Annotated in this window: 114 protein-coding genes and 1 tRNA gene (1 of these 115 cut by a window edge); 60 read left to right on the top strand and 55 right to left on the bottom strand. The window is 59.7% G+C overall.

The window, feature by feature from the left end; genetic code table 11:
• The 5 genes in view from THS5294_RS05070 to THS5294_RS05050 are tightly spaced (at most 3 nt apart) and all read right to left on the bottom strand, a layout consistent with a single transcriptional unit that may run on beyond the window.
• Window positions 1–509, bottom strand: partial view of an SDR family NAD(P)-dependent oxidoreductase gene (locus THS5294_RS05070; protein ID WP_058122883.1) — the 5' portion only. 226 nt of this gene lie to the left of the window's left edge; only the first 509 of its 735 coding nucleotides appear in the window; it begins with the start codon at window positions 507–509; the stop codon falls past the left edge of the window.
• A complete protein-coding gene (locus tag THS5294_RS05065) occupies window positions 506–1,063 on the bottom strand; it encodes a DUF3833 domain-containing protein (protein ID WP_058122882.1) in 558 nt (185 codons plus the stop codon). Before THS5294_RS05065 ends, THS5294_RS05070 begins: the two co-directional genes overlap by 4 nt.
• 3 nt (window positions 1,064–1,066) lie before the next feature.
• Complete coding sequence (locus tag THS5294_RS05060; protein ID WP_058122881.1) at window positions 1,067–2,293, bottom strand: MFS transporter; 1,227 nt, start codon at window positions 2,291–2,293, stop codon at window positions 1,067–1,069.
• Window positions 2,290–3,051, bottom strand: a complete 762-nt coding sequence (locus THS5294_RS05055) for a DUF1365 domain-containing protein (protein ID WP_058122880.1) — start codon at window positions 3,049–3,051, stop codon at window positions 2,290–2,292. Before THS5294_RS05055 ends, THS5294_RS05060 begins: the two co-directional genes overlap by 4 nt.
• The gene (locus THS5294_RS05050) at window positions 3,048–4,346 is read right to left on the bottom strand and encodes an NAD(P)/FAD-dependent oxidoreductase (protein ID WP_058122879.1); all 1,299 of its coding nucleotides are present in this window, start codon (window positions 4,344–4,346) and stop codon (window positions 3,048–3,050) included. The genes THS5294_RS05055 and THS5294_RS05050 overlap by 4 nt, the downstream gene beginning before the upstream one ends.
• Before the next feature lie 144 nt (window positions 4,347–4,490).
• On the opposite strand from THS5294_RS05050, the gene THS5294_RS05045 reads away from it, so the two are divergent.
• The 5 genes from THS5294_RS05045 to THS5294_RS05025 are packed head-to-tail and all read left to right on the top strand — an operon-like array spanning window position 4,491 to window position 7,281.
• Window positions 4,491–5,123 (top strand): sigma-70 family RNA polymerase sigma factor, encoded by a 633-nt coding sequence (locus THS5294_RS05045; protein WP_233486406.1) that lies wholly within the window; start codon window positions 4,491–4,493, stop codon window positions 5,121–5,123.
• A 6-nt stretch (window positions 5,124–5,129) separates the two neighbouring features.
• Complete coding sequence (locus THS5294_RS05040; protein ID WP_038005709.1) at window positions 5,130–5,786, top strand: ChrR family anti-sigma-E factor; 657 nt, start codon at window positions 5,130–5,132, stop codon at window positions 5,784–5,786.
• 6 nt (window positions 5,787–5,792) lie between these two features.
• The gene (locus tag THS5294_RS05035) at window positions 5,793–6,404 is read left to right on the top strand and encodes a LysE family translocator (RefSeq protein WP_058122878.1); all 612 of its coding nucleotides are present in this window, start codon (window positions 5,793–5,795) and stop codon (window positions 6,402–6,404) included.
• On the top strand, window positions 6,401–6,601 hold the full coding sequence (locus THS5294_RS05030) for a hypothetical protein (RefSeq protein ID WP_058122877.1): 201 nt from the start codon (window positions 6,401–6,403) through the stop codon (window positions 6,599–6,601). Before THS5294_RS05035 ends, THS5294_RS05030 begins: the two co-directional genes overlap by 4 nt.
• A gap of 32 nt (window positions 6,602–6,633) precedes the next feature.
• Complete coding sequence (locus tag THS5294_RS05025; RefSeq protein ID WP_058122876.1) at window positions 6,634–7,281, top strand: RluA family pseudouridine synthase; 648 nt, start codon at window positions 6,634–6,636, stop codon at window positions 7,279–7,281.
• Here the strand turns inward: THS5294_RS05025 and yaaA are convergent.
• A complete protein-coding gene (gene yaaA, locus THS5294_RS05020) occupies window positions 7,278–8,057 on the bottom strand; it encodes a peroxide stress protein YaaA (protein WP_058122875.1) in 780 nt (259 codons plus the stop codon). The two genes, THS5294_RS05025 and yaaA, sit on opposite strands and share 4 nt — an antisense overlap.
• A 49-nt stretch (window positions 8,058–8,106) precedes the next feature.
• Complete coding sequence (gene recQ / locus THS5294_RS05015) at window positions 8,107–10,155, bottom strand: DNA helicase RecQ (protein WP_058122874.1); 2,049 nt, start codon at window positions 10,153–10,155, stop codon at window positions 8,107–8,109.
• Between the two features lie 182 nt (window positions 10,156–10,337).
• Here recQ and THS5294_RS05010 point away from each other — a divergent pair, with 182 nt between their 5' ends.
• Entirely contained in the window at window positions 10,338–11,372 is a 1,035-nt protein-coding gene (locus THS5294_RS05010; RefSeq protein WP_058122873.1) for a TRAP transporter substrate-binding protein, read from the top strand.
• Here THS5294_RS05010 and rsmD read toward each other — a convergent pair.
• A complete protein-coding gene (rsmD, locus tag THS5294_RS05005; RefSeq protein ID WP_058122872.1) occupies window positions 11,369–11,920 on the bottom strand; it encodes a 16S rRNA (guanine(966)-N(2))-methyltransferase RsmD in 552 nt (183 codons plus the stop codon). The genes THS5294_RS05010 and rsmD overlap by 4 nt on opposite strands.
• Window positions 11,917–13,119 (bottom strand): NAD(P)/FAD-dependent oxidoreductase, encoded by a 1,203-nt coding sequence (locus tag THS5294_RS05000; protein ID WP_058122871.1) that lies wholly within the window; start codon window positions 13,117–13,119, stop codon window positions 11,917–11,919. The genes rsmD and THS5294_RS05000 overlap by 4 nt, the downstream gene beginning before the upstream one ends.
• 85 nt (window positions 13,120–13,204) lie before the next feature.
• Between THS5294_RS05000 and THS5294_RS04995 the strand changes: the two genes are divergently transcribed.
• Window positions 13,205–13,693, top strand: coding sequence for a peroxiredoxin (locus tag THS5294_RS04995; RefSeq protein WP_058122870.1), 489 nt, complete (start codon window positions 13,205–13,207; stop codon window positions 13,691–13,693).
• A gap of 47 nt (window positions 13,694–13,740) precedes the next feature.
• Here the strand turns inward: THS5294_RS04995 and THS5294_RS04990 are convergent, their stop codons facing one another.
• Genes THS5294_RS04990 through THS5294_RS04975 form a run of 4 tightly spaced genes read right to left on the bottom strand, consistent with a single transcriptional unit; the run spans window position 13,741 to window position 16,451 of the window.
• Window positions 13,741–14,010, bottom strand: a complete 270-nt coding sequence (locus THS5294_RS04990) for a 4a-hydroxytetrahydrobiopterin dehydratase (protein WP_058122869.1) — start codon at window positions 14,008–14,010, stop codon at window positions 13,741–13,743.
• Complete coding sequence (locus tag THS5294_RS04985; RefSeq protein WP_058122868.1) at window positions 14,007–15,194, bottom strand: GNAT family N-acetyltransferase; 1,188 nt, start codon at window positions 15,192–15,194, stop codon at window positions 14,007–14,009. The genes THS5294_RS04990 and THS5294_RS04985 overlap by 4 nt, the downstream gene beginning before the upstream one ends.
• Window positions 15,195–15,243: 49 nt before the next feature.
• A complete protein-coding gene (locus tag THS5294_RS04980; protein ID WP_058122867.1) occupies window positions 15,244–15,996 on the bottom strand; it encodes a glycerophosphodiester phosphodiesterase family protein in 753 nt (250 codons plus the stop codon).
• The gene (locus THS5294_RS04975; protein WP_038005721.1) at window positions 15,993–16,451 is read right to left on the bottom strand and encodes a RidA family protein; all 459 of its coding nucleotides are present in this window, start codon (window positions 16,449–16,451) and stop codon (window positions 15,993–15,995) included. Before THS5294_RS04975 ends, THS5294_RS04980 begins: the two co-directional genes overlap by 4 nt.
• A 311-nt stretch (window positions 16,452–16,762) precedes the next feature.
• On the opposite strand from THS5294_RS04975, the gene THS5294_RS04970 reads away from it, so the two are divergent.
• Window positions 16,763–17,521, top strand: a complete 759-nt coding sequence (locus THS5294_RS04970) for an MlaA family lipoprotein (RefSeq protein WP_058122866.1) — start codon at window positions 16,763–16,765, stop codon at window positions 17,519–17,521.
• Window positions 17,505–18,116: an MlaC/ttg2D family ABC transporter substrate-binding protein gene (locus tag THS5294_RS04965; protein ID WP_058122865.1), complete on the top strand. Its 612-nt coding sequence runs from the start codon at window positions 17,505–17,507 to the stop codon at window positions 18,114–18,116. Before THS5294_RS04970 ends, THS5294_RS04965 begins: the two co-directional genes overlap by 17 nt.
• Here the strand turns inward: THS5294_RS04965 and THS5294_RS04960 are convergent.
• The gene (locus THS5294_RS04960; RefSeq protein WP_072936691.1) at window positions 18,088–19,386 is read right to left on the bottom strand and encodes a PP2C family protein-serine/threonine phosphatase; all 1,299 of its coding nucleotides are present in this window, start codon (window positions 19,384–19,386) and stop codon (window positions 18,088–18,090) included. The two genes, THS5294_RS04965 and THS5294_RS04960, sit on opposite strands and share 29 nt — an antisense overlap.
• Window positions 19,387–19,546: 160 nt before the next feature.
• On the opposite strand from THS5294_RS04960, the gene THS5294_RS04955 reads away from it, so the two are divergent.
• Window positions 19,547–19,873: an Hpt domain-containing protein gene (locus tag THS5294_RS04955; RefSeq protein ID WP_058122864.1), complete on the top strand. Its 327-nt coding sequence runs from the start codon at window positions 19,547–19,549 to the stop codon at window positions 19,871–19,873.
• A 2-nt stretch (window positions 19,874–19,875) separates the two neighbouring features.
• Here THS5294_RS04955 and ilvA read toward each other — a convergent pair whose 3' ends face one another.
• Window positions 19,876–21,111, bottom strand: a complete 1,236-nt coding sequence (gene ilvA, locus THS5294_RS04950) for a threonine ammonia-lyase IlvA (RefSeq protein ID WP_058122863.1) — start codon at window positions 21,109–21,111, stop codon at window positions 19,876–19,878.
• Between the two features lie 137 nt (window positions 21,112–21,248).
• Between ilvA and THS5294_RS04945 the strand changes: the two genes are divergently transcribed.
• Window positions 21,249–22,469, top strand: a complete 1,221-nt coding sequence (locus THS5294_RS04945) for an argininosuccinate synthase (RefSeq protein WP_038005724.1) — start codon at window positions 21,249–21,251, stop codon at window positions 22,467–22,469.
• 4 nt (window positions 22,470–22,473) lie between these two features.
• Here the strand turns inward: THS5294_RS04945 and THS5294_RS04940 are convergent, their stop codons facing one another.
• The 4 genes from THS5294_RS04940 to THS5294_RS04925 form a co-directional block, all read right to left on the bottom strand.
• Entirely contained in the window at window positions 22,474–23,187 is a 714-nt protein-coding gene (locus THS5294_RS04940) for a sulfotransferase-like domain-containing protein (RefSeq protein WP_058122862.1), read from the bottom strand.
• A complete protein-coding gene (locus tag THS5294_RS04935) occupies window positions 23,184–23,864 on the bottom strand; it encodes an SGNH/GDSL hydrolase family protein (RefSeq protein ID WP_058122861.1) in 681 nt (226 codons plus the stop codon). The genes THS5294_RS04940 and THS5294_RS04935 overlap by 4 nt, the downstream gene beginning before the upstream one ends.
• Window positions 23,861–24,760 carry a D-amino acid aminotransferase gene (locus tag THS5294_RS04930; RefSeq protein WP_058122860.1) on the bottom strand — a complete coding sequence of 300 codons (900 nt, stop codon included), beginning with the start codon at window positions 24,758–24,760 and terminating at the stop codon, window positions 23,861–23,863. The genes THS5294_RS04935 and THS5294_RS04930 overlap by 4 nt, the downstream gene beginning before the upstream one ends.
• A 271-nt stretch (window positions 24,761–25,031) precedes the next feature.
• The gene (locus THS5294_RS04925) at window positions 25,032–25,319 is read right to left on the bottom strand and encodes a YggT family protein (protein ID WP_038005728.1); all 288 of its coding nucleotides are present in this window, start codon (window positions 25,317–25,319) and stop codon (window positions 25,032–25,034) included.
• A 128-nt stretch (window positions 25,320–25,447) separates the two neighbouring features.
• Between THS5294_RS04925 and THS5294_RS04920 the strand changes: the two genes are divergently transcribed.
• From THS5294_RS04920 to THS5294_RS04850, 14 genes are all read left to right on the top strand, one after another.
• On the top strand, window positions 25,448–25,978 hold the full coding sequence (locus THS5294_RS04920; protein WP_058122859.1) for an acyl-CoA thioesterase: 531 nt from the start codon (window positions 25,448–25,450) through the stop codon (window positions 25,976–25,978).
• Window positions 25,979–26,048: 70 nt separating this feature from the next.
• The gene (locus THS5294_RS04915; protein WP_058122858.1) at window positions 26,049–27,386 is read left to right on the top strand and encodes an MFS transporter; all 1,338 of its coding nucleotides are present in this window, start codon (window positions 26,049–26,051) and stop codon (window positions 27,384–27,386) included.
• On the top strand, window positions 27,383–28,252 hold the full coding sequence (gene mepA, locus THS5294_RS04910) for a penicillin-insensitive murein endopeptidase (RefSeq protein WP_058122857.1): 870 nt from the start codon (window positions 27,383–27,385) through the stop codon (window positions 28,250–28,252). Before THS5294_RS04915 ends, mepA begins: the two co-directional genes overlap by 4 nt.
• A 110-nt stretch (window positions 28,253–28,362) precedes the next feature.
• On the top strand, window positions 28,363–29,694 hold the full coding sequence (locus THS5294_RS04905) for a flagellar hook protein FlgE (RefSeq protein WP_170863227.1): 1,332 nt from the start codon (window positions 28,363–28,365) through the stop codon (window positions 29,692–29,694).
• 30 nt (window positions 29,695–29,724) lie between these two features.
• On the top strand, window positions 29,725–31,176 hold the full coding sequence (gene flgK / locus THS5294_RS04900) for a flagellar hook-associated protein FlgK (protein WP_058122855.1): 1,452 nt from the start codon (window positions 29,725–29,727) through the stop codon (window positions 31,174–31,176).
• Window positions 31,177–31,178: 2 nt separating this feature from the next.
• Entirely contained in the window at window positions 31,179–32,186 is a 1,008-nt protein-coding gene (locus THS5294_RS04895) for a flagellin (protein ID WP_058122854.1), read from the top strand.
• Window positions 32,183–33,286: a flagellar basal body P-ring protein FlgI gene (locus THS5294_RS04890; RefSeq protein WP_058122853.1), complete on the top strand. Its 1,104-nt coding sequence runs from the start codon at window positions 32,183–32,185 to the stop codon at window positions 33,284–33,286. Before THS5294_RS04895 ends, THS5294_RS04890 begins: the two co-directional genes overlap by 4 nt.
• 111 nt (window positions 33,287–33,397) lie before the next feature.
• Complete coding sequence (locus tag THS5294_RS04885; RefSeq protein WP_058122852.1) at window positions 33,398–34,195, top strand: S49 family peptidase; 798 nt, start codon at window positions 33,398–33,400, stop codon at window positions 34,193–34,195.
• Between the two features lie 196 nt (window positions 34,196–34,391).
• Window positions 34,392–35,342, top strand: a complete 951-nt coding sequence (locus THS5294_RS04875) for a calcium/sodium antiporter (RefSeq protein ID WP_058122850.1) — start codon at window positions 34,392–34,394, stop codon at window positions 35,340–35,342.
• Window positions 35,343–35,352: 10 nt separating this feature from the next.
• On the top strand, window positions 35,353–36,081 hold the full coding sequence (locus THS5294_RS04870) for an SDR family oxidoreductase (protein ID WP_058122849.1): 729 nt from the start codon (window positions 35,353–35,355) through the stop codon (window positions 36,079–36,081).
• Between the two features lie 388 nt (window positions 36,082–36,469).
• On the top strand, window positions 36,470–38,275 hold the full coding sequence (gene uvrC / locus THS5294_RS04865; protein WP_212733581.1) for an excinuclease ABC subunit UvrC: 1,806 nt from the start codon (window positions 36,470–36,472) through the stop codon (window positions 38,273–38,275).
• An 18-nt stretch (window positions 38,276–38,293) separates the two neighbouring features.
• Window positions 38,294–38,956: a CDP-diacylglycerol--glycerol-3-phosphate 3-phosphatidyltransferase gene (pgsA, locus tag THS5294_RS04860; protein ID WP_058122847.1), complete on the top strand. Its 663-nt coding sequence runs from the start codon at window positions 38,294–38,296 to the stop codon at window positions 38,954–38,956.
• A 2-nt stretch (window positions 38,957–38,958) separates the two neighbouring features.
• Window positions 38,959–39,204, top strand: a complete 246-nt coding sequence (gene moaD / locus THS5294_RS04855) for a molybdopterin converting factor subunit 1 (protein WP_038006014.1) — start codon at window positions 38,959–38,961, stop codon at window positions 39,202–39,204.
• A 1-nt stretch (window position 39,205) separates the two neighbouring features.
• Complete coding sequence (locus THS5294_RS04850) at window positions 39,206–39,646, top strand: molybdenum cofactor biosynthesis protein MoaE (RefSeq protein WP_058122846.1); 441 nt, start codon at window positions 39,206–39,208, stop codon at window positions 39,644–39,646.
• A gap of 4 nt (window positions 39,647–39,650) precedes the next feature.
• On the opposite strand, the gene THS5294_RS04845 is transcribed toward THS5294_RS04850, so the two are convergent.
• Window positions 39,651–40,223: a YqgE/AlgH family protein gene (locus THS5294_RS04845; RefSeq protein ID WP_038005745.1), complete on the bottom strand. Its 573-nt coding sequence runs from the start codon at window positions 40,221–40,223 to the stop codon at window positions 39,651–39,653.
• A gap of 128 nt (window positions 40,224–40,351) precedes the next feature.
• Here THS5294_RS04845 and THS5294_RS04840 point away from each other — a divergent pair, with 128 nt between their 5' ends.
• Window positions 40,352–41,155, top strand: a complete 804-nt coding sequence (locus tag THS5294_RS04840) for a protein-disulfide reductase DsbD domain-containing protein (RefSeq protein WP_072936698.1) — start codon at window positions 40,352–40,354, stop codon at window positions 41,153–41,155.
• Here THS5294_RS04840 and THS5294_RS04835 read toward each other — a convergent pair.
• The 5 genes from THS5294_RS04835 to THS5294_RS04815 all read right to left on the bottom strand — a co-directional run bounded on the left by THS5294_RS04835 (window position 41,152) and on the right by THS5294_RS04815 (window position 48,040).
• Entirely contained in the window at window positions 41,152–44,520 is a 3,369-nt protein-coding gene (locus THS5294_RS04835; protein ID WP_058122844.1) for an efflux RND transporter permease subunit, read from the bottom strand. The genes THS5294_RS04840 and THS5294_RS04835 overlap by 4 nt on opposite strands.
• Window positions 44,521–44,523: 3 nt before the next feature.
• Window positions 44,524–45,981, bottom strand: a complete 1,458-nt coding sequence (locus THS5294_RS04830) for an efflux RND transporter periplasmic adaptor subunit (protein ID WP_058122843.1) — start codon at window positions 45,979–45,981, stop codon at window positions 44,524–44,526.
• Window positions 45,982–46,079: 98 nt separating this feature from the next.
• Window positions 46,080–46,622 (bottom strand): molybdenum cofactor biosynthesis protein B, encoded by a 543-nt coding sequence (gene moaB, locus THS5294_RS04825; protein ID WP_038005749.1) that lies wholly within the window; start codon window positions 46,620–46,622, stop codon window positions 46,080–46,082.
• Entirely contained in the window at window positions 46,619–47,242 is a 624-nt protein-coding gene (locus THS5294_RS04820; protein ID WP_058122842.1) for a LysE family translocator, read from the bottom strand. The genes moaB and THS5294_RS04820 overlap by 4 nt, the downstream gene beginning before the upstream one ends.
• A 24-nt stretch (window positions 47,243–47,266) precedes the next feature.
• Window positions 47,267–48,040: a uracil-DNA glycosylase gene (locus THS5294_RS04815; protein WP_233486405.1), complete on the bottom strand. Its 774-nt coding sequence runs from the start codon at window positions 48,038–48,040 to the stop codon at window positions 47,267–47,269.
• Window positions 48,041–48,162: 122 nt separating this feature from the next.
• On the opposite strand from THS5294_RS04815, the gene THS5294_RS04810 reads away from it, so the two are divergent.
• The 6 genes from THS5294_RS04810 to THS5294_RS04785 are packed head-to-tail and all read left to right on the top strand — an operon-like array spanning window position 48,163 to window position 52,425.
• Window positions 48,163–49,116: an aspartate carbamoyltransferase catalytic subunit gene (locus THS5294_RS04810; RefSeq protein ID WP_038006023.1), complete on the top strand. Its 954-nt coding sequence runs from the start codon at window positions 48,163–48,165 to the stop codon at window positions 49,114–49,116.
• An 18-nt stretch (window positions 49,117–49,134) separates the two neighbouring features.
• Window positions 49,135–49,677, top strand: coding sequence for a hypothetical protein (locus THS5294_RS04805; RefSeq protein ID WP_038005752.1), 543 nt, complete (start codon window positions 49,135–49,137; stop codon window positions 49,675–49,677).
• A complete protein-coding gene (locus THS5294_RS04800) occupies window positions 49,674–50,117 on the top strand; it encodes a hypothetical protein (protein WP_058122840.1) in 444 nt (147 codons plus the stop codon). The genes THS5294_RS04805 and THS5294_RS04800 overlap by 4 nt, the downstream gene beginning before the upstream one ends.
• Entirely contained in the window at window positions 50,114–51,376 is a 1,263-nt protein-coding gene (pyrC, locus tag THS5294_RS04795) for a dihydroorotase (protein WP_058122839.1), read from the top strand. The genes THS5294_RS04800 and pyrC overlap by 4 nt, the downstream gene beginning before the upstream one ends.
• Window positions 51,369–51,977: a glycerol-3-phosphate 1-O-acyltransferase PlsY gene (plsY, locus tag THS5294_RS04790; RefSeq protein WP_058123031.1), complete on the top strand. Its 609-nt coding sequence runs from the start codon at window positions 51,369–51,371 to the stop codon at window positions 51,975–51,977. The genes pyrC and plsY overlap by 8 nt, the downstream gene beginning before the upstream one ends.
• A 4-nt stretch (window positions 51,978–51,981) precedes the next feature.
• Complete coding sequence (locus THS5294_RS04785) at window positions 51,982–52,425, top strand: DUF805 domain-containing protein (RefSeq protein WP_072936693.1); 444 nt, start codon at window positions 51,982–51,984, stop codon at window positions 52,423–52,425.
• Here the strand turns inward: THS5294_RS04785 and THS5294_RS04780 are convergent.
• A complete protein-coding gene (locus tag THS5294_RS04780) occupies window positions 52,422–53,234 on the bottom strand; it encodes an LOG family protein (protein ID WP_038005755.1) in 813 nt (270 codons plus the stop codon). The two genes, THS5294_RS04785 and THS5294_RS04780, sit on opposite strands and share 4 nt — an antisense overlap.
• Window positions 53,235–53,510: 276 nt before the next feature.
• Between THS5294_RS04780 and dapD the strand changes: the two genes are divergently transcribed.
• The 3 genes from dapD (at window position 53,511) to THS5294_RS04765 (ending at window position 55,551) form a co-directional block, all read left to right on the top strand.
• Entirely contained in the window at window positions 53,511–54,338 is an 828-nt protein-coding gene (dapD, locus tag THS5294_RS04775; protein WP_038005756.1) for a 2,3,4,5-tetrahydropyridine-2,6-dicarboxylate N-succinyltransferase, read from the top strand.
• An 88-nt stretch (window positions 54,339–54,426) separates the two neighbouring features.
• The gene (locus THS5294_RS04770; protein WP_058122838.1) at window positions 54,427–55,161 is read left to right on the top strand and encodes a MipA/OmpV family protein; all 735 of its coding nucleotides are present in this window, start codon (window positions 54,427–54,429) and stop codon (window positions 55,159–55,161) included.
• 45 nt (window positions 55,162–55,206) lie between these two features.
• A complete protein-coding gene (locus THS5294_RS04765; protein WP_058122837.1) occupies window positions 55,207–55,551 on the top strand; it encodes a DUF8846 family protein in 345 nt (114 codons plus the stop codon).
• Window positions 55,552–55,556: 5 nt separating this feature from the next.
• Here THS5294_RS04765 and THS5294_RS04760 read toward each other — a convergent pair whose 3' ends face one another.
• The gene (locus THS5294_RS04760; RefSeq protein WP_058122836.1) at window positions 55,557–56,420 is read right to left on the bottom strand and encodes an N-formylglutamate amidohydrolase; all 864 of its coding nucleotides are present in this window, start codon (window positions 56,418–56,420) and stop codon (window positions 55,557–55,559) included.
• A 124-nt stretch (window positions 56,421–56,544) separates the two neighbouring features.
• On the opposite strand from THS5294_RS04760, the gene THS5294_RS04755 reads away from it, so the two are divergent.
• A tRNA-Val gene (locus tag THS5294_RS04755) sits at window positions 56,545–56,619 on the top strand.
• 59 nt (window positions 56,620–56,678) lie between these two features.
• A complete protein-coding gene (gene ykgO / locus THS5294_RS04750) occupies window positions 56,679–56,804 on the top strand; it encodes a type B 50S ribosomal protein L36 (protein WP_050529488.1) in 126 nt (41 codons plus the stop codon).
• Window positions 56,805–56,953: 149 nt separating this feature from the next.
• On the opposite strand, the gene THS5294_RS04745 is transcribed toward ykgO, so the two are convergent.
• Window positions 56,954–57,607 carry a peroxiredoxin gene (locus THS5294_RS04745; protein ID WP_058122835.1) on the bottom strand — a complete coding sequence of 218 codons (654 nt, stop codon included), beginning with the start codon at window positions 57,605–57,607 and terminating at the stop codon, window positions 56,954–56,956.
• A 114-nt stretch (window positions 57,608–57,721) separates the two neighbouring features.
• Between THS5294_RS04745 and THS5294_RS04740 the strand changes: the two genes are divergently transcribed.
• Window positions 57,722–59,155 carry an aldehyde dehydrogenase family protein gene (locus tag THS5294_RS04740; RefSeq protein ID WP_058122834.1) on the top strand — a complete coding sequence of 478 codons (1,434 nt, stop codon included), beginning with the start codon at window positions 57,722–57,724 and terminating at the stop codon, window positions 59,153–59,155.
• 44 nt (window positions 59,156–59,199) lie between these two features.
• On the opposite strand, the gene THS5294_RS04735 is transcribed toward THS5294_RS04740, so the two are convergent.
• The 3 genes from THS5294_RS04735 to THS5294_RS04725 form a co-directional block, all read right to left on the bottom strand.
• Complete coding sequence (locus THS5294_RS04735; RefSeq protein WP_233486404.1) at window positions 59,200–59,628, bottom strand: thermonuclease family protein; 429 nt, start codon at window positions 59,626–59,628, stop codon at window positions 59,200–59,202.
• A 405-nt stretch (window positions 59,629–60,033) separates the two neighbouring features.
• The gene (dapE, locus tag THS5294_RS04730) at window positions 60,034–61,176 is read right to left on the bottom strand and encodes a succinyl-diaminopimelate desuccinylase (protein ID WP_058122833.1); all 1,143 of its coding nucleotides are present in this window, start codon (window positions 61,174–61,176) and stop codon (window positions 60,034–60,036) included.
• A 9-nt stretch (window positions 61,177–61,185) separates the two neighbouring features.
• The gene (locus THS5294_RS04725) at window positions 61,186–62,442 is read right to left on the bottom strand and encodes a DNA polymerase IV (protein ID WP_058122832.1); all 1,257 of its coding nucleotides are present in this window, start codon (window positions 62,440–62,442) and stop codon (window positions 61,186–61,188) included.
• A 96-nt stretch (window positions 62,443–62,538) separates the two neighbouring features.
• Here THS5294_RS04725 and THS5294_RS04720 point away from each other — a divergent pair, with 96 nt between their 5' ends.
• Window positions 62,539–63,432, top strand: coding sequence for an SPFH domain-containing protein (locus tag THS5294_RS04720; RefSeq protein ID WP_038005768.1), 894 nt, complete (start codon window positions 62,539–62,541; stop codon window positions 63,430–63,432).
• Window positions 63,429–63,704, top strand: coding sequence for an NfeD family protein (locus THS5294_RS04715; RefSeq protein WP_052068345.1), 276 nt, complete (start codon window positions 63,429–63,431; stop codon window positions 63,702–63,704). Before THS5294_RS04720 ends, THS5294_RS04715 begins: the two co-directional genes overlap by 4 nt.
• Before the next feature lie 79 nt (window positions 63,705–63,783).
• Here THS5294_RS04715 and pyrF read toward each other — a convergent pair whose 3' ends face one another.
• The 5 genes from pyrF to tsaD all read right to left on the bottom strand — a co-directional run bounded on the left by pyrF (window position 63,784) and on the right by tsaD (window position 67,314).
• Entirely contained in the window at window positions 63,784–64,500 is a 717-nt protein-coding gene (gene pyrF, locus THS5294_RS04710; protein ID WP_058122831.1) for an orotidine-5'-phosphate decarboxylase, read from the bottom strand.
• A 100-nt stretch (window positions 64,501–64,600) separates the two neighbouring features.
• Window positions 64,601–65,038 (bottom strand): EVE domain-containing protein, encoded by a 438-nt coding sequence (locus THS5294_RS04705; RefSeq protein ID WP_082644947.1) that lies wholly within the window; start codon window positions 65,036–65,038, stop codon window positions 64,601–64,603.
• Window positions 65,017–65,286: a YciI family protein gene (locus THS5294_RS04700; protein WP_058122829.1), complete on the bottom strand. Its 270-nt coding sequence runs from the start codon at window positions 65,284–65,286 to the stop codon at window positions 65,017–65,019. The genes THS5294_RS04705 and THS5294_RS04700 overlap by 22 nt, the downstream gene beginning before the upstream one ends.
• Window positions 65,287–65,290: 4 nt before the next feature.
• Entirely contained in the window at window positions 65,291–66,238 is a 948-nt protein-coding gene (locus THS5294_RS04695) for an NAD(P)H-dependent glycerol-3-phosphate dehydrogenase (RefSeq protein ID WP_058122828.1), read from the bottom strand.
• Window positions 66,235–67,314 carry a tRNA (adenosine(37)-N6)-threonylcarbamoyltransferase complex transferase subunit TsaD gene (tsaD, locus tag THS5294_RS04690; RefSeq protein WP_058122827.1) on the bottom strand — a complete coding sequence of 360 codons (1,080 nt, stop codon included), beginning with the start codon at window positions 67,312–67,314 and terminating at the stop codon, window positions 66,235–66,237. Before tsaD ends, THS5294_RS04695 begins: the two co-directional genes overlap by 4 nt.
• 78 nt (window positions 67,315–67,392) lie before the next feature.
• Between tsaD and THS5294_RS04685 the strand changes: the two genes are divergently transcribed.
• The 3 genes from THS5294_RS04685 (at window position 67,393) to THS5294_RS04675 (ending at window position 70,980) form a co-directional block, all read left to right on the top strand.
• The gene (locus THS5294_RS04685) at window positions 67,393–68,094 is read left to right on the top strand and encodes a uroporphyrinogen-III synthase (protein WP_058122826.1); all 702 of its coding nucleotides are present in this window, start codon (window positions 67,393–67,395) and stop codon (window positions 68,092–68,094) included.
• A 93-nt stretch (window positions 68,095–68,187) separates the two neighbouring features.
• A complete protein-coding gene (locus THS5294_RS04680) occupies window positions 68,188–69,480 on the top strand; it encodes a COG4223 family protein (protein ID WP_058122825.1) in 1,293 nt (430 codons plus the stop codon).
• Between the two features lie 9 nt (window positions 69,481–69,489).
• Entirely contained in the window at window positions 69,490–70,980 is a 1,491-nt protein-coding gene (locus THS5294_RS04675) for a heme biosynthesis protein HemY (RefSeq protein WP_058122824.1), read from the top strand.
• A 63-nt stretch (window positions 70,981–71,043) separates the two neighbouring features.
• Here the strand turns inward: THS5294_RS04675 and THS5294_RS04670 are convergent, their stop codons facing one another.
• The 14 genes from THS5294_RS04670 to THS5294_RS04605 form a co-directional block, all read right to left on the bottom strand.
• Entirely contained in the window at window positions 71,044–71,979 is a 936-nt protein-coding gene (locus tag THS5294_RS04670) for an XdhC family protein (RefSeq protein ID WP_058122823.1), read from the bottom strand.
• Entirely contained in the window at window positions 71,972–72,424 is a 453-nt protein-coding gene (locus THS5294_RS04665) for an SRPBCC family protein (RefSeq protein ID WP_038005780.1), read from the bottom strand. Before THS5294_RS04665 ends, THS5294_RS04670 begins: the two co-directional genes overlap by 8 nt.
• 163 nt (window positions 72,425–72,587) lie before the next feature.
• A complete protein-coding gene (locus THS5294_RS04660; protein ID WP_058122822.1) occupies window positions 72,588–73,370 on the bottom strand; it encodes an XdhC family protein in 783 nt (260 codons plus the stop codon).
• Window positions 73,367–74,548, bottom strand: coding sequence for a vWA domain-containing protein (locus THS5294_RS04655; protein ID WP_058122821.1), 1,182 nt, complete (start codon window positions 74,546–74,548; stop codon window positions 73,367–73,369). The genes THS5294_RS04660 and THS5294_RS04655 overlap by 4 nt, the downstream gene beginning before the upstream one ends.
• A 31-nt stretch (window positions 74,549–74,579) precedes the next feature.
• On the bottom strand, window positions 74,580–75,455 hold the full coding sequence (locus THS5294_RS04650) for an AAA family ATPase (protein WP_058122820.1): 876 nt from the start codon (window positions 75,453–75,455) through the stop codon (window positions 74,580–74,582).
• Between the two features lie 51 nt (window positions 75,456–75,506).
• Complete coding sequence (locus tag THS5294_RS04645; protein WP_038005787.1) at window positions 75,507–77,936, bottom strand: aerobic carbon-monoxide dehydrogenase large subunit; 2,430 nt, start codon at window positions 77,934–77,936, stop codon at window positions 75,507–75,509.
• Entirely contained in the window at window positions 77,933–78,427 is a 495-nt protein-coding gene (locus THS5294_RS04640) for a (2Fe-2S)-binding protein (RefSeq protein WP_058122819.1), read from the bottom strand. The genes THS5294_RS04645 and THS5294_RS04640 overlap by 4 nt, the downstream gene beginning before the upstream one ends.
• Before the next feature lie 11 nt (window positions 78,428–78,438).
• Window positions 78,439–79,293: an FAD binding domain-containing protein gene (locus THS5294_RS04635; protein WP_058122818.1), complete on the bottom strand. Its 855-nt coding sequence runs from the start codon at window positions 79,291–79,293 to the stop codon at window positions 78,439–78,441.
• A gap of 112 nt (window positions 79,294–79,405) precedes the next feature.
• On the bottom strand, window positions 79,406–80,524 hold the full coding sequence (locus THS5294_RS04630) for an MHYT domain-containing protein (protein ID WP_306434202.1): 1,119 nt from the start codon (window positions 80,522–80,524) through the stop codon (window positions 79,406–79,408).
• 162 nt (window positions 80,525–80,686) lie between these two features.
• On the bottom strand, window positions 80,687–83,191 hold the full coding sequence (locus THS5294_RS04625) for a trypsin-like peptidase domain-containing protein (RefSeq protein WP_058122816.1): 2,505 nt from the start codon (window positions 83,189–83,191) through the stop codon (window positions 80,687–80,689).
• Between the two features lie 84 nt (window positions 83,192–83,275).
• Window positions 83,276–85,036 carry a peroxidase family protein gene (locus THS5294_RS04620; RefSeq protein WP_058122815.1) on the bottom strand — a complete coding sequence of 587 codons (1,761 nt, stop codon included), beginning with the start codon at window positions 85,034–85,036 and terminating at the stop codon, window positions 83,276–83,278.
• Window positions 85,037–85,164: 128 nt separating this feature from the next.
• Window positions 85,165–87,222: a S8/S53 family peptidase gene (locus THS5294_RS04615; protein WP_058122814.1), complete on the bottom strand. Its 2,058-nt coding sequence runs from the start codon at window positions 87,220–87,222 to the stop codon at window positions 85,165–85,167.
• 3 nt (window positions 87,223–87,225) lie between these two features.
• Window positions 87,226–88,326 carry a phosphatase PAP2 family protein gene (locus THS5294_RS04610; RefSeq protein WP_058122813.1) on the bottom strand — a complete coding sequence of 367 codons (1,101 nt, stop codon included), beginning with the start codon at window positions 88,324–88,326 and terminating at the stop codon, window positions 87,226–87,228.
• Window positions 88,327–88,375: 49 nt separating this feature from the next.
• Window positions 88,376–90,010 carry a hypothetical protein gene (locus THS5294_RS04605; RefSeq protein ID WP_058122812.1) on the bottom strand — a complete coding sequence of 545 codons (1,635 nt, stop codon included), beginning with the start codon at window positions 90,008–90,010 and terminating at the stop codon, window positions 88,376–88,378.
• 133 nt (window positions 90,011–90,143) lie between these two features.
• Here THS5294_RS04605 and THS5294_RS04600 point away from each other — a divergent pair, with 133 nt between their 5' ends.
• The gene (locus THS5294_RS04600) at window positions 90,144–90,329 is read left to right on the top strand and encodes a hypothetical protein (RefSeq protein ID WP_038005798.1); all 186 of its coding nucleotides are present in this window, start codon (window positions 90,144–90,146) and stop codon (window positions 90,327–90,329) included.
• A 1-nt stretch (window position 90,330) separates the two neighbouring features.
• Here THS5294_RS04600 and THS5294_RS04595 read toward each other — a convergent pair whose 3' ends face one another.
• Window positions 90,331–91,182 (bottom strand): nitroreductase family protein, encoded by an 852-nt coding sequence (locus tag THS5294_RS04595; protein WP_058122811.1) that lies wholly within the window; start codon window positions 91,180–91,182, stop codon window positions 90,331–90,333.
• Between the two features lie 88 nt (window positions 91,183–91,270).
• Here THS5294_RS04595 and THS5294_RS04590 point away from each other — a divergent pair, with 88 nt between their 5' ends.
• Genes THS5294_RS04590 through THS5294_RS04565 form a run of 6 tightly spaced genes read left to right on the top strand, consistent with a single transcriptional unit; the run spans window position 91,271 to window position 96,133 of the window.
• Entirely contained in the window at window positions 91,271–92,005 is a 735-nt protein-coding gene (locus THS5294_RS04590; protein ID WP_058122810.1) for a succinate dehydrogenase/fumarate reductase iron-sulfur subunit, read from the top strand.
• Window positions 92,005–92,352: a succinate dehydrogenase/fumarate reductase transmembrane subunit gene (locus THS5294_RS04585; protein WP_058122809.1), complete on the top strand. Its 348-nt coding sequence runs from the start codon at window positions 92,005–92,007 to the stop codon at window positions 92,350–92,352. The genes THS5294_RS04590 and THS5294_RS04585 overlap by 1 nt, the downstream gene beginning before the upstream one ends.
• Complete coding sequence (gene sdhC / locus THS5294_RS04580) at window positions 92,349–92,702, top strand: succinate dehydrogenase, cytochrome b556 subunit (RefSeq protein ID WP_058122808.1); 354 nt, start codon at window positions 92,349–92,351, stop codon at window positions 92,700–92,702. Before THS5294_RS04585 ends, sdhC begins: the two co-directional genes overlap by 4 nt.
• A gap of 2 nt (window positions 92,703–92,704) precedes the next feature.
• Complete coding sequence (locus tag THS5294_RS04575) at window positions 92,705–94,462, top strand: L-aspartate oxidase (protein WP_058122807.1); 1,758 nt, start codon at window positions 92,705–92,707, stop codon at window positions 94,460–94,462.
• A 43-nt stretch (window positions 94,463–94,505) separates the two neighbouring features.
• Window positions 94,506–95,462 (top strand): fumarate hydratase, encoded by a 957-nt coding sequence (locus THS5294_RS04570; protein WP_058122806.1) that lies wholly within the window; start codon window positions 94,506–94,508, stop codon window positions 95,460–95,462.
• Window positions 95,459–96,133 carry a fumarate hydratase C-terminal domain-containing protein gene (locus THS5294_RS04565; protein ID WP_058122805.1) on the top strand — a complete coding sequence of 225 codons (675 nt, stop codon included), beginning with the start codon at window positions 95,459–95,461 and terminating at the stop codon, window positions 96,131–96,133. The genes THS5294_RS04570 and THS5294_RS04565 overlap by 4 nt, the downstream gene beginning before the upstream one ends.
• Here the strand turns inward: THS5294_RS04565 and THS5294_RS04560 are convergent.
• The gene (locus tag THS5294_RS04560; RefSeq protein WP_058122804.1) at window positions 96,130–96,873 is read right to left on the bottom strand and encodes a sulfite exporter TauE/SafE family protein; all 744 of its coding nucleotides are present in this window, start codon (window positions 96,871–96,873) and stop codon (window positions 96,130–96,132) included. The two genes, THS5294_RS04565 and THS5294_RS04560, sit on opposite strands and share 4 nt — an antisense overlap.
• On the bottom strand, window positions 96,870–97,757 hold the full coding sequence (locus THS5294_RS04555) for a LysR substrate-binding domain-containing protein (RefSeq protein WP_058122803.1): 888 nt from the start codon (window positions 97,755–97,757) through the stop codon (window positions 96,870–96,872). The genes THS5294_RS04560 and THS5294_RS04555 overlap by 4 nt, the downstream gene beginning before the upstream one ends.
• 191 nt (window positions 97,758–97,948) lie before the next feature.
• On the opposite strand from THS5294_RS04555, the gene THS5294_RS04550 reads away from it, so the two are divergent.
• A complete protein-coding gene (locus THS5294_RS04550) occupies window positions 97,949–98,812 on the top strand; it encodes an alpha/beta fold hydrolase (RefSeq protein WP_058122802.1) in 864 nt (287 codons plus the stop codon).
• On the opposite strand, the gene THS5294_RS04545 is transcribed toward THS5294_RS04550, so the two are convergent.
• Window positions 98,809–99,585, bottom strand: coding sequence for a DeoR/GlpR family DNA-binding transcription regulator (locus tag THS5294_RS04545; RefSeq protein WP_038005817.1), 777 nt, complete (start codon window positions 99,583–99,585; stop codon window positions 98,809–98,811). The genes THS5294_RS04550 and THS5294_RS04545 overlap by 4 nt on opposite strands.
• A 259-nt stretch (window positions 99,586–99,844) precedes the next feature.
• Here THS5294_RS04545 and glpD point away from each other — a divergent pair, with 259 nt between their 5' ends.
• From glpD to THS5294_RS04500, 9 genes are all read left to right on the top strand, one after another.
• On the top strand, window positions 99,845–101,431 hold the full coding sequence (glpD, locus tag THS5294_RS04540) for a glycerol-3-phosphate dehydrogenase (protein ID WP_058122801.1): 1,587 nt from the start codon (window positions 99,845–99,847) through the stop codon (window positions 101,429–101,431).
• Between the two features lie 8 nt (window positions 101,432–101,439).
• Entirely contained in the window at window positions 101,440–102,528 is a 1,089-nt protein-coding gene (locus THS5294_RS04535) for an ABC transporter ATP-binding protein (protein WP_038005819.1), read from the top strand.
• Window positions 102,529–102,537: 9 nt separating this feature from the next.
• The gene (locus THS5294_RS04530; RefSeq protein WP_058122800.1) at window positions 102,538–103,614 is read left to right on the top strand and encodes an ABC transporter ATP-binding protein; all 1,077 of its coding nucleotides are present in this window, start codon (window positions 102,538–102,540) and stop codon (window positions 103,612–103,614) included.
• Window positions 103,614–104,483, top strand: a complete 870-nt coding sequence (locus THS5294_RS04525; protein ID WP_058122799.1) for a carbohydrate ABC transporter permease — start codon at window positions 103,614–103,616, stop codon at window positions 104,481–104,483. Before THS5294_RS04530 ends, THS5294_RS04525 begins: the two co-directional genes overlap by 1 nt.
• A 3-nt stretch (window positions 104,484–104,486) precedes the next feature.
• Complete coding sequence (locus THS5294_RS04520; protein ID WP_058122798.1) at window positions 104,487–105,332, top strand: carbohydrate ABC transporter permease; 846 nt, start codon at window positions 104,487–104,489, stop codon at window positions 105,330–105,332.
• A gap of 14 nt (window positions 105,333–105,346) precedes the next feature.
• Window positions 105,347–105,619 carry a DUF2160 domain-containing protein gene (locus tag THS5294_RS04515; protein WP_038005826.1) on the top strand — a complete coding sequence of 91 codons (273 nt, stop codon included), beginning with the start codon at window positions 105,347–105,349 and terminating at the stop codon, window positions 105,617–105,619.
• 76 nt (window positions 105,620–105,695) lie between these two features.
• Window positions 105,696–107,420, top strand: coding sequence for an ABC transporter substrate-binding protein (locus tag THS5294_RS04510; protein ID WP_038005828.1), 1,725 nt, complete (start codon window positions 105,696–105,698; stop codon window positions 107,418–107,420).
• A 99-nt stretch (window positions 107,421–107,519) separates the two neighbouring features.
• Entirely contained in the window at window positions 107,520–109,007 is a 1,488-nt protein-coding gene (gene glpK, locus THS5294_RS04505; RefSeq protein ID WP_058122797.1) for a glycerol kinase GlpK, read from the top strand.
• Between the two features lie 9 nt (window positions 109,008–109,016).
• Window positions 109,017–110,168 carry an iron-containing alcohol dehydrogenase gene (locus THS5294_RS04500; protein ID WP_058122796.1) on the top strand — a complete coding sequence of 384 codons (1,152 nt, stop codon included), beginning with the start codon at window positions 109,017–109,019 and terminating at the stop codon, window positions 110,166–110,168.
• Between the two features lie 8 nt (window positions 110,169–110,176).
• Here the strand turns inward: THS5294_RS04500 and THS5294_RS18520 are convergent.
• A partial coding sequence (locus THS5294_RS18520; RefSeq protein ID WP_233486402.1) for a hypothetical protein occupies window positions 110,177–110,362 on the bottom strand: 186 nt, incomplete at its 5' end.

The following is a 110,362-nucleotide window of genomic DNA, read 5'->3' as shown; positions in this document are numbered from 1 at the left end:
CCAGTGTTGCGCAGATCGGCATACATGCCCTCTGCCAGCCACATATTGCCCGCCTTGGATGCGCCGTAGCCCGTGGCACCGGGCAACCCGCGAAAGCCCGAAAGCGAACCTGTGATGACGATGTGGCCTGCGTCCCGTTCTACCATCTGGCCGATGACCGCGCCGACCGCCCGGGCAGAGCCGGTAAAGTTGATGTCGCACATCGCCTCGACCTGTTCCGCGTTCCAGTCTTGGGCTGACTGCGGCCAGTAGACACCCGCCAAATACACCATGCCGTCGATGTGTCCGATTTCGGCAGCTGTGCCCTCAACGCTTTCCAAAACACCGACATCGAGCGTTAACGCGCGGGCCTTGCCCGGCATTTCTGCCACCAGCGCGTCCAGCTTTTCCTGACTACGCGCTGAGACGATCACCTCGGCCCCCGCCGCGCTCAGTTTGAGGGCGAGCGCGCGGCCTAATCCTTCGGATGCGCCGATCAGCCAGTAGCGTTTTCCTTGAAATTCTCTCATCCGACTTTCCGCATGGTGGCAACAAGCTCGGCCACTTTCACTCCAAACTTTCGGAACTGCGAGCGGTTCATCACCGTGCCGTTCTCCATCAGATACATCCAATCCGTCACGTCCAGCACATGGCCGCCAGCGTCGTCAGGCAGTTTGATGCGGTATGATAGTTTGACGGCAGAGCCTTCCTGCGTGCCCTCACCTTCGCCGATGATGTCGGGCGCGGTGGCTTTGATCTGGCCGTCGTTGCCGATTTTGAGAGACCAGATCCGATCCTGCGTGCTGCCGCTGTCGTAGCGAAAATGCTCAGTCATGGAGCCGGTGTTGCCGTCCCACGTGGCGTTCATATCGGCCACAAACCGGGACGAAACGCGCCCAGTGGGGCCGTAAATGATGCCCTCGCATTGGATTGGGCCGTCTAGGTGATGGCGGATGTCGAATTGAGGTGTCTGCTCGGCGTAGTCGCTGGGGCGTTGAGCGGGAAAGGCCGCATATCGGAACCGTGCCCAGACAAGGCTGAGCGTTAGGACCACGCCAAGGCCAACAAGAAGCAGCGATTCCATCCGTTATGTCTCCGTCAGTCGGGTCACGCTGAGCAGGGCCAGCGCGAACAGTTTGAGGATGCAGGGCAGGCCCGCATAGAGCAGTGTCAGGGTCATCAGGGCGTCCGGCGTGTTGGTCATGCCAGCCTGGAATCCGTTAACCTCTAGGATTGGAAGTAGTGTGATCGCAGCAATTGCGAGCGTGAACTTTGACACAAACGACCAAAGGCCAAAGCCGTTGCCTGCATTTGGGGCGATTTTCGCCATGTGACGCGCGAATATCGCGGGCAAAAGCGTGAGGTCCGCACCCAAGGTCGCGCCGGAGGCCACGCAGATCACCGCAAACAGTGCGGTGTCGCCCGCCCCCAGTGTGAGGGCAAAGGCAAAAGTCGCAATCGCGAGCACCATCCCCGCAAGGAGCATCGGTTTGGGGCCGTAGCGCTCCGCGAGGCGGCCCCACATGGGGGCCGACAGTGCCGCGGCGAGAAAGAACAGGAGCAGCAAAGGCCCCTCCATGCCGGGGGCATCAAGGCGGCTTTCGACGAAGAACAAGAACAGGGTTGAGGTCACGGCAACAGGGGCCGCGTTTAGGAGTGCAATCAGCAAAAGCCGCCGCGCGGTGGCATCGCGCAGGATGTCACCCATGGGGGTGCTGGGCGCGGTTGCCTCGGACCGCCATTCATTCCGCATCAGCCAAAGGGCCAGCAGCGTGAGACCCGCGAAGAGGCCCGCATATGCCATAAAGGGCGCGCCACTAAACGCCAGAGCCACAGGCGCCACGGAGGCCACGCAGACGCCGATCAATGCACCCGTTTCGCGCCATGTCGCAAGGCGAACGTGGCCGTCCCCCATCACATTCGCCTTTAACACGCCCTGGGCGTAGAACGAGATCGTCAGCAGTGAGAACCCCGAAAACAACCCTGCGAGCGTGAGGGCAAACCACCATATTGCGTCGATGGGTGGCGTCACGGCGAACAGCCCCCACATCGAGATTGCCATCACGATACCGCCCAGTGCCACCAGTGCCGGGCGGTACTTTCGACCAGCCTCAGAGAGCCAGCCAAAAAACGGGTCTTGGACCACGTCGATTAGGCGCAGGAAAAACAGGACCGTGGCCAGCGCGCCCAGCGAGACGCCGTAGCTGTCCACGTAGAACTTGGGCGCGTGGATATAGATGGGCAAGCCAGCCGCCGAAAGCACGGCGGCAAACACCGCGTAGCGGGGCAAGCCAAGCGCGCGGGCGGATGTCACCGCGACACCTCCTCCGGGGGAGGGGTGGGGCGTGTGCGAAACCGCGCGCCCTTCCACCACAGCTTGAGCGCCTGCCAATGGATCAGGGCCATGACCCGTCGCGCGCCAAGGGGGCGACGTAGGGCTGCAAACGCCAAACCCTTAGAGGTCAGCGGCTGACGCTTGCCGCAGAGCGTCGCGATCAGTCCGCCTTTGCCGCCGGAATAGTCGATCCAGACGCCGATGCGTTCATCGGTGATGTTAAAGCGGAAGGTGTAATCGCCTTCGATTTTTTGGAACGGAGAGACGTAGAATATTTTGGTCGCGTGCATCTCAGTCTCGGCGGTGATCGGAGACAGGTTGTCGGTGTGGCACAAGTACGAGTGGCGGTCACCGTAGGTGTTGCTGACCTCTGCGATGACGACGCGCAGCTCGTTTTCGACGTCGTAGCAAAGCCAGAACGAGACAGGGTTGAACACATACCCAAACATGCGCGGTTGGGTCAGAAGCAGGGTTTTGCCCCGCTGGAATTGCAGCCCATAGGCTTGCAGCACTTGATTGACCCAACTCAGCCCGCGCCCTTCGCCGCGCGGGCCGCCGTGATCGGCGTCGTAGACCGCCGCAAGGTTGCGACGGTTACGCGAAAACAGCGCGGGCAGGGGGCCTTCGTCCTCTAGGTCCAGTAGGACGTAGTCGATTGAATACTTGAACGCATTCTCGACCGCGCCTTTGCGTCCGTGCCAGGTGTGCCCCGGAATATGTTCCAGGACGCGGGTCATTCGGCAGCCATGGCCACGCTGGTTGCGTTCAGCGCCTGCACGACGTCATAGGCCGAGGCGTAGCCGTCTTCATGAAAGCCGTTACGCATCCATGCGCCGCAGAACCATGTGTTAGCGGTGCCGTTTGTAGCCTTGATCCGCTCTACGGCCGCAGTCATCGCGAGGTCATAGATCGGATGGGCGAAATCAACCTCATCGTAGATCAATTCTTCCCGGATGGGGGCCTGTGAATTGAGCGTAACGAGCAACAGGTCATCGTGGGGGATCGGCTGAAGTGAGTTCATCCAGTAGGTCAGGTCGATTTTATCGCCCTCTTTGTCCGCAGCCTCGGTGTAGACCCAGCTGGCCCAACAGGATTTCCGCTTGGGCATCGTATTGGGGTCAGCGTGTAGCGTGGCGCGGTTGGGCTGGTAGCGTACCGCGCTAAGGTTGTCGCGTTCGGTCGGCGTGGCATCGGACAGCATCGCGAGGGTCTGGTCGGAGTGGGTGGCAAAGATCACCTCATCATAGACCTTCCACTCATCACCCTTGGCTTTGATTTCAACTCCGCCGCCGGGGATGCGTTTGACCGCATTCACAGGCGTGGATTTGCGGATCGCCACAGCGCGGGATTTTAGGGCGTGTTCCAAACGGCGCACATATTCAATCGAGCCGCCATCCACGGTGTACCACTGGTGCTGGCCTGTGGTGGACATAAGTGCATGGTTTTTGAAGAACTTGACCAAAGCCTGCGCAGGGAAGTCCATGACGTTTTGTGTCGGCGTGGACCAGATCGCGCCGGACATCGGGGCCAAATACCAATCCCGAAAGCCTTGGCTGAGCCGCAGTTGATCGCACAACTCATTGAGCGTGATGTCGGGGTCTTTTGCGACGTGATCGGCGTTGTTGTTGAATTTGAAAATATCCGCGACCATGCGCAGGAACTTGGGTGAGACGATGTTGCTGCGCGTTGCAAACAGCGAATCGAGCGATTGCAGCCCGTATTCCATCGCGCCACCGCCAAAGGAGGCGCCAAAGGACATGTTTGATTTGGCAACCGGCACATCCAGTTCCGCAAACAGACGCGTCAGGTGGGGGTAGTTGGCGTAGTTGTAGACGATAAAGCCTGTGTCCACGGCTTGGTCGCCGCGTTTGCCAGCCATCACGGTGCGTGCATGCCCGCCGATGCGCCCCTCTGCTTCGTAAAGCGTGACGGAGTGTGTTTGGCTAAGGTGATAGGCCGCAGCCATCCCTGATATCCCGCCGCCCACGATAGCGATCCGTTTGGGTGCAAAGGTGTCAACTTCAAATGGCACTGGTCGTCCTCTCACTGTCTAGTTCCGTTTACATGTACGTCATGGGTTCGGAATTGGTTCAGTTTTTTTTGCTATTTTTGAATTTTTCTTATGAAGAGTGATCCGGTTGAGTGCCACTCGCGTAATAAGATTATGTTGATTGCTGTGACACAAAGTCGGATGATGTGGCCTGAGCCTGCGGAACTCCCCGCTGGTCGGGACCGAAAGCACGCGCCGACCGTGACACATGCAAAGACAGACGAAGCGCACTGGGTTGCGCGGTTGGTGGCTGTTGGCACCAACAGGGATCAGGCGGCTTTTGCCGAGCTGTTTCGTCACTATGCCCCGCGTGTGAAGGCGTTTTTGATCAAATCAGGTGCTGATCACGCAATGGCAGAAGAGTGCATGCAGGACGTGATGGCGACCCTGTGGCGCAAGTCGCATTTGTATGATCCGGGGCGTGCATCTGTGGCCACGTGGATTTTCACGATCGCGCGGAATCGACGCATCGATATGATTCGAAAGTCGCGCCGACCCGAGCCAGACGAGCTGCCTTGGGGGCCTGAGGCGGCTCCGGAGCAAGCGGATGTTCTCGCATTACAACAAGACAGCGCACGGCTCGCCGAGGCGTTGAAACAACTTCCCGAAAAACAGCGCTATTTGGTAGAGCGCGCGTTTTTTGGTGACATGACACATAGCGAAATCGCCGCAGAGACAGGTTTGCCCCTTGGCACAATCAAGTCGCGGATTAGGTTGGCGATTGAAAGATTGCGCCATTCGATGGGCGCGGAGGCATAGAACGACATGATCACACATCATATTCCTGATGATTTGCTAATGGGTTACGCGGCTGGCGGGTTGTCAGAAGCGTTTGACCTTGTTGTGGCGTCGCATGTCTCGCTCAATGATGATGCTCGTGCGCGTCTGTCCAGTTTCGAAGCGCTTGGTGGCGCGGTCCTTGAAGGGGCTGAGACTGCTGAGTTGGCGGATGACAGCTTTGAGGCGACGATGGCGCGGATCATGGGCACTGCCCCTGCGGACACCGTACGCGAAGAGGCGAAGGCACCTGCGCGCCACGCGACCTTCCCCAAGTGCCTGCGCGACTATGTGGGTGGTGACACCGATGCCGTGCAGTGGCGACCCGTCGGTATGGGCGTCAAACAGGCGGTGCTGCCGACCGGGGATGGTGAGGCGACCGCGCGTTTGCTGTATATCCCAGCGGGTCAGGCAATGCCCGACCACGGGCACAACGGGGTTGAGGTTACACTGGTTCTGCAGGGCGCGTTTATCGACGAAGATGGACGGTTTGCACGCGGCGACATTGAAGTCGCGACCCAAGAGACGGAGCATACGCCAGTCGCCGATATCGGTGAGGATTGTATCTGTCTTGTGGTGACAGATGCGCCTTTGCGCTTTAACGGCCTTTTGCCCAAAATCGCTCAGAAAATCCTGCGCATTTAACCCCCTATGACGTTTGAGCTATGGGCCGCGTTCGCGGTGTTCTGGGCGTTGTTCGTAACAACGCCGGGGCCGAACGCGGTGAACTGCATAACCGTTGGTATGCACGTCAGGCTTCCGCGCGCGTTCATCACCGTTGGCGCAATCATGCTGCAAGCATTGCTGTTCATGTGGGCCGCCGCCCTTGGGTTGGCGGCGTTGATTGTGACGACCCCCAATCTGTTCTTTGCACTGCAAATTGCAGGTGCCGCGTTGCTTGTCTGGATCGGGCTGCGCGCATTCCGGATGGCCGGACGCCCGCCTGTGGTATCGGACCAACGGGGCGGCTTGTTTTGGCGCGCGTTTTGGATTGCGACGATTAACGCCAAATCATTGGCAGGCTACATCGCGGCGTTTAGCCAGTTTTTGGACCCAGCGCGCCCTATCATGGGGCAGATGGCCTTTATCATGCCAACCGCACTTAGCCTCACGGCGCTAAGCTACGCAGGCTTCACAACTCTTGGGGCGATGTTGGGCCGGGCTGCGCTGGGCGCGGTGTTTCACACGGCATTTCGGCGGGTCATGGCCGTGTGTTTCATCGGCTACGGGCTTGCGTTGTTCGCACTGGCGATCATGGGATGAGCCGCTTTGCCCCCATCCTGCGGGAGCATCGGTTTCGTGTGGCCGTGTCACTGGCTGCCTTCGCGTTTATCGGGTTCGTGATGTTTGGGGACGGTGTGCCCGATTGGCGCTGGCTCGAATTTGCGGTCTATGCTGGGATGTTTTTCGCGTGGCTCGGCGGGTCGTCGGCCTATGCGCTTTGGCGCGCAGGCCAGTAGACACCATGCCCCATGCGCGGTAGGGCGACGCCATGAGCAGCGAATACAACCCGCCCACAGACCCCATTCCCGTCATCTATCATGACGATGACATTCTTTTGGTTGACAAGCCCGAGGGGCTTTTGTCCGTGCCCGGTCGGGGTGAGCATTTGGCCGATTGCCTGCTGTCGCGGCTACAGGACATGTTCCCCGAGGTGCTTTTGTGTCACCGGCTGGACCGGGATACATCGGGCATTATGATCTTTGCTCTGAGCAAGCTCGCGCAACGCAAACTGGGTCGCGCGTTTGAGACAAAGCGCGTCAAGAAGCGCTATATTGCTCGCGTCTGGGGTGAAGTCGCGGAGCCGAAGGGCACCATTGATCTGCCTTTGATCGTTGATTGGCCGAACCGTCCCTTGCAGCACGTGAACCACGAAACAGGGAAACCTGCGGTCACCGATTGGGAGCGGATGGAGGTCGTGGACGGCACCACCCGCATGAAGCTGATGCCGCGCACTGGCCGTAGCCACCAATTGCGCGTGCACATGCTGGCACTAGGCCACCCCATTTTGGGCGATCCGTTTTATGCGGACGGGCCTGCGCTCGCGTTCCCGCGCATGATGCTCCATGCCGAGGGGCTCAAGCTGGAACATCCGATCACGGGCAAGATGGAGCGTTTTGAGGCGCCTTGCCCGTACTAGGCGGCTTTGCCTTTGGCGGCTTGATCAGGGCGTAAAAAGACCGGCTCTAATGGGGTCGATTGCGCGGGCTGATATGCGTAGCCCCCGGCCGTGAACGCCGCAAGGTCGGCGGGATCAGTGATACGGGTTTCAACCATAAACCGTGCCAGTGCGCCGCGTGCCTGTTTTGCATAAAAACTGATGACCTTGGCACCGCCCGGCTTGTCCTCAAGGAACTTTGGGGTGATCACCGCGGGCTTTAGTGCCTCGGTGTCGACGGCACCAAAATACTCCTGCGAGGCGCAGTTCAGAAGATGTGTAGCCCCGGTTTCGGCCGCCTGCGCGTTCAGCGCATCAGCCAGTTTTGTGCCCCAATATGCGTATAGCGTTTTGCCGTTGGGGTTAGCCAATCGGCTGCCCATTTCCAGCCGGTAGGGTCGCGCTTCATCCAGCGGACGCAGCAATCCGTAAAGCCCAGACAAAATGCGCAGATGATCTTGGGCATGGCGCAAGGCGTCCTCGGACAGGGTGGTCGCGTCGAGCCCGGTGTATGTGTCCCCATCAAACATCAGCGCGGCAGGGGCCGTGTCCTGCGCCGCGAAATCCGCAAACCGGTCTGCGTTCAGCTTTGCAAGGTTTTCACTGATGTGCATCAGCTTTTGCAGCTGTGGCACCGACAGATCGCGCGCGATCTGGGTTAATTCAGCGACCTCTTGGGGGAACTGCGGTTGCGTCAGCGGCAGCGTGGTCGTGCGGCTGGTGTCTAGCTTCTTGGCGGGCGACAGCACTGTGAGCATGGGGATCTCCTCTCTGGTGTCTTATAGATAAGGGCTGAGGGGCTGAGGTCTAGCGCGATTGCAAAACTTCGAGAAACGCCGCGCCAAAGCGTTCTGCGTGACGGTCGCCCAAAATGCGGGCAATCTGGCTCGCGTCGGCGGGCGCGGTGGCGACCTTGGCCAGCATTGAGGATGAGCACGACAGTGGTTTTTGCGTACCATCGTCGCCGCGCATCAGGTCGGCTTGTACGCTCAGCAGTGCGTCATAGACATCGCCCTCGGAGCGCCCAGCCAATTTGCGCCGCGCAGGGTGGACACTGGCAGTATGCTCGCCCGTTATTACCTCTAGGAAATGACTTCCATATTTTTCGAGCTTTTTGGCCCCAACACCCCCGATGCGCGCCATCGCGTCCAGGCTCATGGGGCGGGTTTCGGCCATCTCGATCAGGGTGCGGTCGTTAAAGATCATGTAGGCAGGCAGGCTTTCGGCGTCCGCAAGGGCGCGGCGCTTGGCCTTAAGCGCCGAAAGCAAGGGCGCGTCCTCTTCACTGACCAAGGCTTTGACGGCGGGGCGACGGTCTGCGGTTTTGAGGGTGTCGCGGCGCAGGGTGATGTTGGCCTCACCCCGCAGAATAGGTCGTGCGGCTTGGGTCATACGGAACGCGCCGTGGCGTTCAGGATCGGGGCGGATCAGGTCTTGACCCATCATTTGCCGAAAGATCGCCTGCCAGATGGGCTTTGAATGTTCCTGCCCCACGCCAAAGGTTGGCAGAGCGTCATGGCCACGTTGGCAGATGCGGTCTGTGGCGTTGCCCAGCAGAATGTCGATCAGGTGGCCCGCGCCAAACCGCTCGTCGGTGCGCAGTATCGCCGACAGAGCCTTGCGCACTGAGGTGGTGGCGTCAAACAAGTCGGGGGGTGTTTCGCACAGATCACAGTTCCCGCAGGTGACTTCGGTGTCGCCAAAGTAGGCGAGGAGGCTTTTGCGACGACATTCGTGGGCCTCCGCCAGCCCCAAAAGCGCGTTGAGCCGCGCGTGATCTGCGAATTTCATTTCAGGCGGGGCGAGACCCTCATCAATCTGTTGGCGACGAAAGCGAATATCGTCGCTGCCGTATAGCGTCAGGGTATCGGCAGGCGCGCCATCACGACCGGCGCGGCCGATTTCTTGGTAATAGGCTTCGACAGATTTGGGCAGGTCCGCATGCGCAACCCAACGGATATCGGGTTTGTCGATGCCCATCCCGAACGCGATGGTGGCCACGACGATCAGCCCATCTTCGGCCTGAAAACGGCGCTCAACGATGCGGCGATCGTCGGCTTCCATACCGCCGTGATAATGACAGGCGGAATGCCCGGCTTCGCGTAGCGCCCTTGCAAGGCTTTCGGTCTTGTTGCGGGTGCCGCAATAGACAATGCCCGACTGCCCTTTGCGGGCGGCGGCAAAGCCGAGGATCTGGTTTCGGGGGCTGTCTTTGGCGGCAAAGGCCAGTGTCAGGTTGGGGCGGTCAAAGCCGTGCAGAAACGTCTCGGGCGGGGTGCCGTCGAACAAGCGGGTTACGATTTCTTCGCGGGTCTCAGCATCTGCGGTCGCGGTAAAGGCGGCCAAAGGCACGTCGAGTGTTTTGCGCAATTCGCCGATGCGCAGGTAGTCGGGCCGGAAATCGTGACCCCATTGGCTGACGCAGTGGGCTTCATCCACGGCAATCAGGTTGCAGCCCGCGCGTTTGAGCATCCGCTCTGTGCCTGAGGATGCCAACCGTTCCGGCGCGATATAGAGCAGCTTGAGCGTCCCGGCCTCAATCGCGTTCCAGACAGCGTCAGTTTCTTCCTCGGTGTTGCCAGAGGTTAGCGCGCCCGCGACAACGCCCGCCTCCTGCAAGGCGCGCACTTGATCGCGCATCAACGCAATCAGGGGCGAAATGACGACGGTGATCCCCTCTCGGCAGAGGGCAGGCAGTTGGAAACACAGACTTTTGCCACCGCCTGTTGGCATAATCGCGAGCGTATTTTTGCCGCCAAGAACGGCGTCTACGATGTCCTTCTGCCCCGGGCGAAAGGCAGAGAATCCAAAAACGGACGCAAGAAGCTCGGTCGGGCTTGGCGTTGTGTGGGGCATGGGCCTCAGGATCAGAAGATGTGCTCGATTTTCTATGAATCTTTCACATTAACAGCCCATGAACAAGGCTTGCGCCGCGACAGTTTGCGCGACTTTTTGATGTGTTTTTCTCAAGTTTACTCTTTCGCGGCGGGCGTGCGGCGCTTAAGTCCATGTGCACCTTTAACAAAAGGGGATCAGTTATGACCCTGCTTAAATCTGCCTTCTTCGGAGCCCTCCTGCTCAGCACTTCGGGCGCGTTCGCCCAAGAGGTGACGCTGCGGTTCCAACACTTCGTCTCGCCTGCGTCTGCGAACCCCAAACACTTTATGCAGCCTTGGGCTGATAAGGTTGAGGCGGATTCCAGAGGGCGCATCAAGGTTGAATTGTACCCCTTCATGCAACTGGGCGGTGGTGCCGCTGAGATGTATGACCTGATCGCGGATGGTGCGGTGGATGGTGGTTGGGTGATCCCCGGATACCAACCGGGCCGGTTCCCCGAGGCCGAGGCGCTTGAACTGCCGTTTATGGTCACGAAATCCGGCGAAGAGGCGTCTATGGCCGCGTGGGATTTCACCCAAGAGCACCTGATGGATGATTTTGCGGATGTTCATCTGCTTGCGGCGCACATGCATGGGCCCGGGATCGTTCACAAAACGGGCCCCGGTATTCAAGCGGTGTCAGATTTTGAAGGTCTCAACCTGCGTGGCCCTTCGCGGGCTGCGACGCTGTTTTTGGATAAACTAGGCGCGAACCCAATCGGCATGCCTGTCCCAGCCTTTCCCGAGGCGCTGTCCAAAGGTGTTTTGGACGGCGGTGTGATCACTTATGAAATGTCGCCCTCGCTTAAGCTGGACGAGTTGACCGATAGTCACACAGACGTTGCAGGTGAAAAGTCGCTTTATAATCTGTTCTTTATTTGGGCGATGAACAAAGACAGCTATGCCGCGTTGCCAGATGACCTGAAGGCCGTGATCGATGCCAATTCGGGGGCGATGGCCTCTGCTTGGGCAGGTCGTGCTCATGACACGGGCGACAAAGAGGGCCGTCAGGTCCTAGTTGATGCGGGCAATGAGCTGGCCGAAATCTCTGCTGAAACCACGGCTCAGATGGTGGCGCTAGGCGATGAGGTCATCGCTGAGTGGATCGCTGATGTCACGGCCAAGGGTCTTGATGGGGCTGGTTTGGTCGCATCGGCGCGGGCCAAGGTTGCCGCGAACCGTTTGCCGGCGAACTAGTCGATTTTCTGCACCAAGGTGATCAGCGTTTCGCCGTAGCGACGCTGGTCAACCTGCTCAAAGCCCCCGGGGATCTCGGGGGCTTTTGCGTCTTCCCAGACCAACATCGCGCCGGGGGCGATCCAGTCGTTTAGGGCTGTGACCGCAGCCTCACCCAATGATTTGCCATAGGGCGGATCAAGGAACACGAGGTCAAAGGGCGCGCCGGGGCAGGGGCCTGCCTTGCGTGCATCGCGGGTGATGACCTGCGCGTCTGCGCCCAGCATTTGGATGTTTTCGCGCAGGATTGCCTGCGACTTGCGCCCGTTTTCGATGAAAACTGCCGCGTCTGCGCCGCGCGACAGGGCTTCTAGGCCCAAGGCCCCGGTCCCAGCGAAAATGTCCAACACGCGGGCATCGGCGCACAGATCGCCGTGGGTGCCGTTTTGCAAAAGGTTGAATAGGCTTTCGCGGGTGCGGTCGGTCGTTGGACGCAGGTGGGCGGCTGTGTCGCCCTTGCCCACGCTCGTCAGCCGCCGTCCGCGCCAGTTTCCGCCAATGATCCTCACGCCATGAGCGCCTTTGCGTCGACGCTTGCATCCGCCACCAGAGCAGGATCGGGAGAGCGGCCAGCCTCAATCATGCGTTTGCCGACCATATAGCCGCGTGGGTCGTTCATGGCATCCACGGCCAGCAACGTGTCGCCCGCGTAGTACCAATGCGACCGCGCGGTGCCGCCGTCGCGCACCACGACACGGTCGTAGCCGGTGTTGAGGCCCGCAATCTGTAACTTGATGTCGTATTGGTCGGACCAGAACCATGGTTTGGCCACGTACTCCACACCTGCGTCCAGCATGTTGCGGGCGATGATCTCGGCCTGATCAATGGCGTTTGGCACGCTTTCTAGCCGGATACGGTGGCCGCGATAGGGGAATGAAGCGCAGTCGCCTGCAGCCCAAACGTCCGGCGCGCTGGTGCGGCCTTGGGCATCGGTCGCGATCCCGTTGTCGAGGGTCAGGCCCGCGGCCTCAGCCAATGCGGTGCTGGGCGCGATGCCCACGCCGACGATGACCATATCGCATGCCAACTCAGCCCCATCGCTGAGCCGGGCGCCGGTGACGTGGTTCTCACCGATTAGGCCATCAAGTCCCACGCCTTCGCGGATATCGACACCGTGCGCGGTGTGGAGTGCCCGAAAATAGTCCGAGGTTTCGGGGGCGGCGACGCGTTGCAAAATCCGATCCGCCATCTCAACCAGTGTGACGTGCATGCCCTTTTTGGCGCAAACGGCGGCGGCCTCTAGCCCGATGTAGCCTCCGCCCACGACCAAAACGCGCCCGCCTTCGGTCACATGGGGGGCCATCGCGTCAACGTCCGCCAGATCGCGTACGGTATAGACGCCGCCAAGCGCGCCACCGGCCGATGCAGGCAGCTTGCGCGGGACGGACCCGGTCGTGAGGGCAAGTTGATCGTAGCTCAGCAGCTCATCGCCTATGGCAATAGTTTTGGCCGATGTGTCGATCGCCGTGACCTGTGTGCTGAGCCGCAGGGCAATGTTGTTTTCATCGTAAAAGCTTTGGGGGCGCAGGAATAAACGCTCTAGCGTCATGTCGCCCAGCAGATACGCCTTGGACAGTGGGGGGCGTTGATAGGGCGGGACCGCCTCGGCACCGATCAGGGTGATGTCGCCCTCGAACCCTTCGCTGCGCAGTTTCGCCACCAAGGAGGCGCCTGCCTGCCCTGCGCCAATGACCGCAATATGCGTCATAATATGCCCTTTCACTGGCCGTGTTCCGGCCGACACCCTATATCGCTGATTACTGGAAACACAATCAGGGACGGGGATCTCTTTTATGACCATTTCAACCGGCGATGCATTGCCTGACGGCACCCTTATCAAACTGGGCGAGCAAGGCCCCGAGTCCGTTTCGGTCGCAGACCTGACCAAGGGCAAGCGGGTGGTGATCTTTGCCGTGCCCGGCGCGTTCACCCCGACCTGTTCTTCGGCGCACGTCCCGAGCTTTGTGCGCACCAAAGCGGGCTTCGCTGAAAAGGGAATCGATACGATTGTATGCGTTTCTGTGAATGACCCGTTCGTGATGAAGGCATGGGGCGAGGCGACAGGCGCAAACGCGGCTGGCATCCACATGCTGGGTGACACCGATGGTGCGTTTACGGCGGCCCTTGGCCTGAACTTTGATGCGCCACCCGCTGGTCTGCATGGGCGTTCCAGGCGCTATGCAATGGTTGTAGACGACGGCAAAGTGTCGGTCCTGCACATCGAAGAAGGCCCCGGCGTTTGCGAAGTCACCGCCGGTGAAAGCCTGCTGGCCGCCATCTAAGGCGCGCAGATTTGAGTGGGGCGGCGCAGCTGCGTGGCCCCATTCGCCTAAAGCGCGTCGAGTTTCGCCGCGAGGATGACGTCCAATTCGGATACGCCGTCCACGTCATGGGTCGTCAGGACCACATGTACCGTTTTGTAGACGTTGGACCATTCGGGGTGGTGGTTCATGCCCTCCGCGAGGATCGCGGCCTGAGTCATCCAGCCAAACGCCTCAACGAAATCCTTGAAAACGAATTGTTTCATGATGGCGTCTCGGCCATCCACTGCGGCCCAACCGGTGCGGGCGACGGCGTCTTGTAAGGGGATTTTGCTCATTGTTGCTCTTCCATAATGGTTTTCTTGAATGGGCCGTAAGAGGTCAGGATTTCGATATCCTCTGAGACAGCCGCGGCCTCAGCCTCTAGGTAGTTTGCAATAGCATCGCGCAGCCCGGGGTCCCGGATCCAGTGCAGCGAATGGGTCGGCACGGGCATGTATCCGCGCGCAAGTTTGTGGTCACCCTGCGCACCGGCTTCAACCCGTTGGAGGCCATTGTTAATCGCGAATTCAATGGCTTGATAATAGCATAGTTCAAAATGGAGGCAGGCGTGATGCTCGGTGCAGCCCCAATAGCGGCCATAGAGCGTTTCGCGACCAATCATGTTAAGCGCGCCTGCCACGTATCGCCCATCGCGCTCCGCGAGCACCAACAGAATGTCGTCGCGCAACGTTTCTTGGGCGGCGTCAAAGAATGCGCGTGTCAGGTAGGGTGTGCCCCATTTGCGCGCCCCGGTGTCTTGGTAAAACACCCAAAAGGCATCCCAGTGCTCTGGCTGGATTTGATCCCCGGTGAGGGCGACGATCCGCCCGCCAAAGCCCTGTGCTTGGGCGCGTTCCTTGCGAATGGCCTTGCGTTTGCGGGCAGCCAAAGCGGTAAGAAAATCGTCGAAATTAGCGTACCCTTGGTTGAGCCAATGGTACTGCTGTGAGGTCCGTTCCAGCAGGCCCATGTCATGGCCAGCGGCGCGCTCTGCCTCCGTGCAAAAGGTGACATGCAGGCTGCTGAGATTGTTTTGATCCGCAATCTGCACGGCCCCTTGGGTGAGAGCGGCCATGCCCGCCTCTTCAAAGCCGGGTTTCACCAAAAACCGACGTCCCGTGGCGGGGGTGAAGGGCACTGCCATCTGTAGCTTGGGGTAGTACCGGCCGCCCGCCCGTTCATAGGCTTGGGCCCAGTTGTGATCAAAGATGTATTCGCCCTGGCTATGGCCTTTTGCGTACAGAGGCGCAGTGGCAATCAATTCGCCGTCAGCGCGCGCCGTCAGGTACTGTGGCTGCCATCCCGTGCCTGTGCCGACCGAACGGCTGTCCTCCATGGCGCTGAGAAAGCGGTGCGTTGTGAACGGATCATTCGGGCGTCCACCGTCTGATGCCTCTGGGGCGGAACAGGCATCCCACTCGGCGGCGTCAATCTCGCGAAGCGATGCCAAAATACTGATTTCTATAGAGGTCTCGGACATATCACCTTTCCGCGCTACCCCACGAGAGGTGGGGCAGCAGGCGTGGGTTTCAAGCGGGAGAATAGCCCTCAAAGGTGATTTGATCGGCGATTTTTCGCGCCTCAGCCTCTTGGGTGGCGCTGCGGACGGTCCAGCACAGGATCGGGACGCCCTGAGATTTCAGCGCGTGGACGGGCGGCATGTCTAGGGCTTCGACCTCATGGCTTATAAAGCTTGCGCCAACTGGGCCAAAATCGGGGATGTCAGCCAACCTGTTTCGGATGTCTGATGTGAGTTCTGGCCAATCATCGGCGCTGTAGGCGGATGTCACGAGGCCCCGAGGGACGTTTGGAGCCGCGGCGCCAAAAGCCTGCACCGAGTGGGGGTTGAAGGACATCACGGCCACGTCGCCGGTGTAATCCGAAAGGCACGCGGCCACGGCTTGCTCCAAGGGGCCGACGCTCGGACCCATGAGGCCGTCTTGATCCTTGATTTCAATTAGAAGCGGAACATTGCCGTCCACCAGGTCCAGTACCTGCCGCAGTGTCGGGATCGTGCCGCCCCCCGCGCTAAGAGGGATGGCGCCTAGTTCAGTGGCCGTGCGCGCAATGATAGGGCCTGTGTGGCCGGTAAGGCGCGCCAGATCATAGTCGTGAAACACCATTGCGACGCCATCCGCGCTGGGCTGAATGTCGATCTCAATCCCTAACCCAGCCGCGATGGCAGCTTGGATCGCGCCGATTGAATTCTCGGCCCCTGCGGGACCGTGAAGCGCGCGATGTGTGATGGGCCGGCGTAAAAAGCTGCGAGGAAGGGCTGTCATTTGATGACGAAGATGCCTTCGATCTCAACCGCGACTCCAAAGGGAAGTGCGGGTGAGGAAACGGCTGCGCGTGCGTGTTTACCTGCATCTCCAAGTGCTTCGGCAAAGAAGTTAGAGGCCCCGTTGATGACCTTGGGCTGATCGCCAAAATCATCAGTCGAATTTACGAAGCCACCGATTTTCACAACGCGAACAAGGCGTTCTAGGTCACCGCCGCACGCAGCTTTGACCTGCGCCAAAAGATTGATCGCGCACAGACGGGCGGCTTTTTCGCCGTCTTCAATGCTCATATCTGCGCCGAGTTTACCGCAGACCAAACCGTCCGGCCCCATGGGCAATTGGCCGGACACGTAGACCATATCGCCGTGGACCACATAGGGCACGTAGTTGGCGGCAGGCGCAGGAGCATCGGGGAGCGTGACGCCCATTTCGGCGAGTTTGGCGGTGTAGGACATGGGGTTCTTTCTTACTGTTTCGGTGCCACTCGGTTGTTGCGAGTGGCGTCTCGGAAACTGTCTAGGAAAGGATGAGCGAGGTAAAGGATCAGAGTACGATTCAGCTGTTCGTTCGCATCCTTTGGACGACTCGTTTCAATGCCGGGCACTGCACAAATGCCAGTTTGCGAGGCAAGCGGTCAAAAGGCAGTGCAGCCATGTCACAACATGGTGTGTTTCCTTTCAGTTTTCGCAAGGGGAGTGGCCATATTCAGGCGTCCCCTATATTAGCTCTGTGCGCGGCTTAAATTTCGCAAGGATATATTTTCTCAATGATACGTGTTTTCACCCCAAAGGTCCGATTGCTTTGTGCGCTTGTTGGCGTGGCTCTTTTGGGTGCCTGCGCGACGCCTGACGTTGGTTCACAAATTGATGACCCATATGAGGTTACGAACCGTGCTGTGCATGCCGAAAACCTGTTGTTGGATCAGCAGCTTGTTCGCCCTGTTTCCAATGCCTACGGGACATCGGTGCCGGGACCAATGCAAAGGGGCATCGCCAATGTTGCCAGCAATTTAAGCACCCCGAGCGATGTGTTGAACAACCTCCTGCAAGTCCGGCTTGGTCAGGCGGCTCAAAATACGTCCCGGTTTTTGGTGAATTCGACGGTTGGTTTCTTTGGCTTGTTTGACGTGGCAAGCGCCATGGGCATTCCCGCGGCACCCACTGATTTTGGTGAGACGCTTTATTACTGGCGCGTCCCAGAGGGTAGCTATGCCGTGCTGCCCGTGGTGGGGCCGTCGACGTCGCGCCATGCAGCTGGGCGTTTGGTCGATTTGGCGCTTAATCCAATTCGAAGCGCAGTGCCCGCCCCCGAAAGTACGGTTGGAACAGTGTTTGGTGTCGCGGACGCCTTTGGCACGAGGTACCGCAACGCAGAGTTGATCGATTCCGTTTTGTACGAAAGCGCTGACAGTTACGCTCAAGCGCGGCTTCTTTATTTGCAAAACCGTCGCTTCCAATTGCGTGGCAGCGAGGTGGACGATGATTATTTTGACCCCTACGAGGATCCTTATGCAGATTTCAACTGACACCTTTCTGACCCGCCGATCCATTCTTGCGCTGTCAGGAGCCGCAGTCGTCGCGGCCACGGGTCCTGCATTCGCGCTTACCACGCCCGAGGCCAAAGTGCTGGTTGGGCGTCTGGTGGGCGAAATTAACGGGATCATTGCTTCAAACAAATCCGAAGCTGCAATGATCCGTGATTTTGACGGGGTGCTTAACCGCTACGCTGATATGCCGATTATTGCCCGGTCCATTTTGGGTGTGCCGTGGCGCGGGGCAAGTGCAGCGGAGCGCCGGGATTTCACGCGCGCGCTTCAGGGATATCTGGCTCGTAAGTACGGTAAGCAGTTTCGCCGTTTTTCCGGGGGTGAGATTGAGGTGCTGAGCGCGCGGCCTGTGCGGAGTTTCTTTGAGGTGCGTTCTATGGCGCAACTTCCTGGGGAAGCCCCTTTCGAAGTTGTTTTCCTTGTGTCCAACGGCTCGGGCCGTGATCTGTTCTTCAATATGATTATTGAGGGGATCAACCTGCGAACCACTGAAAACACAGAGATCAACGCGCTGTTGGATCGGAACGGGGGCAGTGTTGCACGCCTCACGCAAGCGCTTGGTCAGCTGGGTTAAGCGTTTGCTGGGGCTGAGCGCAGCCCTGGTAGTCGAGAATGATCATTGAAACATCGTCTTCAAAATCGCGATTTTGAGTAAAATTTCGCAGGTCTTGTTCCAGTTGGTGCAATAGTTTTCGGGTCGGCGTCATGGCGTGCGCCCGAAGCAACGATGCAAGGCCATCCTCGCCCAACATATTGCCTTCGGGGTCCGTGCATTCGGTGCAGCCGTCCGAAAATAACACGAGCCGATCACCGGGGTTAAGCTGCGCTGCTGATTTCTCAAAACTTAGGCCACGTATTAAACCGACTGGCGGGCCGCCATCGCCGATGGTTGTGACCTGCCCGTCCAGCGTCGATACAAGGGGGTGCGGATGACCCGCTTGGCAAAAGTCCAACACGCCGGTTTCTAGATCTAGATAGGCGAGGATACAGGTGAAATAGATATCTGTGTCCAAGTCATCGAGCATCAGATTGTTCAGCCGCGCTACGACTTGCTCGGGGGCATCAGCGGCCATACTGCCGTCCGTTTGCCGTGAGAATGCAATGTTACGGTGTTGTTCAGTGGCAGAGAACAGGGCCGACAATCGACCGGTCATCAATGCCGACGCGACCCCGTGTCCCGAGACATCAATCGAATAAATCCCCAGTTTTGTGTGCGATACGGGAAATGAGCCGACCAAGTCACCCCCAACATGCCCGCATGTCAAAAGTTTTGATGCGATCCCAACTGCACCTAGATCGCGGTATTCTGGCGGCATGAGCGACATTTGCAGTTTGCGAGCCTCAACGAGATCTTGCTCCATCGCGCAGTGAATCGTTCGCAATTCTGACAATGTTGCCTCAACTACGCGGGTCTTCTCGCGCAGCTCTTCTTGCATGTCTAAAATACGCTCCCCCGCGCGGATACGAGATCGCAATTCATGCCAATTGATGGGGCGGGTGACAAAATCATCCGCGCCGGCATCCAACCCACGCGCTTTTTCTGAACGGTCGGACTTGGAAGTAATCAAAATAAAGTAACTATATGGCCGTTCCATTGCGCGCAAAGCGGCGCAGAATTCAGGACCATCCATCCCCGGCATACCCCAGTCGCTGACAATCAGCCTGATTTCGGGGTCACCTAAATGGTCAAGCGCCTCCTCGGCCGTTCCGGCCCCAATGACACGATAACCCGCGCGTTTGAGAGTTGCGGACATCAGATGTCTCTGGGCCCGGCTGTCGTCCACGACGAGGACCTTGGCGCCTTTGTGGATTTCGGCCAGCAGCATTGGGGTCAAAGAAGCCATGAAGTGTCCAGTGACGTGGTTTAGCACCCTTGGTAGCCCTAGAAAGCTAACGACCCGTAAAGACTAAAATTCGATGTATATTTTTTGGCACTATTAGAGATTTTTTCATTGAGGGGCGTTATTTATACCTAATGCAGCGGACCAAAAGATTGGATTTCCTATGATCGATTGGGATCGGGTGGCAGAACTACGAGATGAGATTGGGGCTGAGGATCTGGCGACAGTTATTGAGATGTTTCTCGAAGAGGTGGCCGAAAAACTGCAAGAGGTCATGGACGGGAGCTCCAAAGCCGCTTTGAGCGAGGATATGCATTTCCTTCGAAGTTCAGCGTTGAACATCGGCTTTCTTAAGCTGGCTGAAATGTGCGCAGCCGTTGAGGAAAAAGCAGGTGTTGGCCATTTGAATGCGGATATCGCGGCGATATCGGCGTGTTACGAAGCCTCGGCCAAAGAACTGCGGGAACATGAAGGTATTAGGGCTGCGTGAGCCTAGATTAAGAACTCAGACAAAACCGTGTCGTTAGTGATATCGCGATGCTCAAATCCCAAGGCATCCATGCGTTCTGACAGGCGTGCAAAATCTTCGGGCGCGGCGGCTTCGATGCCAATCAGGACGGAGCCGAAGTTTCGCGCGGATTTCTTGAGGTATTCAAACCGCGAAATGTCATCACTTGGGCCCAAAATTCCGAGAAAATCCTTCAGTGCTCCGGGGCGCTGCGGCATCCGAAGAACAAAGTACTTTTTGCGGCCCTCGTGGCGCATGGCGCGCTCTTTGACCTCGGGTAGGCGTTCAAAGTCAAAGTTTCCGCCGGATGTGACGCAGACGATCGTTTTTCCCGCAATTTTGGGGGCCAGTTCGTCCAAAACATCGAGGGACAGGGCACCTGCAGGTTCTAGGACCATGCCTTCGACATTCAGCATTTCGCCGATGGTCACACAAATCCGGTTCTCGGGCGCGCGCAGAACATGGTCAGAGGGGACATCACGCAACACGTCGAACGTTCGCGCGCCGATCTGCGCGACTGCGGCACCATCTACAAATGTGTCCACCCGCGGCAATGCGACGGGGTGGCCCGCCTGCAACGCGGCGGTCAAACTGGCCCCACCCTCTGGTTCTACATAAATGAGCGTGGTTTGGGGTGCTTGTTCTGTCATGTAGGCAGTGACACCAGCCGACAATCCACCGCCCCCAACGGGCAGGATTACCATGTCCGGCGTGGTGTCGAGGCCGGCCAAAATCTCAACCGCGACAGAGGCTTGGCCTTCAATCACATCCGCATCGTCGAAAGGGGACAAAAAATGTGCCCCGGTTTCTGCGCAATAGGCTTGTGCGGCGGCCAGCGTGTCGTCGAAAAAGTCACCCACAAGGCGAATGGTGACGTGCTTTCCACCGAAGGCACGGGTTTTGTCGATCTTTTGCCCCGGTGTGGTGACGGGCATAAAAATCGTGCCTTCAACGCCCATCTCACGACACATGTAGGCCACACCTTGCGCATGGTTTCCCGCTGAGGCGCAGGCAAAGTGGGATTGACCCGTCTGTTTGCGCATCGCATTGAAGGCGCCCCGAATTTTGTAGCTGCGCACCGGACTGAGATCTTCGCGCTTGAGCCAGATATCCGCGCCGTATTTGTCCGACAGGTAAGCGTTCCGTTGAAGGGGTGTTGGGTCAAAAACACTGCGCAGGGCGCGGGTTGTGGCCTCAGCTTTGGATGAGAAATCGGTCAAAAGGCCCTCGGGATTGCGTCGGTGGTACGTTATCCACAGTGCTAGGGGGGGCGAGGGCGTGCGTCAACGTCGCCTTGCCCCTGTCCCGGAATCGCGATAGGCCCCGCGCTGGAACAAAACCACATGAGGAGAGCGCTATGTCCGCGCCGAAGAAAGTCGTCCTTGCCTACTCTGGCGGTCTGGATACGTCGATTATTCTCAAGTGGTTGCAGACGGAGTACGGATGCGAAGTGGTGACCTTCACCGCTGATCTGGGCCAAGGAGAAGAGCTGGAGCCTGCACGCGCCAAAGCCGAGCTGATGGGCGCAAGCTCAATCTACATCGAAGATCTGCGTGAAGAATTCGTTCGTGATTTCGTTTTCCCGATGTTCCGGGCGAATGCTTTGTACGAAGGCCTGTACCTGTTGGGTACGTCCATCGCCCGTCCGTTGATCTCCAAGCGGTTGGTCGAGATTGCCGCAGCTGAGGGCGCTGATGCAGTGTCCCACGGCGCGACGGGCAAGGGCAACGATCAGGTTCGGTTTGAACTGGCGGCCTATGCGTTGAACCCCGATATCAAAGTGATCGCACCTTGGCGTGAGTGGGACCTATCCTCGCGCACTAAGCTGATTGATTTCGCTGAGAAGAACCAAATTCCAATCGCTAAGGATAAACGCGGCGAAGCCCCATTCTCGGTGGATGCGAACCTTTTGCACACCTCGTCCGAGGGCAAGGTGCTGGAAGACCCCGCAGGCGAGGCGCCCGAGTACGTATACCAGCGCACTGTTTCGCCAGAGCAGGCGCCTGATACGCCGGAATTCGTTGAGATCGCGTTTGAAAAAGGCGACGCGGTTGCGATCAACGGGGTCGCAATGTCCCCTGCGACTGTCCTGACCAAGCTGAACGAATTGGGTGGCAAGCACGGGATTGGCCGTCTTGATCTGGTTGAGAACCGCTTTGTCGGCATGAAGTCGCGCGGCATCTACGAAACCCCCGGCGGCACGATCCTGCTGGAAGCGCACCGCGGTATTGAGCAGATCACGCTTGATAGCGGCGCAGGCCATCTCAAAGACAGCATCATGCCGCGTTACGCTGAGCTGATTTACAACGGCTTCTGGTACTCGCCAGAGCGTGAGATGTTGCAGGCATTGATTGATAAATCCCAAGAGCACGTGACCGGAACGGTTAAGCTGAAGCTCTATAAAGGCAGTGCTATGACTGTGGCGCGTTGGTCGGATCACTCACTGTATTCCGAGGCGCACGTGACGTTTGAAGAAGACGCAGGCGCCTATGATCAGGCGGATGCTGCGGGCTTTATCCACCTCAATGCGCTGCGTCTAAAGCTGGTCGCGAACCGCAATAAACGCGTTAAGGGCTAGTGGTTTAAGGCGCGGTAACGGTAATCGCCCGCGCCTTCATAGCTTCATAAAACGGCAGGGCCGCGTCTAGGATGGCGCGGTGCTGCGCCGCGACGGTGGGCAGGGGCCCTTCAGCTTCAGCAAACCCAGTTGATCGGTGCACCGCACCGTACCAATGCGCCGCCCAAACGCCATCAAATGGCTTAGGCCCGACGGGCCATTTCAACATCGCATCATCCCACGGCAGGCCGATTTCGGCGCAAAGCGCCTGAAGCGCGGCGCGGGGATTGGCCCGTATCGTTTCGCTGTCGATTACTGGCCCCTCTAGTCTGTCATAGACAGTGGCTTGCTGAGCAAATCCGATGTCCTCTAGCGTAAGGCTATCACGTTTGGCGGCGTAGCTTGCGATGACACGGGCAGGGTGGCGAATGAGGTGGATATTCACGGCCTGCTCGGCCCAGCTCATATCAAACCCCGGCAGCATATGGTGCGGCATGTGCTTCATATACCAATGCGCGCGGCCCAGTGGCACTGCGCCAGCGCAGGCCTGTGCGATGGCGCTTGGGTCGGTCTCGTGGCTGTGTTGGATATCAGCCGTCATGGGGTGGTCCGTGCCAGTGTGCGTGAGGTAGGGCGCATAGAACGGCTCATCCCACGCGGCACAATCGGCGCGACTGCCAAAAGCATATAGCATAGCGGTAGACAGGTTCCGGGGACCGGACCAAGCAGCAATTTTCATGGAGTGAGAGCCTTTTTGATTTGTGTGGCGGCAGCGTCCGCCCAGAGCCGGTAGTAGGGCGCGCCGGGGTGCAGCCCGTCGGCGGCCAACATTTTGGGGTCGGGCGGGGCATCGTGGGGAAGATAATCCGTGCCCATTTCGATGCAAAGTTCCTGCAATGCGATATCAAATTCCGAAGCACGCGTGCCCATGATTGAGCGAAGCGGCTCGGGCACCGTCGGAAAGCTAAGCACAGGCGGCAAAGCCGTGCAGAGGATTATGCCTGCAGAATGTCGCGTGCGCAGCGTCTCGATGATGGTACGATAGTTGTTCCGATAGGTGTTCTTGGCCACACCGTTTTTCGCATCATTGATGCCGACCGCCATGAGGACAACATCGAAGGGCTCGGCAGGTAGCGCCTGCAACCGCTTTAGCGTTGAGGCGGTCGTCGCCCCACAACGCGCGGCGAGCCGCCAATCGACGGTGCGGTCCTGTGCGAGGCTTCGGGGCAGGTGGCCTGCCAGCGCGTCGCCTTGGGTCGCGACGCCCACGCCCGCTGCGGCACTATCGCCAAGGATCAATAGGCGCAGGTCCGGGCCGTGACCCAAGGTGCCCTCGCGCGGGCCGGTAGGCTCCTGCAACCGTGGGCGTGTCGCATAAAGCCACGCACCTTGCAGCAGGGCGAGTGCGGATTTCATGCGCCTACGAGGTCTTTGTACAGCCCCCGCAGGCGCGTGGTGACAGGACCCATTTCGCCGCTGCCGATCGTGCGGCCGTCAATCTCACTGACCGGAGTTTGCGCGCCAAACGTGCCCGTTAGGAATGCCTCATCTGCGCCGTAGGTATCGACCAGCGAAAAGTTCCGCTCATAACAGGGGATATCGTTGGCATGGCACAGGTCGATCACCTTTTGGCGTGTGATCCCGTTCATGCAGTAATCCCCGGTCGAGGTCCAAACGGCCCCCTTGCGGACGATGAAAAAGTTGCAAGCGTTGGTGGTGTTCACAAACCCATGCACGTCGAGCATTAGGGCTTCATCCGCGCCTGCTTTTTCGGCGGCGATGCAAGCAAGAATACAGTTCAGCTTGGAATGCGAGTTCAGTTTAGGGTCCTGCGTCATGGGCAACCCGCGCAGATGCGGCACTGTTGCAAGCCGGATGGGCCGGGGCAGCTTGGGCTTCGAATGCTCCATAATGATGACCATCGTCGGCCCTTTGGTCGACAGGCGGGGGTGTTGAAACGGCAGGCGTTTGACACCGCGTGTCACCATTAGACGCGCATGGGCATCAGTTTGCATGTCGTTTGCGGTGCGGGTTTCCTCTAGGGCCGCGATGACCTGTGCTGGCGTCATCCCGATATCGAGGTCGATGGCCTTTGCGGCCTCAAACAAGCGGTCGATATGTTCCTCAAGAAAGGTCCAGCGCCCGTGATAAAGCCGCAACCCCTCCCAGACGCCGTCGCCCAGCATAAAACCCGAATCGTAGACCGAAACGGTAGCCTCGGCACGGTGCGTTAGGGCGCCATTCACCCAGATCAGGATGTCCGCGTTGCGCCGGTCTTCCTCGGCTTCGTGTGTCGATACATTGTCTGTCATTTTTGGCCCTCCAACCGGCACCATATCAGGCAAAAACGCGCCGCCAAGACTTCACGGACGTGTGATGTCACACAGGCGTGAGTTGCCTGAAGGGCGGTCTTTTGGGCACAGTAGCGCTCTGACGTAGGAGGCATGCCAAATGACACAGACCGGGTGGCAAAACGCCAAGATCGCGCTGCTGGTGGCGGCGCTCCTTTTGGGTGCGAAATTGGATCGTGATGGGGCGCATCATGCCTGCGCGGATTGCACCCCAGAGACTGTCGTCCCCGCCTTACATGAAGGCCCCAGCATTGTTGCGCAGGATCGTTTCAAGGGCAAAGATGCCTAAGATCGCAACCAGCGGCGCAAGGTCCAGCCCGTTCATTTGCGGCAGAAAGCTGCGGATGCGGCCATAAACGGGCTCAAGCAAACGGTTGAGGCCATCCCAAATGGACGCAACAAGAGGTTGGCGCAGGTTCAGAACCTGAAAAGTGATGAGCCACGACATGATGATGTGGATGATGATGATCATCTTGGCCACACCGATCAGCATCAACAAAATCTCAAACAGCGATTGCATGGGCGGTTCCTTTTTTCACTTACTTCGTAGGTAAGGCGCGGGCATCGGCGGTGCAAGCAGTTGGCTGCTGATAGGTGTGACGTTTGGACAGTGTTGACGTTTGAGCATCTGTGCTGCGTTTTGTGCGGATGTATCCTGTCGTCCGTATGATCAAAGAATTCTGGGTCCACCGCAACGCGCCTGCGCTGCCGACCTTTGGCACCCACATCTCACACCACATCTGTTGGCCGTGGGATATTGATCTGTGGGTTGAGCTGAACAACGGCCGCACTTTGACGCTGTATGACTTGGGGCGGCTGGTGATGGCGCGCCGCATTGGGTTGCTTGCAGTGGCCAAGCAAAAGGGCTGGGGCATTTCGGTGGCCGGTGCAGTTGTACGCTACCGCAAGAGGGTGCGGATGTTTGATCGGGTTGAGATGCGATCCCGTTCGTTGGGGTTCGACCATCGGTTTACGTATGTCGAACAAAGCATGTGGCGGGGCGATATGTGTTGCTCCCATATTGTGCTCCGCATGGCGGTGACGGATGCGGCGGGTATCGTGGGGCCCGCGCGTGTTGCAGACGCTTTGGGCGGTGATATCCCCAATCCGCCTTTGCCCGAATGGGTTCAGACGTGGATCAAGGCAGAGGATTTGCGTCCCTGGCCGCCGGAAATGTAGGCCTTCCACGCGCTTTTGCTTGCCTTTGTGTGGCCCCGGCTGTTTCGTGCTGAAAAATAGGTGGGGCAGCATGAGCGATAGCGGACTGAAAAAGCGCGTCTTTGGGTGGATGATGTTCGACTGGGCCAGCCAGCCCTACAACACCCTGCTTCTGACCTTTATCTTCGGGCCCTATTTCGCGTCAGCGGTGATGGATGACCCTGTTCAGGCGCAATCCATGTGGGGATTTGCGATAGGTGCCTCGGGTTTTGTGATCGCGGTTTTGGCGCCGATCTTGGGGGCATTTGCCGACACATCGGGACGCAAAATGCCGTGGATATGGCTGTTTTCCGGGCTGTATGTGCTGGGCTCTGCGGCGTTGTGGTTGGCGGTGCCGGGCATGGATGATGTGACATTTATCCTGTTGCTCTTTTGCCTCGGCCTGATCGGTATGGAGTTCGCGACGATCTTCACCAACGCAATGCTGCCCACGCTCGGGGATAGGGCCGAGATCGGCAAGATCTCTGGTTCGGGCTGGGCAATGGGCTATGTGGGGGGAGTTGTCGCGCTTGTCTTGATGTTGCTTTTCTTGGCCGAGAACGAGGCAGGCGTGACGCTGTTGGGTACGGCACCTGCCTTTGGTCTTGATCCCGCAACCCGCGAGGGCACGCGGTTTGTCGGGCCATTTACTGCGCTTTGGTACGTGGTGTTCATGATCCCGTTTTTTATGTTCGTCCGTGAAGTACGCCCTCTGACAAATGCTGCCGTTGTCCCAGTCCGTGCCGCGTTGAGCGGGTTGTGGGGCACGCTGCGTCGCCTGCCTGACCGGCGCAGCTTTGCCAGTTACTTGCTGTCATCGATGTTCTACCGAGACGCCTTGGCGGGGATGTATACATCCGGCGGAATATTCGCAGGCGGCGTGTTGGGCTGGTCCGTGATCGACATCGGTGTATTCGGGATTTTGGCGGCGACGACGGGGGCGATATTTGCCTGGATCGGGGGGCGCGCCGACAGTCGTTTTGGCCCCAAACCGGTGATCTTGGTGTGTATCGTCACGCTGCTGGTTGTCTCGATTTGCATTGTGGGCACCTCGCGGGAGGCCATTTTTGGCATTTCGCTGGCTGAAGGCAGCACATTGCCTGATAAATTCTTTTATGTGCTTGGCGCGACCATTGGGGCGGCAGGGGGCTGTTTGCAGGCCGCGTCGCGGACGATGCTGGTCCGCCAAGCTGATCCCGAACGTATGACAGAGGCTTTTGGCCTGTATGCCTTGGCAGGCAAAGCGACGGCGTTTTTAGCGCCCATCCTAATTGGCGTGGTGACGCTGTTCAGCGAAAGCCAGCGCATTGGCGTCGCACCTGTGATAGGGTTGTTCGTGCTAGGGTTGGTATTGATGTCGTGGGTGAAACCGGACGGAGAGTTTGAATGATCCGCACGTTTGTTTTTGCGATTTTGGCAGGTGTTACGATGGCCGCCCCTGTAGCGGCTGAGCCTCTGGCCAAGGCGCAGTTCGGTGCCATGGATGTCGGTTCTGATCAGCGTGCCGCGCCCATCGGCAGCTATGCCAAAGGCTGTGCGGCGGGCTTGGTGCAACTGCCCGAAACAGGACCCACGTGGCAGGCAATGCGCCTGAGCCGCAACCGCAACTGGGCCACGCCCGATACCGTTGATTTTGTCCAAGATCTTAGCCGTGCGGCGCAGCGCAATGGCTGGGCGGGCATCTATGTCGGCGATCTGAGCCAACCGCGGGGTGGGCCGATGCTAACCGGGCATCGCAGCCATCAAACCGGGCTCGACGCTGATATTTGGCTATACCCAGCGACGCGCATGGACCTAAGTCGCCGCGCGCGTGAGGACTTGAGTGCCATTTCAATGCGCCGCGCCAATGGGGCTTATGTGAATGACCGCTGGACCAAGGCTCATCATGAATTGGTCAAGGCGGCTGCCAAAGATCGGCGCGTGGCGCGGATCTTTATCTTTCCGGGCGCGAAAGTGCAGATGTGCAATGATGAAACCGGCAGCAAGGCATGGCTGCGCAAGGTTCGGCCTTGGTGGGGGCATCACTACCATATGCATGTGCGGCTCAAGTGTCCGCGCGGGGCGGCTGCGTGTATAGATCAAGCACCACCCCCGCCCGGCAATGGCTGCGCGGATGCGGAAAAGTGGGTTCAGGATATAGTGAACCCGCCGCCGCCTGATCCAAACGCCAAGCCCGCTCCGCCCCGCCGCGAATTGATGATGGCGGATCTTCCGGCGCAATGTGCACAAGTCTTGGCCGCGCCCGGTCGCCCCTGAGGCGCGGAGAACAAAACTAGATCATATTTGAAATGTTAGGGCCTCCTTAAGCACCACTGACGCATACCTGCCGCAGACCGAAAGAGATTCTGCAGCAGAAAGGCGCAGCCATGACCATTTCTTCCTCGCTCAATGCAGGTGTTGCTGGCTTGAATGTTAACGCAAGCCGGTTGGCAACTATTTCCGACAATATCGCGAACTCTGGCACATACGGGTACAAACGCGCCGTTGCCGATTTTTCATCAATGGTGATCGACCAGACCCGAGGCAGTTATTCTGCCGGGGGTGTGCGTGTGACCACCTTTAGAATGGTGGATGAACAGGGCACGCTGGTGAACTCTGACAATCCGACTGACCTTGCGATTGCAGGTCGTGGTATGTTGCCGGTGACGACACTCACGGCTGTCGATAGTGACAGTGGCTCATTTCCGCTTCGCTTAACGACGACGGGTTCGTTTCGACCCGATAGTTCGGGTATTCTGCGCACGGATACGGGCCTTGTTTTGATGGGTTGGCCCGCCCAACCTGATGGAACCATCCCAGATTTCGCGCGGACCACAGCCGAGGGGCTGGAACCTGTGCGCGTGAACCTTAACCAGTTTGCGGGCGATCCAACGACCAAGGTTAACCTTGCGCTGAACCTGCCCGCTACGGCGACGCAGGCAGGTGAAAGCGGGGATACACTTGATTTCCCGGTTGAGTATTTCGACAATCTAGGGACGTCCCAAAACCTTAGCCTTGAGATGACCCCAACTGTTCCGGCCAGTGGGGCGGCGTCCAATGAATGGCGCATCGTGATCAAAGATCAGGCGCAGAACGCGGCCACGGTTGGTGATTTTACTGTGACCTTTGATAGTTCTCAGTCCGGTGGTGGTGCGATTTCCGGTGTGATCGATAACTCACTGACTGGCCCTGCGGCTGGTGGGACGGGCGATTACGACCCAGCTACGGGCGAAATTGCGGTCAACGTCGCGGGCGGCGGTACCATGCAACTCGATATCGGTCGCTACAATGACACCAGCGGCATGACGCAGCTGTCTGATGTCTTTGCGCCCGTGTCCGTCAATAAAAACGGCAGCCCAGTCGGTAACCTGAGTTCTGTCGAAGTCGACGCGAACGGTTATCTGCAAGCGATCTATGACATCGGTTTTACCAAAACGATCTATCAGATCCCTGTGGCCGATGTGCCCAACATGAATGGTCTGATTTCACAAAATAACCAGACGTTCGAAGTCTCACCCGAATCTGGATCGTTGTTCCTTTGGGATGCAGGTGAGGGCCCAACCGGTGATATGGCCGGCTTTACCCGGGAGGAAAGCGCCACTGATGTGGCCGCCGAACTCACGCAGTTGATCCAGACCCAAAGGGCCTATTCGTCGAACGCGAAGGTCATCCAGACGGTTGATGAGATGTTGCAAGAAACCACCAACATCAAACGGTAATAAACTGAACCTCATATAGGGAGGCGCAGAATGAGCCTTTCCTCTTCTCTATCCACAGCGATTTCAGGACTGAATGTGACGGCCAGACGTGCCGAGATCGTGTCCTCGAATATCGCGAATGCCTCGACCCCCGGTTATGCTGTGCGCAGTCTTGAAGTGACGAGCCAGCAAAACGGAGGGGGCGTGCGCGCGGTCAGTGTGACACGCAGTACTGATCCTATCCTGCTCGCACAACGCAGGTCGTCTGATGCAGAATATCAGGCGACGTCTGCACGGGCGGATTTCCATCGGGGTCTGGCTGGTGCAATTGGCCAGCCTCAGGATCCAAACAGTCTTGGGGCCTCTGTGGTGCGGTTTGAAACCGCGTTGGTTGATGCCGCGTCACGCCCTGAAAGCCCGGCAGCATTGACGGAAATCGTTAATGAGGGGCAAAGGCTGGCGACAAAGATCAACACGGTCTCCGCTCAGATAGGTGAGACACGGCAAAACGCCGATACTCAAATTGACCTGACAGTTACGCGGTTGAACGCCGCGCTAGAGCAGGTGGCTGATATCAATAAAGAGATCATCCAAATGACGGGGCAAGGTCGGGAAACGGCCTCGCTCCAGGATCAACGCCAACAGGTCATTGATCAAATCGCGCAAGAGATCCCGCTCACGGAGGTTGACCGTGGGCGGGGTCAGCTTGCGCTTTATACCGCAGGTGGTCTCGCGCTTCTGGATGGCAGCAACGTGGCGGAGTTTGGCTTTTCTCCGCGTGCGATGATCACCCCAGACCTTAGCGTGGGTGCCGGGGCACTTTCACAACTTACAGTTAACGGTCGCGATGTGGACGCACTTGCGGATCGCAGCTTAGTTGGCGGCGGTCGCTTGGCTGCCCTGTTCGAAGTGCGTGACGAAATTGCGCCCGCCGCTCAGGGTCAGATCGATGCCGTTGCGCGTGATTTCATCGAGCGGTTCCAATCTGCATCCACCGACCCAACATTGGCCACGGGCGACGCCGGGCTCTTTACCGACAGTGGCGGAAACTTCGATCCACTTCTCGAATTGGGAATTGCCGCTCGCATCGCTTTCACGCCTTTGACCGATCCGGCCCAGGGCGGTGATATCTCTCTCTTGCGTGACGGTTTGGGGGCCGCCGTTCAGGGGCCCGTGGGTGACGCAACCCAACTGCAACGTTTGGCAAACGCCCTCACCGAAGGACGCGTCACAGTGTCGGGTGGGTTCACGGGCGCATTACGCTCGGCAGCGGTTCTGACATCAGACCTCTTGTCGATGACCAGTGTCGAATTGGCAGACCAAGAAACCCGCGAAAGCTTTGCGGCCAGCCTTAATCAGACCCTACGCACCGAAGAACTTAGAAACGGTGTCGATACAGATACCGAGATGCAGCAACTGCTGGTGATTGAGCAGGCATATGCCGCTAACGCCCGGATTATCGAGACCATTAGTGAAATGCTCGACACATTGACGAGGTTATAATCATGGCGCTTACGTCTATTGGAGATATGTCTCAGACGCTCTTTCTAAGACGTCAAAATGTTGAGACAAAACAACAGATCACGACGCTCTCGGCCGAGCTTTCGACAGGATTGAAAGCGGACGTGTCTAAGGCTGTCGGCAACGATTTTTCCCTTCTGTCAGGGCTAGAGCGCGGCATCTCCCTCGCGCAGACCTATGTGCGCGCCGCGAACGAAGCGCGTGTCACGACCGAGACTATGCAAGGTAGCCTTGGCCTATTTCAACAAGAGGTAGAGGGGCTCTCGAGCAGCCTTCTGGCTGTTTCGGCTTCGGGCCTTCAGTCTAACGCAGGCACGATGGCAACGACCGGACGGAATACGCTCGATGCGATGGTGTCGGCGCTGAATACATCTGTGGCTGGGCGTTTCCTCTTTGCGGGGCAAGCCACAGACACCGCGCCTGTGATCGATGCGGATCAGATGCTCAATGCGATCCGCCCATTGGCCCAGGCGCAGACAACCGCGCAGGACGTGATCAATGTGGTGGATGCGTGGTTCGCAGATGGCGCGGATTTTACCACGACGGCCTACAATGGAACCGCCGCACCATCTGCTGGGTTCCTTGTGGGTGATAGGGATATGATCGCTCTGAATATCACTGCAGATCGGCCCGAAATTCGTGATGCGCTGGCAGCCGCCGTTAAGGTGGCCTTGCTGAATGACCTGAGTCTGCCAAACGGTCCCGCAGATGCGGAAATGGTGATGAAAAATGCAACCGATGAGCTGCTGGAAGGTGCGACGCAGATTACCTACCTGCGCGGAGAACTCGGCCAAACCGAAGAGGCGATCGAAATTGCTGAAACGCGAGCCAATGCCCAGTTGTCAGCCCTGCAAATAAGTCGATCAGACCTTTTATCGGCCGACCCGTTTGAGACAGCCACTGCGCTTGAAGACGCCACAACCCGCCTTGAAAGCCTTTACACAATTACCGCGCGTCTCTCGCGCCTCAGCTTGACGGATTTCCTGAGATGACACGCATTTTCCTAGCCCTCACGATGTTAATTTGCTTTGCCGGGGCCGCCTTGGCGAACTCAATTCGGATCAAGGATTTGGTTGAGTTTGACGGCGTTCGGGGCAACGATTTAGTGGGCTACGGTTTGGTGGTAGGCCTCAACGGGACAGGCGACGGCCTACGGAACGCGCCCTTCACTGAGGAAATCATGTCCGGCATTCTCGAACGGCTGGGCGTCAACGTCACCGGAGAGCAGTTTCGCCCCAAGAATGTCGCGGCGGTTATCGTAACCGCAAGCCTGCCTGCCTTTGCCCGCTCCGGGGGGCGCGTCGATGTGACGGTCTCTGCCATCGGTGATGCCAAAAGCCTATTGGGTGGTACGCTAGTGATGACGCCGCTAACGGCAGCAGACGGTGAAATCTATGCGGTTTCTCAAGGCACGATCATTGCAGGTGGCGTGTCAGCGACCGGTGAGGCGGGTAGCGTTGTACAGGGTGTGCCCACGGCGGGTGTTATCCCCGCTGGTGCCCGCGTGGAGCGAGAGGTTGATTTCGATTTCAGCCAGATGAGCCAGTTGCGTCTCGCGCTACGGTCACCGGATTTCACGACGGCCGCGCGGATCGAGGCCGCCATCAACGGTGAGTTTAACCGCCCCGTGGCGCAAATGCTCGATGCCGGCACTGTTCTGTTGGACATTGATGCAACACAGTTGGCCTCTCCGGCCCATGCTCTCAGCGTCGTTGAAAATGTCCGCGTCGCACCTGAGCAAAGGGCACGCGTGATTGTCGATCAGGCCTCCGGAACAATCGTGATGGGTCGTGATGTTCGGATCAGTCAAGTCGCGGTTAGCCAAGGTAACTTAACACTCAGGATACAAGAGACGCCCACAGTCGTGCAGCCAAACCCTTTTTCTGAGGGCGAGACAATGGTTGTACCGCGCACGCAAGTCGCCATTGGAGAGGAAGAAGGGCCAGGCTTGGCGCTGGTCGAAGGGGGCGTGAACCTATCTGAGGTGATCTCGGGCTTGAACGCTCTGGGGGTATCACCGCGCGACATGATCGACATCCTTAAGTCGATTAAGGCCGCCGGTGCTCTGCATGCTGAATTCATCGTGCGATAGCGCTGTTTTCTGGGTGTTAAAGCTAAAAAAGTGTCCCGGCATGGCAACAATTATGTCATGCGGAGCAACTGCACCTTGTTGCCCCTACTTCGGCACTCTACATGAAATTTTATGAAAAAATGGGTGCCCTTCCTAAAATCCGATCCCGTGGTCGCTGTTGTTCGCCTGCAAGGAATTATTGCATCCGGCGCGCGTGGCGGGCTCAACCATGCGGGCCTGGCGCTTATGCTTGATCGGGCTTTTCGCAAAGGCAAACCCAAAGCCGTTGCTTTGATCATTAACTCACCGGGCGGATCGCCTGTACAGAGCGCACTGATCGGCGCGCATATTCGCCGCCTTGCAACGAAACACAAACTTCCGGTTCATGCCTTTGTCGAGGACGTCGCAGCGTCGGGGGGATACTGGCTTGCATGTGCGGCAGACGACATCACGATTGATGACAGCTCTGTCGTGGGCAGCATCGGGGTGATCTCATCGTCCTTTGGTTTCCATGAGCTGATGACGCGTCAGGGGATTGAACGGCGCGTGCACACTGCCGGCAAAGACAAATCTATGCTGGATCCGTTTCGTCCTGAACGTGCCGAAGATATTGAGCGGCTTAAATCCCTGCAGTCGCAAATCCATCAAAGCTTCATTGACCACGTCACAGCCCGCCGCGGCGACAAGTTGAGTTCGGACAAAGACCTTTTTACTGGAGAAATCTGGGTCGGCCAAAAAGCCGTAGATGTCGGATTGGTCGATGGGATCGGCCATCTAGAGGACAAGATGCAGTCAACCTACGGTGAAAAAGTGAAGTTTGCGAATTACGGTCAGCGTCGTTCACTTGCGCAGCGCCTCGGATTGGCGAGCCTTGATGCCGTTGTTGGGGCTGTTGAGGATCGCGCGCTTTGGGCGCGGTATGGGCTCTGAGCTGTGCTTGTAAAAATCGTCACTTTCTTTCTGGTTGGCATGGTCGTTTTGGCCATGTTCGGGCGTTTGCGCGTGCCCGGTATCGGCAAAATTTCCCCAAAGGTGCTGGGACGCGGGCGTTGCAAATCTTGCGGTGCTCCTTTGGTTGGTAAAACACCCTGTCCCTGCGACACCCGGGGCAAGAAGGGATGAGCGTGTGACGGTCGAGTTTTTGACGGCGGGGCTAGGCCTCGTCATTCTATTGATCGCGGGCGATACGCTGGTCAAAGGCGCAGTAAACCTTAGCCTGCGGCTTGGTTTGCCCGCATTGATTGTTAGTCTGACCGTGGTCGCCTTCGGGACATCAGCGCCGGAGCTTCTCATCGCTATCGACTCCGTGCTTGAGGATGTGCCGGGCCTCGCGCTGGGCAATGTTGTGGGCTCAAACACGGCCAACGTTTTGATGGTGCTGGGCGTGCCGGCGATATTGGCAACGATGCACACGTCTATGTGCAATTCCCGGCGTGACTACCTGATCATGATTGCCTCAACGGTTTTGTTCATCGGGTTGTGTTTCACAGGGGCACTGACGTGGATACACGGGCTAATCTTACTAGCGGCGCTGTTCATTATTCTTGGCCGATCCTTTCGCGAGGCGCTGGCACACCGCGCTGCGGGGAAAGAGGCCGAGGAGGAAGAAGTGGAAGGCGCGGATGCTAACCTTCCCGGCTGGCGCATTGCTGTCTATTTGGTGCTTGGGCTGATCGGTCTGCCGGTTGGCGCGGACCTTTTGGTCAAAAGCTCTGTCACAATCGCAGAAGCCTACAACGTTAGCGATACTGTGATTGGCCTGACGCTTGTGGCGATTGGCACCTCTTTGCCGGAGCTTGCGACAACCGTCATGGCTGCGCTGCGCCGTCACGCGGACGTAGCACTTGGGAATGTGATCGGCTCCAACATGTTCAACTTGCTCGCGATCACAGGCATCGCAACGCTTGTCGGGCCAATTCCTGTTCCGCCCGAGTTCTTGCGGTTCGACCTATGGGTGATGTTGGCTGCATCGTTGATCATGATCCCGTTCGTCTTCATGCGTCAGGATATTACGCGGATCTGGGGCATTGGCCTGACTGCGATCTACGGCGTTTATCTCGTCTTCGTTCTGATCTAGGAGGCCCGCTATGATCGGAAATGCAGCCCTTGTGACAGGTGCCGCGTCGCCTTTGGGTGCGGCAATGGCCTTGGCTCTTGCGGACCTAGGTTTTGATCTCGCGCTTCAGGACGTTGCGTCCACTGTGAACTTGGCTGAGCAGGTGCGCGCGAACGGTCGTAAAGCCGTCGCAATGGAAGCCGATATGCAGGATGCTGCGCAGCTTGATGCGCTCGTATCGGGCGCGGCTGACGAACTAGGCGGTCCTTTGACCTGCCTGATCAACAATACCGCGCCTTTGTCACCTGACGCACTCATGACTCTATCCCGCGGAGAATGGGACCAAAGCATGGATGCGGCTCTTTGGGCACCTCTGCGGCTTGCGCAGCGTTTTGCACAACAGGCGCCCAAAGGCATGCGTGCACAGAATGGTGAGCCATTTGCGCAGAATCTCATCCTGAACATCATCGATCAAAGGGTCAGCGATTGTGCGCCAGACTTCATGACCCATTCGATTGCCGCGGCGGGGTTAAAGGCGTTTACCAAAACGGCGGCTCTGGATTTGGCACCTGATATTCGTGTGAATGCGATCGGTCTTGGCCCGCAGCGGCCCGGACAGTACCAGTTTGCGGCCCATGCCTCAGACCAGCGATTTCCTGGGGAAGGCTTTGCGAATTTTAGCGAGGTTGCAGCGGCTGTGCGCTATTTTTCACAGGCGCCTGCGGTGACCGGCCAGCTGATGTCTGTTCGTGTCGAGTGAAACCTTAAAAGTGGCCTGCAAAGCAGCCTAAATGCTTAATATTTGCCGAAAATCATGCTTCTGCAGCAGTCTTGTCCACCGGGCCGATAGCCAAGTAAGAAATGTGAATGAAGTGTGAAGCGCCTTTGGATATGGTTAAATTCATAAGATAATAACATATGATTTCAAATACTTATAGACGCGCCTAATTTTTAAGCAATGTAACGGAACAGTGAAAAATCTGCATGTTTTCAGACCGATGTTTTTTTTGCCCCCAAGGTTTTCCACAATTTCAGTGGATAGGTTATGACTTGCAGGAGGGGCAGCAACATTGCAGCCAAAAGGGAATCGCGTGGTGAGTGAAGTCGAGGCAATCACAGGGCACAGCTACATTGCCGAGCAGGTCAAAATGCTGGACGGCAGCCCCGGTGTGTACCGGATGTTGGACGCAGAATCTCGGGTGTTGTATGTCGGCAAGGCGCGCAACCTAAAGCGGCGCGTTGCCAATTATGCCAAGCCCTCGGGCCATTCACCTCGGATTGCGCGGATGATCCGCGAAACCACGTCGATGATGTTTCTGACGACGCGGACCGAAACTGAGGCGCTGTTGCTTGAGCAGAACCTGATCAAACAACTCAAGCCGCGCTACAACGTTCTGCTGCGGGACGACAAAAGCTTTCCGAACATTCTGGTCAGTCAGTCGCACGACTTTGCACAGATCAAAAAGCATCGGGGCAAAAAGACCGAGAAGGGCGCCTATTTCGGACCTTTCGCCAGTGCGGGCGCAGTAAACCGCACGCTTAACCAGCTGCAAAAAGTGTTCTTGCTGCGCAACTGTACCAATGCCCAGTTTGAGGGGCGATCTCGTCCGTGTCTGTTGTATCAAATCAAGCGGTGTTCGGGCCCCTGTGTCGGTTTGATTTCCAAAGCGGAATACGCCCAGTCGGTAGAGGACGCGACGCGGTTTTTGTCGGGGCACTCAACCGAAATTCAGGAAACGCTCGCAACTCAAATGCAGGCTGCCAGTGATGACATGGAGTTTGAGCGCGCAGCAGCTTTGCGGGACCGGATCAAGGCGCTCACGAACGTACAATCGGTACAGGGCATTAACCCGCGCGGGGTCTCTGAGGCGGACATCATCGGTCTGCACATGGAGGGGGGGCAGGCCTGTGTTCAGGTGTTCTTTATTCGCGCCAATCAAAACTGGGGCAATCAGGACTTCTACCCTCGGGTCGGCGCGGATGTTTCCCCAGCCGAGGTTATGCAGGCGTTTTTGGGGCAGTTCTACGCAACCAAAGACCCCGCACGTCAACTGATCCTGTCGCATGGGATTGAGGACGAAGACCTCATGACCGAAGCGCTTGCGGAAAAGCTGGGCCGCAAGGTTGAGATCCTTGTGCCCCAGCGCGGAGAAAAGCTGGAACTTGTTTCGGGCGCCACACGCAACGCGCGCGAAAGTCTCGTGCGTAAAATGAGTGAGGCCGCGACGCAGGATAAGCTGCTGAAAGGCTTGGCGGAGGCGTTCGGGCTGAAGTCCCCTCCGCAGCGAATTGAAGTGTACGATAACTCACACATTCAGGGCACCAACGCCGTGGGTGGAATGATTGTGAGCGGCACGGAAGGTTTCATTAAGTCTCAGTACCGCAAGTTTAATATCAAGGGGGATGACCTGACCCCGGGTGATGACTTCGGTATGATGAAAGAAGTGCTAACCCGTCGGTTTAAACGCCTGCTTAAGGAAGATCCCGACCGTCAAAGCGAAGCATGGCCGGACCTTTTGCTTATTGACGGCGGCGCGGGGCAGATCAGTGCCGTGGCAGAGATTATGGGCGAATTGGGAATCTCGGATGTGCCCTTTATCGGGGTCGCCAAAGGTGTCGACCGGGATGCCGGCAAGGAAGAATTCTATCGGCCCGGGTCATCGCCTTTTGCGCTGCGGCACAATGATCCCGTGCTGTATTTCGTGCAACGTCTGCGCGACGAAGCACACCGTTTCGCGATCGGAACGCACCGGGCGAAGCGCGCCAAATCGGTCATGGCCAACCCCTTGGATGAGGTGCCCGGCGTAGGCCCAGGCCGCAAAAAGGCGCTGCTTGCGCACTTTGGCAGCGCAAAGGCTGTAGCGCGTGCAGGCCTTGCCGACCTAAAGGCGGTCGATGGGATTTCGGGTGCCTTGGCAGAAACCATCCATGACTTCTTCCATGATCGTGGCTGACACGCTAAAGGTGTGCGCATGACATTGAATATCCCCAATATCCTGACGCTCTTGCGTCTTCTTGCGGCGCCGGGTGTGGCGGTGATGTTCCTGTATTTCAATCGGCCGTGGGCGGATTGGTTCGCGTTGATCCTGTTTATCACGGCTGCTGTGACGGACTGGGCAGATGGCTACTTGGCCCGCAAATGGCAGCAAGAAAGCAAGTTTGGCGCGATGCTGGACCCCATAGCTGACAAGGCTATGGTCGTGATCGCGTTGTGCGTCATTACGGGTTTTTCCGGGATGAACCCTTGGATTTTGCTCCCCGCGACGCTGATCCTCTTTCGGGAGGTTTTTGTGTCTGGCTTGCGGGAGTTTTTGGGTGACACGGCTGGCACGCTCAAGGTCACGAACTTGGCCAAGTGGAAAACCACCGCTCAGATGGTAGCGCTTGCGGTTTTGTTCGCGACCGGCGTGTTTAAGCACAACGTGTTGGAACGCACGGTTGGCATGGACCCCGCGATGGTTCAGGCCATTTTTGCCGGTGAGATCAGCGATGAATTGGGGCTGATCTGGAACGCCCAAGCCGCCAGCGTGACGTGGTACGCAGGCACGGTTCTGCTGTGGGTCGCTGCGGCGTTAACCGCGATCACAGGGTTTGACTACTTTCGTAAAGCATTGCCATTTTTGAGGGACGCATGAAAATCGAAGTGCTCTATTTCGCATGGCTCCGGGAGCGGATTGGCCTGCCCCGGGAAACGGTCGAAACCGAAGCCGCTACGGTGGCGGATCTAGTGGCGGAGCTGTCCGCCCGCGAAGATCGTTATGCCGTGGCGTTTTCTGACATGAGTGCGATCCGTGCTGCCGTGGACCAAGATTTGGTGCCTTTGGATACTGCGCTGTCTGGTGCGCGCGAGGTCGCATTTTTCCCACCGATGACCGGGGGTTAGCATGCGCATCGTCGTGCAAGAGCAGGATTTTTCCGCCGCCGAAGAGACAGCAGATTTTGGCAAGGGTCCCGATGTTGGTGCAGTTGTCACATTCAGCGGTATCGTGCGCGATTTGCCGGATGATCCGCTGCAACAGATGGTGATTGAGCATTACCCGGGCATGACCGAAAAGGCCCTAACCAAGATCGCGCAGGAAGCATCTGCGCGCTGGGATCTGCGCGATGTGCTGGTAATCCACCGCTACGGCGCGCTTTCGCCCGGTGAGCAAATTATGATGGTCGCCACTGCCGCACGCCACCGTGCACAAGCCTTTGAGGCTGCCGAATACCTGATGGATTATCTCAAATCACGCGCACCCTTTTGGAAAAAAGAGGTCACCGCCGCGAGCGCTGATTGGGTGGATGCAAAAGACAGCGATGAGGCTGCGTTAGACCGCTGGTAACGCTCTAGGCGTGGCCTGCTGTCGCTGACAGCAGCTTGGGTTGCACGCCCAGCATGTTCAGCGCACTAGTCCATTTCGTTTCATCATCGGTTGAAAACACCAGCCCGGGTCCCGGCGTCAGCGTGAGCCAGCCGTTGTCGAGCATTTCTTGATCCAGTTGCCCCGGACCCCAGCCACAATACCCCAGAGCCACCAGTCGTCTCACCGGGCCAATTCCTTGGGCGATGTCCTCAAGGATATCCATCGTCGCGGTCATCGAGAAACCTTTGTTCACCTTAAGCGTGGCGCTACCGGCGGCATATTCGGTTGAGTGCAGAACAAAGCCACGCTCACGCTCAACCGGGCCGCCGTTGTGGACAGGTTTTTGGTGTAACATGCGGTGATTTTCGATGCCGATCCGCGTGAGCATTGCGGCCAGAGACAGGTCGGGCAAGCGGCGGTTGATCACCAAACCCATAGCGCCCTCGCTGGAATGGGCGCAGATGTACACAAGCGACCGCTTGAATTGCGGGTCGGTTGTTCCGGGCATCGCAATCAGCAATTTACCCGCGAGATATACAGCCTCGGTGTCATCCATTTCTTACACATTGTGTGTCTATTTCAACGTTCATGCAAGGTCTGATAGCGAATTGTGATGACACAACCGTGACGGATTGTGTGGGTTTTGACCTTTGCGGTCTGGATTTTCAGGCTTATGCCTTGGCTATGTTTCGCTTCATCTTCCTTTGCTTTGTGTGCCTCACTTCGTCCGCCTCAGCTCAGGTCCTACTGACGAGCCTTGATGACGTCGTTCAGATTGAGGTGCGTGAAGGTTGGCGCGATGCCGACGGTCGCCATTTTGCGGGCCTAGAGGTGCGACTGGCCGACGGGTGGAAAACGTATTGGCGCAGTCCGGGGGCCAGCGGGATTGCCCCGCGTGTGCAGTGGACGGGCTCGGGCAACGTATCCGCTGCCGTCATCCATTGGCCGACACCAACGCCCTTTCTTACAGCGGGTTACCCGTCTCTGGGCTATACACAGGATTTCGTGCTGCCAATCGAATTGGCACCTATTAATCCTGCCGCGCCGATCATGCTTGAGGCGCAAATTGAGATCGGAATTTGTCTTGATATCTGCCTGCCCGCGAAGGTGAATGTTCGCGCAGAATTGCCGCCGATTGGTCAATCTGATGCGGCCGTTGTGGCCGCGTTGCGTGACCGGCCAAGTGCGGGGCGGGGGCAGGTGCGCTGCTCCATTCGTCCCTCTAATAGCGGCGTTATGCTTAGCGCGGATATCCCGCAGGTGCGTGCACTTGGCGGGGATGAGGCCGTGGCGGTTGAAATATTACACGCCCATGATCGCATTTGGGTCGCGGATACATCGGTGTCCCGCGAGGGTCGCGTTTTGCGCACTCAGACCGAGTTTATGCGCCCAGATGATGCTCCGGTCAGCCTTGACCGTAGCGGCCTGCGGTTCACCGTGGTCGGGCGCGAAGGTGCGGTGGAATACTTTGGTTGCACGGGCCGCTAGGCCATGCCACGCCGCCAAAGGGTCACCCCACCGACAATGTAGCCGACGACGCAGATAACAAACGATCCGGCTCCGAACAGGCCAAGCGTTGCGCTCAGTGTGGGCGCGGGCGGTAAAAGTGGCGCCAGTAGGCCCGGTAGGCTTCCGTTGACCAAAACAGACCCCAAAGTCGCAGCGGCCCACGCCGCGAGTATCACGCCGACGCCCACCGACATCAGCCCAAAATCCCGCCCGCGCGTCGCCACCGGCAGGCGCAGGCTGCGCCGCAGGGATACCATTTGCCTCTGCACATCGTGCCCGATGCTCAGCAATGCAGGGACCAACAACAAAACCAAGACCATGCCGAACCCAAGGCCATAGCAAAGCGTGATCACCGTGGGCCGCAAAAACTGCGCCTGCGATGAACTTTCATACAGCAAAGGCGCAAGGCCAAGCACCGTCGTCATCGTGGTCAAAAACACAGGCCGCAGTCGATCACATGTTGCGTCGATGATGGCGGGAACTAGGGCGCGGTCTTGTTCATACTCATCTACGGTGGTGATCAAGACGATGGAATCGTTGATGATAATGCCCACCATGCCGATCAGCCCGACGACAGTGAACATCGACAGCGGCACGTCCCACTGGGCGTGACCATAGATCGTGCCGATCAGGCCAAACGGGATGATCGCCATGATCACCGCAGGCCGGGTCCAGCTGGCAAAGATCCAACTCAGCACAAGGTAAATGCCCGTGAGACACAGGATCAGGCCCAACAACGCATCGCTAAGAAAGTCGCTTTCTTGCTCCGCCAGACCGCCAATTTGAGCGGCAACCTGTTGTTCGGCTTCAATTTGCGGCACAATCACGTCGCGCAACCGCTCCATGATCTCGGTGGCGCGTTGGGGATCGTCCTCGGACAAATCTCCGGACACGGTCACAACCCGTAAACCATTCTCGCGTAGAATCGTGCGAAAGCCTGAGCGGACCTCGGTGCGGACAATATCGGCCAGCGGGACAAAGCCGCCAGTAGGCGCGGGCATGAGCGTGCGGTCAAGGAAATCAGCGGTCAGCTCGCCCTCGGGCAGTTCCACCCGGATTGCGCCCGTGCGTGGTCCCACGGGGAAGGTCGCGGCTTCGATCCCGGAAAACCGATTGCGCAGGGTGCGGCCAAGCGCGTCGATGTCAAAACCAAGCGCCTCTCCTTGGGGGGTAAGCTGTAGGATCACCTCATCCTTGTCGTAGGGAAGGGTGTCTTGCAGGCCTGAAACCTCCGGGAAGGGGCTAAGCGCGGTTTTCAGCGCCTCGGCTGCGGCCTTCAGCGTTTCGCTATTGGCGCCGTAAAACTGGACCGAGATTGAATCGCCTCCTGGCCCAGACCGCCATCCGCGAAAGCTGACCTCTTCTGTCAGGGGCGTTTGTTGCACCTCATCGCGCAGGGCGGCCACAAACTCAAAGCTGGAATAGGGGCGCAGGTCCGGGTCGATTAGTTCAATCGAGATAGAGCCCAAAAGCTCCGGCCCTTTGGTGTCCGCACTGTCCAATGCGCGGCCCGCGTTGCCCCCGACCTCTGACAACACATAGGCCAACGGGTTGGTGCCGTATTCCTCGGCGTAGGCCGCGCCAACGGCCTGCGCCGCGCGCTGCATTTCGCGCATCATTTCGATGCTGTCGGCGCGGGTCGCGCCCTCCAGCATGGCGAAGTTCCCGGTGACAGAGCTGCGCTCCGGCGCGTTAAAGAACCGCCAAGTGACGTCGCCCTTGATGAACACCGCCGCCTGCGTAGCGAGCAGCAGAACCATCACTGCAACGACCGGATATCTGGCTAAGATCACCCAGCCCATAAAGGGGCGGAATAGGTGTTCGCGGACATAACGAAAGCCCCGGTTTACCTGCCGTGAGGGCCAATCATACCAATGCTCCTTGGCAGAGTGGGCCAGTGCGTGGGCCATGTGGTTGGGCAGGATCAAGAAACACTCGATCAAGCTGGCGATTAGGACCACGATCACGGTGAACGGAATATCCGCGATCAATGTGCCAAATCGCCCGCCAATCGCGACAAGGCCAAAGAATGCGATGATTGTCGTAATGGTGGCCGACAGCACCGGCAGTGACATGCGCTTGGCCGCGTTTTCTGCGGCTGTTATGGGGTCTTCGCCCAAGCGGCGTACACGAAAATCGGCGTGCTCACCCACAACGATGGCGTCATCCACCACGATGCCCAACGTGATGATCAGCGCGAAAAGCGAGATCATGTTGATCGTAATTCCGGCCAAATACATGAACGCAAGTGCAGCCATCATCGCCGTGGGGATACCCGCCGCGACCCAAAATGCGGTGCGGGCGTTCAGAAATAGGAACAGGATCAAAACGACCAGTCCCAGCCCCATCAAGCCGTTGTCCAAGAGGATGCCGATACGTCCCGTTATAGCCTCGGCCCGGGTGCGGATCAGCTCAATTTGTACGCCTTCGGGCAGGGTCAATTCCATCTCAGCGGCGATGTCCGCGACGGCCCGCTGGATGGCGATGGCATCCCCTTGGGCGGACCGGTCCACGCGGATCGAGATCGCAGAGTTGTCACCCACAAAATAGGCGCGCTCCCGGTCGACGCCGTCTTGGCGGATCGTGGCCACGTCCCCGATGGTGAGGGACGCGCCCGATGCTTCGCGGCGCAGCACGATGTTGGCCACTGCGGCGGGGTCGCGTTTTTCTACGCCCGTGCGCACGCGTGTGTTGGCCCCCGTCACGTCGCCCGCGGGGTCGGCATCAGCCTCTGCACGAATAGCCTCCGCGATCTGGGCGAGGGTCACGTCATGCCGGATCAGCGCGACTGTCGGCACCTCCACCACGATTTCGGGTGCGGCGATCCCGCGGATGGTGGTGCGCGTGACCCCAGCGGCGAACAGACGCGTGACGTATTCATCGGTAAAGCGCGCCAACTGATCCACGCCCACGGGGCCGGTGATCACCACGTCGGTCACCCTGTCGCGCCAATTGCCCCGGCGCACGGTCGGCTCATCGATGCCTTCGGGCAGGCCTGTCACGGCATCCACGGCGGATTGCACGTCATCGGCGGCACGCGACATGTCCCAACCGGGTTCAAAGTCCAACCGGACGGCGGCGTTCCCCTCACGGGAGGTGACGGTGGTTTCGGAAACGCCCTCAACCGCCAGCAGTGCAGGCTCCAACACTTGGGCCACGCCTGCGTCAACGTCCTCAGCACCCGCGCCATCCCAGGTGACATTGACGCGCACGTTTTCCACGACAACGTCGGGAAAAAACTGCGCCCGCATGTTGGGCAGCGCGGCCAGCCCTGCCACGACAAGACATATCAGTAGCAGGTTCGCCGCTGTTCGGTGGCGGGTGAAATAGCTGATGATCGACACGGGCTAGCTCCCCATGCGGGATTCGATCCGCGCGACCATGGCTGCGGGCACTTTGTCTTGTGACAGCCGCGCGAGCATTCGGCGTTTGGCTTCCTCCGATAGGCGGCCATCGGCCTCAATGTAGGCGACCATGGCGGCGCGGCGTTCACCGGTTAGCTCCACCAGATCATCTGCTTCGGTGTCTGTAGCGGCCTGCGGGCCGAGGGGGCGAACCTTGATCCCCGCCCCCAAAAGCGGCGTGCGTTCCGCGACGACTTGCTGGCCTTCTAGGCTGGATGCGCGGATCAGAATATCATCACCCTGTCGCCGCATTAGCATCACGGTGACCTCTTCCAACCGATCATCTTCGCCCAAAATCAACACCCTGTTCTGCGCGCTTAGGGCGGTGGCGGGCAGGCGGATCACATCGTCTAGCTGAGGTTCTTGGATCCGGACCTCAACCAGATCGCCGGGGCGCAAACTGCCGGGCGCATCTAGCGCGGCGAACACAAGCCGACCGGTCTGACCGTCGCCCACTGCGGGGGCCTCACGGGTTAGGGTGGCGCGGGCCGTGATATCCATGCCTAGTACATCCAATACGACCTGTGCAGGCGCGCGACGCAGTTGACCATTCGCATCCACAAGCCGCGAATGCTGCGCGGTGGACACACGAATGGCGGCCTCTAGCTCGGTCGGATCAATGATCTCAGCGATCTTTTCATTCGCGCCAACGCGGCCACCTTGGGCCACGGTGACAGTACTGAGCGTGCCGTCAAATTCGGCGAAAATCTCGGTTTGGGCACGTTCGCGCTGCGCCTCCCGCAGGGCGATGCGGCGGCGTTCCATGTTGGTGGCGGTTTGATCAACGCGGGCCTCTGCGCTGGCCAACGCTTGTCTGCGGGTCAGGACCACTTGTTCGGCCGAGGATAGGGCAAGGGCGGCAGTTTCGACGGCGGCATCGGTGCCAACACCGCGTTCCAACAGGCTTTTCTGACGGGTCAGAGCGGCATCACGCAGGTCTGCTTGTGCGCGGGCGGCATCAATTTCGGCGCGTGCCAGCACCAAAAGCCGGGCGGCATCGCGGGCATCGGCTTCTGCCTCGCTCAGGTCATTGCGCGCCGAGGCGAGGGCAGCGTCCGTCTCGGCGGGATCAAGCCGCAGCAGCAGTTGGCCCGCGCGCACACGCCCGCCCTCTTCAAAACCATCCGCCAGTTCCACAACGGTGCCCGCACTTGGGGTGCGCAGTTCCAGCACGCGGGCGGCTTGGATTTCGGCGAAAACGCGCAGCTCGGGGCGGGTGTCGCGGGCCTGCGCCTCAACCACGTTCACGGCAAACACACGCTCACGCGCCGGACGTGCCCGGTCTTCTTGGGCCCATCGCGCCTCAAGTGCGCTGTAAATGCTGTTGCCTGCCAGCCCCAATAACCCAAACGTCAGGGCCAATAGAAAGAGCGCGGTCAGGCTGCGACCTAGAAATCTCATGTCGTGGCGGCTCCGATGTGTCCCTGTGGATATAGGTTGTTATGAGAATAATCCCAAACGCATCCACCTCTTATACGACACTCACACGGGGCAGGTGCCTATTTCCGTCGCAAATGTTCATCCAGACGGGGCATGATCTCAATAAAGTTACAGGGGCGGTGCCGGTAATCCAGTTGCAGCGATAGGATTTCGTCCCAGCCGTCCTTGCACGCGCCGGGTGACCCGGGCAGGGCGAACAAATAGGTGCCCCCCGCCACGCCCCCACAGGCGCGCGATTGAATGGCCGAGGTGCCGATCTTTTTGAACGAGATCATCGTGAACACGGTCCCGAACGCATCAATCTCTTTTTCATAGACGTCGCGATGGGCCTCAACGGTGACATCGCGCCCCGTTAGCCCGGTCCCGCCCGTTGAGATCACGATATCCACCTGCGGATCGGCGCACCACGCGCGCAGTTGATCCGCAATTTCGTGGCGTTCATCACGAATGATTTTGCGGTCAGCCAATGTATGACCTGCCGCTTCGATCCGGCCCGCTAGCACATCACCAGAGCGATCCTCGCTCAACTCGCGGGTGTCCGACACCGTCAAAACGGCGATCCGAACCGGGATAAAGTCGAGGGTTTCGTCAATACGGCTCATGCTTTTACTCCTGTTAGGGCGACTCGGGCGGCTAGGGCGCCAAAGACGCTTGCCGTCACCCAGCGCAATGTGCGTTCCGCGCGCGGGCTGCGCGCCAGCCACGGGCCGAGCTGTCCCGCAAAGGCCCCAGCGGTGGATTTGACGCCAAACCCCAACACGGCGATGGTCGCGCCATAAATGACGAATTGTGCGAAAATCGGGCGCGTGGGATCCACGAATTGGGGGATGAACGCGAGGATGAAAAAGATCACCGACGGGTTTGACAGGTTCACGATCAACCCGTCACGAAACGCCCGTGAAGGACGGATTTTTGCTTTGCTTTCACCCGTCAGCGGCGTGGTCAGCGTTTTCCATGCAAGATATGCCAGATAGGCCACGCCAACCCAACGCACGACGCCAAACACCCAAGGCGCGCGTTCTACGACGTAACCTAGGCCTGCACCCGCGAGGGTCGCATTGATCAACGCGCCTGCGGAAATGCCCGCAGCCGCGGCCACAGCCACACGGGTGCCGCCGCGCAGCCCTTGGGCCATCGCAAACATCATGTCAGGGCCCGGTGTGACAACAAGGGCCAGAACAGCGGGCAAAAACGCAAGATAGAGCAACAGATCAATGGGCATGGTGCAGGGTTCGCCGTTTGGGGTTTATGAAAGAAGACGCGCCTGTAGCGCCAAAAGATCGGCCCAAGCGTCGCGCTTGGCTGCTGGCGTGCGCAGGAGGTAATCGGGGTGGAACATCGGCAAGGTCGGCTTGCCAAAGCTTTCGGTCCACGTGCCGCGCAGCCGGGTGATCCCCGCCTTGCCAAGGGCGGTGCGGCAGGCGTGATTGCCCATCAGCACGATGAAATCCGGGTTCGCCAATTCCACATGCCGAGTCAGAAACGGCAGCATCATGGCGACTTCTTCGGGTTTTGGGTCGCGGTCATGGGGCGGGCGCCACGGCAGAACGTTTGTCAGATACAGGGCGGCATGCGGCTCGGCGTGGTCGCGGGCCATGCCGATGGCGGCAAACATCTTGTCGAACAGATGCCCGGATTGGCCGACAAAGGGCTTGCCCTGCTGGTCCTCATCGCGGGCGGGGGCCTCACCAATAATCATAACGCGGGCATCCGCGCGCCCATCGCTAAACACAAGGTTCCGCGCGCCTTGGCGCAGGTTGCAATGGGTGTAACCTGCCATCGCGGCCTCTAGCCCGGCTAAATCGGTGGCACTTGCGGCGGCTTCTTTGGCGGCGGCGACAGTATCGACCTCGGGGGGGAGTTGTGGCGGGGCCGCTCGGCCGTTCGGTTTTGCGGGGGCTGCGGGCTTGGGGGCCTTGGCTGCCAATGCGTAGCGATCCACTGGATCCACCAGAATGGCATCGCTCACGCCCATCTCAACCTGCCATTCCAGCAGGGCAAGGGCCGTCGCGCTATCCATCTGATCCAGAGAATCCATTTGTGCAGAGTAGTGCGCCTGCTCCGGCGTGGAAAGGGGCCGCAGTGCTTGCACGTGCCGCCCCCACGGGTCTATACCGCCTCAACCTGAACAAGGCGGTCGAGATGTTCACACAGAAGCACCTCTTGGGCATTGAGCCCCTCCATCCTACTGAAATCACAACGCTGTTGGACCTGTCCGATCGGTACGCCGAACTGGGTCGTGGCGTGGTCAAACACAGCGACGCGTTGGCGGGCCTGACCCAGATCAACATGTTCTTCGAGAATTCGACCCGCACGCAGGCCAGTTTTGAACTGGCGGGCAAGCGGCTGGGCGCGGATGTCATGAATATGGCGATGCAGGCCAGCAGCATCAAAAAGGGCGAGACCCTGATTGATACGGCCCTCACGCTGAATGCGATGCACCCAGATTTGCTGGTCGTGCGGCACCCGCACTCCGGCGCGGTGGATTTGCTGGCGCAAAAGGTCAACTGCGCGGTCCTGAACGCAGGTGACGGGCGGCACGAACATCCGACGCAGGCGTTGCTGGATGCGCTCACGATCCGCCGTGCCAAGGGGCGGTTGCACCGCCTGACCATCGCCATCTGTGGCGATATTGCACACAGCCGTGTGGCGCGCTCAAACCTCATCCTGCTGGGCAAAATGGAAAACCGCGTGCGCCTTGTGGGGCCACCGACCTTGATGCCCTCGGGCGTGTCCGAGTTCGGGGTCGAGGTTTATGATGATATGCGCGAGGGCCTTGCGGGCGCCGACGTCGTGATGATGCTCCGCCTTCAGCGTGAGCGTATGGACGGCGGCTTCATCCCGTCAGAACGCGAATATTATCACCGCTACGGGCTGGACGCGGAAAAGCTGAGCCATGCAAAGGACGACGCCATCGTCATGCACCCCGGCCCGATGAACCGCGGGGTCGAGATCGACGGCACGCTGGCCGACGACATCAACCGCTCTGTCATCCAAGAACAGGTGGAGATGGGCGTGGCCGTGCGTATGGCCGCGATGGATTTGCTTGCGCGTAACTTGCGCGAATCCCGGGCCTCTGCGGGTGTTATGGTCTAGGAAAAGGGGCGCGCGGACATGAACCTCAGCATTCCGGCTCACGACACGCGCATCCACATCTTTGCCGTCAGCGATACGGACACCGGTCCAGAACGGCAGACGTTCCTGAGCCAGCTTGAGGATCCGTCGGCCGTCGATACGACCCTGCCGATGCTGTTCGATCACCCCGCGTTGGACCCAACTGGGGCTGAGGTGTTCGCCGTGGCCGATATTGCGGGCATGGGGCTGCGCAGCTACCTGCAAGAGGCGTATGACATCGCGCCAGAGGTCCTTGCGCAATCCAAGGCGCGGCTCGATGGCTTGGGCGGCGATGTGATCATCCTGACCCCGCGTGCGCTGGGCCGGGCCGAGGTAACGCTGCACATGCCCGCTCACATCCGCCACATCGCCAGTCTTGCTCCTATTCCGGCGGACACTGCTCCGCGTGAGATGCCTGAGGTGGATTTGACACCCGCCGCCCCCAAGACGCCGTTCGTACCTCCGCGCCGCACGCCGCAGCCTTGGGTCATTATCGTGGTGGCCGTTATCCTTTTGCTGATTTGGTTGGGGCAGGGCGGATGACCCGCGATGTGCCACGCCTGCCCCTGCCTGATGAGCGCGCCGTGATGTGGCTGCAAGAGGACCGAGAGGTCCGTTTGCTCAGCGAACTGCTTCTTGCGGTGCTGTGCATTCCCGCCGGCATGGCGTTTGTCGCGCTTTTGCGCGGCGGGGCCTATGACCCGGATGGCACCACGCTGCTGACGACCGCGCTAGGGCTTGCGCCGCTTGTTGCGCTGGCCAGCCTGCGGCGCCCATCCGATTATTTGCTCACGACCCACCGCATCGCAGAGGTCCAGCAGGGGCGGCTTTTGTGGTCTCTGCGGTATGAGCAGATCACCCATATTCGCCGCATCGGCGCGACGCTACACTTGCGTGGCCGGGGCAAGACCACGTATGCGATCCAAAACCTCCGCCATGCCATATGGCTAGAGCAACACTTGTGGGAGCGAGCCGCCAGATGAGCCTGCGCTTTGAAAACGTCCGCCTGATTGATCCTGAACAGGGCACCGAAACCCTTGGCGCGCTGCGCATTGAGAACGGTGTCATCACCGCCGATGGTCCTGCGGACCGGGTGATTGACGGGGGTGGCAAATACCTCGCCCCCGGGATTGTCGACATGGGTGTTAAGGTTGGTGAACCCGGCGAACGCCACAAAGAGAGCTTTCGCACAGCGGGTGCGGCGGCAGTGGCGGGCGGCGTTACGACGATTGTTTGCCGTCCCGACACGGACCCGGCTGTCGATACGCCCGAAACGCTGGAATACGCGCTGCGGCGGGGGCGGGACATGGCGCGGGTCAATGTTCACCAGATGGCCGCACTGACCAAGGGCCGCGAAGGCCGTGAGATGGTCGAGATCGGGTTTTTGCAGGACGCAGGCGCGCTTGCCTTTACTGATTGCGATGCTGTCGTGACCAACACCAAGGTTTTGTCACGCGCCATGACCTATGCCCGTGGCCTCGGCGCGCTGGTCATCGCCCACCCCCAAGAGCCGGGCCTTTCGGCAGGGTCGTCGGTGACCTCGGGCAAGTTTGCGACGCTGCGTGGTTTGCCGGGGGTTTCTCCTCTTGCTGAGCGGATCGGGCTGGAACGTGACCTCGCGTTAGTTGAGATGACGGGCGTGCGATACCACGCCGATCAGATCACCACGGCCCATGCACTGCCCGCGCTGGAACGGGCTAAGGCGGCAGGGCTGGACGTGACGGCGGGCACCTCAATCCACCACCTCACACTGAACGCGCTGGATGTGGATGACTACCGCACGTTCTTCAAAATCAAACCGCCCCTTCGCGCCGAAGAAGACCGCATCGCGATCGCCGAGGCCGTGGCGTCTGGCGCGATTGATATCATCAGCTCGATGCACACCCCGCAGGACGAAGAAAGCAAACGTCTCCCCTTTGAGGAGGCGGCCTCAGGGGCTGTCGCGCTCGAAACACTGTTGCCCGCTGCGATGCGGTTGGTGCACGCAGGTCACATGGATCTCGCGACGCTGTGGCGCGCTCTGTCCCTGAACCCAGCCAAGCGTTTGGGCCTGCCCGGTGGGCGCTTGGCCGAGGGCGCGCCCGCGGATCTTGTGCTGTTTGATCCCGATGCGCCCTTCGTGATGGATCGCACGCGCCTACGGTCAAAATCCAAGAACACTCCCTATGATGGTCACCGGATGGAGGGTCGCGTGCTGGCCACCTATGTCGCCGGTGCCGAGGTCTTTAACCATGCTGCCTGAGATCACCACAGCCCTGCCGCTGTTGGGGCTGACGGCGGTGGCGGCCTACATGCTGGGGTCGGTGCCGTTCGGCATCGTGATGGCGCGGATGTTTGGCTTGGGGGATTTGCGGCAGGTCGGATCGGGTAATATTGGGGCCACGAATGTCCTGCGGACAGGCAATAAACTGGCGGCCTTTTTGACCCTCTTGGGGGATGCGGGCAAGGGCGGGGCTGCGGTCCTGCTGGCCCGCGCGGCACTGGGCGAGGACGCCGCGCAACTGGCCGGTTTTGCGGCGTTTCTCGGGCATTGCTTTCCCGTCTTTCTACGGTTCAAGGGCGGCAAAGGGGTGGCGACGTTCCTCGGTACGCTTCTGGCGCTCAGCTTTCCCATCGGGCTTGCGGCCTGTGCCACATGGGCCGTAATCGCGGCCGTTTTCCGGATTTCGTCGCTCGCGGCACTTGTGGCGGCGGCGCTCTCTCCGATGGCTGCGACACTGTTGGGCGCGCCACAGGCCATGGCACTATGCGTGGCTCTGGCTTTTCTGATCGGCCTGCGCCACCATGAAAACATTAATCGCCTGCTCAAGGGCAGCGAGCCAAGGATTGGTAAAAAAGGATAGAGCCATGGATTTTGTGACGGCCGTCAAAACCTGTTTGACGAAGTATGCGGATTTTCAGGGCCGCGCGCGGCGATCCGAATACTGGTGGTTCTTTCTGTTCAACATTGGCATCGGGTTGGTCACCGCCTTGATCAGCGATGGCCTCAATGTGCTTTGGTCGCTCGCGATGCTGCTGCCATCGCTGGCCGTCGGGGTGCGTCGCTTACACGATCGGGATATGCGCGGATGGTGGATTTTGCTCGTCTTGGTCCCGTTCATCGGCGGGCTCGCCTTGCTGATTATTCTCGCCCTCAAAGGCACGGATGGGCCAAACCGTTTCGGCCGTGATCCCATCTCGGGCGAACAAGCGCCCACAATGCGTGACCGCGGCGCCCCGTCCGAGTTTGATAACGTCATGGACGATAGCTACCGCAAATCTCGCATCCCGCGTTCAGGCGACGACAGCTAGGGCGTTTCCCAGTTCTCGATCGCCTCCATCGCCTCTTCAGCGGTCTCAACGAACCGGAACAGCTTGAGATCTTCTTCTGAGATCGTCCCCGCCTCGGCGAGCGTTTCCCAGTTGATGATCGACCGCCAGAACGCCTCCCCAAACAGTAAAAACGGCACCGGCTCCATGCGCTGCGTCTGGATCAAGGTCAGGGCCTCAAACGTTTCATCCAGCGTGCCAAAGCCGCCCGGAAACACCGTGATCGCGCGGGCGCGCATCAAAAAGTGCATCTTGCGGATGGCAAAATAGTGGAAGTTAAAGCTGAGGTCCGGGGTGACGTATTCGTTGGGCGCCTGCTCAAACGGGAGTACGATGTTCAACCCGATGGAGGCACCGCCCGCGTCCATCGCGCCACGGTTTCCGGCCTCCATCACGCCGGGGCCACCGCCCGTCGCGATGACGTTTTCCTTGCCGTAGGTCTCCATCGATTTTTCGGTCATGAGCCGGGCGAATGTGCGGGCCTCATCGTAGTATTTCGACAATCCGGCCAGTGTTTCGGTCCGCGCAGGCGCGCCGGGCGCGGGGATGCGTGCGCCGCCAAACATGACAATCGTGCTGTCGATCCCGCGCTCATCCATAATCATCTGCGGCTTGAGCAGTTCGAGTTGCAACCGCACCGGGCGCAGTTCTTCGCGCAGCATAAAATCCGAATCCGTAAAGGCGAGCCGGTAGGCGGGGGCACGTGTTTGTGGCGTGTCGGGTACAGCCTCCGCGGTGTGTCTGTCCTGCTCGCTATCGCGAAACGGGTGGCGGCGGGTATCATCTTTCATGGCAGATCCTTTCAGAACGCGTCCTTTCAGTTGATGGCCAATGTCTCAAATATGCAAGTGGCCACCGGCCATGGTGCCGCATAAGTGTGCAGGTAATAAGGCAAAGCGCTGCTAAATTGGCCCCTGCAACACCCTAGCCATTTCGGACCGTTCACCCCGCAAAATCATAGATTTTGGACGGGCGGGCTGACGTAGGGGCGCTCTGGCCGATTGCAGCCTCGCGCCCAGCCCGCTATAGCCCGCGCAATCGAACTGCACCGCTTGAGGGAGCCACCCATGTCCAACGCACAGCTTGAAACCGCCATTGAACTCGCCTGGGAAGGTCGTGACGCCATCACGCCTGACACCACGGGCCAAACCCGCGACGCGATCGAGGACACCCTCGCCGCGCTCGACAGCGGCACCCTGCGTGTCGCTGAGCGGCTGGAAAATGGCGATTGGCACGTTAACCAATGGGCCAAGAAAGCAGTGCTTTTGGGCTTCCGCATTAAGGATATGGAACCGCACACAGGCGGGCCACAAGGCAGCACATGGTGGGACAAAGTCGACAGCAAATTCCACGGTTGGGATGCTGACGCATGGAAAACCGCAGGCTTCCGCGCTGTGCCAAACTGCGTCGTGCGCAAGTCCGCCTACATCGCCCCCGGCGTTGTTCTGATGCCTTCGTTCGTGAACCTCGGCGCCTATGTCGACAGCGGCACAATGGTCGACACATGGGCCACCGTCGGGTCCTGCGCGCAGATCGGCAAAAACGTCCACCTGTCGGGCGGCGTTGGCATTGGCGGTGTCCTAGAACCAATGCAGGCAGGCCCCACGATCATTGAGGATAACTGCTTTATCGGCGCGCGCTCCGAGGTGGTTGAAGGCTGCATCGTGCGCGAAGGCTCGGTGCTGGGCATGGGTGTGTTTATCGGCAAATCCACGAAAATCGTGGACCGTGAAACCGGCGAAGTGACTTACGGCGAAGTGCCGCCCTATTCGGTGGTTGTCGCGGGCTCGATGCCGTCGAAAAACGGCGTGAACCTGTATTGCGCGGTCATCGTGAAGCGCGTCGATGCACAGACCCGCTCCAAGACCGGGATTAACGAGCTGCTGCGGGACTAAACCCACCGCCAACTGATCAAATGCTGCCCAAAGGTGTGCTCTGGGCAGCATAAGGCTTCCTTAATCTCTGCGTGTTAGAGATTAACCTATGGTTGCCCGTTTCATCGCCCGGCTCTTGGCCCTTTTCCTGATTGCTCTGCCCGCGCAGGCGCAGGATGGAATGTATGTCGGGGCGTTTGTGGGTGCAGCTGCGTCTCCCTACGCGGGCGAGGCCACCTCCACCGCCATTCGGCCCACCTTGGGCGTGCGTACCGAAGCCTTTGACATCGGAACCAACGGCGCCACCGCACATATCGCGCAGAGTGAACGGGCCGCCCTTGATATCTTTCTCAGGCCCCGATTCTTTGCCCTTACGCACAGCGACAGCCCGGAATTGGCTGGGATTGATCGTGACGTGACCCTTGATGCGGGGCTTAGCTACGCGCTGGATTTCGCACAGGGCACGCGGCTCAACCTGTCCGTCGCGCACGAAATCACGGGTGAGCATCAGGGCCAAGAGGCGGACTTGCGCCTTACGCAGCGCTTTGCCCTTGGGGCCATTCCGCTGGGCGTCTACGCGGGCGCGATGTGGCGGTCACAGGATTTGTCGCGCTACTTGTATGGGGTCACCGGGGCGGAGGCGTTGATTGGTCGACCTGCCTTTGATCCCGGCGCGACCACGTCGCCCTACATCGGGGTGAACGCGTCCCTGCCGGTGTCGCCACGGGTGCGGGTGTTTGGCACAGTGCAGGCCGATTTCCTCGACCCAGCAATCACCGACAGCCCGATTGTGACCGAGGATGCGACCCTATCGCTCGGCGTCGGTATCCAATTCTCGTTCTGATCGCGTCTCTTGACATCAATAGGGCTGCGGCCCCATTTGGCGCGCATGACGGATGAAAAACCCAAAAAGCACAAACGCACGCAGCAGGTCTTTACGCTTCTGGTCGAAGTGGGCCGCAAGGATGGCGATGGCCTGCCTGATGGCTCCACAGGTGCGGCACTGATGTGCTACGCAGCTGGCGTGGATGAGGACGAAGCCGTGCGCGAAACCGTAGCGCTCCTGAAGCACGCGGATCTCGCGCCGCTTGAGGTGACCGGCTACGGCACCTTGCAGGAACGTCTGGCCGAAGGGCACGACATCTCGGATGAGGAAAAGGACCTGATGGACCGCGCCTTGGCCGAAAACTCCGTCGTCGTGGCCCAAACCACCACGTTTTACCAAGACGCCTAAGCGGGCTATTCGGCGGCGAGGGGGCGCATGCCCATGCCGCCAATTTCAACGATCTCCGCCAAAACACCCTCAAACCGCGCCTTGAATGTGTGAAACTCACCGTTCGGCTGGATCAGCGGCTCATGCATATACAGGCTGCGGTCGATCTCAATTTGCAGGACATGCTGATTGTACGAGGGCCGCCCATAATGCTGCGCGATAAAGGCCCCAGCAAAGGGCGCATTGCGCGCAACGCGAAACCCCGCGCGACGAAACGCAGCCTCGGCAGCATCGGTGATCCGCCCGTTACACGATGCGCCAAACCGGTCGCCTAGCACGATCTCGGGGGGCAGGTGTTGGGTGTGGTGGACAGAATCAATGGCCTCATGCGGCATCGAATGCACATCGATCAGGATCGCGCGGCCAAATTGTGTGCGGCTTTCGTCCAACAGCGACTGAAGCTGCCGATGATACGGCCGCCAAATCGCTTCGATTCGCGCCAAGGCCTCACGGCGTGAAATTTTGCCCCGATAGATCGCCCGACCATTGGACACAACGCGCGGGATGACACCCAATCCACTGCTCACACGCGGGTTCAGCGCGCTGCGAGGGATGTCTTCAATGACCGCAGGGTCCAATTCGTCCTGCGACCGGTTGAGGTCGACATAGGCGCGCGGGGCATCCGCCGTAATCAGCGGCGCACCCAAACTGGGCACCCGATCCAGCAATAAATCAACAAATGCATCCTCTGAGGACCGAATCCCCCGCGAATCCAACACGCTCGCCTCCAAAAAAGCAGGGGTATACGTGCGGCCAGAATGCGGCGAGGCCACCACAACGGCACTAGAACGCCCCTGCGGGAGGCTTAAATGGTAGGGTTCGGGGGTCATTTGCTCTCCTCTGGTACACTACTATAGACCGGTTTGCGCAATTGCCAAAAGTCCCCTTGCGTGCCCCTCGGGGAGCGCTTATAGACCCGTCCACAGCCGCGCCCCTAGGGGTGTGTGTTTCATAGGGTGATTAGCTCAGCGGTAGAGCACTTCGTTGACATCGAAGGGGTCACTGGTTCGATCCCAGTATCGCCCACCATTTGCCCTTTTGGGTACCACTGCTGGCGTCACCGCGCGCCGCGCTTGAGGAGATAGAACATGAAGGTTAAGAACTCGCTTCGTTCGCTCAAGAGCCGCCACCGCGACTGCCGTGTGGTGCGCCGTAAGGGCCGGGTCTACGTGATCAACAAGACCCAGCGTCGGTTTAAAGCCCGCCAAGGTTAATTGGCAGCTTAAGATCGTTCGCGAACCGTTGAAGGCCGTCCCTTGGGGCGGCTTTTTGCGTTTCATCCCCCGGTTACACACGGTGCATTCGCCCACAAAAAAGGCGACCCCACCGGAGCCGCCCTTTCCAATTCGCTCAAAGCCCCCGCTTAGCTGGGGTCTTTGGTTTTCCGCAGGTAGGGAAAGATCGTCTCGAACGCGCCGAACTTGGCCTTTGCATCGTCATTGGAAACCGACGGCGGGATGATCACATCCTCACCTGGGACCCAGTTCGCAGGCGTGGCGACACCGTGCTTCAGGCCCGCTTGCAACCCGTCCAGCGCGCGCAGGATTTCGGCAAAGTTGCGCCCCACAGTCATCGGATAGGTCATCGACAGCTTCAGCTGCTTGTCCGGGCCGATCACGAACACCGAACGCACCGTCGCGCTATCGGCGGGGGTGCGGCCGTCGGGCAAATATGCGTCCTCGGGCAGCATGTCGTACAACTTGGACACGGTCAGGTCCTCATCGGCGATGATTGGGAAACCCGCTTTCGCGCCCGCATAGCTCTCGATGTCGCCCTTCCACTTGCGGTGGTCTTCAACGCCGTCCACGGAAATCCCGATCACCTTCGTGCCGCGCTTTTCCCACTCGTCGGCCAATTGGGCCACGGCACCGAATTCGGTGGTGCAGACGGGGGTGAAATCCTTGGGGTGACTGAACAGGATGGCCCAGCTGTCGCCGATCCAGTCGTGAAAATTGATCTCGCCTTCGCTGGTGTCGGCCGTGAAATTCGGCACAACCTGATTGATGCGCAAGCCCATGAGATACTCCTCGTTAAATTTGGCTGTTGTCGTGAAATATAAGCATTCCGTCGTGGCACAACAGGCCCCCAACGGCTATCTGCGGCATAACGCGCGCAAACAGGGAGTTTAGCCATGAAACACGCACGACATTTCTTCATCAACGGTGAGTGGGTGGCCCCCAGCACTGATACCACGATGGACGTCATCGACCCCTCAACCGAGGAAGTCACGGAAACCATCGCGCTGGGTGCGCAGGCCGACACAGACGCCGCTGTTGCCGCCGCCAAAGCCGCCTTCCCCGCATGGGCCGCAACCCCCCTCGCGGAGCGGGTCAAGCTGATGGAGCGCGTGCGCGAAATCTACATCGCCCGTGCCGATGAGATGGCAGATGCCATCAGCCGCGAAATGGGCGCGCCCCAACAGTTGGCCAAGGTCAATCAGGTCGGTGCCGGCACATGGCACATGGATGGCTTCCTTGAAGCTCTGCCAGAGATCGAATTTGAAGCGCCTCTGGCCTCATCCCCATCCGAGCGTACCCTGCTGGAGCCTATCGGCGTTTGCGCGCTGATCACGCCTTGGAACTGGCCGATGAACCAGATCGTGCTAAAGGCGGTGCCCGCGCTGCTGATGGGCAACACTGCGGTACTGAAACCTTCCGAGGTTGCGCCCCTGTCGGGTCTGCTGTTCGCAGAATTCCTCGAAGAAGCTGGCGTCCCCGCGGGCGTATTCAACCTCGTGAACGGCGATGGACCGGGCGTGGGCAGCCAGCTGTCGTGCCACCCCGACGTGGATATGGTCAGCTTCACGGGCTCCTCGCGGGCCGGTATCGCGATCTCCAAGGCTGCAGCCGACACCCTGAAACGCGTCAGCCTTGAGCTGGGCGGCAAAGGCGCAAACATCGTGTTTGCAGACGCCGATGCGAACGCGGTGATTGATGGCGTGGCGCGGTGCTTCCGCAACACGGGCCAATCGTGCAACGCCCCCACCCGGATGCTGGTCGAAGCAAGCCGCTATGACGAGGCCGTGGCCCAAGCCACCAAAGCCGCCAATGAAACCGAAGTCGGCTTGGCCAGCGATCCGGGCCGCCACATCGGCCCCCTCGTGTCCGAGGCACAGTTCAACAAAGTGCAGGGTCTGATCGAGACCGGCATCAACGAAGGCGCACGCCTCGTTGCGGGTGGCGCAGGTCGTCCCGATGGCATGAACCGCGGCTACTTTGCGCGGCCCACGGTCTTTGCGGATGTGACCCCCGACATGGCGATCTACCGTGAGGAAATCTTTGGCCCCGTGCTGTCGATCCTCCCGTTTGAGACGGAGGAACAGGCCATCGCGATCGCCAACGACACGCCCTACGGTCTGACCAACTACATCCAAACCACTGACACCGATAAACGCCGCCGCGTCGCGCGCGCGGTCCGGTCCGGCATGGTGGAAACCAACGGCAAGGGCTTTGGCAAAGGCTCCCCGTTCGGCGGTTATAAGCAGTCGGGCAATGGGCGCGAAGCGGGCAAATGGGGCCTGCACGAGTTCGCCGAGGTCAAAGCCGTCTCCGGCTGGGACGACTGATCCAGACATTTTGATTTTTGATGGGGCGTCGCAGTGCGGCGCCCCTAGTTTTTTGCGCGATCCCGCTGTCGCGCCTCATAGGCGTCCCATACGTGCATCCGCCCCTTCTGACGCGCGTCCGCCAGCCAGAGTTTGCGACGCAAGCCATCGGCCTCTAGTGCGCGATACCGACCATTCGAAAACTTGGGCCAATCCAGCGCAAGGCCCAGCTTGACCATTTCTGCCGAAAGATCGCGGCCATCGTCCAACGTACATCGCGCGACACAGCGGCCATGGTCGTCCTCGGCGATGATGTGTGCATGCACCCGCTCACCTTTGCACAGCTTGAATAAGGCCCATTTGGCAGTCTTGCCATGCGGGTGGTTAAACTCCGGAGCGTCAACGCCAAACAATCTAATCTCACGTTTCTTTATCCGAAGGCTATCTCCATCAATAACATAAGCCGCCGCGACGAGGATTTCACGGGGCTGCACCGGGACCGTCACCTTGATTGGTGCGGATCTTGGCGGGATTGGTGCCGGTGCCGGTGCTGGTGCTTTGACTTGCGATGTTTCTATCGCAACCGTCTCTGCGGGGGCAGACACAGCGGGTGGTTCAACCGATATGGGGTCCGGCGTGCTTGGCCCTACGGGGCGCTCCGCTTTGGGACTGGGGGCACTATTCTGCGGCGGTGGGGGCGCTTTGCTGGATCGCAGGCTTCGAATGATCGCTATTAAGCCAAGCGCGAATGCTACGCTGAGTACTATCGATAGCGGGTCCAATGGCGTCTCCGGCTGGCGTTTGGCACAATGTGCCGTGCCAGTCGAACGTAGTACCCGCCAGGGCGCCCGCCCTAGTTAAATCTCAATGAGATATCTAAAGAACGTGCCTGGTATCAACTAGCCTGAAAAATAGTCGTGCAGGATTGAGGTGTAGATGCCCTTGAGTTGGTTGATCTGCTCCACACGAACGCGCTCATCCACAGCGTGCATCCGGTGCCCTACAAGGCCAAACTCCACCACGGGGCAATGGCGCATTACAAAACGCGCATCCGACGTGCCACCACCCGTAGACATCACGGGCACGCGGTTGGTTTCGCGCTGTACCGCGCGCGCAACCAGATCAGTCAGTGGCCCGGGGGGCGTGAGGAAACTTTCGCCAGACACCCGGGTCGTCATCGCAACGCTCACGCCAAATTCCGCCGCCACTTTGTCCGCTTCTGATTGCAGCCAATCGGTCAGCGACGCGCTGGTGTGGGTATCATTGAACCGGATGTTGACGGTGCCCCGCGTCTCAGCCGGGATGACGTTGGTCGCAGTGTTTCCAGTGTCGATCGTCGTGACCGCAAGTGTTGAGGGATCAAAATGCGCATTGCCCTGATCCAGTTCATGACGGCTCAACCGGTCCATCAACGTGACCAAAGCAGGCATTGGATTCAATGCCTTATGCGGATATGCGACGTGGCCCTGCGTGCCGGTCACCGTAAAAAACGCAGAGATCGAGCCGCGCCGCCCAATCTTCATCATGTCGCCCATGTCTGCGGCTGACGTCGGCTCCCCGACGAGGCAATAGGTCATCGCCTCGCCCTGCGCCGCCATCCAATCCAAAAGGGCCACGGTGCCGTCCGTCGCGGGGCCTTCTTCGTCCCCTGTGATCGCAAGGATCAGCGCGCCCTCAGGCGGGGTGTCGCGCACAAATTCTACCGCTGCCGCGACAAAGGCCGCCACGCCGGATTTCATATCCGTTGCACCGCGCCCATATAGCCAGCCGTCCTCGATTTCTGCGCCAAATGGTGGCTTGGTCCACTCATTCACATCGCCCAAGGGCACAACATCCGTGTGTCCGTTGTAGCCAAACGTGCGCGCGTGGCCCTTGTCGCCCCAACGTGCAAATAGGTTTGAGGTCTCGCCCCGGTCAACGCGGGTGCAGCTGAACCCCGCCTCTTCCAATAGGTCTTGCAACAAGACAAGCGCGCCCCCCTCCTCTGGTGTAATCGAGGGGCAGCGAACAAGGCGGGCGGTCAGGTCAACGGGATCAATCATAGCGCCTGCCTAGCGCAAGGCGCGGCCCTTGAGAATAGCCCCCTCACCAAAACGCGCGCGGATTTTGTCGGTGGCCCGCTCCGCGTCGGCCCGTTTGCCCGCGTTAGGGTCCAACAAATCGCCGGTGCGGTCTGCGCCCTCTGCGGGTTCCAAATCGGATAGTCCCACCCCTAACAACCGAAACGGCCCACGCACGCCCGCCGCATCATACAGGCCCTTCGCCGTGCGATAAATCCGGTCGGCCATCTGCGTGGCATCCCCCAACGAAAGCCGCCGGGTGACCAATGCGAAATCCGCCGTCTTTAGCTTTAGCGTCACAACCCGCCCAGCAATGCCCTTGGCCTTAGCTCGGTCGCTGACCTTTTCGGACAGCCGCCAAATATGGCCATCCAACACGTCACCATCCGCCGTATCGTCATGAAATGTCGTCTCATTCGAGATCGACTTGACCGGCGCACGGGATGAGACTTTGCGCGGATCCTGCCCCCGGCTCAGGTGCCACAAACGGTCCCCCATACTGCCAAATCGCGCACCCAGATCGGCACGATCCCAGCGGCGCAAATCCGCGAAGGTGCGAATGCCAGCAGTCTCCAACGCCTCTTGCCCGGCGGGACCGATGCCAAAAATCATCCGCACCGGTTTGTCCTGCAAAAACGCATCCGTTTCTGCCGCGCCAATCACCGCAAACCCCTGCGGTTTATCAAGGTCCGAGGCAATTTTCGCCAGAAACTTGTTGTGCGACAATCCGATAGAGCCGGTGATCCCGATCTCTTCGCGCATCCGCTTGACTAACTGCGCCAGCATCACAGCAGGCGGGGCGCCATGCAGCCGCGCCGTCCCGGTCAGGTCCATGAACGCTTCGTCCAACGACAGGGGCTCTACCTCAGGGGTCAGTTCTTCCATCAAGGCCCGCACAGCGCGTGAGACTTCGACATAGACCTCCATCCGTCCCCGCACGACCACAGCCTCGGGGCACAGCTTCATCGCTTGGAACATCGGCATCGCGGACCGTACGCCCTTGATCCGGGCGATGTAGCACGCCGTGGACACAACCCCCCGCCGCCCCCCACCGATGATCACCGGCTTGTCGGCCAACTCTGGGTTGTCGCGTTTTTCGACGCTGGCATAGAACGCGTCACAATCCATATGCGCGATGCCCAAATCCCATAGCTCCGGGTGCGATAGCAACCGGGGTGAGCCACATGCGGGGCACCGCCGGGGCGCGGCCTCCAACTGGGCCAAACAATCGCGACAAAGGGTGGGCATGGGGCAATCTACCCGCAACAACCCTCGCGCATCAATGGGTTCCGCAAAGGGGGCGAACGCCCTATATGTGACCTTGGGGCAGTGTTGGAGAGCATTATGAACATTGAAGATATCTTATTGGGATTTGTCGGAAACAACGCGGTCTGGATCGTGCTGGCCGGCTTTATTATCACGACGATCCTTCTGGGCGTACGGATCGTGCCCCAGTCCGAAAAGCACGTGGTCGAGCGGTTCGGCCGCCTTCGGTCGGTGCTTGGGCCGGGGATCAACCTGATCGTGCCGTTTCTTGACAAGGTCGCGCACCGGATTTCGATCCTCGAACGCCAATTGCCAAACGCCAGCCAAGACGCGATCACCGCGGATAACGTGTTGGTGCAGGTCGAAACGTCGGTGTTCTATCGCATCACCGAGCCTGAGCGCACCGTCTACCGCATCCGTGACGTGGACGCCGCCATCGCCACGACTGTCGCGGGCATCGTCCGGGCCGAAATCGGCAAGATGGAACTGGACGACGTGCAGGCCAACCGCTCAAGCCTCATCCATGAGATTAAGATCGCGGTCGAAACCGCCGTCGACGACTGGGGCATTGAGGTCACGCGCGCCGAGCTGCTGGACGTGAACCTCGACCAAGCCACCCGCGACGCGATGCTCCAACAGCTTAACGCCGAACGTGCCCGCCGCGCCGCCGTGACCGAGGCTGAGGGTGCGCGCCGTGCCGTCGAACTCGCCGCCGACGCAGACCTCTACGCCGCCGAACAAGCCGCCAAAGCCCGCCGCGTCCAAGCCGACGCTGAGGCCTACGCCACCCAAGTCGTGGCACACGCCATCAAGGAAAACGGCCTTGAGGCGGCACAATACCAAGTCGCCCTCAAACAGGTAGAAGCGTTGACCTCACTGGGCGCGTCACAAGGCTCCCAAACCGTGGTCGTCCCGGCCTCCGCAATGGATGCCTTCGGTGAAGCCTTCAAAATGCTTCGGGGCCGCACATGATGCTCTGGGCCACATGGTGGATCTGGATCGTCGCGGCGATCATCCTCGGCATCCTCGAAATGCTAGCGCCCGCGTTCGTTCTGCTGGGCTTCGCAATCGGGGCGGGGCTGGTCGGCGCGGGCCTCGGCCTCGGCGTCCTAACCGGCTTTGGCCTGCCCGCGCTGATGGCCATCTTCGCCATCGCTTCACTGGCGGGCTGGATCGGCCTACGCCTGATGTTCCGGATCAAAGGCGATAAACCCAAAACCTTCGACTACGACATCAACGACTAGCCGCGCTTCTTTGGTTTGAAAATATCCCGGGGGAGGCCCGCTCGGGCCGGGGGCAGCGCCCCCAACGCCCCTCAGACCCCTAGATGGACCGCAATTCCTGAACTACCGCCTGTGCGGCCTGACGCGGGTCAACGGCCGTATGGATCGGGCGGCCTACAACAATGTGGTCGGCCCCATCCCCAATCGCGGAAGCAGGTGTGGCAACCCGCTTCTGATCGCCCAAGGCCGCGCCCGCAGGCCGCACACCGGGTGTCACAATCAACCGGCCCGTGGCTTCGGGTAGGGCGCGGATCAATGCGGCCTCATGGGGCGATGCGATCACCCCGTCGGCACCGGCTTCAAGGGCCCGCCCGGCGCGTTCCACGACCAAATCGCCGATCGCTCCGTCCTTGATCATGCAGGCATCTAGATCCGCTCGGTCCAGCGACGTCAGCACCGTCACCCCAAGAATTTTCAGGTTCGATCCCGCCGCGCCTTCTTTGGCTGCGCGCACCACATGCGGATCACCATGCACCGTCAGAAAATCGATATCGAACTGTGCCAAACCACGCACCGCGGCTTCGATCGTGTTCGAAATGTCAAAGAGCTTCATATCAAGGAAGATCTTCTTGCCGTGTTCGTCCTTCAGCTCATTGGCCAAGGCAAGGCCACCGCCGGTCAACATGCCCAAGCCGATCTTATAGAACGACACCGCATCGCCCAACCGCTCAGCCAAGGCCAAACCTGCCAGCGCGTTGGGGACGTCCATGGCCACGATCAGGCGGTCATCGGCGGGTGTTTGGATTTGGTCGGTCATGGCATCGGCTCCGGGATCAGGTCGCCGCTCTCCTACGCCGCCGCGCTGGGTGCTGTCCAGTGAAGTGGCGCCCAAATCAATGTATACATTTATGTATACATTACGCTTCAGCCATGCGCAGGACCTCGGCCCACTCTTCCGGGGTCACGGGCTGGACGGACAATCGCGGCGATTTCACCAAGGCCATGTCCACGAGTTCGGGGTTGGCCTTGATCTGCGCAAGCGTGACGGGCCGGGACAGTGCCGTCTTTGCGCGGATGTCTACGCAGTCCCACCGGGGGTCATCCGTGCTGCTGTCGGGGTGGGCAAGGGCGCAGACCTCAACAATGCCGACCACCGCTTTTTGGTCTTGCGAATGGTAGAAAAAGCCCAAATCCCCGACCGCCATGGCCCGCATGAAATTGCGGGCCTGATAGTTGCGCACGCCGTCCCATTCTTCCCCCTGATCGCCCTTGGCGACCTGATCGGTCCACGACCAAACAGAGGGTTCGGATTTAAAGAGCCAGTGCGCCGCCATCAGCCGATAACCTGGTTCCATGCCTCAATCCGGACGTCCGCGAACAGATCGGCCAGCTTGTAGGGGTCAGCGGCGGCCCAAGCTTCGGCCTCGGCGCGGTCAGCCACGTCCAAAATCACCAACGACCCGCACATATCACCGTTCGCATCCAAAAACGGCCCCGCCTGCGTGACGTTTGTGGATTTCAAGTAAGCCACGTGGTCGGCGCGGTTGGCTTGGCGAACCTCTAGGTGGCCGGGCTTGTCTGTGCAGATAACAGCGTAAAACATGGGGTTATTCCTCTTTTAGACGCCTGCTGAGCAAGCGAGACATAGCATCTTTGACAGTGATTTGACCCGTGACAATCGCGGCAGTCACGGCGGTGATCGGCAGGTCCAGCCCTTCGGCTGCAGCGCGGGTGTGCAGGGCCTGGGCCGTGGCGCGGCCTTCGACTGTGGCGTGGGCTGGGGTGGTTCCGGCCCCAAGGGCAAGCCCGTAGGTATAATTGCGCGACTGCGCCGAGGTGCAGGTCAGCGCCAGATCGCCAAAGCCGGACAGGCCCTGAAGCGTTTCGGGCTGCGCGCCGACATGGGCCGCAAAGCGCTGCATTTCTGCAAACCCGCGCGTCATCAACGCCGCCCGCGCGCTTTCGCCTAAACCCGCGCCCATCGCACAGCCACAGGCAATCGCGATCACGTTCTTGAGGGCGCCGCCCAGTTCGACCCCGGTCACATCCGTGGTGCGGTAAAGCCGCAGCGTCGGGGTGGACAGTGCGTCCTGCAATTTAGATCCGGCGGCCTCATCGGCGCATCCAAGGCTGAGCGCGGTGGGCAAGCCGCGCGCGATGTCGGCGGCAAAGCTGGGACCGGACAGGACTGCGGGGGTCACATGAGGCCACGCGCTTGCGATAATCTCGGCCGGGCCGGTCAGCCGGGTCCGGTCGATCCCCTTGCAGCAGGCCACCGCATAACGCGCGCGTAGCCCGGAAAGCGTTGGCAGCGTATCGGCCAACGCCTGCATGGGCATGGCGAGCAATAGCACGTCACAGCCTGCCAAGCCGTTGATATCACCTGTGATATGGACTGCCTCTGGCAAGGTAATGCCGGGCAGGCGCGGGGTCGTGCGGGATGTGGCGACAGCCTCCATACCCGCGCGGCCCCAAAGCCAAACAGGGCCGTTAGCTGCGAGCGACACGGCCAAGGCCGTGCCAAATGCGCCAGCACCCACAACGCCGATCTTCATGCCTTGGCCCCCTTTTTGCCCGATCCCAGAAGGGCGGGGCTGGTGGTGTCCAGCGGCCAACGAGGGCGTGCAGCTAGAGTCATGTCGTCGCGCGCGCCAAGGGCCAAACGCTCCGCGCCCGCCCATGCGATCATCGCGGCGTTGTCGGTGCACAGCCGCAAGGGCGGGGCGCAGAACGGCAAGCCCGCCTCATCCGCCAGCTGGGTCAGCCCGGCACGCAAGGTTTGGTTGGCCGCGACACCACCGGCCACGGCGAATGTCGTGGCATCGGGGCACAGAGCCAATGCGCGGCGGCTTTTGGCAACCAGAACGTCCCGCACGGCGGCTTGGAAGGCGGCGCACAGGTCGGCGCGCACGGCTTCATGCAGGCCGCCGTCACGCGCGATCACTGCGTCGCGGGCGCGCAGAACAGCCGTTTTGAGGCCCGAGAAGGACATGTCACAATTGGGTCGGTCCAGCAGGGGGCGGGGCAGGGCAAAGGTCTTGGGGTCACCGGATTGGGCCGCCACCTCAACCGAGGGGCCGCCGGGTTGCGGCAGGCCCAGAATGCGCGCGGTTTTGTCAAAGGCCTCGCCGGGGGCGTCGTCAATCGTGCCGCCCAAACGGGTGAAGTCATCGGGGCCATCAACCCGTAAAAACTGGCAATGTCCGCCGGACACCAGCAGCATGACATAGGGAAAGGCGATGCCGTCGGTCATGCGTGGGGTCAGCGCGTGCCCCGCAAGGTGATTGACCCCAATCAGCGGCAAGCCGCGCGTTGCGGCCAAGCCCTTGGCGCACATAACGCCCGCCAAAACGCCGCCGATTAGGCCCGGCCCTGCGGTCACGGCGATGGCGTCGATGGCGTCTAGGGTAATGTCGGCTTCTTGCAGTGCTGCCTCTACGGCGAGGTCGATTTTCTCGGCGTGGGCACGGGCCGCGATTTCGGGGACAACGCCACCGAATTCCGCGTGCAAGGCGGTTTGGCCATACACGACCGACGACGCGATGGGCGTGGGCGCGCCAAAGCGGACGACCGCGCTTGCGGTGTCGTCGCAGCTGCTTTCGAGCCCCAGAACTGTCAGCACTTGTGCCATGGGCCTCCTTCGGTCAGCCTAGGGGCAGGTAACATCGGGACCCCGCGCTGACAATGGGCCCCAAACGGAGACACCCGCTTGCATTTGCTTTTGACGCGTCCTGCCTTGGCCTCGGCTCGCTTTTTGGCGGGCCTAGAGGCGGCTATGGGCCGCGCGGTGCCCGCAGTTGTGTCGCCGTTGTTGCGGATCGCGCCGCACGGGCCGTTGCCCGATTTGGCAGATGGCGATGCGGTGATTTTTACCTCTGAGGCGGGGGTGACGGCGTGGGCCGCGCTGGGCGGCGGGGCTGTGGGGCGGGCGTGGTGTGTGGGTGCGCGCACGGCTGCGGCGGCGCAAATCTTGGGGTTTGAGGTCGCGGGCGTTGCCGAAACTGCCGATGCGTTGGTCGCGTTGGTGGCGCAGCCGGGCCCGGTTGTTCACCTGCACGGGCGGTTCACGCGGGGCGATGTTGTGGGGCGGTTACAGGCGCGGGGCCTGCGGGTCTCGGGCCAGTGCATCTATGACCAAGTGGCGCAGCCCCTGAGCGATGAGGCGCTTGGGGTATTGGGGGCGGAGGGCGCAATATGTGTGCCGTTGTTTTCGCCCCGCACCGCAGAGATTTTGGCCAAGGCCCTGCCAACGTCTTTGCGCGCCACGCTTTTTGTCTGCGCCATGAGTGAGGCAGTGGCGGCGGCGGCGGCGGATATCCGGGCGGCTGATTTGCGCATCGCGGCGGCCCCGACGGGGGATGCAATGCGTAAAGAAGTGGCAAATTGCCTGACCTCTCGCCACGTCACTTGAGACCTTAACCGAAGCGGACTAAGCTCATGACTCGGTAGGTGTCAGTTTTTGGTGACACCTGCGCATGTACACTTCGGAGGGGGTCCGTCAGTCGTGGCGAAGTCGTCTAAATCAAAGGCCTCAGAGAAGGCGCACGTAGAAGAAGCCGAAATCGCGGATGATGCGGTTGAGGTGTCTGAGCCCAGTCAGAGTACGGATATGCCTGAGATTGAGGACGCGGTAAGTGCCGATGAAGTTCTTGATGTGACCGAGGAAGCCGTGCCGGAAACGGTTGAAGATGTCGAACTGGGCGATGCGGAGCCGGTGGACGAGAGTTCCGAAGTGAAAGATGTTGAGGCGCTTGAGCTTGAAGAGTTTGAGACGCCCGAGATTGAAACTGCTGAGGCCGATGTTGCGCCCGAACCAGCGCCACCAACCCCCGAGCCTGAGCCAAAGAAGAGCGGATTTGTGCCGCTTTTGTTGGGCGGTGTGATTGCGGCGGGCCTTGGCTACGCGGTGCCGACCTATTTGATGCCACAAGAGAACGCGGCCGTCGTGGCGCTTCAGGGGCAGGTGGCTGCGCTTGAAACTAGCGTGGCGGAGGCGGATGCCCGCGCGGCTGAGGCGCAGGGCCAAGCCCAGACAGCCAGTGATGCCGCCGCCGCGATTGTGGTGCCGGATGTGGCGCCGCTGGAACAAACGGCCGCAGATTTGACCGCACAGCTTGCGCAGCTGGAGGCGCGAATTGCAGCGCTCGAGGCGCGCCCCGTGGGGGATGACAGTGGGATCACCGAGGGTGATTTTGCCAATCTACGCGCGCTTTTGGCGGAACAACAGGCGGCAAGTGCTGCCTTGACCGCGGATATGCAGCGCATGGCGTCGCTTCAGGCCGAGGGCCTTGCGAACGCTGAGACCGAGGCGCTGAATGCCGCCCGTGCCGCGCAAACGGCTGCCGCGTTGCAGGTTGTGCGCACTGCGCTGGAAACGGGTGAGCCGTTTGAGACCGCCCTCGACACGCTTGAAAATGTGCCAGACGCGCTGAGCGCTGTGGCCGCCGATGGGGTTGCCACTGCCGAAAGCCTGCAAGACGCCTTTCCTGATCTGTCGCGCGCATCGCTTGCGGCGGCCCGGGCTGCGGCAGCCGAAGGGGATGCTGCGGGCAGCATCCTAGCGTTTGTGCAAAAACAAGTGGGGGCACGGTCCGTGACTCCGCGCGAAGGGGATGACCCCGATGCGGTTCTGTCCCGAGCCGAGGCCGCTGTGCGCGCCGCCGATTGGGGCACCGCATTGACCGAGATCGCCGCCTTGCCAGAGGCCGCGCAGGCCCCGCTGGCAGAATGGCAAACCGCCGCGCAAACCCGCGCCGCTGCCACCACCGCTCTTTCTGATTTTGAAGCCGCAAATTAAGGATCTGTCATGCTTTGGACCCTTTTGAAAATACTCGTCTTTGTGGCTTTAGTCGGCGCGCTGGCCTTTGGGGCGGAGTTCTTGATCGCCTCTAGCGACTACATCCGCATTGTGCTTTTGGGCACGGAATACACGCTGCCGCCGCTGATTGCGGTGATCTCGCTGGCGGTTTTGTTGCTGGGTATGTGGTTGCTGTTAAAGGTTGCGGGCCTGTTGGTGGCGCTTTTGCGGTTTATCAACGGGGACGAAACGGCGCTGTCGCGGTATTTTGACCGGAACCGGGAAAAACGCGGGTATGAGGCGTTGTCGGATGGGATGATGGCTTTGGCCTCAGGTGATCACCGAGCCGCGATTTCCAAGGCGCAAAAGGCCGAACGCCTGCTGCGCCGCCCTGATTTGACGACCCTTTTGACGGCCCAAGCCGCCGAAGGTGCGGGCGACGCGCTGACGGCAGAAACCGCGTATAAACGCCTGCTGCAAGAGGACCGCACACGGTTCGTCGGCGTGCGTGGATTGCTGTCGCAGCAACTCGCGGCGGGACAAACCGATAAGGCGATGAAGCTGGCGGAAAAAGCGTTTGCGCTGAAGCCGCGCCACACAGAAACGCAGGACGTTTTGTTAAAGCTACAGGCGCAGGACGAAAACTGGGTCGGTGCGCGTCAGACGTTAACGGCCAAGCTGAAGTCCGGGTCCTTGCCCAAGGATGTGCACAAACGGCGCTCAGCGGTGTTGGCGCTTGCCTCCGCGCGGGATGCCTTGGCGCAGGGTAAAACCGACAGCGCGCGGGCCGAAAGCCTAGAGGCGAACCGCATGTCGCCCGATTTGGTGCCCGCAGCCGTCATGGCCGCGCGGATGCATATCGACAGCGGCAACGCACGTGCAGCGACCAAGGTGCTTAAGGCTGCGTGGAAATCTCAGCCGCATCCCGACCTTGCGGCGGCCTTTGCCCAGATCGCCGCCGATGAGACGCCACAAGCGCGGATCAAACGGTTTGCCCCTCTGCTAAAGTTGTTGCCCGGCCATGCCGAGACCAAGCTGCTGGAGGCCGAATTGCAGATCGCGGCAGAGGATTTTGCCGCAGCGCGCCGTGCGATGGGCGACATCGCCGATAGCCAACCAACCACCCGCGCCCTGTCCCTTATGGCGGCGATTGAGCGGGGCGAAGGCGCGGACGATGTGGTCGTGCGCGGCTGGCTGGCACGGGCGCTGACGGTATCGCGCGGGCCGCAGTGGTGCTGTGACGCTTGCGGCAATGTGCAGGGCGTTTGGGGGCCGTTGTGTGACGAATGCGGCAGCTTTGATACGCTCGCATGGACCGAGCCCAAGACATCCGGCGACGCGCCCGCGTTGAACACCGAAATGCTGCCCCTGATCGTGGGTGCCCTTGAAAACAAGGCGGCGGATGAGCCTGAGGTGGTTGATGCGTCTGAGCCTGAGGACGCAGTGGTGGAGGGCGAAGCGACCCCCTTGCAGGAGCCTGAGCCAGCAACCACCCGTTAGGCCGAGTACGATCAAGAGCCGCCCTGGTGCGATCCGCAGGGGCGGCTTTTTCATGTCCGGTGGTTAAGCGGCGCGTTGGTTGCGGTGAATGATGCGGGGCATATGCGTGACGACCTCGGCGATTGCAGAAATCGCGATCAGCTGGGCGTCCCGAAGGGAGGGGATCATCCCAATAGGGCCGTGCAGGCGGGTCAATTGTGTCTCGGACACGCCCTTTTCCCGCAGCAACATCATCCGCAAAGACATCGCGTTCGTGCTGCCCAAGCTACCGATAAAGGCGGCATCGGTGCGCAGGGCTTGTTCCAGAAGGGCAGGTTCCCAATCGTGGTCGTGAAACAGGGTCAGGAATGCGCTGTGTTCATCGATGTAGTCCATCGCGGGCGCGTGCTCTGGCGAGCTGAGGCTGTGGCTATGGGCGGTCACGAAGGGGGCGATGGCCTCTAGGTCTTCGGGGTCGGGAGACAGCGCGCCGATCTCAAACCCTGCGGCATGAGCGGCCTTGGCGGTGGCGCGAAAAACCGCGCCGCGCCCGGCGAGGATCAGTTGAAACTTGGGGGTATAGCTAAAGGTGCGAGGGCCTGCGCCCTCAGGCAAAGTCACGGTCAGATCGGCGGATTTGCGCGCTTGCAATGCCGTGTGTGCGTCCTTGATTGCGGCATGGTCCGGCGCGGGGTCAATCACCGCCTTGAGCGAGCCGCCGCAGGGCAGTTTGAGGTCCAGATAGGGCGAGCCTGCACCGTAGTGCAGGAGCCGTTTGGTGCCTGTGTGCAAAGCCTCTTGGGCTTGGAATTGGATGTCGCGATCAATGCAGCCATTCGACAAGTAGCCGACCATTCGGCCGCTTGCCTCAACCAAAGCGAGTGAGCCCAATTCCCGGGCGGAGCCGCCCTGAATCTCGACCGACGTGATCAGCGCAAAGCGTGTGCCAGCCTCAATCAGGCGAGCGGCCTGCGCGATCACATCGGCAGGCTGCTCAATATAGTCGATGGGTTCAGCCAACGGTTTCGGTGTCCACGACTTCGGCAAACTTTGTAAAGAACTTGGATGCCAGTTTCTTGGACGTGCTGACAATCAGGCGGCTGCCTAGTTGCGCAAGCTTTCCGCCGATTTCGGCCTTGGCCTCATAGCGCAGGATCGTGCTGTCACCATCGGCGGTGAGCGTCACATCTGCGCCGCCTTTTGCGTGGCCCGCGGCCCCGCCTGTGCCCTGACCGGTCAGCGAAAATGCATCCGGCGCGCCCGTGGTATCCAGCACAACGTTGCCTGCGAACCGCGCCTTTACGGGGCCGATTTTCAGCAGGACCTTGGCCTCCAGCTCGGTGTCGGAATGTTTGATCAACTCTTCGCAGCCCGGGATGCATTGTTGCAGGATTTCGGGGTCGTTCAGCGCGGCGTAGACTTGGTCTTTGGGGGCGTTGATGGTGATTTCGTCAGAGAGTTCCATTGCGTGTCCTCATTAGCAGCAGGGAAATTTGATACGAGCGATTTGGTCCGACTGCTCAGGTGTCATGAGGCATGAACGCCGCAAGCGGGACAAGAGGTCTTTTAATCTTAGCATATTTCGATCTCCTGCGTGGTCGGAAAAAGGGGGTGGTTCGGGGGCAGTGTCATTCCGGCGTGGTGTCGCGCAGGGCGGCGCGGCGCACGGCGACGAGTTCGGCCAAAATGGACAGTGCGATTTCTTCGGGTGTGACCGCGCCGATATCAAGGCCAGCCGGGGCTTTGACGGCTGCGATGGCAGCGGGATCAATGCCCTTTGCGGCCAGTTTTTCGGACAGTGACGCGTATTTGCGGCGGCTTCCAACAAAGGCCACGTAGTCTGGTGTTGCCTCTAGCGCGCGGGTCAGGGCATCCAGATCACCGGCCCCTTGGGTCGCGATCACGATGATCTTTTTGCGCGCGGCATGGGTTTCGGCGATGTCGGGGCTGACGGACCACTGAAACTCCGACGCCAATCGCGAGAGGGCCTGTGCCACGGGTGAGGCGCCGATCACCGTTAGCTGCGGCACGGGCAGATAGGGTTCGATAAAGATATCGATGCTGCCCTTGGAGGGGCAGCCATTTCGGGCAAACCGCGTGCCCTCGATTTCATCCCCAGGGGCCACGCCCTTTTCGGCCAGAAGTTCCTCGGGCGCGACCGAGATTAACTGAGGTTGCCCGCTTTGCAGTGCCTCTAGGGCCGCGCGTTTGACCGCGCCGCGCGTGCAGCCACCTCCGAGCCAGCCACGCAGAATAGTGCCATCCGCGCTGAGCACGGCCTTGGCGCCGGGTTTGGCGGCGGTGGCGCCTGCGGTGCGCACGATCGTCGCAAAAGCGAAGGGTTGATCACCGCGCTTTAGGTCCGTGACGACCTCGGCCATGTCACTTGGAAGGGTTTCGAAGAACGTCATAGGTGCGCGAGCTCCCGGTCTAGGGCGGCAAGATCGCCGAGGGTATTTGCGGCTTTGAACAGGTCAAGATGGGGCAGGGCAGCGGCCATACCAGTGGCCACGGGCGCGTAGTCCGCCCAGCCCTTGAGCGGGTTGAGCCAGATCACCCGCGCGCCGCGCTTTTTGATTTTGGCGAGAGCGGCGCTGATGTGGGCGGGCGGCGCGGTGTCATACCCATCGGACATGATCATCACGACGCTGCGGCCATCCACAAACCGTTTGGCATATGTGTCGGCAAAGCGTTCAAGCGAAGGCCCGATGTTAGAGCCGCCTCCAAAGCCATCCGCCATCAGTGACATCCGGCCAATCGCGCGCATCGCGTCGCGGTCACGCAGGGCCTCGGTGATCCGCACAAGGCGGGTGTGAAACAGATAGGCATCAGCTTGCGTATCGGCCCGCATCAAGCCCGCAAGAAAGGCCATGAACACTTGTGCGTAAACAGTCATGGAACCGGACACATCACACAGCGCCACGATTTTGCGGGTGCGGTCTGGGCGCTTTTTGCGCAGGATTTTGACGGGCTCCCCCCCGGTGGCAAGGCTGGCGCGGATGGTTTTGCGAAAATGAATGCGGTCGCCTTTGCGCGCCGCAATTCGCCGACGCGAACGGCGATCCCGTAGGGCAGCACCTAGACGGCGGGCGACCTCTTCGGCCTCGGCGATGTCTTCGGGGCGGACCATGTCGCGCAGATCTTTGCGCATCAGGTTGCGGACCTTGGTGGCGATCAGCTTGCCCTCACCGTCGGTATCAGCCTCACCGTCGCCGCCATCGGGGGCGGTGGATTGGCCCGCGCCGCCTGCGTCCTGCCCCTGCGCCTGACGCGAAGAGTGGATATCGTCGCTGTTGGGGGCCTTGAGGGTGGGGGTGGTTTTGGTGCGCACGCGACCCGCATCCAGCCAAAAGGCGTCAAATAAGGCATCGAACCGCTCGGCCTCCTCCTTGCAGCCGGTGCACACGGCCTTGAGGGCGCGGCGCGATTGGTCCGGCCATGTGGCATCCACATGGGTCAGGGCGGTTAGCGCGGTGTCGGCCTCTGCCACGCCCAAACGCAACCCGTTCTCGCGCAGGTGGGCGATAAAGCCAGCCATGCGGGCAGCCGGGCCCGGATCGCGGCCCGCGAATTTGGTGACGCGGGTCATGCCGCGCCGCCCTGTATGCGGGGCATGTGGCTCATGCGGCTTTGCCCGCGATGCGCTGGGCGACTTCGGTGGTGATATTGGCCTGATCGCTTTGGGTTTTCAAAAGCGTCGTAAGGGTCGATTGCAGCACGCGCGGGTCCGAGGTCAGGTCCGCAATGCCCAGCCCCATGAGGGCAGCGGCAAAGTCCAACGTCTCGGCGATGCCGGGTGTTTTCTCTAGGTCTTCTTTGCGCAGAGTTTGCACAAAGCCGATGACCTGATCGGCAAGGCGGTCCTCAATCGCGGGGCAGCGCGCCTTGAGGATTGCCAGTTCAACGCCGCGCTCAGGGTAATCGACGTAGGTATATAGACAGCGGCGGCGCAGCGCGTCCGACAAATCCCGCGTGCCATTACACGTCAAGATCACGATGGGCCGCGAAGTCGCCGTGATCGTACCCAGCTCAGGGATTGAGACCTGAAAGTCTGATAGAATTTCGAGCAGGTAGGCTTCGAATTCCTCATCCGCGCGATCAATTTCATCGATCAAGAGGACGGGTGGCGTGGGGCGGGTAATGGCCGCTAAAAGCGGGCGTTCCAGCAGGAATTCACGCGAAAAAATGCGGGCTTCGACGGATTTTCCGGTTTCGCCATCCTCGGCGGCGGCGCGGATCGTCAACAGCTGGCGCTGATAGTTCCATTCGTAGATGGCTTGGGCCGCATCCAGACCTTCATAGCATTGCAGGCGGATCAATTCTGCGTCGCGGTTGGCGGCCAGCGCCCGGGCGACTTCGGTTTTGCCCACGCCCGCAGCGCCCTCAAGCAGCAAGGGGCGGCCCAGCGAAAGTGCGAGGTGCAGCGCGACGGACAGGTCGTCGGACGCCACATAGTTTTCTTGCGCGAGGTCGGTTTGGAGATCGGTCCAGGTCATATCGAAACTTCTTGGTGGGGGGCGCAGCCGTGCCGCGCCCCCAAGTGAGGTTTAGTCGTGCATGCCGAGGCTATTGGCGGTTTTCCAAATCCGCCAGTGATCGTGCGGCATGTTCGTGTGGCGCAGACCGAAGGGCCGGAAGGCATCTTGGACCGCGTTCGAGAAACATGGCACGCCGCCGACATGGGGGCTTTCGCCCACACCTTTGGCCCCGATGGGGTGGTGCGGAGACGGCGTCACGGTGTGATCGGTTTCGTAGTTGGGTACTTCCCAAGCCGTTGGCAGGAAGAAGTCCATCAGCGTCCCGGTCTTGACGTTGCCCTGATCGTCGTAGGCGATCTCTTGGCCCAGTGCCACGGCGAGCGCCTCTGTGAGACCCCCGTGCACCTGACCTTCGATGATCATCGGGTTGATCCGTGTGCCGCAGTCATCCAGCGCATAGAAGCGACGGATGTCGGTGACGCCGGTGTCCACGTCGATGTCCATGACGCAGATGTAGGCGCCAAAGGGGTAGGTCATGTTGGGCGGGTCGTAATAGCTGACCGCCTCTAGGCCGGGCTCGATGCCGGGGATGGCTTGGTTGTAGGCGGCGAAGGCAATTTCCTTCATTGTCTTGAACCGCTCCGGCGCGCCTTTGACCACAAACCGATCCACGTCGAATTCGACGTCATCGTCGTGGACTTCCAATAGGTAGGCCGCAATCATCTGAGCCTTTGCCCGGATTTTGCGGCCTGCCATTGCCGTCGCCGCGCCCGCCACTGGGGTAGAGCGTGAACCATAGGTCCCAAGACCATAGGGCGCGGTGTCGGTGTCTCCTTCTTCGACTGTGATGCTATCGGCGGGCAGGCCAATTTCCGAGGCAAGGATCTGCGCAAACGTCGTCGCGTGACCCTGGCCTTGGGAGATCGTCCCAAGCCGGGCAATCGCGGAGCCGGTGGGGTGGATCCGGATTTCACAGCTATCGAACATGCCCAGACCGAGGATGTCACAGTTTTTGACCGGACCAGCGCCAACAATCTCTGTGAAGAAGCTGAGGCCAATGCCCATGATCTTGCGGGTTTCGCCGCGCTTGAACGCCTCGACCCGTTCGGCCTGTTCGGCGCGCAGACCGTCATAGTCGACAGTCTTGAGGGCTTTGTCCCACGCGGTGTGGTAATCGCCGCTGTCGTACTCCCAGCCCAACGCACTTTGGTACGGGAACTGGTCTTTCTTGATGAAGTTGATCCGGCGCAGCTCGGCTGCGTCCATGTTCAACTCAATCGCCAAGACCTCAATCATCCGCTCGATGAAGTAGACGGCCTCGGTCACCCGGAAGGAACACCGATAAGACACGCCGCCGGGGGCCTTGTTGGTATAGACACCATCCACGGCCAGATAAGCGGTGGGGATGTCGTAGGACCCGGTGCAGATGTTCATGAACCCGGCTGGGAACTTGGTGGGATCGGCACAGGCGTCAAAGCCGCCGTGGTCGGCTGTCACGTTGCAGTGCAGGCCAGTGATCTTACCCTCTTTGGTGGCCGAGATTTTGCCGGTCATCCAATAGTCGCGGGCAAAGGCGGTGGTCATCAGGTTGTCCATCCGGTCTTCGATCCATTTGACAGGACGACCCGTCACGATGGAGGCCACGACCGAACATACATACCCAGGGTATGCGCCCACTTTGTTGCCAAAACCGCCGCCGATGTCGGGCGAAATCACGCGGATGTTGTGCTCTTCTAGGCCCGAAATCAGGGACACGATGGTCCGGATCGCGTGCGGCGCTTGGAAGGTGCCCCAAAGGGTCAGCTTGCCGTTGACCTTGTCCATCGACGCAACACTGCCGCAGGTTTCCAGCGGGCAAGGGTGCGTGCGGTGGTAATACATGGTCTCAGTGGCGACTACGTCCGCCTCATCTATCACCTGCTCGGTGGCGTCTTTTTCGCCGACTTCCCATGTGAAGATGTGGTTGGGGTGTTTGCGCGGGCCGTGGGCACCATCAGTGGCTTTGCCGTTTTCGTCCACGGTGTCCTCACGCAGAACCACGTCGGATTCGAGCGATTTGAACGGGTCAACGATAACGGGCAGTTCTTCGTATTCGACCTCAACGGCTTCGATCCCGTCCGCAGCGGCATAGCGGTCTTCGGCCACAACGAACGCGACTTCTTGGCCTTGGAACAAGACCTTGCCGTCCGCCAGAACCATTTGTTTGTCACCCGCGAGGGTCGGCATCCAGTGCAGGCCAAGGGGTGCGAGGTCTTCGGCTGTCAGGACGGCCAGAACGCCGGGCACCTTGAGCGCGGCCTCTGAGTTGACCGATTTGATGCGCGCGTGTGCATAGGGCGACCGGACAAAGTCACCAAAGAGCATGCCGTCGAGTTTGATGTCGTCGACGTAGTTGCCTTTGCCTTGCGTGAAGCGGGCGTCCTCTACGCGTTTGCGCGAGCAGCCCATGCCCTTGAGGTTGGCAACGCGATCGTCGCGGCTGGTGATTTCGTCTTTCATTCTGCGGCCTCCTTCGCGGCGTTCATCTCGGTCGCTGCGGCGCGGATGGATTTCACGATGTTCTGGTATCCGGTGCAGCGGCACAGGTTGCCGGCCATACCAAAGCGGATCTCGTCCTCGGTCGGGTTGGGGTTTTCTTCCAACAGTTTGGCCGCGCGGGTGATCATGCCCGGGGTGCAATAGCCGCACTGAAGTCCGTGGTGCTCCTTGAAGGCTTCTTGCAGGGGGTGCAGGCTGTCGGGGTTGCCGAGGCCTTCGATGGTCGTGACGTCCGCGCCGTCGGCTTGGGCCACGAACATGGTGCAAGCTTTGACCGATTTGCCGTCGATTGTGACTGTGCAGGCACCGCAGTGGGATGTCTCACACCCGATGTGGGGGCCGGTGATGTTGAGCCGCTCGCGCAGCGTGTAGATCAGCAGTTCGCGGGGCTCAGCAAGGAACTCTTCTTGCTTGCCGTTCACTGTGAGTGAGATGTGCATTTTCTTGGACATGTGTCGTTCTCCTAGGCCCGGGACCAAGCGCGCTCAATCGCGCGGGTGAGGATGACGCCAGCGACATGGCGCTTAAACGCCACGGGGCCGCGGTTGTCTTCCGAGGGGTCGATATCTACCAGCATGGCGTCTACGGCGGCCTTGAGGGCGACGCTGTCGAGGGACGTGCCAACCAATGCGGCGGCGGCGTCTTCGGACCAGATTGGCGTATCGCTGAGGTTGGTCATCGCGATGGATGCTGCGGTGCAGGTGTCACCGTCTTTGATGATTTGCACGGCGGCGGCGGCCGTCGCGTAGTCGCCAATTTTACGCTTTTGCTTTTCGTAGGCGTAGCCGCCTTTGGGTGTCGGGATGGTGACTGCGGTCAGGATTTCTTCGTCCTCACGGGCGGTCATGTACGCGGCTTCATAGAACTCACGTGCGGGGACGGTGCGTTCGCCATCTGGGCCGACTAGGGTAAAGGTCGCGTTCAGGCACTGCATCAGGCCGGGCATATCGTTGCCGGGGTCACCGTTGGCCACGTTGCCGCCCACGGTGCCCATATAGCGGACCTGTGGGTCAGCAATTTGCAGAGCCGCTTCGCGCAGGATGGGCGCGGCAGTCGCAAGGCCGTCGTGGTCGATGATGTCGTGCTGCGTTGTCATCGCGCCGATGGTTATGGCGTCTGCGGTGACAGTGATTTCGGACATGCCCGGAATGTCCTGAAGGTCGATCAGGTGCGGGACATCGGCCATGCGCAGTTTCATCATGGGGATCAGGCTGTGGCCCCCCGCGATGACACGCGCATCGTCTCCGTGTTCTTCTAAAATCGAGATTACGCCGCTGAGGTCTTTGGGGCGGTAATACTCAAAAGCTGCCGGAATCATCGGCGCTCCTCCCTTGCTGGTGTTAGCTTTGTTTTGGGAAGAGCATGGTTAACGCTTATGGCAAGCACCCGTAGAAACACGTGAAATTCGCGGCTATTGCACGAAATGCGCCCTAGTCTGCACGAAGTGCGTTTGCAGTCGCAGCAAGTAAGTCCTGCGTGAGTTTGATCTTGGAGCGACTCACAGGGGCGGGGGGAAGGGTGTCGCAATGAAAGGTGCAGCGGCCCTTGTCTTTGCTTCGCTCGAACCGTGCGACCTTCGCGAGATTGATCAAATAACTGCGGTGCGTTTGCAGGAACCCGGCGTCTGACAACCGCTTTGCGGCCTCGGTCATGGGCCAGACACAGAACAGGCGGTCGCGGTCCGTGTAAAGCTGGGTGTAGTGGCCATCTGCCCGGATGAACGACACGTCACTGGCCGCGACAAAGACTTTGCCGCCCTCACGCTCACACGGGATTTGCAGGCTGGATGGTGTGGGGTTTGGTGCGGGCTGCGGTATGGGCTCTTGGGGCGGGCTGGGCGGCTGGGTGATCTCGGGCGTGGTCCGGGCCTGCGTCGGGGCGGCGTCCAGATACGTGGTGCTAACCCACAAAAACGCGCCAAAGATCACGAAGCTGGTGAGGATCACGCCAATCGCCAGGAACTCATTGCTGATCGCGGGGCCAAACACGTCCGCCTGTGGTTGGGTGACGAACTGTGTCCCGGCCATGGCCAAGAAGTGGACCGAAACAACCGCCACGCCAAAGCATACGGTGCCCAAAAAGATGTTGCGATTGGTGCGCCGGTTATACGCAATCCAGACCGCCAGCATGCACAGCGCAATTGCCACGACTGACGACAGGACAACGCCGGGCAGGGAATAGACGGCGCGGCACAGCTCTAGCCCGGCCATGCCGATGTAGTGCATCACCAAGATGCCCCCGCCAATCATCGCGCCCGCGCTGAGTATGGTGGTGGGAGTGCGTTCCATGAAATGAAGCACGATCAGCGCGCCACCAACGATCAAAATCCCGGTCAGCGCGGACAGCAGCGTGATCGCGGCGTCATAGTAAAACAACACGGGCAGTTGCAGGCCCAGCATCGCCACAAAGTGCATCGACCAGATGCCGCCGCCCAACGCAACAGAGGCCAGTGCCACGGCCACCTTCTTTTGACCCGCTGTTTTTCGGGCCAATGAACGCGTCAATGACAAGCCAGTAAAGCCCGCGACCAATGCCACGACAACGGACATCAGGACGAGGGCCAGGTTATGACTAAAATATTCCACTCCCATGCAGCGTTATAAATGATGCAAAGCGTGGGGTAAGGCAAATGGCGTTTTCGCGATTTGTCGGAATGGGTGCGCCGCCGCCCTTTGACAGAGCAGCGGCTGGGTCCCGTCGGGACCAACGGGTCAGCCCCGTGGGGGAGAAGCCACAGAGCTGGCCCTATTGGGTGCGGTAACCGCCGCTTGGCCGATGCTGATTTGCAGCGGTAGCGTAACGGTATGGCCGCTGGGTGCGAACGGCGCATCGGGCATACGTTCGGTCACTATGGGACTTGTGGGAAAGGTCCCGTCGCGGGCTGCTTGCCGCCCCCGGGCCAGGACATCCTCGATCAGGTGCGCGCCGGGTTGACCCTGTGCAAGCAGGTGTTCGGGCAGGCTTTCTAGGTGACGCACGATCCGTGAAATGCGGATGCCTTCATTCGCGATCCAAACCACCGTGCGCATTTCGGGATCGGTGAGGGGATTCCATGGCGCCCCGCTGTGGGTGAGGTATTGCCCATTTGCCGTTTCGTCCGGGACGCCGGAGTGGTGCAGGGCGATGACCTCCCACAGGTCGCTAAAAACTGGCGCGCCGGAGGAGCCCGGCTGGGTATCGCCGGTGTAATGCGCGACGAAATCCGGGTCATCGGGCAGCGCGCTGAGCAGGCTGTCGCGAAAGACCACCTGTTTGCGCCCTGCAAGCGGGTGCTGGATGATGTTGACGGGTTGGCCTTTGCGGATTTTGCCCTCCACCCCGATCAGAGGGAGGAACCCAAATTCAGTGATCGCGGCGCCGTCTTCGGCCATCGGCGCGACCGCGACAACGGCCAGATCGAGGCGCGCATCAGCATAGAACAGGCGATGCGGGTCTAGCGCAAAAGTGTGGCCTTGGGCTTCGCGGCTGTCGATCTCAAGCTCATAGCGGAATTGTACCGCGGCACGATCCGCCTGTAGCGCGGTGGCCAGTACGTGGTGGTTTGTGATCAACACGCCCGGCGCGATCAGGAACCCGGTGCCAAAGCCCCGGCCCGTGTCACGCGACACGATGCGGCCGACGGCGCGGGCCGCAACCACGGCGCGTTTGATGAACATGACCGACAAGAATTCCTCAGCCTCGCCGATGACGCGTTCAAGGATGGGAATGACCGGCAAATCGGGGCCTTGCAGTTCGACCATGTCGCGGCGCGCGCCCTCTAGCTGGCGCGAGATTTTACGCGCCTCATTGGTGGTGCTGGCGGCATCAAGCTGACTGATGAGCCGCCGCGCGTAGGCATCCAATCGCTCGGGTGTTTCGGCTTGAAGGGGGCGCGCCTCTGCTTGGCTTTGGCGGACGGTTTGACGTTCCGTGTCCGAGGCCCGCCACCGCAACGCGGCATCGCGCACAACCTCGGCCGTATAGCCCTTGGCGCTGGGCTGGGTGTGGGCTTGGGGGGTGTCCACGGGGTCCATTTCGCGCGACAGGAATGAGCCGGCAAAAGCGGTCTCATCACGGGTGTCGATGTCATGCTCTGCTTCGGCCCGGAGAGTTTCGGATGTGACGGTCCGGCGCAGGCTTTCAAATGCTGACGCGGGCGGTGCGGTCGGCAGGGCGTTGGTTGCACCACTCTCAGCCAGTTCGATCGTGGCCGCGATCACGGCGGAGGCGTTGCACAGGCGGCCATGTTTTCCCTCTGCATAGAACCGGGGCACGGTGCCCATTTCGGCCAAGTCACGGGGGACTGTGCCGTCACCGTCTTGGGATTGTGTGTATTCAAAGCCCGCCTCATTCGCAGTGGCCGCAATCGTGGTCAGCACACCGACGCCGATGATTTGTTGAAACCGGTCGTCAGGGGCGGGCAGGGCGCGCGCGGCTTTGGCGGCTTGGGTTAGGGCGGTTTGCTGCGGGGGCAGAGCGGTTTTGGGCCACGATTTGCGGTTGAATGCGTCTTGGTCTGGGCGCAGATCGGGCGACGGCAGCAGTTCCACCAAGCCGGGAAAGCCGCGCAGTGTGCCTTTGACGATATCGGTGCGGTCTTGGGTCAGATCCACGGCGGCGAGTGCGCGTACCATCCCATGACTTAGGTCAAATACCTGCATCGGCGCGTAGGAGCCGAAGTTGGGTGTGCCGATGGTGATGACCCGCGATATCATCCGGCGGTTTGGGTCCTCTGCCGCCATTTGCCGAGCCACCAATCCGCCCATTGAGTGGCAGACCAGCGTGATATCCGAAAGACCGCGTTTGGTGAGTTGCCGCATCAACGCGGTGCCTGAAACTGCGGGGGATTGGCGCCAATCATAGGGCAGAAACTCGGTGTCAAAACCCGCCAGTTTGAGCCGTAGATACATCTTGAAATAAGGGGCCAGCACGGTGCCGTTCGCCACAACGGTTGATCCCCATTTCAGCTTGCTTAGGCCCCCGGTGGTGATGTCCACCGGGTCAATCCAGACATGATACGGCTGGCCGTTTTCAATGACGCTGAGCCGGGAGCCCATCATGCCGGGCAGGAACAGAACCTTGGGGCGGCGCGTTTCAAAGGGGTTCAGATTGGCCTCTGCTGCGCGGGCCAGTCCGGTCAACTCATCATAGAGGGGGCTGCCAAAGTGCGCCCGCAATTCGGCTTCGTGGGCGCCGGTGCGCAGCCAGCTTTCGATCTCGGATAGATCATTCTGCATTGTTTTTCTCCCCGAACGGTGGCGTTGAAATGTGGTTGATTGGGGTGGGCCGGTCCGAGCGCGGTGCCGGACCAGCCCCGGGGATCACGCCAGAACGGCTGCGAACCGCATCCAATTTTCGATGCTGTCGATCGCCTGTCCGTCCGACGTGCGCAGGGGGCTTTGGGAGGGATGGAAGCCCCGTGCAAGCGCGCTGTCCGCGTCATCCATAAGCGCGCCAATAAAGGTCGCGGCTACGATCCAGCTGCCCATTTCGCCCAGACCTTCGCCCGGCGCGGCCTCGGCCTCTGCGAGGATATAGAACCACAAAGGCGTGGCGCTGTTCATGGCGTGACCAGATAGGAACGCGGCAAGATCGGGTTTGGTGTTTACCCAACTGGCCACGTCCATTTGAGGGCCGGACGTAACTGCGCCGATGGCCTGTAGGTGGGCATGCAACGCTTGGCCTGTGGGAATGCGCAAGCTTTTGCCGCGGCGCAAGTTTCGGCGGGCAAGGTGGCGGAACAATTCACGCAATGGGGCGGGATCATCTTCATCATCGCCTTCGTTCACCATCGCGCCCAAGGGCGGAGCGATGACCGTATCGACCGCGCGGGCCATGCGCTGTGGTTTGCCGTCAGTGAAACTGCCATCGGCATTCACAAAGCGAGACCAATCAATGATCCAGTCCTGGGGGATGTTCGTTGCATCCAAGCCAAAGTTCGCGCCAAGTCCGCCGCCGCCCGTAAAGGCAAAGATCTGGTCGAACGGTGCTTGGCCGTTCGGGCGACCGAAGGTGTTATTATAATCGTAGATGTTGCGCACCATTGAGTGACCAAACCGGAACGCAGAGACGGAAAATTCCAGCGGAATCACATTGCCCACCACACGGCCGGGGTTGCGCGCGGCGTATGCGGCGCGGAAGGCATCATAGTGGCTGTTGCGGGTGTCAATGATGCGCTGAACCACGGCTGGGTCGCACATGTCCTTGAGGTAGCCGTGGACCACGAGCCATTGATAGTGCAGCGTTGTCAGGGTTTTGGCGGCCTCAAAGTCAGGGATCCAGGCGGTCTCGTTTTCGGTAAGAAAATCGACGACCTTGTTGTGGAACCGCAGGAAGCTGAGGTGGAATTGCGCGATGATGATGTTTTCATCGTTGCGCATGTCGCCGATCAGGGCGCGCTTGGGTAGGCCGTTTTTAAATTTGTTGAAATCCTTGTCGTCCATTTGGGCCCGCGCGATGTCGAGTGCGGCGTCGCGGACCTTTTGTTCAACTTGGTGGAAACGTGGAAGATCACGGTGCGGATCCAGCGCATCGGGCAAATTGCCAGAGGGCACGGCTGTGCCCACACGCATCTTGGCCGTCAGTGTTGGGTGGCGCAGGCCCGTGCGGAGGATCGCGGCGGCCTTTTGTTCGGCCTCGCTGGCAAAGGGGCCGATGGGTACGCCGCCGTAGACACTATCGAGATCAAAGCGCGGGGTGCGCGCGTTCTTGAGGTTTTGCTCAATTTCTGGGCCGGTCATTTTGGGGGCGGCGTTCACGATGGTGGTGATCGCGCTTTCGCGGTCCGTCCGCGCGGTAAGTTCATGGTCCAGAAACTGACCCCAGTAGGTCAGCACAGGGGCAAGCGGCGCGTCGGGTGTGGCGTCGATCGCTCGTGAATTCGGCACCATAAGCGTGCCGAGGGTATCTAGATCGGCGTCAGAAATATCCTCGCCATGCTGGCTGGGGTCGCCGCCGGGGGGCAAGAGATAGCCAAAATCAGCGGCCTCATCGACGGCAATGTCGCCGCCGGCGGGGGCAAGGGCCTCAAGAGTGGATGTTTTCGCGGCGGCCCCACCGTGGGTTTTCATCTGAAAATTCATGTCTTTTCCCTCAGGTTTTTGAGGGCGCCGCCTGTGATCCTCTGGGTGATCGTGGGGCGGCGCCTAATGTGACCTAAGGTAAAGAGGGTGTTAATCAGCTGAGAGTGAGTTCACTGTGAAAATCAAATTCACGAGGTTGCGCTGGGGTCTTTGCAGACCGCAGGTGCGCGGGACAGGCCCATGCGGGATAGCGTCTGCGCGTCCTCTAGGCCCGAGGTCCCCGGCCCAAAATCCGTCGGCTCAAATAGATGAAACGCAGGTTTGTCGCGTAGGATGTTCAGGGCGACTGCACGGGTTACCGCCGCGCTCGCAGCCGAGGTGCCTATGATCCGTGCACCCGAGCCGGATGTGACGCCAATGGACGGCAGTCCGCGGCGAAAATGGCCCTGATCCGCAATGGCCGAAACGGTAGGGTGCGCTCGGTCCTTTAGGATTGTGCCATTGGCCATCACTGCAATCGCGCTTGCGCCAGAGTATTCTGTGGGCTTGCCGGTGCAACCGATGTGCCCGGCAACACGGGTTACTGCGGGCGCGGTGCCGATTCCGTTCAGGCACCCATACCCACGCACTGGCGTGAGGGGCGCGGGTTCTAGCGGCCTCGGGGGGAGGGGGTGATTGAAATCCACCAAAAAGCTTTGTTGCCCGCCGGTACCAAGCTGGGTTGGATCATCGTCCCGCTGCACCCAGACATCCACCGCTTGATGAGGCTCCAACGGCTGGGTGCCAGTGCGCAGGGTGATGCGCCACAGCCCCACAGGGCATCGCCGCTTTGGGTCGCCCACCAGGGCGGTAGGGGTCATGGCCAGCATCACGCGCCATCGGTTGCCGTTGTGTTTATCGGCGGACACTTGTCCGATGTTCAGGCCGTTAATCTCCAGCTCATCAAACCGGCGCGGATCGCCGCCGGTATGCGCGGGATCAGCCGAGATGGGCAGTGTGCCGCCTTGGGTTAGGGCAATGCCACTTGGCGGGGTGACGACGATTTCCCACCCTTGGGGGGTGTCCATGTCGGTTGGCAGCCAGATTTCAAGGAAGCTAGAGGTGCGATCATCGGGCTTCAACTGCCAGCCGAAGTGGATTTCGCCCGCAGCGTCGGTATCTGGGGCCATAAACCGCCCGTGCATACGGTTGGCGAAATTGTTGCCGGTGGGCATGATCAGATAGGTGTCGGGCTGCACCGCCTGCCGCTGGGTTATCAACGCCTCGACCCCACGCTCAAAGCTAGATCCGCCGTCATGGCGGTTCGCGCTCCAACCGTAGGAAAAGTTCACGGCGGCGGGCAGTTCGGGCAGGCCGTAATGCGCGGCAATCGCGCGGGCGCGGTGAAAGATGTACTCAATCGCGCTAAGCATCATCATCTCTTTGCCGAACCCAGAGGTATCCCACGCGATGGTGTTGGGCAGTTGCACAGCGATGATCATGGCGTCATCGGGCAAAGCGTGCGGGCCAGTGCGCGGGTCGTTTCCTGCGGCCAGTCCAAGGATATGTGCGCCATGGGTGACAGAGTGTTCCATCACTGTGCCCAGTTCGGGCAGGGTGCGATCAATGGCGCCCGCTGCGCGGTAGGCTGCGCGTTCATGTGTGCCATGGGTGGCGCGGAGGGTATCAATTTCGGTGTTAAAGACTTCGCGCCCAAAGGGCACCGCCGCTATGTCCGGCGCGCGGGCGGCTTGCATCCAACAGGCCGCAATTCGGCTTTTGCCGTCTTGGTCCAGAAAGGCGGTGTGCAAAAAAGGCAGGCCATCGTCGACGACGCCGATGATCATGCGGGGGGGCGTGGCCGGCGGGGTCCAGCCGTCAAGCACGGCGTCTGGCTCATAGGTTTGGGGCCACGTTGCGGGCGCGATCGGCATGTTCAGGCGAAAGCGCGCCTGCCCCACCCGTTGCAACATGCGCGTCAGCTTTACATCTTGGCTTTCGACCTGTTGCATTTCGCCATCTGGGTCGAACATCGCAAAGGGCGTGACGGGGGGATTGGTCGTCCACATCGGGGGCACGCGGACCTCTAGGGCGTCACCTTCTGCGATCCGGGCTGTGCCCTCCATCAGGGCGGTGTAGTGGGTCTCAACACCGTTGCGGATTGCGGGGAAGGCGAAGGAAAACCCAAGCTCGGCGGAGAAGGTCCAACGCTCATACGGGCCGGTGTATTTGGCCAGCTGCACGTTATCGGGGCGATCGAAGAACATGACCTAGCTGCCCTGTTTCTCGGCAAGGGCTTCTTGCCAGATCCAATCGAATGCGTTGGCCTTGGCAGGGCGAGTGGCAGGGCCCGCCACCCGCGTGAGCCCTGCCGCCAATGCGATGGAAGTGTCTTGTAGGTCGTCGTCAAAAAAGTCCCGTGATGCAGGCACGTACCGTTGTGGTGCGATGTCGGTGCCAACCCCACAGCGGTTAAGGATGATCTGCCCGACGATTTGTCCGAGTGCGGCGCCGCACCAACTGTCGATAGGGTAATGCACACCCGCAACGGTGCGGTTCACTGTGATCCGTTCCGCCAGTCCGTGCAAGACCGCCTCTCGTTGGTTTTGGTCCGAAAGGGTGCCCCAATCCTTTGTGAGGGCCTTCATTACGGTCATCACGGCGTAAGCCTCGGTTGCGTGGGCCGAAGGAAAACTGCCGTGACCCGGGACGGGGATCATGGGCATCAGCCGGGGGTCCATTTGATCGGGGCGCCGCACGGCCAGTGGGTGTTTGAGCATCATGGCAACATGGGCCGCCATGACCTGCGTGGCGGTGATCAACTCAAAGGTTTTGCTGGCTTGTGAGGTGTTCAACCCCAGAACCATCGCGAAGTAAGCGGTGGGGAAGCCTAGCTGTGAGATCACCTCAGCACTGCGATCGGCGCGCAGGCTGGCGTAATCGGACACCAACTCGCACTGCTCGCGGAGCAGGGCCATGTCAGGCCGCTTGGCCGTGAAAACAGGGACGCCATCGGCCTTAAGGGTGACGGTTTTGGCGATGTCGTCCGTCGTGACTGCCACGCCTGACAGAAAGCTGCTGAGATAGAGCGAGCCGCGCACCCAAATTGCCATTCCAGGCATCGTTTCGGTTTTGTCAAAGGGTAGTTGCGCGACCGAGGGGGCCGTGCCGTCGATTGCCAAGTGGCGCAGCGCCTCTGCCGTGGTTTGCAGCCCATAGGTTGTGGTGGCGTCGTACCCGCCCGGGTCCTGCTGGCCCAGAAAGCTGCCAAGGCCGGTGACATTTGTGCCAGCCCCGACTCCCCCCACACCGCCGACGCCACCAACTCCGCCCACGCCTCCGACGCCGCCTACTCCACCCATTTGTGCCATGTCTTAATCCTTTGTCTCTTTGAACGATTTGAATTGGTAAAACGTGTCTTTAATTGATGCCCGCAGCCTCAAGAGCGTGGGTCACAAGATTGCCCAGCCGAGAGCCCGCAATGGGGTGTGTGCGCCGATATTCGGCCAGAGAAAAATTTGGGAACCGGCGTTGCAGGTCTTGGGCGGCGGTGCGGGCTTCATCGCCGCGGTCTAGGGCGTGAAGCGCTGCAATCCGGGCCCGCAGGGTTGAAATATGGCGATCATTGACACGCAGCGACAGGTCCGCCAGTTTGACCGCCATTTCATAGTTTCCCGCCGCGAGATGTGCGGAACTTGCGAGGCTATCGAAATAATACCCGAACGGATCAATGGGCGAGAGGCGGCGTGCCGTTTCCGTGGCGCGCACAGCAGAGCGTCCCTCATCCTGAAACGCCTTGAGCGAGCCGCGCAAAAGCCATGCGAGGCTTTCGTTGGGGTTGATGTTTTGGGCCTCTGAATACCGGTCCTCGGCGACGTCCAACTCACGCAGGATGTTGGCGCGGGCGAAGCCGTCAATTGTCAGGCTAAAGCTGGACATCGGGTCAAGGTCGAGCGCGCGGGCCGTGCAATCAAGTGCCTTTTGCGTGTCGGCGGCGCGGTCGGTTGTGTAGTTTTTAAAGATATTGAGGACATACCATTTGCCTAACCACGCATGGATTTGCGGGCTGTCGGGGGCGCGTTCGGCGGCTTCATCCAGCATTTGCCGCGCGCGCATGAAATCCCCCAAGGTGGGGTGGTGCATGGCGGTGGCCCCCGCAATCAAAAGCTTATGATCGGGCAGTTCAGGCAGAGGTGTCGCGCGGGCCATTTCAAGTGTGGTTTCCGCGATCGCACGGCCCACGGTTTGGACCACATTCACCAGCCAATCGCTGGCCTCATCGGTGAAGTGGCGGGCGGGGCAATGCAGATGTCGGTTCCACAAAAGCGTGCCCGAACGGGTATCGACAAAGTCGATGTCGGCGACCAGATCCTGCCCGCTTTTGCGCAAGGCACCGGTGATCAGATAGTCCACATCCAGCGTGTCGCGCACCCCTTCGACGTCGACATGACGCTTGGACATAGCCCGTCCAGAAAGATGCGAAATGACCTGCACTAGCGATGAGCGGGACATCATCCGACTGGTTTCTTCGGCGATCCAATCGGCGGCGACGGACAGTTCAGGGTCGCCGGGCGGCACACTTAGTGGAAGCGCGCAGACGCGCGGTTGCAGTCGCTGCGCCCTGCGGGTGCGTGACAGCGTACACAGCGCCTCCACCCGGCCGGGCTTGGCACGTTTTTCGTCCCGCCACCGGACATAGGCCAACTCACGCACGTTGAGATCGTCCAGGAATTGTCCGTCCTGCGGGCTGCCCCGAATTTGGACTTGTGCCATGTCGATTTCGATTTCGGTGGAGGTGACGGTCAGCACAGCATCGAACACGGGGCCAAGGCGTTTGCGTAAATCCGACAGGGCGCGGCGCAGGTTTTGATGACCACTTTCATAATCAGCCAAGCCCCACAGCGTCTCTTGCAGATACGTCCGGCTGCGCCGCCCCAAGGGGGCCGTGACCAGAAGGGCGAACAGGGCGCGGTGTTTGGCCCCGGTGATCTCACCGCCTTTGGCCAATCGCACCACGCAGGCGCCAAACAATGTGATCTCGATTTGGTTGGTCACCCCGTCACTCCGGTTATCCCATTTCGGAGGCTACCTTCCGCTACGTCAAAAACAAGTGGCTCACAGTGAATTCACGCTTTTGACGCGGTGTGTTTTGATAAGCTGGGATCACATTGAAAAAGAGTATTTCAGCATGAGTTCCGGAAAGAAAAAGGCCGAGATTGAGGACGTTTTCGATTTTTATACGCAGTGGCCAGAGCTGCGGGACAGGATCGTCGCCCTGCGGGAGAAAGGCGGGCTGACCGCCGAGGATCAGCACATTTTATCTTGGATGATCCACGTTATGGACCGGGTTGGGCCGTCAGACGTGGGCCAGTAGCCTAGTCCAATTTGAACCCCTGCGCGCGGACGTAGGCCCCAAATTCAGCGCGTTCCGGTGTGCTGTATTGGCGGGTTTTATCGTCGGACCATCCATAAGCGTCTTTGGGCGGGAACCTGTCTGGGCTGCGCTGTGTCACGTAGGGTTGGGTGATGGCGCGTGCGCGGTCATATTCGGCGACAGTGCCGCGCAAATCCGTTTCCTGATAAGTATCAACGTGGCAGGTGACGCCCAAAGGCAAGCGTTTTGAGATGGTTGCGGGCTGCTTGGGATAGCCAAGCGCGAGGCCCGCGATGGGAAACACATGGTCTGACAAGCCGATTAGGTCGGACACCGCGTGCGCTTCGTTGCGGACAGCGCTGATCGGACAGCAACCAAGGCCCATCGCCTCAGCCGCCGTGACGAATGCGCCAAGCGCTATGGCGGCATCGACGGTCGCGTTGAAAAATGCGTCCAGATGATCGTTGGCAAATGGCACGCCCTGCCAATCGTGGAGCAACCGCTGGCGCCTGTTATTGCCGCAGAAGATCGCGATCAACGGTGCCTTGGCGACCCATGCTTGCCCCGGGACCAATTGGGCTAATCTTTTACGTTTTGCGGGGTCGTGCAGGATGATGATGTCACGCTGTTGCAAATCGCTTTTGGTGGGGGCTGACATCGCTGCGACACATAACAGGTCCAATAAATCCCGCGGGATGGGGGTGTCGGAAAAATCCCGGCATGCGCCCCGCACAAGCATCGAACTAAGAAGCGCACTGTCGTGTTTCGCCAAATCCGGCGCATCGCTAAAGCGCGACTCAACGGCGCTTTGTGGGCTGATCTTGGCTGTTTTGACCCTGCTGTCGTGAGGCATTTGTGTAATTCCAGCTAACGCTAATATTAAAAATTTTTCGCGTTTGTTAAGCGTAACTGTATGTTATCCCATGCGTCGAGCCAAAAGTATGGGATCGTTATTCACCGTGACAAACACGCGTTTTCTAGAGGTTACCGTCGAACGGGATGAGGGCAAGAGCCAAGCTTTTCGCGTGCCGGCCTATGAGAACCAGACCGTTCTCGACGTTGTGTCGTGGATTCAGCAAAACGCGGATCCAACGCTCAGCTACCGCTTTGCGTGTCGGGTTGGGATGTGCGGCAGCTGCGCGATGATGGTGAATGGGGTGCCGCGTTGGACGTGCCGGACCCATATCTCAAAGGTACTAGAGGGTGAGGCGGTCACGATCGGGCCGCTGCTCAATCTGCCGGTGGTGAAGGACTTGGTCGTCGATATGGACCCGTTTTTCGACAAATGGGTCGCGGCGGAGGGAGTGCATCACGGCGGGCTAACGCGGGATGATCCTATCGCGGCCGTGGATGAAGAAAGCGCGGCTCGGGTCGAAGCAAACGCGGGGATTGAGTGCATCAATTGTTCGGTCTGTTATGCGGCATGCGACACGGTCGCGGGCAACCCGGATTACCTTGGACCTGCGGCGTTGCAACGGGCTTGGACCCTGCTGAACGATGCCAAGGACGAAGGCCGGATCGCTATTTTGGACGCGGTGTCAGGGTCTGGTGGGTGCCATAATTGCCACTCGATGGGGTCGTGCACGACCTATTGTCCCAATGAATTGGACCCGATGTCCGCAATCGCAGGGCTGAAACGGGAAACGGCGAAATCATTCTTTCGGAGGGGGCGCTGATGCTGACGCTTCGACTGTATATGCTGCAACGGATCACCGCGATGCTTATGGCGCCGCTGGTGGTGGGGCACTTGGCTGTGATGATCTATGCGATCCAAGGCGGCTTGGACGCGGCTGAGATTTTGGGCCGCACGCAAGGTTCGATAGTGTGGTTTTTGTTCTACGGCACCTTTGTGGTGGCCGTTGCGATCCATGGCGCGATTGGCCTGCGCACGATTATCCATGAATGGGGCGGGGTGCGCGGCGCGGCCCTAGAGGCGGTGATGTGGGTCACTGGCGCGATCCTTCTGGGCCTTGGCGCGCGTGCGGTGTGGTCCGTGACATTTGCGGCGGGGTTGGGGGCATGAGCATGGCGCGCGGCATTACCTCTCGGGCGCATCCGCTGTGGCTTGCGTATATTCTGCACCGGATTTCGGGTCTCGCGCTTGCGCTGTTCCTGCCGCTGCATTTCTGGGTGTTGGCCTTGGCGTTGACGGACCCTGCGCGGCTGGACGGATTTTTGACGTTGACCGATAACGGCGTCGTTAAACTGGCGGAATTCGGCCTCGTGTTCCTGTTGGCGGTCCATATGTTCGGCGGTTTGCGGGTTATGGCGATGGAATGGCTGCCGTGGTCCGCGCCGCAAAAGACCCTCGCAGCGGCGGCTGCCGCCCTGTCATTCCTGATCGCAACTCTCTTTTTCCTACAGGCGATTTGACCATGCGTGTTTCTGATATTGAACGTCATGACACTGATATCTTGATCCTTGGCACGGGGGGCGCGGGCCTGTTTGCGGCACTTCATGCTCAGCAAACCGCGCCCGAGGGCACCAAGATTACGATTGCCGTTAAGGGTTTGATTGGCAAATGCGGCTGCACGCGGATGGTGCAGGGGGGCTACAATGTGGCCTTGGGTGGCGGCGACACCGTTGAACGGCATTTCATGGACACCATTCAGGGCGGCAAGTGGCTGCCTGATCAGGATATGGCTTGGCGTTTGTGTGAGCAGGCCGTGGTCCGCATCCGTGAGTTGGAAAATGAGGTGGGCTGTTTCTTTGATCGCAACGCGGACGGGTCTTTGCACCAAAAGGCGTTTGCGGGACAGACCGCTGACCGCACTGTGCACAAAGGCGATTTGACCGGGATCGAGATCATCAACCGCCTGATGGAAAAGGTGCTCGCGAGCGGTGTGGAAAAGCTGCAAGAGCACCGCGCGATTGGCCTTATCCCAACTAAGGATGGCTCGGCACTGTCGGGTGTATTGATGATTGATATGCGCACGGGCCGCTTTCGGTTTGTGCGGGCGAAAACGGTGCTGATGGCCACGGGCGGCGGCCCGACCATGTACAAATACCACACCCCCTCTGGCGACAAAACGATGGACGGTTTGGCCATGGCGCTTCGGGCTGGCCTGAGCCTGCGTGACATGGAGATGGTGCAATTTCACCCCACAGGGCTGTTGGCCGGCGATCACACACGCATGACGGGCACCGTCCTAGAGGAAGGTTTGCGCGGCGCGGGGGGGCAGTTGATCAACCACGCGGGCCAGCGATTTATGTTCGATTATGACCGCAAGGGAGAGCGCGCGACCCGCGATGTGGTCAGCCGCGGGATCTATGCCGAGATGCGCAAAAACAATAACCCCGAGCAGGAGGGCGTATTTATCTCAATGTCCCATTTGGGGCCTGAGTTTGTGCGCCAAAAGTTTAAGGGCATGGTGAAGCGCTGTGCCGACAGTGGGTTTGATTTGGCTGCAGGGCAGGTCGAGGTCGTGCCCACGGCGCACTACTTTATGGGCGGCGTGGTGGTCGACGTGGACACCCGCACCGCGATGGAGGGGTTGTACGTCGCGGGTGAAGACGCGGGCGGCGCCCATGGGTCCAACCGGTTGGGCGGCAATGGGGTTGCGAACTCAACCGTCTATGGGGGCATCGCCGGCGACACGATGGGCGCGGATGTGCGCACGATGTCTTTGCGTGATCCCGACGAAACCGTGCTAGAGGCAGAGTTCGCCCGCGCGATCCACCCGTTCACTCGCGCGCCTGAATTGATCCTGCCGCTGCGCAAGCAATTGCAGGAATGCATGTGGGATGAGGTGGGCGTGATGCGCACTGAGGCGGGCATGAAGCGTGGGCTTGCGGGGATTGCCGCCGTGTCGGACGCTGTGATGGACGTTGGCGTGGATGCCAGCAATTTGGCGTTTAACTTGACGTGGCATGATTGGCTGAACATGCGGTCGCTGTGCGATATCTCGGAAGTCATTACCAAGGCCGGACTGGCGCGCGAAAACTCTCGCGGCGCGCACTTCCGTGAGGATTTTCCCGATCCCGGCGCGATGGAGGACAGCGAGTTCACATTGGCGCGCATGGACGGTGACACGGTCGCGGTCACGCGCGCGCCGGTTCAGTTTACAATCGTTCGCCCCGGCGAGACGATCTTGCCCGAAGGGGCCCCCGAAACGCTGGTCGCGGCGCAATGACGCCGATCACCATGCCATTTCTTGACTTGCCGGAGCGTCTGCAATGATCCCCATCAACCTCATCCAGTCCACCGCCGAAACACTGATGAACAAGGCCGCGATTGAGATCCCTGAGGATTACCTCACTGGGCTGAAACAAGCCGCAGAGACTGAGGATGGGGATTTGTCGTCCTTTGTGTTGCAGGCGATGCTTGAAAACTATGAGGCCGCGAAGGAGGACCGTCGCGCGATGTGTGGTGACACCGGCGTGCCGCGTTGGTTCGTAAAACTGGGCAATGAGGCGCAGGTTGAGGGCGGGATGATCGCGCTTGAGGCCGCGTTGCGCCGCGCGACGGCCAGCGCCACCAACGGCGTGCCACTGCGCCCGAACCGGGTGCACCCGCTATGGCGGACGGACCATGACAACAATGTCGGCATCGGCGCGCCTGAGATCGAGTATGGGTTTGAGCCGGATGGCGCTTGGATTGATCTGATCACCGTCCACAAAGGCGGGTTGTTCGGCACGGACTACCGGATGCTGTTCCCGTCCGATGGCATTCAAGGGATCAAGCGGTTCTATCTGGATAGCTTGATGGCCTTTGGCAAACGGGGTCTGGCCTGTCAGCCCGCGATCATCGGGATCGGTCTTGGTGGGTCCAAGGATATCTGCATGACATTGGGCAAACGCGCGAGCGTGCTGCGCACCGTAGGCAGTCGCAATTCGGACCCCCGGATTGCTGAGATGGAGGATGAGTTCAAGGAGTTGGGCAATTCCATCGGGATGGGGGCCATGGGGTTTGTAGGCAAAAACATGGTGATCGATTGCAATATTGAGGTGGGCTATTGCCATACGGGTGGGATGCCCATGTCGGTTCATGCGTTCTGCTTGTCCTCGCGGCGGGCCGTGGCGCGTATCCATGCGGATGGCCGGGTTGAGCATCGCACTGACCCCGACTGGTTTACGGATTATCAGCGTCGTGAAACCGTTGAGTGGGAACCCCAGCAGGAGGCCGCGGAATGAGCCCTCGCAAACCCCGGGAAGTCCGTCTGTCCACCACGCCCAGCGCCGAGGCTATTGCGGACCTTCGGTTGGGCGATGTCGTGTACTTGGATGGCTTGATGTATACGGCGCGCGAAGGCGTTTACATGCGCGCGCTGGAAGATCAGGCCAATATTCCGATGGAATTACCATCACAAAGTGCCGCTAACTTTCACTGCTCGCCTGCGGCGCGGATCAATCCTGATGGCTCATTCGATATGGGGGCTGTGACGGCCACGGCCTCGTTTCGATTTGCCAAGTGGTTGCCCGAGTGGATGGCCAAAACCGGGGCCAAGTTGATTGTTGGCAAGGGGGGGATGACATCCAGAGACTATAAGGAATACTTCGTGCCCAATGGCGCGGTGTATCTGTCGACCGTGGGCTATGGCACGGGCGCTCTGTTGGGGCGCGGGGTCGAAGCTGTTGAAGCCGTCCATTGGAATGAGGAACTGGGCCTCGCGCAGGCGATGTGGGTCATCCGGTGCAATCGGATGGGCCCGTTTATCGTGGCATCTGACCTAAACGGCGACTGCCTGTTTGAGCGTGAGAACGCCAAAATCGCCGAAAACGTCGCGCGCGTCTATGAGGGTACAAAGCCTGCCGTCCTCAAACGTTACGGCGAAAGCGATGATCGCACCGATGAGGTGATTTAGAACAGCTCACTCGCCATAATGCCGAGGCCCATGGCGAGGGTCAGCAGGATCAAGAGGCGGCGAAATCCGGTGTCGCTGAGCCTGCGAAAGACTGCAATTCCGATCTGCGCGGCGATCAGGCCAAGGGGAACTGTGACCAGCAAAGCCGTTTGCGCGGTTGCGTCAAACGCCCCTTTGAAGGCGAGGACTACGACCGTTGTGGACAGGATGGCCACGTTGAATGGTTGCAGCACAGCGCGTGTTTCCGACTTGGTCCACGGCCGCAGCGATACCCACATTTGCGGCAATGCGCCCGACACACTGGCGGTCCCGCCGAGGATGCCGCCCAGCAAACCCACGAGGCTATCAAGCCATGGGGTCGGCCGCTCAAACGCGGGTAGGGCGGCGCGCATACTGAAGTAGCCGCCATAAACAATCAGCAACCCACCAATAGCGAGGCGCAGGGTCCCCGCGTTGATGTGATCCAGCAGCATTACCCCAAGCGACACGCCACACAGCCCCGGGATCAGAAACCGTAGCAGGCGCTTGGGCTGTGATAGGATCTCAGCCCGGACAATCCAAAGCCCCTGAAGGCCCGCGAGAACGGACATGAAGGCCACGATAAACACGGCGGTAATCGGTTGTAGGACCACAAGGTAAAAGCCGAGTGCGAATAGCGCCGTGCCGGTGCCCGCAAGCCCATTGATAAAGCCACCGGCCATTGCGCCAAGGGCCAAGTAAAGGAATATGTCGTAGGTCATGGGGCCTCTCGGGCGGTATCGACCACCATCTGCAGAGCTTGGGAAATCTCTTGCAGGGCGCGGGTTTTGATCTGATCCTCGCGGTAGGCCAGTCCCAAAATGCGCAGAGGAGCGTCTGGGCCAAGCGCCATGCGTTTGACATGGGTATCGCTTGCCTGTGGCACGGCGAGGCGGGGCACAATCGACACGCCAAGGTTTTGCTGCACCATGCTGGTGATGGCCTCAAGGCTGTCCAGTTCCATCGTCTCGGTCACGCGGATACGTTTCGATAAAATCCACGTATCGATCAGTGATCCGACCACGGCGTTGCGGTTGAACCGGATAAAGGGACGACTTTTGAGGAGGGTCTCTGGGTCATCCTTAGGCTCTTGCGCGGCGGCGATCAGTTCAAGCGGTTCGCGTGCGAGTTCAAAGAAATCTAGACCCACGGGCATCAGATGCGGCTTGGTCACGATCGCGGCGTCCAATGCGCCGCGTTCAACATCCGTCAAAAGGGCGCGGGTGAGCCCGGGGCGGATATGCAGCCCGGTTTTGGGGAACTTTGCTTTGAGGATCGCCATGGCGCGGGGGGCCAGCCCGGTCAGCGTGGTCGGGATCGCCCCCAACGTGACTGTCCCGCTAAGACCGCCGTCAGCCAAGACGGAGGGCACAAGGTTGTTGTAATCGCTGATGATTTGGCGGGCGCGGGTCACAACCTCTAGCCCCGTCTGCGTCAGTTCGGGGGTGCGGGTGCTGCGGTCGAACAACTCAACACCAAGGTCCTCTTCCAAGGTGCGCATCTGCTGGCTCACGGCGGCGTGGGTGACATGCACCACCTTGGCCGCGGCGCTAAAGGTCTTGGCATCGGCAACTGCAACAAGGGTTTTGAGCAGTCGAATGGTCATGAGCGGGACCACATCAGGTTAAGCATAGCTTTCGATTTCCGCAGCGTCGTTGGTTCGTGTGTAACCTATAGTGACCGTTGCGAGAGGGGGAAAGCGCATAAGTCGCCTATGTCCGCCATCGCAATCCGCCCCTTGCGGGCCGTAAAATGCCGGGCATAGTGAGGCGAGGCGCGCAGCGGGGGGGCAGGCAGATGTTTTCGGGTTTTCAAGAGATTGATGTGGACGTGTCCGATGCGACCATTCACGCTCGTGTGGGCGGCGATGGTCCACCTGTGTTGTTGCTGCATGGATATCCGCAAACGCATGTGATGTGGCACGTGGTGGCAGAGGATCTGGCCAAGACGCACCGCGTTGTTGTGGCCGACCTGCGCGGCTATGGCGATTCTGTTGCCAAAACGGATGATTTCACGTTTCGCGCGATGGCCCAAGATCAGGTCGATTTGATGCGGCACTTGGGACATGAAACGTTTCATGTTGTGTCTCATGACCGGGGCTCCCGAACGGCGCATCGGATGGTTCTGGATCATCCGGATGTCGTGCAATCGCTTGTGTTAATGGATATTTTGCCGACGCTAGATGTGTGGCGCACGATGGATGATTGGCTGGCGCAACGATACTATCACTGGCTGTTTTTAGCCCAGCCCGGGGATATGCCGCGCCGCCTGATTAATGCGGACCCGATATGCTATTTGCATGCCGCGCTACTGGGGCTGGCTGGGTCAAAAGAGATGTTCGATCCCACTGCGCTAGCAGAATATGAGCGGGCCGCGCGCAACCCATCCGTAGTTGGCGCATGGTGCGCGGATTATACGGCGGCGGCCAATGCTGACTGTGTCCATGACGCCCAAGACGAAGGCCGCACCAGCGATATTCCCTGCCTAGTGTTGTGGGGGCAGCGGGGTGTGATCGCCCGCCATATTCACCCGCTGGACGCGTGGCGCGCTTGGTTCCCGAATGTCATGGGGCACGACATAGATGCGGGGCATTTTTTGGTAGAGGAACGGCCCGATGAGGTGCTGGGTGCAGTGTCTAAGCACTTGGCGGCGGCGCGCTAGGGCGTGATCGACTGGGGGGCCACGACGATACGGGTGTTGGCGGCCTGACACATGGATTGCGTACCGCTTGGCGGCGGATGGTCTGTGAAAAACACATCCACCGAACTGAGCGAGGCTATGCGGGCGGGCGCTTTGCGTTCAAATTTGGAGGCGTCCGCCACTAGAAAAACATGCTCACTCCGGCTGATGATTTCCTTGCTGACGCCGACTTCTTGGAAGTCGAAGTCAAGGATTTCGCCAGCTTCGTGCAGGGCAGAGCACCCGATAACTGCGTAATCAAACCGGAACTGACCGATGGTTTGTTTGGCTAAATCTCCGATCAAACCACCGTCGGAGCGTCGAAGGTTCCCGCCGGTGACGACCACTTCGATGGCCTTATTGGCGGAGAGGATCATGGCGATGTTGATATTGTTGGTCACAACGATCAGCCCCTCATGATGGAGCAGTTCTGCCGCCACGGCTTCGGTCGTTGTGCCGATGTTCAGGAAGATTGCGCAGTCGTTGGGAATTTCGCGGGCGCAGGCACGGGCGATGTCCACTTTGGCGGAATTGTTCAACTCACGCCGTTCACTGTAGCCGATATTCGCTGTGGTCGAGGGCAGTATCGCACCGCCATGTACGCGCTCTAGCTGACCGGAATCGGCCAATTCGGTCAGGTCGCGCCGGATAGTTTGCGGCGTCACCCCAAAGTGAGACACCAAACCCTCAACAGTCACGAGCCCTTCGCGCCGCGCGATGTTGATGATCTCGGGTTTGCGCAGTGTTTGAACCATTGGGACACCTTATTTTCGCTTATCCACCGTTATAGCGCGTTTATGTTCGATTCCATGAGGACTTTGCCGCAGCGGACACATTTTGTCCGTGCCTATCGAAATATACGCAAGATTTCTCTGATATTTGAATTCGTATCCTTTTGATTTTGCGTTATATTTCAAATATCGATCACAAACGAACATTTTTATCTTCCATGTGTGCGCGTTTCTTGCCACAAATTCACCAACGGGCGGGAGGCCCGTGTGGGAGGAAAGTTTCATGGAACCGAGGTTCGACCTGCTGGTAATCGGTGGGGGCATCAATGGGTGCGGGATCGCACGGGACGCCGCTGGGCGTGGCCTGTCGGTTGCTGTGGCCGAGATGAATGATATCGGTTCAGCGACGTCCTCTGCCTCAACCAAGCTGTTTCATGGCGGTCTGCGGTACCTTGAATATTTCGAATTCCGGCTGGTGCGGGAATCCCTGATTGAGCGTGAGATCCTGCTCAAAGCGATGCCGCATATCTCTTGGCCGATGCGGTTTGTGCTGCCCTACCACAAAAGCATGCGGTTCGATTCTACGACGCCGACATCAAAGCTGCTGAACGTCATGATACCATGGATGAGGGGGCGTCGCCCTGCGTTGCTTATCCGGCTAGGCCTGTTTTTGTACGATCATCTTGGCGGCCGGGAACTGCTACCCGGAACGTCGCGCCGCAATTTGCGCGACGGGCCAGAAGGCGCGCCGCTGAACGCCAAATTTGAACATGCGTATGAGTATTCCGACTGTTGGGTCGAAGACTCGCGTTTGGTCATTCTGAACGCTCGTGACGCGGAAGAACGTGGCGCCAAAATCCTGCCGCGCCAAAAGGTTGTGTCTGCCGACCCTGTGGATGGTGGATGGCGGGTGACGCTGGAAAACACTGCGACAGGGGCCAGCGAAACCATTACTGCGCGCATGGTCGTCAACGCAGCAGGCCCTTGGGTGGGCGATGTTCTGCGCGGCACATTGAAAAGCAACCAGCAAGGTGGCGTGCGGTTGGTGCGCGGCAGCCATATTGTGACAAAGCGGCTCTATGACCACGATAAGTGCTACTTTTTCCAAGGCACGGATGGGCGGATCATCTTCGCCATTCCGTATGAGACGGATTTCACTCTGATTGGGACCACTGATGCGGACCATGATGACGCCGGCAAAGCACCCGAATGCACCGTTGAGGAGCAAAGCTATCTGATTGATTTCATCAACCAGTACTTGGCTGAGCCGATCAGTGATGCCGATGTCGTTTGGACGTATTCTGGCGTCCGCCCTCTCTATGATGACGGTGCCAGCAGCGCGACTGCGGCCACGCGCGATTATGTGCTTGAGCTGGACCAAAGTCGCGGCGCGCCCGCTTTGAACGTGTTTGGTGGCAAGATCACGACTTACCGTAAATTGGCTGAGAGCGCGTTGGAAGAGATTGGCAAAGTGTTCCCTGACCTGTCCCAGCCGTGGACGGCGGGTGTGCCGCTTCCCGGGGGGGATTTCCCGGTTTCCGGCGTTGATCAGTTGATCCAAGACGTTCGTGCTGCCTATCCGTTCGTCTCAGCCCGATGGGCGCAGCGGCTGGTCCGCGCCTACGGGACGGACGCCAAAGACATGCTAAGCGACGCTCAATCCCTGGCCGATATGGGCGAAGATTTTGGCGCCAGTCTGACCGAAAAAGAGGTTCGGTGGCTGATGAAGAATGAATACGCGCAGCGGGCCGATGATGTGGTCTGGCGGCGCAGCAAGCTGGGCTTGTTAATGAACACAGATCAAATTGCACATCTCGACGAGTGGATGCAGGACGTTCTAACGTCGCAACAAACTGCGGCAGCGGAATAGGGGGGGCTATGACACTCGAGCTTAGAAATGTGTCCAAGGTCATAGGTGGCCAGACACATATTTATCCAACCGATTTGACCCTGAACAAGGGGACAATGAACGTTTTGCTGGGGCCTACGCTGTCAGGAAAAACGTCATTGATGCGATTGATGGCGGGGCTGGATAAGCCGACGACCGGTCAGATTTTCTGGCAAGGTCAGGATGTGACAGGGATGCGCGTGCAGGACCGGCAGGTCGCGATGGTTTACCAGCAGTTCATCAATTATCCGACCATGACGGTTTACGACAACATCGCTTCGCCCATGCGGTTGCTTGGTAAATCGCGCGCTGAAATTGACGCCTCCGTGCGAAAGGCTGCTGATCTGATGCAGCTTTCGCCGCTGCTTGATCGCAAACCGCTTGAGCTATCGGGTGGGCAACAACAGCGGTGCGCACTGGCCCGCGCGCTTGTAAAGGACGCAGGCTTGGTGCTGCTGGATGAGCCGCTCGCGAACCTAGACTACAAACTGCGCGAAGAACTGCGGGTTGAGATCCCTAAGATCTTTGAAGAAGCGGGTTCAATTTTTGTTTACGCGACCACCGAACCTGAAGAGGCCCTGTTGCTGGGCGGCTCCACTGCGGCCCTGTTTGAAGGGCGCGTAACCCAGTTTGGCCCCACGCCGACCGTTTACCGCCAGCCTGTTGATGCGACCACCGCACGGGTGTTCAGTGATCCGCCAATGAACTTTCTGCGGGTCAGCAAAACAGGATCAAAGATCATGTTTGGCGATGGTCAAAGCGCGCCTGCAATGGGCCCGATGGAGAGCTTGGCCGATGGCCGATATCTGGCTGGGTTCCGGCCCAACCACGTTGAAATTAACGCTCACGCCAACGGTGCAATGGCGTTTGAGACCAAGTTGGTCGTGACAGAATTGACCGGGTCTGAGACGTTCGTGCACCTTGATCACCACGGTGAGCGCTGGGTCGGCTTGGTCCACGGCGTACACGATCTGGAACTGGGGGCGGCCCTCAAGGTCTATCTTGATCCGCGCCATGTCTACATCTTTGGCGAGGGCGGCGAACTGGTCGCGCCCGCGTCCTATGCGCTGGCGGCCTGAGGGGGCATCATGGCAAAAATTACGCTCGATAACCTTGCGCATTCGTACCTGCCCTCGCCGAAAGGCGAAGATGATTTTGCGTTGAAGGAGTTGAACCACGACTGGGCTGACGGTGAGGCATATGCCCTCTTGGGGGCCTCCGGTTGTGGTAAATCCACGCTCCTGAACATCATTTCCGGCCTTCTACACCCCAGTCAGGGGCGGATTTTGTTTGATGATGTCGATGTCACGCACGCCTCAACGGCGGATCGCAACATCGCCCAAGTGTTCCAGTTTCCGGTGGTCTATGACACGATGACCGTCCGCGATAACCTCGCCTTTCCGCTAAAAAACCGTGGCGCCCGCCCGCAATACATTGCGGACCGTGTGCAGCAAATTGCGCAGATGATCGGGATGGAGGCAGAGCTGGGCAAACGTGCGCGTGGCCTGACCGCAGATGCCAAGCAAAAGATCAGCCTTGGGCGCGGCATGGTCCGGGAGGACGTGAACGCCCTGTTGTTCGATGAGCCGCTGACCGTGATCGATCCGCACATGAAGTGGGAACTGCGCACGCAGCTTAAATCGCTGCACCACGAATTTGGCCACACGATGATCTATGTCACCCACGACCAGACGGAGGCCCTGACCTTCGCGGATAAGGTTGTCGTGATGTATGACGGGCGGGTGGTGCAGATCGGTACCCCGCAAGAGCTGTTTGAGAGGCCCGAGCATACGTTCGTGGGTTATTTCATCGGCTCACCCGGGATGAACGTGATCCCCGCTGCGATTGATGGGCAGATGGCGAATATCCACGGCGCGACCGTTGCCCTGCCGCAAGCCTACGATGCGCTGGACGGCAAGGTTGAAATCGGCGTCCGGCCTGAGTTCGTGACCTTGACCGAAGGCGAAGGCCTGCCAGTCAAAGTCCGCCGGGTTGAGGATGTGGGCCGCCACAAGATTGTACGTGCGGACCTGTTCGGCAGTGAAATCAACATTGTTGCTGGTGAGGACACTTCAATCTCACCCGATATGATGCGCGTGACCTTCGATCCCGCCCATGTAAACGTTTACGTCAACGATTGGCGTCGTGCAGGAAAGGCCGCCTGATGGAAAAGACAGTTAACCAAAAGGCGTGGTTCCTTGTTCTTCCGGTGCTGGTTCTGGTGGCATTCTCGGCCGTGATCCCGTTGATGACGGTGGTCAATTATTCGGTGCAGGACACTTTCGGGAACAACCAGTTTTTCTGGGCCGGGTTGGAGTGGTTTAAAGAAATGCTCCGCGACGACCGGATGTGGGATGCGCTGGGACGGCAGTTGATGTTCTCGGGCATTATCCTTTTGATCCAAATTCCGCTTGGCGTTTTTATCGCCCTCAACATGCCCAAAAGCGGATTTTGGGTGAGCTTTTGTCTGGTCGTCATGTCGCTTCCGCTGTTGATCCCATGGAACGTGGTGGGCACGATTTGGCAAATCTTTGGCCGCGTTGATATTGGCCTTTTGGGGCACACGCTGGCGGCCATTGGGGTGGATTATAACTACACCAGTGACCCGTTCGCGGCATGGGTGACGATCATCGTGATGGATGTCTGGCACTGGACATCGCTGGTGGCCTTGCTGGCCTATGCGGGTCTGAAATCCATCCCCGACGCCTATTACCAAGCCGCCAAAATCGACCAAGCCAGCCGTTGGGCCGTGTTCCGCTACATTGAGTTGCCCAAGATGATGGGTGTCTTGATGATCGCTATCCTTCTGCGGTTTATGGACAGCTTCATGATCTATACCGAGCCATTTGTTGTCACTGGTGGTGGCCCGGGGTCCACGACGACGATGCTGTCGATTGATCTGGTGAAAATGGCGCTTGGTCAGTTTGATCTGGGCCCTGCGGCTGCGTTCTCGATCATGTACTTCCTGACGATCCTCTTGATCTCATGGGTGTTTTACACCGTCATGACCAACCTCGAAAAGCGGGAGGGTTAAGCCATGACCGACGCATCCATCACCGCCCCCAAGGCTCGCGCATTGCCAAAGGTCAAAAGCAGTACCATCGTCATGGGGCTTTATCTGCTGTTCTTGATGCTGCCGATCTATTGGCTTCTGAACATGAGCTTTAAGACCAACACTGAGATCGTGAGCACCTTTACCCTGTGGCCCACGAACCCGACGCTGGATAACTACCGCACGATCCTGACGGACCCTGCGTGGTACACGGGCTACATTAACTCGCTGATCTACGTGGTGATGAACACGGTCATCAGCCTCGCGGTTGCGCTGCCGGCGGCCTACGCGTTTTCGCGTTACCACTTCATGGGTGACAAACACCTGTTCTTTTGGCTGCTGACAAACCGTATGGCGCCACCGGCCGTCTTCGCCCTCCCGTTCTTTCAACTGTATTCAAGCGTAGGTTTGTTTGACACGCATATCGCGGTGGCGCTGGCGCATTGCCTGTTCAACGTGCCGCTCGCGGTATGGATTTTGGAAGGCTTCATGCGCGGCGTGCCCAAAGAAATCGACGAAACAGCCTATATCGACGGCTACTCGTTTGGGCGGTTTTTCGCGAAAATCTTCATGCCGCTGATCGCATCGGGCATCGGTGTTGCGGCGTTCTTCTGCTTCATGTTCTCATGGGTGGAACTGTTGTTGTCACGGACGCTGACGACCGTGGATGCCAAACCGATCGCCGCGATTATGACCCGGACCCAAGGTGCTGCGGGCATTGATTGGGGCGTGTTGGCGGCGGCCGGTATCTTGACGATCGTGCCGGGTGCGCTCGTGATCTACTTTGTTCGTAATTACATCGCCAAGGGTTTTGCCCTGGGTCGAGTTTAGGGGGAGGCGCCGACATGGAATGGATGGCATGGACATGGCCTACCGCGATTTTCTTTATGGTAATCGCCAGCCTTTTGATCACGTTCACGATCCTCGCGATCAAGTTTCCCGAGACCCCGCGCGTCGGTGTCCTGCGGATTGAAACGACACGGGGCGACAGACTTTTCATCACGCTCCTCGGCTCGGCCTTTATCAATCTGGCTTGGCTGGGATTGGCGGATATGGCCCAGTGGTGGGCCCTCGTGATCTGCGCGGTCTACGCGGTATTGGTGTTCCGATACGTGTGACCAAGCGGGTGAAATAGCCGGGGTGAGGATGTGCCCGGTAAAGTTAAGAACCAAAGTTCAAAATGGGAGGAATTTTATGAACTTGTCACTCAGAACCTCAACGGCCTTGGCCCTTGCGACGTCCCTGACGGCGTCGCCAGCCTTTGCCGATATGGACGCCGCGATGGCGTTCCTCGACAATGAGATCGCGGGTCTTTCCGTGCTCTCGCGTGCAGAGCAAGAAGCAGAGATGCAGTTCTTTGTGGACGCTGCGGCACCTTTCCAAGGCATGGAAATCAAGGTCGTCTCCGAGACCATCACAACCCACGAATACGAATCCCAAGTGCTGGCGCCCGCGTTCACCGCGATCACCGGTATTCAGATCACACACGATCTGATCGGTGAGGGCGACGTGGTCGAAAAGCTGCAAACACAGATGCAGTCGGGCGAAAACATTTACGACGCCTACATCAACGACAGTGACCTGATCGGCACCCACTGGCGCTACAAGCAGGTGCGTAACCTAACCGACTGGATGGCCGGCGAGGGTGCAGACGTGACCCTGCCCACGCTGAACCTTGATGACTTCATTGGCACCAGCTTTACGACTGGCCCCGATGGCAAACTGTACCAGCTGCCAACACAGCAGTTCGCGAACTTGTATTGGTTCCGCTACGATTGGTTCAACGACGAAAAGAACAAAGCCGACTTCGAGGCCGCCTATGGCTATGAACTGGGTGTTCCAATCAACTGGTCGGCATATGAGGACATTGCTGAGTTCTTTACCGGTCGTGATCTGAGCCACCTCGGTGTCGAAGGCGAAGTCTTTGGCAACATGGACTACGGTAAAAAAGACCCCTCGCTGGGTTGGCGTTACACCGATGCGTGGATGTCCATGGCTGGCATGGGCGACGTGGGTGAGCCGAACGGCCTGCCCGTTGATGAGTGGGGCATTCGTGTGAACGAAAACTCCCAACCTGTCGGGTCCTGTGTGGCGCGCGGTGGTGCAACCAACGCTCCTGCGGCTGTTTACGCCGTTGAAAAAGCGATTGAATGGCTTGAGAAATACACGCCCCCCGCAGCCGCTGGTATGACCTTCTCGGAAGCTGGTCCGATCCCGGCACAAGGGAATGTCGCTCAGCAGATGTTCTGGTACACCGCGTTCACAGCCGCCACGGTCGAGCCCGACCTGCCGGTCATGAACGAGGATGGCACGCCCAAGTGGCGTATGGCCCCCTCGCCGCATGGTGTTTACTGGAAAGAAGGCCAGAAAGTTGGCTATCAGGACGCTGGTTCCTGGACGCTTATGGAATCCACACCTGTGGACCGCGCCAAAGCCGCATGGCTCTATGCGCAGTTCGTGACTTCCATGACGGTGGATCTGAAAAAGTCCGACGTGGGTCTGACGTTCATCCGCGAGTCGACCATCAACTCTGATCACTTCACCGATCGCGCCGACAAACTTGGCGGTCTGATCGAATTCTACCGCTCGCCCGCGCGTGTGGCATGGTCGCCTACGGGTACCAACGTGCCAGACTACCCACGTTTGGCGCAGCTGTGGTGGCAGAACATCGGCGATGCAATGTCCGGTCAAAAGACCGCACAAGAAGCGCTGGATGCCCTGTGTGAGGCTCAAGAAGCTGTCATGAGCCGTCTGGAGCGCGCAGGCGTTCAGGGTGACCTTGGTCCCGTCATGAACGAAGAGCTTGGTGCCGATCACTGGTTCGCTCAGCCTGGGGCCCCGTTCCCCAAGCTGGAGAACGAGGATGAGACACCACAGACCGTCGCCTATGACGAGCTGATCAAATCCTGGCAGAACTAAGCCACTTCTGATCTCCCTGGTGTGGGGCGCCTTCTTGTAGGGCGCCCCGCATATTTTCGGGTGGTTCTGCCCACCCCGCTATCAAACAGAGCCACTACTATGACTTACGTTCTTTCCATCGATCAGGGCACCACGTCATCGCGGGCGATCCTGTTTGATGCTTCTCTCACGCCTGTGGCCTCGGCGCAGGAAGAGTTCCCCCAGATTTTTCCGCAGTCCGGTTGGGTCGAGCATGACCCCGACGACCTGTGGGCCACGACCGCAGGCACATGCCGTGCCGCGATTGAACGCGCGGGCGTTGATGCCAGCGAGATTGCATCCATCGGCATCACCAACCAGCGGGAAACCTCGCTTGTTTGGCACCGAGACACCGGCAAACCCATTTACAATGCCATCGTCTGGCAGGACCGCCGCACGGCCGACACGTGTACTGCACTGCGCGAAGCGGGTCACGCCGACATGGTCAATGACCGCACTGGACTATTGCTGGACCCCTATTTTTCCGCGACCAAGCTCAAATGGCTGCTCGACCACGTCGAGGGTGCTCGCGATATGGCGCGCCGGGGTGAGTTGTTGTTCGGCACAGTCGATACCTTTCTGATTTGGAAACTCACGGGCGGTCGCGTCCACGCCACTGATGCTACGAATGCGGCGCGCACCATGCTGTATGACATCCGCAAAGGCCGTTGGAGCCAGACAATTTGCGACCTGTTCGATATTCCGATGTCGCTTCTGCCAGAGGTAAAGGACAGCGCGGCCGACTTTGGCGAAACGCGTCCTGATCTTTTTGGTCGCGCCATTCCAATTCGGGGTGTCGCAGGCGATCAGCAGGCCGCGACGCTCGGGCAGGCGTGCTTTGAGCCGGGCATGTTGAAATCGACCTACGGGACGGGGTGTTTTGCCTTGCTCAACACGGGCGATGTGCCGGTGAAATCGCACAACCAGCTTCTGACAACCATCGCCTATCAGCTTGATGGCAAACCGACCTATGCGCTCGAAGGGTCGATTTTTATTGCAGGCGCAGTGGTGCAATGGCTGCGCGACGGGCTCAAGATGATCCGCCATGCAGCCGATACGCAACCCTTGGCGGAGGCCGCTGATCCGACGCAATCGGTGGTCATGGTGCCTGCCTTTACCGGCCTCGGCGCGCCCTATTGGAACCCCGAATGCCGTGGCGCGATCTTTGGGCTTCGGCGCAATTCCGGCCCCGAAGAACTGGCCCGTGCGGCCCTCGAAAGTGTGGGCTATCAAACCCGCGATTTGCTGGAAGCGATGCGTGCCGATTGGGCCTCAGTCGATGCCGCGCCGGTTCTGCGTGTGGACGGCGGGATGAGCGCGTCTGACTGGACCATGCAGTTTTTGGCCGACATTATCGGTGCCCCGGTGGATCGGCCCAAAGTGCTGGAAACCACTGCAGTCGGGGCTGCGTGGTTGGCGGGTATGCAGGTTGGCGCATTGCCGGGCCAAGATGAATTCGCCCGCACATGGGCGCTAGACCGTCAGTTTCGGCCCAGCATGCCCGAGGACACGCGCGCCACGAAATACGCCGCGTGGCAGCGGGCGGTGCAATCCACTCTCGCGTTCTGAGGTGACCAAATGAACCCGTCCTTCTCCTTTTCGGTCCCGACGATTGTGCGCTTTGGCAATGGCATCAGCAATGACATCGCAGAGGCTCTGCCCGCGGGTGCTAAACGGGTGGCGTTATTGCGGGGCGCAAGCGGCATTGCAGCAGGTCCCGTGCGGGAGGCGCTTAAGCAAGCCGGACTATCGGTTGAGGATATTATTTGCGCCAAAGAACCTTCGGTGGCGTCGATTAATTCGGTCGTGGCGAGCTTGGAGAGCGGTTCCATCGACGCGGTCGTGGCCTGTGGCGGTGGCGCGGTGTTGGACAGCGGTAAGGCCGTTGCCTTCTGCCTCAGCCACGGATTGCTTCTGACGGATGATTTTGCGGAAGTCCCGCAACACTTACTCGATAAGGTAGCCACTGTTCCGTGCATCGCCGTGCCGACAACGGCAGGCACCGGGGCCGAGGTCACGGCGAACGCTGTGCTAGAAATCCCCTCAAAGCAGGCGAAAGTCAGCCTGCGAGGCCGCGCCTTGTTCCCAGCGGTCGCACTTGTGGACCCCAGTTTGTTGCGCACCGCGCCGCCCAATACGGTGCTGTCCTCCGGGCTGGATGCTATTGTGCAAACGATTGAATCCTATACGTCCTGCGCGGCAACGCCGTTTTCTGATGCACTTACACGGCCCAACATCTCGGTTGGGTTGGCGGCATTAAAGGCCGTGTTGTCAGGTGGCGACGATGACGCTTGGAATGACATGGCATGGGTTAGCCTGACCAGTGGGATCGCCTTAGCCAACTCGGGCCTCGGAGCCGCTCATGGCGCTGCATCTGTCTTGGGTGGGCGCTACGGTGCACCTCACGGCGCCCTTTGTGGGCGCTTGGTGGTGCCGGTCCTGCGCCAAAACCTTGCAGTGGCCGAGCGGGGAACTGAGATCCATACCCGCCTGACGGAATGTGCATCGGCCATCGCTGCGGCCTTTGCGCCCGCGCTGGGGGGCGATGCGATGTCGGGACTGGAAGAATGGCAAGAGGCTCAAGGGCTGCCAAGGCTCGCGGCGTTCGGCGTCGTGGCCTCCGACATCGAAATTCTCGCGGCGCAGTCCGCCTCCGCCTCGTCTAGCCGCAAAAACGGTGTGCCCCTCACACCCTCAGATTACGCTGAGATTCTAACCGCGGCGCTCTGACCGTGCGTTCAATTGGTTAAATTGGGAGAAGCACGCGGAGCGGCCGGTAGGTGACGTGCACTTTGCTCGAGACACTGCGAGAAACAAGCATCTGGCCTCAACTTGCCGTAGAGCTTGGCCTTGATGTTGATTTGCAAGCGGCTTTGTTGCACAAATCCCATCATGAGGGGATTCACTACGTGAAGCCAGCGTGG

The organism is Thalassobacter stenotrophicus (assembly GCF_001458315.1).
Lineage (GTDB): Bacteria > Pseudomonadota > Alphaproteobacteria > Rhodobacterales > Rhodobacteraceae > Thalassobacter > Thalassobacter stenotrophicus.
The sequence above is the reverse complement of the archived record's forward strand: the minus strand, read 5'-3'. Positions and strand labels throughout refer to the sequence as shown.

Excerpts from the sequence above, each read along its gene's own strand:
- THS5294_RS05065 (WP_058122882.1), bottom strand. The coding sequence starts at position 1,063 with ATGGAATCGCTGCTTCTTGTTGGCCTTGGCGTGGTCCTAACGCTCAGC.
- THS5294_RS05055 (WP_058122880.1), bottom strand. The coding sequence starts at position 3,051 with ATGACCCGCGTCCTGGAACATATTCCGGGGCACACCTGGCACGGACGC.
- THS5294_RS05040 (WP_038005709.1), top strand. The coding sequence starts at position 5,130 with ATGATCACACATCATATTCCTGATGATTTGCTAATGGGTTACGCGGCT.
- THS5294_RS05035 (WP_058122878.1), top strand. The coding sequence starts at position 5,793 with ATGACGTTTGAGCTATGGGCCGCGTTCGCGGTGTTCTGGGCGTTGTTC.
- THS5294_RS05030 (WP_058122877.1), top strand. The coding sequence starts at position 6,401 with ATGAGCCGCTTTGCCCCCATCCTGCGGGAGCATCGGTTTCGTGTGGCC.
- THS5294_RS05025 (WP_058122876.1), top strand. The coding sequence starts at position 6,634 with ATGAGCAGCGAATACAACCCGCCCACAGACCCCATTCCCGTCATCTAT.
- yaaA (WP_058122875.1), bottom strand. The coding sequence starts at position 8,057 with ATGCTCACAGTGCTGTCGCCCGCCAAGAAGCTAGACACCAGCCGCACG.
- recQ (WP_058122874.1), bottom strand. The coding sequence starts at position 10,155 with ATGCCCCACACAACGCCAAGCCCGACCGAGCTTCTTGCGTCCGTTTTT.
- THS5294_RS05010 (WP_058122873.1), top strand. The coding sequence starts at position 10,338 with ATGACCCTGCTTAAATCTGCCTTCTTCGGAGCCCTCCTGCTCAGCACT.
- THS5294_RS05000 (WP_058122871.1), bottom strand. The coding sequence starts at position 13,119 with ATGACGCATATTGCGGTCATTGGCGCAGGGCAGGCAGGCGCCTCCTTG.
- THS5294_RS04995 (WP_058122870.1), top strand. The coding sequence starts at position 13,205 with ATGACCATTTCAACCGGCGATGCATTGCCTGACGGCACCCTTATCAAA.
- THS5294_RS04990 (WP_058122869.1), bottom strand. The coding sequence starts at position 14,010 with ATGAGCAAAATCCCCTTACAAGACGCCGTCGCCCGCACCGGTTGGGCC.
- THS5294_RS04985 (WP_058122868.1), bottom strand. The coding sequence starts at position 15,194 with ATGTCCGAGACCTCTATAGAAATCAGTATTTTGGCATCGCTTCGCGAG.
- THS5294_RS04980 (WP_058122867.1), bottom strand. The coding sequence starts at position 15,996 with ATGACAGCCCTTCCTCGCAGCTTTTTACGCCGGCCCATCACACATCGC.
- THS5294_RS04975 (WP_038005721.1), bottom strand. The coding sequence starts at position 16,451 with ATGTCCTACACCGCCAAACTCGCCGAAATGGGCGTCACGCTCCCCGAT.
- THS5294_RS04970 (WP_058122866.1), top strand. The coding sequence starts at position 16,763 with ATGATACGTGTTTTCACCCCAAAGGTCCGATTGCTTTGTGCGCTTGTT.
- THS5294_RS04965 (WP_058122865.1), top strand. The coding sequence starts at position 17,505 with ATGCAGATTTCAACTGACACCTTTCTGACCCGCCGATCCATTCTTGCG.
- THS5294_RS04960 (WP_072936691.1), bottom strand. The coding sequence starts at position 19,386 with ATGGCTTCTTTGACCCCAATGCTGCTGGCCGAAATCCACAAAGGCGCC.
- THS5294_RS04955 (WP_058122864.1), top strand. The coding sequence starts at position 19,547 with ATGATCGATTGGGATCGGGTGGCAGAACTACGAGATGAGATTGGGGCT.
- THS5294_RS04945 (WP_038005724.1), top strand. The coding sequence starts at position 21,249 with ATGTCCGCGCCGAAGAAAGTCGTCCTTGCCTACTCTGGCGGTCTGGAT.
- THS5294_RS04940 (WP_058122862.1), bottom strand. The coding sequence starts at position 23,187 with ATGAAAATTGCTGCTTGGTCCGGTCCCCGGAACCTGTCTACCGCTATG.
- THS5294_RS04935 (WP_058122861.1), bottom strand. The coding sequence starts at position 23,864 with ATGAAATCCGCACTCGCCCTGCTGCAAGGTGCGTGGCTTTATGCGACA.
- THS5294_RS04930 (WP_058122860.1), bottom strand. The coding sequence starts at position 24,760 with ATGACAGACAATGTATCGACACACGAAGCCGAGGAAGACCGGCGCAAC.
- THS5294_RS04925 (WP_038005728.1), bottom strand. The coding sequence starts at position 25,319 with ATGCAATCGCTGTTTGAGATTTTGTTGATGCTGATCGGTGTGGCCAAG.
- THS5294_RS04920 (WP_058122859.1), top strand. The coding sequence starts at position 25,448 with ATGTATCCTGTCGTCCGTATGATCAAAGAATTCTGGGTCCACCGCAAC.
- THS5294_RS04915 (WP_058122858.1), top strand. The coding sequence starts at position 26,049 with ATGAGCGATAGCGGACTGAAAAAGCGCGTCTTTGGGTGGATGATGTTC.
- mepA (WP_058122857.1), top strand. The coding sequence starts at position 27,383 with ATGATCCGCACGTTTGTTTTTGCGATTTTGGCAGGTGTTACGATGGCC.
- THS5294_RS04905 (WP_170863227.1), top strand. The coding sequence starts at position 28,363 with ATGACCATTTCTTCCTCGCTCAATGCAGGTGTTGCTGGCTTGAATGTT.
- flgK (WP_058122855.1), top strand. The coding sequence starts at position 29,725 with ATGAGCCTTTCCTCTTCTCTATCCACAGCGATTTCAGGACTGAATGTG.
- THS5294_RS04895 (WP_058122854.1), top strand. The coding sequence starts at position 31,179 with ATGGCGCTTACGTCTATTGGAGATATGTCTCAGACGCTCTTTCTAAGA.
- THS5294_RS04890 (WP_058122853.1), top strand. The coding sequence starts at position 32,183 with ATGACACGCATTTTCCTAGCCCTCACGATGTTAATTTGCTTTGCCGGG.
- THS5294_RS04885 (WP_058122852.1), top strand. The coding sequence starts at position 33,398 with ATGAAAAAATGGGTGCCCTTCCTAAAATCCGATCCCGTGGTCGCTGTT.
- THS5294_RS04870 (WP_058122849.1), top strand. The coding sequence starts at position 35,353 with ATGATCGGAAATGCAGCCCTTGTGACAGGTGCCGCGTCGCCTTTGGGT.
- uvrC (WP_212733581.1), top strand. The coding sequence starts at position 36,470 with ATGCTGGACGGCAGCCCCGGTGTGTACCGGATGTTGGACGCAGAATCT.
- pgsA (WP_058122847.1), top strand. The coding sequence starts at position 38,294 with ATGACATTGAATATCCCCAATATCCTGACGCTCTTGCGTCTTCTTGCG.
- THS5294_RS04850 (WP_058122846.1), top strand. The coding sequence starts at position 39,206 with ATGCGCATCGTCGTGCAAGAGCAGGATTTTTCCGCCGCCGAAGAGACA.
- THS5294_RS04845 (WP_038005745.1), bottom strand. The coding sequence starts at position 40,223 with ATGGATGACACCGAGGCTGTATATCTCGCGGGTAAATTGCTGATTGCG.
- THS5294_RS04840 (WP_072936698.1), top strand. The coding sequence starts at position 40,352 with ATGTTTCGCTTCATCTTCCTTTGCTTTGTGTGCCTCACTTCGTCCGCC.
- THS5294_RS04830 (WP_058122843.1), bottom strand. The coding sequence starts at position 45,981 with ATGAGATTTCTAGGTCGCAGCCTGACCGCGCTCTTTCTATTGGCCCTG.
- moaB (WP_038005749.1), bottom strand. The coding sequence starts at position 46,622 with ATGAGCCGTATTGACGAAACCCTCGACTTTATCCCGGTTCGGATCGCC.
- THS5294_RS04820 (WP_058122842.1), bottom strand. The coding sequence starts at position 47,242 with ATGCCCATTGATCTGTTGCTCTATCTTGCGTTTTTGCCCGCTGTTCTG.
- THS5294_RS04815 (WP_233486405.1), bottom strand. The coding sequence starts at position 48,040 with ATGGATAGCGCGACGGCCCTTGCCCTGCTGGAATGGCAGGTTGAGATG.
- THS5294_RS04810 (WP_038006023.1), top strand. The coding sequence starts at position 48,163 with ATGTTCACACAGAAGCACCTCTTGGGCATTGAGCCCCTCCATCCTACT.
- THS5294_RS04805 (WP_038005752.1), top strand. The coding sequence starts at position 49,135 with ATGAACCTCAGCATTCCGGCTCACGACACGCGCATCCACATCTTTGCC.
- THS5294_RS04800 (WP_058122840.1), top strand. The coding sequence starts at position 49,674 with ATGACCCGCGATGTGCCACGCCTGCCCCTGCCTGATGAGCGCGCCGTG.
- pyrC (WP_058122839.1), top strand. The coding sequence starts at position 50,114 with ATGAGCCTGCGCTTTGAAAACGTCCGCCTGATTGATCCTGAACAGGGC.
- THS5294_RS04785 (WP_072936693.1), top strand. The coding sequence starts at position 51,982 with ATGGATTTTGTGACGGCCGTCAAAACCTGTTTGACGAAGTATGCGGAT.
- THS5294_RS04780 (WP_038005755.1), bottom strand. The coding sequence starts at position 53,234 with ATGAAAGATGATACCCGCCGCCACCCGTTTCGCGATAGCGAGCAGGAC.
- dapD (WP_038005756.1), top strand. The coding sequence starts at position 53,511 with ATGTCCAACGCACAGCTTGAAACCGCCATTGAACTCGCCTGGGAAGGT.
- THS5294_RS04770 (WP_058122838.1), top strand. The coding sequence starts at position 54,427 with ATGGTTGCCCGTTTCATCGCCCGGCTCTTGGCCCTTTTCCTGATTGCT.
- THS5294_RS04765 (WP_058122837.1), top strand. The coding sequence starts at position 55,207 with ATGACGGATGAAAAACCCAAAAAGCACAAACGCACGCAGCAGGTCTTT.
- THS5294_RS04760 (WP_058122836.1), bottom strand. The coding sequence starts at position 56,420 with ATGACCCCCGAACCCTACCATTTAAGCCTCCCGCAGGGGCGTTCTAGT.
- ykgO (WP_050529488.1), top strand. The coding sequence starts at position 56,679 with ATGAAGGTTAAGAACTCGCTTCGTTCGCTCAAGAGCCGCCACCGCGAC.
- THS5294_RS04745 (WP_058122835.1), bottom strand. The coding sequence starts at position 57,607 with ATGGGCTTGCGCATCAATCAGGTTGTGCCGAATTTCACGGCCGACACC.
- THS5294_RS04740 (WP_058122834.1), top strand. The coding sequence starts at position 57,722 with ATGAAACACGCACGACATTTCTTCATCAACGGTGAGTGGGTGGCCCCC.
- dapE (WP_058122833.1), bottom strand. The coding sequence starts at position 61,176 with ATGATTGATCCCGTTGACCTGACCGCCCGCCTTGTTCGCTGCCCCTCG.
- THS5294_RS04725 (WP_058122832.1), bottom strand. The coding sequence starts at position 62,442 with ATGCCCACCCTTTGTCGCGATTGTTTGGCCCAGTTGGAGGCCGCGCCC.
- THS5294_RS04720 (WP_038005768.1), top strand. The coding sequence starts at position 62,539 with ATGAACATTGAAGATATCTTATTGGGATTTGTCGGAAACAACGCGGTC.
- THS5294_RS04715 (WP_052068345.1), top strand. The coding sequence starts at position 63,429 with ATGATGCTCTGGGCCACATGGTGGATCTGGATCGTCGCGGCGATCATC.
- pyrF (WP_058122831.1), bottom strand. The coding sequence starts at position 64,500 with ATGACCGACCAAATCCAAACACCCGCCGATGACCGCCTGATCGTGGCC.
- THS5294_RS04705 (WP_082644947.1), bottom strand. The coding sequence starts at position 65,038 with ATGGAACCAGGTTATCGGCTGATGGCGGCGCACTGGCTCTTTAAATCC.
- THS5294_RS04700 (WP_058122829.1), bottom strand. The coding sequence starts at position 65,286 with ATGTTTTACGCTGTTATCTGCACAGACAAGCCCGGCCACCTAGAGGTT.
- THS5294_RS04695 (WP_058122828.1), bottom strand. The coding sequence starts at position 66,238 with ATGAAGATCGGCGTTGTGGGTGCTGGCGCATTTGGCACGGCCTTGGCC.
- tsaD (WP_058122827.1), bottom strand. The coding sequence starts at position 67,314 with ATGGCACAAGTGCTGACAGTTCTGGGGCTCGAAAGCAGCTGCGACGAC.
- THS5294_RS04675 (WP_058122824.1), top strand. The coding sequence starts at position 69,490 with ATGCTTTGGACCCTTTTGAAAATACTCGTCTTTGTGGCTTTAGTCGGC.
- THS5294_RS04665 (WP_038005780.1), bottom strand. The coding sequence starts at position 72,424 with ATGGAACTCTCTGACGAAATCACCATCAACGCCCCCAAAGACCAAGTC.
- THS5294_RS04660 (WP_058122822.1), bottom strand. The coding sequence starts at position 73,370 with ATGACGTTCTTCGAAACCCTTCCAAGTGACATGGCCGAGGTCGTCACG.
- THS5294_RS04655 (WP_058122821.1), bottom strand. The coding sequence starts at position 74,548 with ATGACCCGCGTCACCAAATTCGCGGGCCGCGATCCGGGCCCGGCTGCC.
- THS5294_RS04650 (WP_058122820.1), bottom strand. The coding sequence starts at position 75,455 with ATGACCTGGACCGATCTCCAAACCGACCTCGCGCAAGAAAACTATGTG.
- THS5294_RS04645 (WP_038005787.1), bottom strand. The coding sequence starts at position 77,936 with ATGAAAGACGAAATCACCAGCCGCGACGATCGCGTTGCCAACCTCAAG.
- THS5294_RS04640 (WP_058122819.1), bottom strand. The coding sequence starts at position 78,427 with ATGTCCAAGAAAATGCACATCTCACTCACAGTGAACGGCAAGCAAGAA.
- THS5294_RS04635 (WP_058122818.1), bottom strand. The coding sequence starts at position 79,293 with ATGATTCCGGCAGCTTTTGAGTATTACCGCCCCAAAGACCTCAGCGGC.
- THS5294_RS04630 (WP_306434202.1), bottom strand. The coding sequence starts at position 80,524 with ATGTCCGTTGTCGTGGCATTGGTCGCGGGCTTTACTGGCTTGTCATTG.
- THS5294_RS04625 (WP_058122816.1), bottom strand. The coding sequence starts at position 83,191 with ATGCAGAATGATCTATCCGAGATCGAAAGCTGGCTGCGCACCGGCGCC.
- THS5294_RS04620 (WP_058122815.1), bottom strand. The coding sequence starts at position 85,036 with ATGAATTTTCAGATGAAAACCCACGGTGGGGCCGCCGCGAAAACATCC.
- THS5294_RS04615 (WP_058122814.1), bottom strand. The coding sequence starts at position 87,222 with ATGTTCTTCGATCGCCCCGATAACGTGCAGCTGGCCAAATACACCGGC.
- THS5294_RS04610 (WP_058122813.1), bottom strand. The coding sequence starts at position 88,326 with ATGGCACAAATGGGTGGAGTAGGCGGCGTCGGAGGCGTGGGCGGAGTT.
- THS5294_RS04600 (WP_038005798.1), top strand. The coding sequence starts at position 90,144 with ATGAGTTCCGGAAAGAAAAAGGCCGAGATTGAGGACGTTTTCGATTTT.
- THS5294_RS04595 (WP_058122811.1), bottom strand. The coding sequence starts at position 91,182 with ATGCCTCACGACAGCAGGGTCAAAACAGCCAAGATCAGCCCACAAAGC.
- THS5294_RS04590 (WP_058122810.1), top strand. The coding sequence starts at position 91,271 with ATGGGATCGTTATTCACCGTGACAAACACGCGTTTTCTAGAGGTTACC.
- THS5294_RS04585 (WP_058122809.1), top strand. The coding sequence starts at position 92,005 with ATGCTGACGCTTCGACTGTATATGCTGCAACGGATCACCGCGATGCTT.
- sdhC (WP_058122808.1), top strand. The coding sequence starts at position 92,349 with ATGAGCATGGCGCGCGGCATTACCTCTCGGGCGCATCCGCTGTGGCTT.
- THS5294_RS04575 (WP_058122807.1), top strand. The coding sequence starts at position 92,705 with ATGCGTGTTTCTGATATTGAACGTCATGACACTGATATCTTGATCCTT.
- THS5294_RS04570 (WP_058122806.1), top strand. The coding sequence starts at position 94,506 with ATGATCCCCATCAACCTCATCCAGTCCACCGCCGAAACACTGATGAAC.
- THS5294_RS04565 (WP_058122805.1), top strand. The coding sequence starts at position 95,459 with ATGAGCCCTCGCAAACCCCGGGAAGTCCGTCTGTCCACCACGCCCAGC.
- THS5294_RS04560 (WP_058122804.1), bottom strand. The coding sequence starts at position 96,873 with ATGACCTACGACATATTCCTTTACTTGGCCCTTGGCGCAATGGCCGGT.
- THS5294_RS04555 (WP_058122803.1), bottom strand. The coding sequence starts at position 97,757 with ATGACCATTCGACTGCTCAAAACCCTTGTTGCAGTTGCCGATGCCAAG.
- THS5294_RS04550 (WP_058122802.1), top strand. The coding sequence starts at position 97,949 with ATGTTTTCGGGTTTTCAAGAGATTGATGTGGACGTGTCCGATGCGACC.
- THS5294_RS04545 (WP_038005817.1), bottom strand. The coding sequence starts at position 99,585 with ATGGTTCAAACACTGCGCAAACCCGAGATCATCAACATCGCGCGGCGC.
- glpD (WP_058122801.1), top strand. The coding sequence starts at position 99,845 with ATGGAACCGAGGTTCGACCTGCTGGTAATCGGTGGGGGCATCAATGGG.
- THS5294_RS04535 (WP_038005819.1), top strand. The coding sequence starts at position 101,440 with ATGACACTCGAGCTTAGAAATGTGTCCAAGGTCATAGGTGGCCAGACA.
- THS5294_RS04530 (WP_058122800.1), top strand. The coding sequence starts at position 102,538 with ATGGCAAAAATTACGCTCGATAACCTTGCGCATTCGTACCTGCCCTCG.
- THS5294_RS04525 (WP_058122799.1), top strand. The coding sequence starts at position 103,614 with ATGGAAAAGACAGTTAACCAAAAGGCGTGGTTCCTTGTTCTTCCGGTG.
- THS5294_RS04520 (WP_058122798.1), top strand. The coding sequence starts at position 104,487 with ATGACCGACGCATCCATCACCGCCCCCAAGGCTCGCGCATTGCCAAAG.
- THS5294_RS04515 (WP_038005826.1), top strand. The coding sequence starts at position 105,347 with ATGGAATGGATGGCATGGACATGGCCTACCGCGATTTTCTTTATGGTA.
- THS5294_RS04510 (WP_038005828.1), top strand. The coding sequence starts at position 105,696 with ATGAACTTGTCACTCAGAACCTCAACGGCCTTGGCCCTTGCGACGTCC.
- glpK (WP_058122797.1), top strand. The coding sequence starts at position 107,520 with ATGACTTACGTTCTTTCCATCGATCAGGGCACCACGTCATCGCGGGCG.
- THS5294_RS04500 (WP_058122796.1), top strand. The coding sequence starts at position 109,017 with ATGAACCCGTCCTTCTCCTTTTCGGTCCCGACGATTGTGCGCTTTGGC.